The sequence below is a fragment of the Cupriavidus sp. F041 genome (assembly GCF_057814235.1).
Genome location: NZ_JBVASY010000001.1, coordinates 1,815,455 through 1,929,413 on the forward strand (window position 1 = coordinate 1,815,455; position 113,959 = coordinate 1,929,413).

At 67.3% G+C, this 113,959-nt stretch carries 94 protein-coding genes and 2 pseudogenes (2 of these 96 cut by a window edge); 48 read left to right on the top strand and 48 right to left on the bottom strand.

Features of this window, described 5'->3' with window-relative positions:
• Both ACZY0R_RS08240 and ACZY0R_RS08245 read right to left on the bottom strand, forming a co-directional pair.
• Positions 1–1,072, bottom strand: partial view of an acyl-CoA dehydrogenase family protein gene (locus ACZY0R_RS08240; protein WP_488857945.1) — the 5' portion only. The gene continues 56 nt to the left of window position 1, outside the view; the window shows 1,072 of its 1,128 coding nt (coding positions 1–1,072); the start codon lies at positions 1,070–1,072; its stop codon lies beyond the left edge, outside the window.
• 58 nt (positions 1,073–1,130) lie between these two features.
• On the bottom strand, positions 1,131–2,339 hold the full coding sequence (locus tag ACZY0R_RS08245) for an acyl-CoA dehydrogenase family protein (RefSeq protein ID WP_488857946.1): 1,209 nt from the start codon (positions 2,337–2,339) through the stop codon (positions 1,131–1,133).
• A gap of 269 nt (positions 2,340–2,608) precedes the next feature.
• On the opposite strand from ACZY0R_RS08245, the gene ACZY0R_RS08250 reads away from it, so the two are divergent.
• The 3 genes from ACZY0R_RS08250 (at position 2,609) to ACZY0R_RS08260 (ending at position 6,258) form a co-directional block, all read left to right on the top strand.
• Complete coding sequence (locus ACZY0R_RS08250) at positions 2,609–3,577, top strand: tripartite tricarboxylate transporter substrate binding protein (protein ID WP_035863218.1); 969 nt, start codon at positions 2,609–2,611, stop codon at positions 3,575–3,577.
• A 57-nt stretch (positions 3,578–3,634) separates the two neighbouring features.
• Positions 3,635–5,179 carry a class I adenylate-forming enzyme family protein gene (locus ACZY0R_RS08255; RefSeq protein WP_488857947.1) on the top strand — a complete coding sequence of 515 codons (1,545 nt, stop codon included), beginning with the start codon at positions 3,635–3,637 and terminating at the stop codon, positions 5,177–5,179.
• A 113-nt stretch (positions 5,180–5,292) separates the two neighbouring features.
• Positions 5,293–6,258 (top strand): Bug family tripartite tricarboxylate transporter substrate binding protein, encoded by a 966-nt coding sequence (locus tag ACZY0R_RS08260; RefSeq protein WP_488857948.1) that lies wholly within the window; start codon positions 5,293–5,295, stop codon positions 6,256–6,258.
• Positions 6,259–6,339: 81 nt separating this feature from the next.
• Here the strand turns inward: ACZY0R_RS08260 and ACZY0R_RS08265 are convergent, their stop codons facing one another.
• From ACZY0R_RS08265 to ACZY0R_RS08295, 7 genes are all read right to left on the bottom strand, one after another.
• A complete protein-coding gene (locus tag ACZY0R_RS08265; RefSeq protein ID WP_488857949.1) occupies positions 6,340–6,855 on the bottom strand; it encodes a MaoC family dehydratase in 516 nt (171 codons plus the stop codon).
• 88 nt (positions 6,856–6,943) lie between these two features.
• The gene (locus ACZY0R_RS08270) at positions 6,944–7,942 is read right to left on the bottom strand and encodes a tripartite tricarboxylate transporter substrate binding protein (protein WP_488857950.1); all 999 of its coding nucleotides are present in this window, start codon (positions 7,940–7,942) and stop codon (positions 6,944–6,946) included.
• 76 nt (positions 7,943–8,018) lie between these two features.
• Positions 8,019–8,873 carry an HTD2 family dehydratase gene (locus tag ACZY0R_RS08275; protein ID WP_488857951.1) on the bottom strand — a complete coding sequence of 285 codons (855 nt, stop codon included), beginning with the start codon at positions 8,871–8,873 and terminating at the stop codon, positions 8,019–8,021.
• A complete protein-coding gene (locus ACZY0R_RS08280) occupies positions 8,870–9,718 on the bottom strand; it encodes an HpcH/HpaI aldolase/citrate lyase family protein (RefSeq protein ID WP_488857952.1) in 849 nt (282 codons plus the stop codon). The genes ACZY0R_RS08275 and ACZY0R_RS08280 overlap by 4 nt, the downstream gene beginning before the upstream one ends.
• Positions 9,719–9,744: 26 nt before the next feature.
• Positions 9,745–11,127, bottom strand: a complete 1,383-nt coding sequence (locus ACZY0R_RS08285; RefSeq protein WP_488857953.1) for an MmgE/PrpD family protein — start codon at positions 11,125–11,127, stop codon at positions 9,745–9,747.
• 128 nt (positions 11,128–11,255) lie between these two features.
• The gene (locus tag ACZY0R_RS08290) at positions 11,256–12,455 is read right to left on the bottom strand and encodes a CaiB/BaiF CoA transferase family protein (protein WP_488857954.1); all 1,200 of its coding nucleotides are present in this window, start codon (positions 12,453–12,455) and stop codon (positions 11,256–11,258) included.
• A gap of 11 nt (positions 12,456–12,466) precedes the next feature.
• Positions 12,467–13,636, bottom strand: coding sequence for an acyl-CoA dehydrogenase family protein (locus tag ACZY0R_RS08295; protein WP_488857955.1), 1,170 nt, complete (start codon positions 13,634–13,636; stop codon positions 12,467–12,469).
• A 523-nt stretch (positions 13,637–14,159) separates the two neighbouring features.
• Here ACZY0R_RS08295 and ACZY0R_RS08300 point away from each other — a divergent pair.
• The 6 genes and pseudogenes from ACZY0R_RS08300 to ACZY0R_RS08325 all read left to right on the top strand — a co-directional run bounded on the left by ACZY0R_RS08300 (position 14,160) and on the right by ACZY0R_RS08325 (position 21,026).
• On the top strand, positions 14,160–15,131 hold the full coding sequence (locus ACZY0R_RS08300) for a tripartite tricarboxylate transporter substrate-binding protein (protein WP_488859580.1): 972 nt from the start codon (positions 14,160–14,162) through the stop codon (positions 15,129–15,131).
• A 162-nt stretch (positions 15,132–15,293) separates the two neighbouring features.
• Positions 15,294–16,345 (top strand): annotated as a pseudogene (locus ACZY0R_RS08305) (RNA-guided endonuclease InsQ/TnpB family protein).
• Between the two features lie 134 nt (positions 16,346–16,479).
• The gene (locus tag ACZY0R_RS08310) at positions 16,480–17,502 is read left to right on the top strand and encodes an IS110 family RNA-guided transposase (RefSeq protein ID WP_488857956.1); all 1,023 of its coding nucleotides are present in this window, start codon (positions 16,480–16,482) and stop codon (positions 17,500–17,502) included.
• 472 nt (positions 17,503–17,974) lie between these two features.
• Positions 17,975–18,112: a hypothetical protein gene (locus ACZY0R_RS08315; protein ID WP_488857957.1), complete on the top strand. Its 138-nt coding sequence runs from the start codon at positions 17,975–17,977 to the stop codon at positions 18,110–18,112.
• 152 nt (positions 18,113–18,264) lie between these two features.
• On the top strand, positions 18,265–19,698 hold the full coding sequence (locus ACZY0R_RS08320; RefSeq protein ID WP_488857958.1) for a TldD/PmbA family protein: 1,434 nt from the start codon (positions 18,265–18,267) through the stop codon (positions 19,696–19,698).
• On the top strand, positions 19,698–21,026 hold the full coding sequence (locus ACZY0R_RS08325; protein ID WP_488859582.1) for a TldD/PmbA family protein: 1,329 nt from the start codon (positions 19,698–19,700) through the stop codon (positions 21,024–21,026). The genes ACZY0R_RS08320 and ACZY0R_RS08325 overlap by 1 nt, the downstream gene beginning before the upstream one ends.
• Here ACZY0R_RS08325 and ACZY0R_RS08330 read toward each other — a convergent pair.
• Both ACZY0R_RS08330 and ACZY0R_RS08335 read right to left on the bottom strand, forming a co-directional pair.
• A complete protein-coding gene (locus ACZY0R_RS08330; RefSeq protein WP_488857959.1) occupies positions 21,009–21,230 on the bottom strand; it encodes a hypothetical protein in 222 nt (73 codons plus the stop codon). The two genes, ACZY0R_RS08325 and ACZY0R_RS08330, sit on opposite strands and share 18 nt — an antisense overlap.
• A 106-nt stretch (positions 21,231–21,336) precedes the next feature.
• Positions 21,337–22,239: a LysR family transcriptional regulator gene (locus tag ACZY0R_RS08335; protein WP_035863199.1), complete on the bottom strand. Its 903-nt coding sequence runs from the start codon at positions 22,237–22,239 to the stop codon at positions 21,337–21,339.
• 192 nt (positions 22,240–22,431) lie between these two features.
• On the opposite strand from ACZY0R_RS08335, the gene ACZY0R_RS08340 reads away from it, so the two are divergent.
• From ACZY0R_RS08340 to ACZY0R_RS08370, 7 genes are all read left to right on the top strand, one after another.
• Positions 22,432–23,418, top strand: a complete 987-nt coding sequence (locus ACZY0R_RS08340; RefSeq protein ID WP_488857960.1) for a Bug family tripartite tricarboxylate transporter substrate binding protein — start codon at positions 22,432–22,434, stop codon at positions 23,416–23,418.
• A gap of 100 nt (positions 23,419–23,518) precedes the next feature.
• Complete coding sequence (locus ACZY0R_RS08345; RefSeq protein WP_488857961.1) at positions 23,519–24,475, top strand: tripartite tricarboxylate transporter substrate binding protein; 957 nt, start codon at positions 23,519–23,521, stop codon at positions 24,473–24,475.
• 82 nt (positions 24,476–24,557) lie between these two features.
• Entirely contained in the window at positions 24,558–25,472 is a 915-nt protein-coding gene (locus ACZY0R_RS08350) for an SDR family NAD(P)-dependent oxidoreductase (protein WP_035863195.1), read from the top strand.
• A 4-nt stretch (positions 25,473–25,476) separates the two neighbouring features.
• A complete protein-coding gene (locus tag ACZY0R_RS08355) occupies positions 25,477–26,340 on the top strand; it encodes a MaoC/PaaZ C-terminal domain-containing protein (protein ID WP_488857962.1) in 864 nt (287 codons plus the stop codon).
• Positions 26,337–27,581, top strand: coding sequence for a CaiB/BaiF CoA transferase family protein (locus tag ACZY0R_RS08360; protein ID WP_488857963.1), 1,245 nt, complete (start codon positions 26,337–26,339; stop codon positions 27,579–27,581). Before ACZY0R_RS08355 ends, ACZY0R_RS08360 begins: the two co-directional genes overlap by 4 nt.
• A 134-nt stretch (positions 27,582–27,715) precedes the next feature.
• Entirely contained in the window at positions 27,716–27,934 is a 219-nt protein-coding gene (locus tag ACZY0R_RS08365) for an HP1242/YdcH family protein (protein WP_488857964.1), read from the top strand.
• A 35-nt stretch (positions 27,935–27,969) separates the two neighbouring features.
• Positions 27,970–28,404 (top strand): universal stress protein, encoded by a 435-nt coding sequence (locus ACZY0R_RS08370; RefSeq protein WP_488857965.1) that lies wholly within the window; start codon positions 27,970–27,972, stop codon positions 28,402–28,404.
• 182 nt (positions 28,405–28,586) lie between these two features.
• Here the strand turns inward: ACZY0R_RS08370 and ACZY0R_RS08375 are convergent, their stop codons facing one another.
• Entirely contained in the window at positions 28,587–29,756 is a 1,170-nt protein-coding gene (locus tag ACZY0R_RS08375) for an AraC family transcriptional regulator (protein WP_488857966.1), read from the bottom strand.
• A gap of 320 nt (positions 29,757–30,076) precedes the next feature.
• Here ACZY0R_RS08375 and ACZY0R_RS08380 point away from each other — a divergent pair, with 320 nt between their 5' ends.
• The 8 genes from ACZY0R_RS08380 to ACZY0R_RS08415 all read left to right on the top strand — a co-directional run bounded on the left by ACZY0R_RS08380 (position 30,077) and on the right by ACZY0R_RS08415 (position 41,669).
• Positions 30,077–31,081: a tripartite tricarboxylate transporter substrate binding protein gene (locus ACZY0R_RS08380; protein ID WP_488857967.1), complete on the top strand. Its 1,005-nt coding sequence runs from the start codon at positions 30,077–30,079 to the stop codon at positions 31,079–31,081.
• 60 nt (positions 31,082–31,141) lie between these two features.
• Positions 31,142–32,134, top strand: coding sequence for a tripartite tricarboxylate transporter substrate binding protein (locus ACZY0R_RS08385; protein ID WP_045235414.1), 993 nt, complete (start codon positions 31,142–31,144; stop codon positions 32,132–32,134).
• A gap of 45 nt (positions 32,135–32,179) precedes the next feature.
• Complete coding sequence (locus ACZY0R_RS08390) at positions 32,180–33,928, top strand: long-chain fatty acid--CoA ligase (protein WP_488857968.1); 1,749 nt, start codon at positions 32,180–32,182, stop codon at positions 33,926–33,928.
• Between the two features lie 20 nt (positions 33,929–33,948).
• A complete protein-coding gene (locus ACZY0R_RS08395) occupies positions 33,949–34,935 on the top strand; it encodes a Bug family tripartite tricarboxylate transporter substrate binding protein (RefSeq protein WP_045235412.1) in 987 nt (328 codons plus the stop codon).
• A 194-nt stretch (positions 34,936–35,129) separates the two neighbouring features.
• Positions 35,130–36,290, top strand: coding sequence for an acyl-CoA dehydrogenase family protein (locus ACZY0R_RS08400; protein ID WP_488859584.1), 1,161 nt, complete (start codon positions 35,130–35,132; stop codon positions 36,288–36,290).
• A gap of 426 nt (positions 36,291–36,716) precedes the next feature.
• Positions 36,717–38,639 (top strand): PrkA family serine protein kinase, encoded by a 1,923-nt coding sequence (locus tag ACZY0R_RS08405; protein ID WP_488857969.1) that lies wholly within the window; start codon positions 36,717–36,719, stop codon positions 38,637–38,639.
• A 37-nt stretch (positions 38,640–38,676) separates the two neighbouring features.
• On the top strand, positions 38,677–39,954 hold the full coding sequence (locus ACZY0R_RS08410) for a YeaH/YhbH family protein (RefSeq protein ID WP_488857970.1): 1,278 nt from the start codon (positions 38,677–38,679) through the stop codon (positions 39,952–39,954).
• A 188-nt stretch (positions 39,955–40,142) separates the two neighbouring features.
• The gene (locus ACZY0R_RS08415) at positions 40,143–41,669 is read left to right on the top strand and encodes a SpoVR family protein (RefSeq protein ID WP_035863177.1); all 1,527 of its coding nucleotides are present in this window, start codon (positions 40,143–40,145) and stop codon (positions 41,667–41,669) included.
• A 24-nt stretch (positions 41,670–41,693) separates the two neighbouring features.
• On the opposite strand, the pseudogene ACZY0R_RS08420 reads toward ACZY0R_RS08415, so the two are convergent.
• The 6 genes and pseudogenes from ACZY0R_RS08420 to ACZY0R_RS08445 all read right to left on the bottom strand — a co-directional run.
• Positions 41,694–41,882, bottom strand: a pseudogene (locus ACZY0R_RS08420) (FAD-dependent oxidoreductase); the annotation flags it as partial.
• A 40-nt stretch (positions 41,883–41,922) separates the two neighbouring features.
• The gene (locus ACZY0R_RS08425) at positions 41,923–42,915 is read right to left on the bottom strand and encodes an acyl-CoA dehydrogenase family protein (protein ID WP_488857971.1); all 993 of its coding nucleotides are present in this window, start codon (positions 42,913–42,915) and stop codon (positions 41,923–41,925) included.
• A 14-nt stretch (positions 42,916–42,929) separates the two neighbouring features.
• Entirely contained in the window at positions 42,930–44,090 is a 1,161-nt protein-coding gene (locus ACZY0R_RS08430) for an acyl-CoA dehydrogenase family protein (RefSeq protein WP_035863167.1), read from the bottom strand.
• A gap of 46 nt (positions 44,091–44,136) precedes the next feature.
• On the bottom strand, positions 44,137–45,171 hold the full coding sequence (locus tag ACZY0R_RS08435; protein ID WP_488857972.1) for a Bug family tripartite tricarboxylate transporter substrate binding protein: 1,035 nt from the start codon (positions 45,169–45,171) through the stop codon (positions 44,137–44,139).
• 53 nt (positions 45,172–45,224) lie between these two features.
• Positions 45,225–45,686: a MaoC family dehydratase gene (locus tag ACZY0R_RS08440; protein ID WP_035863165.1), complete on the bottom strand. Its 462-nt coding sequence runs from the start codon at positions 45,684–45,686 to the stop codon at positions 45,225–45,227.
• Positions 45,687–45,756: 70 nt separating this feature from the next.
• Positions 45,757–46,965, bottom strand: a complete 1,209-nt coding sequence (locus tag ACZY0R_RS08445) for a CaiB/BaiF CoA transferase family protein (RefSeq protein WP_488857973.1) — start codon at positions 46,963–46,965, stop codon at positions 45,757–45,759.
• Positions 46,966–47,111: 146 nt separating this feature from the next.
• Between ACZY0R_RS08445 and ACZY0R_RS08450 the strand changes: the two genes are divergently transcribed.
• Positions 47,112–48,002, top strand: coding sequence for a LysR family transcriptional regulator (locus ACZY0R_RS08450; RefSeq protein WP_488857974.1), 891 nt, complete (start codon positions 47,112–47,114; stop codon positions 48,000–48,002).
• A gap of 19 nt (positions 48,003–48,021) precedes the next feature.
• Here the strand turns inward: ACZY0R_RS08450 and ACZY0R_RS08455 are convergent, their stop codons facing one another.
• Both ACZY0R_RS08455 and ACZY0R_RS08460 read right to left on the bottom strand, forming a co-directional pair.
• Positions 48,022–49,182: a helix-turn-helix transcriptional regulator gene (locus ACZY0R_RS08455; protein ID WP_488857975.1), complete on the bottom strand. Its 1,161-nt coding sequence runs from the start codon at positions 49,180–49,182 to the stop codon at positions 48,022–48,024.
• Between the two features lie 330 nt (positions 49,183–49,512).
• Positions 49,513–51,867, bottom strand: a complete 2,355-nt coding sequence (locus ACZY0R_RS08460) for a mechanosensitive ion channel family protein (protein ID WP_488857976.1) — start codon at positions 51,865–51,867, stop codon at positions 49,513–49,515.
• Positions 51,868–52,192: 325 nt separating this feature from the next.
• Here ACZY0R_RS08460 and ACZY0R_RS08465 point away from each other — a divergent pair, with 325 nt between their 5' ends.
• From ACZY0R_RS08465 to ACZY0R_RS08480, 4 genes are all read left to right on the top strand, one after another.
• Positions 52,193–52,624, top strand: a complete 432-nt coding sequence (locus ACZY0R_RS08465) for a signal protein (RefSeq protein ID WP_488857977.1) — start codon at positions 52,193–52,195, stop codon at positions 52,622–52,624.
• A 31-nt stretch (positions 52,625–52,655) separates the two neighbouring features.
• Positions 52,656–52,901, top strand: coding sequence for a GlsB/YeaQ/YmgE family stress response membrane protein (locus tag ACZY0R_RS08470; RefSeq protein WP_488857978.1), 246 nt, complete (start codon positions 52,656–52,658; stop codon positions 52,899–52,901).
• Between the two features lie 320 nt (positions 52,902–53,221).
• Entirely contained in the window at positions 53,222–54,004 is a 783-nt protein-coding gene (locus ACZY0R_RS08475) for an SDR family NAD(P)-dependent oxidoreductase (RefSeq protein ID WP_045235399.1), read from the top strand.
• 59 nt (positions 54,005–54,063) lie between these two features.
• Positions 54,064–55,641 carry a fatty acid--CoA ligase gene (locus ACZY0R_RS08480; protein WP_488859586.1) on the top strand — a complete coding sequence of 526 codons (1,578 nt, stop codon included), beginning with the start codon at positions 54,064–54,066 and terminating at the stop codon, positions 55,639–55,641.
• A gap of 209 nt (positions 55,642–55,850) precedes the next feature.
• On the opposite strand, the gene katG is transcribed toward ACZY0R_RS08480, so the two are convergent.
• Positions 55,851–58,031 carry a catalase/peroxidase HPI gene (gene katG, locus ACZY0R_RS08485; RefSeq protein WP_488857979.1) on the bottom strand — a complete coding sequence of 727 codons (2,181 nt, stop codon included), beginning with the start codon at positions 58,029–58,031 and terminating at the stop codon, positions 55,851–55,853.
• 419 nt (positions 58,032–58,450) lie between these two features.
• Here katG and ACZY0R_RS08490 point away from each other — a divergent pair, with 419 nt between their 5' ends.
• On the top strand, positions 58,451–58,924 hold the full coding sequence (locus ACZY0R_RS08490) for an aminoacyl-tRNA deacylase (protein ID WP_488857980.1): 474 nt from the start codon (positions 58,451–58,453) through the stop codon (positions 58,922–58,924).
• A gap of 314 nt (positions 58,925–59,238) precedes the next feature.
• On the opposite strand, the gene ACZY0R_RS08495 is transcribed toward ACZY0R_RS08490, so the two are convergent.
• Together ACZY0R_RS08495 and ACZY0R_RS08500 are read right to left on the bottom strand one after the other, a co-directional pair.
• Positions 59,239–60,474, bottom strand: a complete 1,236-nt coding sequence (locus ACZY0R_RS08495) for an acyl-CoA dehydrogenase family protein (protein WP_488857981.1) — start codon at positions 60,472–60,474, stop codon at positions 59,239–59,241.
• Positions 60,475–60,521: 47 nt separating this feature from the next.
• Positions 60,522–61,667 carry an acyl-CoA dehydrogenase family protein gene (locus tag ACZY0R_RS08500; protein ID WP_488857982.1) on the bottom strand — a complete coding sequence of 382 codons (1,146 nt, stop codon included), beginning with the start codon at positions 61,665–61,667 and terminating at the stop codon, positions 60,522–60,524.
• A 267-nt stretch (positions 61,668–61,934) separates the two neighbouring features.
• On the opposite strand from ACZY0R_RS08500, the gene ACZY0R_RS08505 reads away from it, so the two are divergent.
• Positions 61,935–63,479 (top strand): AMP-binding protein, encoded by a 1,545-nt coding sequence (locus tag ACZY0R_RS08505; protein WP_488857983.1) that lies wholly within the window; start codon positions 61,935–61,937, stop codon positions 63,477–63,479.
• Positions 63,480–63,650: 171 nt separating this feature from the next.
• A complete protein-coding gene (locus ACZY0R_RS08510; RefSeq protein ID WP_488857984.1) occupies positions 63,651–66,416 on the top strand; it encodes a winged helix-turn-helix domain-containing protein in 2,766 nt (921 codons plus the stop codon).
• A gap of 6 nt (positions 66,417–66,422) precedes the next feature.
• Here the strand turns inward: ACZY0R_RS08510 and ACZY0R_RS08515 are convergent, their stop codons facing one another.
• The 10 genes from ACZY0R_RS08515 to ACZY0R_RS08560 form a co-directional block, all read right to left on the bottom strand.
• On the bottom strand, positions 66,423–67,493 hold the full coding sequence (locus ACZY0R_RS08515; protein WP_488857985.1) for an Ldh family oxidoreductase: 1,071 nt from the start codon (positions 67,491–67,493) through the stop codon (positions 66,423–66,425).
• Between the two features lie 42 nt (positions 67,494–67,535).
• Positions 67,536–69,110: an APC family permease gene (locus tag ACZY0R_RS08520; RefSeq protein ID WP_488857986.1), complete on the bottom strand. Its 1,575-nt coding sequence runs from the start codon at positions 69,108–69,110 to the stop codon at positions 67,536–67,538.
• A 109-nt stretch (positions 69,111–69,219) separates the two neighbouring features.
• Positions 69,220–70,146 (bottom strand): dihydrodipicolinate synthase family protein, encoded by a 927-nt coding sequence (locus ACZY0R_RS08525; protein WP_488857987.1) that lies wholly within the window; start codon positions 70,144–70,146, stop codon positions 69,220–69,222.
• Positions 70,147–70,341: 195 nt separating this feature from the next.
• Positions 70,342–71,211, bottom strand: coding sequence for a helix-turn-helix domain-containing protein (locus ACZY0R_RS08530; RefSeq protein WP_488857988.1), 870 nt, complete (start codon positions 71,209–71,211; stop codon positions 70,342–70,344).
• A 120-nt stretch (positions 71,212–71,331) separates the two neighbouring features.
• On the bottom strand, positions 71,332–72,636 hold the full coding sequence (locus ACZY0R_RS08535) for an FAD-dependent oxidoreductase (RefSeq protein ID WP_488857989.1): 1,305 nt from the start codon (positions 72,634–72,636) through the stop codon (positions 71,332–71,334).
• Positions 72,633–72,896, bottom strand: coding sequence for a (2Fe-2S)-binding protein (locus tag ACZY0R_RS08540; RefSeq protein WP_488857990.1), 264 nt, complete (start codon positions 72,894–72,896; stop codon positions 72,633–72,635). Before ACZY0R_RS08540 ends, ACZY0R_RS08535 begins: the two co-directional genes overlap by 4 nt.
• Positions 72,874–74,043 (bottom strand): NAD(P)/FAD-dependent oxidoreductase, encoded by a 1,170-nt coding sequence (locus ACZY0R_RS08545; RefSeq protein WP_488857991.1) that lies wholly within the window; start codon positions 74,041–74,043, stop codon positions 72,874–72,876. The genes ACZY0R_RS08540 and ACZY0R_RS08545 overlap by 23 nt, the downstream gene beginning before the upstream one ends.
• Positions 74,040–75,005 (bottom strand): 4-hydroxyproline epimerase, encoded by a 966-nt coding sequence (locus ACZY0R_RS08550; protein ID WP_488857992.1) that lies wholly within the window; start codon positions 75,003–75,005, stop codon positions 74,040–74,042. Before ACZY0R_RS08550 ends, ACZY0R_RS08545 begins: the two co-directional genes overlap by 4 nt.
• A 180-nt stretch (positions 75,006–75,185) precedes the next feature.
• The gene (locus tag ACZY0R_RS08555; RefSeq protein WP_488857993.1) at positions 75,186–75,857 is read right to left on the bottom strand and encodes a nitroreductase; all 672 of its coding nucleotides are present in this window, start codon (positions 75,855–75,857) and stop codon (positions 75,186–75,188) included.
• A 37-nt stretch (positions 75,858–75,894) separates the two neighbouring features.
• On the bottom strand, positions 75,895–76,782 hold the full coding sequence (locus ACZY0R_RS08560; RefSeq protein WP_488857994.1) for a crotonase/enoyl-CoA hydratase family protein: 888 nt from the start codon (positions 76,780–76,782) through the stop codon (positions 75,895–75,897).
• Between the two features lie 204 nt (positions 76,783–76,986).
• On the opposite strand from ACZY0R_RS08560, the gene ACZY0R_RS08565 reads away from it, so the two are divergent.
• From ACZY0R_RS08565 to tnpC, 4 genes are all read left to right on the top strand, one after another.
• Positions 76,987–77,961, top strand: a complete 975-nt coding sequence (locus ACZY0R_RS08565; protein WP_035861827.1) for an NAD(P)H-dependent flavin oxidoreductase — start codon at positions 76,987–76,989, stop codon at positions 77,959–77,961.
• Positions 77,962–77,976: 15 nt separating this feature from the next.
• Positions 77,977–78,438 carry a PaaI family thioesterase gene (locus ACZY0R_RS08570; RefSeq protein ID WP_035861831.1) on the top strand — a complete coding sequence of 154 codons (462 nt, stop codon included), beginning with the start codon at positions 77,977–77,979 and terminating at the stop codon, positions 78,436–78,438.
• Positions 78,439–78,612: 174 nt separating this feature from the next.
• Positions 78,613–79,791: an acetyl-CoA C-acetyltransferase gene (locus ACZY0R_RS08575; RefSeq protein WP_488857995.1), complete on the top strand. Its 1,179-nt coding sequence runs from the start codon at positions 78,613–78,615 to the stop codon at positions 79,789–79,791.
• A gap of 166 nt (positions 79,792–79,957) precedes the next feature.
• Positions 79,958–81,370, top strand: a complete 1,413-nt coding sequence (gene tnpC, locus ACZY0R_RS08580; protein WP_488857996.1) for an IS66 family transposase — start codon at positions 79,958–79,960, stop codon at positions 81,368–81,370.
• A gap of 121 nt (positions 81,371–81,491) precedes the next feature.
• Here tnpC and ACZY0R_RS08585 read toward each other — a convergent pair whose 3' ends face one another.
• The 3 genes from ACZY0R_RS08585 to ACZY0R_RS08595 all read right to left on the bottom strand — a co-directional run bounded on the left by ACZY0R_RS08585 (position 81,492) and on the right by ACZY0R_RS08595 (position 84,188).
• Positions 81,492–82,199, bottom strand: a complete 708-nt coding sequence (locus tag ACZY0R_RS08585) for a histidine phosphatase family protein (RefSeq protein ID WP_488857997.1) — start codon at positions 82,197–82,199, stop codon at positions 81,492–81,494.
• Positions 82,200–82,377: 178 nt separating this feature from the next.
• Positions 82,378–83,376, bottom strand: a complete 999-nt coding sequence (locus ACZY0R_RS08590) for a Bug family tripartite tricarboxylate transporter substrate binding protein (protein ID WP_488857998.1) — start codon at positions 83,374–83,376, stop codon at positions 82,378–82,380.
• Between the two features lie 119 nt (positions 83,377–83,495).
• A complete protein-coding gene (locus tag ACZY0R_RS08595; RefSeq protein WP_488857999.1) occupies positions 83,496–84,188 on the bottom strand; it encodes a TetR/AcrR family transcriptional regulator in 693 nt (230 codons plus the stop codon).
• A gap of 157 nt (positions 84,189–84,345) precedes the next feature.
• Between ACZY0R_RS08595 and ACZY0R_RS08600 the strand changes: the two genes are divergently transcribed.
• The 6 genes from ACZY0R_RS08600 (at position 84,346) to ACZY0R_RS08625 (ending at position 92,203) form a co-directional block, all read left to right on the top strand.
• Positions 84,346–85,152: an IclR family transcriptional regulator gene (locus ACZY0R_RS08600; protein WP_488858000.1), complete on the top strand. Its 807-nt coding sequence runs from the start codon at positions 84,346–84,348 to the stop codon at positions 85,150–85,152.
• Between the two features lie 88 nt (positions 85,153–85,240).
• Entirely contained in the window at positions 85,241–87,397 is a 2,157-nt protein-coding gene (locus ACZY0R_RS08605) for an acetate--CoA ligase family protein (protein ID WP_488858001.1), read from the top strand.
• Positions 87,398–87,498: 101 nt separating this feature from the next.
• Positions 87,499–88,521 (top strand): Bug family tripartite tricarboxylate transporter substrate binding protein, encoded by a 1,023-nt coding sequence (locus tag ACZY0R_RS08610; protein ID WP_488858002.1) that lies wholly within the window; start codon positions 87,499–87,501, stop codon positions 88,519–88,521.
• Positions 88,522–88,547: 26 nt separating this feature from the next.
• Positions 88,548–89,849, top strand: a complete 1,302-nt coding sequence (locus tag ACZY0R_RS08615; protein ID WP_488859588.1) for a DUF1254 domain-containing protein — start codon at positions 88,548–88,550, stop codon at positions 89,847–89,849.
• Positions 89,850–89,861: 12 nt separating this feature from the next.
• A complete protein-coding gene (locus ACZY0R_RS08620) occupies positions 89,862–91,211 on the top strand; it encodes a DUF1254 domain-containing protein (protein ID WP_488858003.1) in 1,350 nt (449 codons plus the stop codon).
• Positions 91,212–91,282: 71 nt separating this feature from the next.
• Positions 91,283–92,203 (top strand): Bug family tripartite tricarboxylate transporter substrate binding protein, encoded by a 921-nt coding sequence (locus ACZY0R_RS08625; RefSeq protein ID WP_488859590.1) that lies wholly within the window; start codon positions 91,283–91,285, stop codon positions 92,201–92,203.
• 25 nt (positions 92,204–92,228) lie between these two features.
• On the opposite strand, the gene ACZY0R_RS08630 is transcribed toward ACZY0R_RS08625, so the two are convergent.
• Positions 92,229–93,119: a LysR family transcriptional regulator gene (locus tag ACZY0R_RS08630; RefSeq protein WP_488858004.1), complete on the bottom strand. Its 891-nt coding sequence runs from the start codon at positions 93,117–93,119 to the stop codon at positions 92,229–92,231.
• Between the two features lie 114 nt (positions 93,120–93,233).
• Here ACZY0R_RS08630 and ACZY0R_RS08635 point away from each other — a divergent pair, with 114 nt between their 5' ends.
• From ACZY0R_RS08635 to ACZY0R_RS08645, 3 genes are all read left to right on the top strand, one after another.
• A complete protein-coding gene (locus ACZY0R_RS08635; RefSeq protein WP_488858005.1) occupies positions 93,234–93,902 on the top strand; it encodes a glutathione S-transferase family protein in 669 nt (222 codons plus the stop codon).
• Between the two features lie 35 nt (positions 93,903–93,937).
• Positions 93,938–94,918 (top strand): pyridoxamine 5'-phosphate oxidase family protein, encoded by a 981-nt coding sequence (locus ACZY0R_RS08640; RefSeq protein ID WP_488858006.1) that lies wholly within the window; start codon positions 93,938–93,940, stop codon positions 94,916–94,918.
• Between the two features lie 298 nt (positions 94,919–95,216).
• Positions 95,217–97,586, top strand: coding sequence for a patatin-like phospholipase family protein (locus ACZY0R_RS08645; protein ID WP_488858007.1), 2,370 nt, complete (start codon positions 95,217–95,219; stop codon positions 97,584–97,586).
• Here ACZY0R_RS08645 and ACZY0R_RS08650 read toward each other — a convergent pair.
• On the bottom strand, positions 97,583–98,809 hold the full coding sequence (locus ACZY0R_RS08650) for an alpha/beta fold hydrolase (RefSeq protein ID WP_488858008.1): 1,227 nt from the start codon (positions 98,807–98,809) through the stop codon (positions 97,583–97,585). The genes ACZY0R_RS08645 and ACZY0R_RS08650 overlap by 4 nt on opposite strands.
• Positions 98,806–100,107, bottom strand: a complete 1,302-nt coding sequence (locus tag ACZY0R_RS08655; protein WP_488858009.1) for an MASE1 domain-containing protein — start codon at positions 100,105–100,107, stop codon at positions 98,806–98,808. Before ACZY0R_RS08655 ends, ACZY0R_RS08650 begins: the two co-directional genes overlap by 4 nt.
• A 252-nt stretch (positions 100,108–100,359) precedes the next feature.
• On the opposite strand from ACZY0R_RS08655, the gene ACZY0R_RS08660 reads away from it, so the two are divergent.
• Positions 100,360–101,352 carry a Bug family tripartite tricarboxylate transporter substrate binding protein gene (locus ACZY0R_RS08660; RefSeq protein WP_488858010.1) on the top strand — a complete coding sequence of 331 codons (993 nt, stop codon included), beginning with the start codon at positions 100,360–100,362 and terminating at the stop codon, positions 101,350–101,352.
• A gap of 94 nt (positions 101,353–101,446) precedes the next feature.
• Positions 101,447–102,088, top strand: a complete 642-nt coding sequence (locus ACZY0R_RS08665; RefSeq protein WP_488858011.1) for a LysE family translocator — start codon at positions 101,447–101,449, stop codon at positions 102,086–102,088.
• Positions 102,089–102,098: 10 nt separating this feature from the next.
• Here the strand turns inward: ACZY0R_RS08665 and ACZY0R_RS08670 are convergent, their stop codons facing one another.
• Entirely contained in the window at positions 102,099–103,511 is a 1,413-nt protein-coding gene (locus tag ACZY0R_RS08670; RefSeq protein ID WP_488858012.1) for a CoA transferase, read from the bottom strand.
• Positions 103,512–103,636: 125 nt separating this feature from the next.
• On the opposite strand from ACZY0R_RS08670, the gene ACZY0R_RS08675 reads away from it, so the two are divergent.
• A complete protein-coding gene (locus ACZY0R_RS08675; RefSeq protein ID WP_488858013.1) occupies positions 103,637–104,824 on the top strand; it encodes a citrate synthase family protein in 1,188 nt (395 codons plus the stop codon).
• 13 nt (positions 104,825–104,837) lie between these two features.
• Here ACZY0R_RS08675 and ACZY0R_RS08680 read toward each other — a convergent pair whose 3' ends face one another.
• From ACZY0R_RS08680 to ACZY0R_RS08715, 8 genes are all read right to left on the bottom strand, one after another.
• Entirely contained in the window at positions 104,838–106,277 is a 1,440-nt protein-coding gene (locus ACZY0R_RS08680) for an amidohydrolase family protein (protein WP_488858014.1), read from the bottom strand.
• Positions 106,274–107,068 carry an ABC transporter permease gene (locus ACZY0R_RS08685; RefSeq protein ID WP_488858015.1) on the bottom strand — a complete coding sequence of 265 codons (795 nt, stop codon included), beginning with the start codon at positions 107,066–107,068 and terminating at the stop codon, positions 106,274–106,276. Before ACZY0R_RS08685 ends, ACZY0R_RS08680 begins: the two co-directional genes overlap by 4 nt.
• Before the next feature lie 14 nt (positions 107,069–107,082).
• Positions 107,083–107,937, bottom strand: coding sequence for an ABC transporter ATP-binding protein (locus ACZY0R_RS08690; RefSeq protein WP_488859592.1), 855 nt, complete (start codon positions 107,935–107,937; stop codon positions 107,083–107,085).
• 62 nt (positions 107,938–107,999) lie between these two features.
• Positions 108,000–109,037, bottom strand: a complete 1,038-nt coding sequence (locus ACZY0R_RS08695; RefSeq protein ID WP_488858016.1) for an aromatic ring-hydroxylating dioxygenase subunit alpha — start codon at positions 109,035–109,037, stop codon at positions 108,000–108,002.
• Between the two features lie 67 nt (positions 109,038–109,104).
• Complete coding sequence (locus ACZY0R_RS08700) at positions 109,105–110,100, bottom strand: ABC transporter substrate-binding protein (protein ID WP_488858017.1); 996 nt, start codon at positions 110,098–110,100, stop codon at positions 109,105–109,107.
• Between the two features lie 488 nt (positions 110,101–110,588).
• Complete coding sequence (locus tag ACZY0R_RS08705; protein WP_488858018.1) at positions 110,589–111,020, bottom strand: hypothetical protein; 432 nt, start codon at positions 111,018–111,020, stop codon at positions 110,589–110,591.
• A gap of 77 nt (positions 111,021–111,097) precedes the next feature.
• Complete coding sequence (locus ACZY0R_RS08710) at positions 111,098–112,438, bottom strand: MFS transporter (RefSeq protein ID WP_488858019.1); 1,341 nt, start codon at positions 112,436–112,438, stop codon at positions 111,098–111,100.
• Positions 112,439–112,488: 50 nt separating this feature from the next.
• Positions 112,489–113,959, bottom strand: the 3' portion of a protein-coding gene (locus ACZY0R_RS08715) for an amidase (RefSeq protein WP_488858020.1). Its footprint extends 47 nt past the window's final position; the window shows 1,471 of its 1,518 coding nt (coding positions 48–1,518); the start codon falls outside the window, past its right edge — the gene reads right to left on this strand; it ends in the stop codon at positions 112,489–112,491.

Below are 113,959 nucleotides of genomic sequence, written 5' to 3' on the forward strand. Positions count from 1 at the left end.
GCGGATCGATCATCGTCAATCGCTTGAAGTAATCCCCTACCTCCAGTTCATCCGTCATCCCCATGCCGCCGTGTAGCTGCACCGCTTGCTGGCCGACAATTCTCCCGGCCTTGGCCACAGTTACCTTCGCGGCGCTCAGCATTCGCCGCCGGTGCGCGGGGTCGCTTTCATCCAGCGCTTGTGCTGCCACATACGCCATCGACAGTGCCAGTTCCTTCTGCACCAGCATATCGGCCGTCCGGTGCTGCAGGGCCTGGAACGCCGCCAGCGGTTTGCCGAACTGCCGCCGCGTGCGCAGGTATTCGCCGGTGATTTCGATCAGTTTTTCCATCGCGCCGGCGGCTTCCGCGCAGAGCGCGGCAATGCCGTGGTCGATGCCGTGGAGCAGGGCGGCCAGGCCGTCGGCCGCGTCTCCTACCAGCGCCGTGGCGTCTACCGCGACGTTCTGCAAGGCAAGGTCGGCGGCGCGCAGGCCGTCCATGGTGGGATAGCCGCGCACCGTGAGTCCGGTGGCGTCGCGCGGGACCAGGAACAGCGCCAGTTCGTTGCTGCCGGCGATGCGCGCGGTGAGCAGGAAGGCGTCGGCGGCTTCGCCGTGCCAGGCCAGGCTCTTGTTGCCGTTGAGTACATAGCCGTCGCCCTTGCGCTCGGCGCTGGCGCGCGCGGTCTCGGGGCGGTAGCGGGTGGTGGGCTCCAGGTAGGCGAGGGTGACGACGCGTTCGCCGGTGGCGATCGCGGGCAGCCATTCGTCTTTCTGGGCTTGGCTGCCGTAGGCGTTCAGCACGGCGGCGGACATCACGGCGGTGGGCGTGACTGGTTCCAGCACCAGGCCGCGTCCGAGCTCGCGCTGCACCACGAGCTGGCTCGCGGCGCTTTCGCCAAAGCCGCCGTACTCGCCGGGCACGGTCAGTCCCAGCACGCCCATTTCGGCAAGCTGTGCCCAGGTGGCGCGATCGAAGCTGCCGCCGCCGCGGGCGTTCTTGCGGCGCTTGTCGAAGGTGTATTCGGTGTCGATGAAGCGGCGCAGGCTGTCCGCCAGCATCTGCTGCTCTTCGCTGTAGTTGAAGTCCATGGCTGTGCTTGTTCCTTGAATCCCGGGTTTTGCGGAGTCTCTGACGTCTTCCGTGGCTTCAGAAGCCCAGGATCATCTTGGAGATGATGTTCTTTTGTACTTCCGTGGTGCCGCCGTAGATCGATGTCTTGCGCATGTCGAAGTACGTCGAGGCGGCGGGCGCGGCCCACGCCGGGGCGTGCAGCGGCGCATCGGCCGGCGGCGCTTCGCCGGCTTCGAGCCAGCGCGGCGAATACGGCCAGGCATTGGGGCCGGCTACTTCCATCTGCAGCATGGCCAGGTCCTGCTGGATCTCGGAGCCGCGGATCTTGACGATGGAGGCTTCCGGACCGGGGCCGCGGCCCGCGTCTTGCGTGGCGACGCGCAGCAGCAGCATTTCCAGCGCCATGATGTCCATCTCGATGCGGGCGATCTTGTCGCGCATGCGCACATCGTCGATCAGCGGCCGGCCGGCGCCATCCGTGGCTTGCGCGGCGTAATGCTTGAGCTGGCGCAGTTCGCGGTTGCAGTGGCCGATGCCGGCAATGCCGGTGCGCTCGTGGCCCAGCAGGTATTTGGCGTAGGTCCAGCCGCGGTTTTCTTCGCCCAGCAGGTTGCCCACGGGCACTTCCACGTCCTCGAACCAGACTTCGTTGACGTCGTGGCCGCCGTCGAGCGTGACGATCGGGCGCACCGTCACGCCCGGCGTCTTCATGTCGATCAGCAGCATCGAGATGCCTTCTTGCGGCTTGGCTTCGGTGTCGGTGCGTACCAGGCAGAAGATCCAGTCGGCAAAGTGCGCCATCGTGGTCCAGGTCTTCTGGCCGTTGACGATGTAGCGGTCGCCCTGGCGCACGGCGCGGGTCTTGAGCGAGGCCAGGTCGGAGCCGGAGCCGGGCTCGGAGTAGCCCTGGCACCAGAAATCGTCGACCGTGGGGATGCGCGGCAGGAAGCGTTCCTTATGTTCCTGGCTGGCATACTTCATCAGCACCGGCCCGATCATGGTGAGCCCGAAGGGCAGCAGGCGCGGCGCGCCCGCGCGGAAGGCCTCGATCTCGAAGATCAGGCGCTGCAGCGCGTTCCAGCCCGTGCCGCCCCATTCCGTGGGCCAGGTCGGCGCGCCCCATCCCCGCGCGTGCAGGATGCGGTGCCAGCGCACGTAGTCGTCCTTCTCGACGCGCTGGTGGGCCAGCACCTTGTCCCGGATATCCGTGGGCAGGCTGGCCTGCACAAAACTCCGAACCTCTTCGCGGAACGCTTGTTCCGCCGCGTTGAAACGCAAATCCATCTGCTTGTCCCCTCGGTTGGGAAAGGCTGGCCGCCGGCCGCCACTTCGATACGATGCAGCGATTCTATGGGGGGCCGGACGTTCGCTTCTTCCGGAATGACAAAGCCGTCCTTTTGCGCTTCCTAACCGATGCGGCCCGCCGCCCGCCGGCGCCCGTGCCGGGCAGAACACGGCCTTAGCCAAATCCAAATAGCACGCCACCGGCGCCTGGCTCACACTGGCGCAGTTCCATCGCAGCAAAAACACAATCAACGCCGAGGAGACGGGCGATGTCACGCTGGACAAAATTGTTCGTGCTCTGCGGATGGCTTGCCGCCACCGCGAGCGCGTTCGCGGCCTATCCGGACAAACCGGTGCGGCTGGTCGTGCCCTTCCCGCCGGGTGGCGCCACGGACCTGCTGGCGCGCGAGGTCAGCCACGCACTTTCAGTGCGGCTGGGCCAGCCGGTGGTCATCGAGAACCGGCCTGGCGCGGGCGGCAATATCGCCGCCGTGGCGGTGGCGCGCGCGCCGGCCGACGGCTACACCCTGCTGTTCGGCACCTTCGGCTCGCTGGCCGTGAACAAGAGCCTGTACGACAAGCCCGGCTACGACCCGCTCAAGGATTTCGCGCCGGTGGCGTCAGTGGCCTACCTGCCCAACGTACTGGTGGTGCACCCCGCAGTGCCCGCGCGCAATGTGGCCGAACTGCTGGCGCTGGCGCGCCGCGAGCCCGGCAAGCTGAGCTACGGCTCCTTTGGCAACGGTTCGTCCTCGCACCTCGCCGGTGAACTGTTCACCCACCTGGCGGGCGTGCGTATCGAGCATGTGCCGTACAAGGGCAGCGCACCGGCCATGACCGACCTGATCGGCGGGCGCCTCACCATGATGTTCGACAGCATTTCCACCGCCTTGCCCTATGTGCGCGATGGCCGCGTGCGGGCGCTGGCGGTCACCACCGCCACGCCGTCCGGGCAGTTGCCCGGCGTGCCGACGCTGGCCGCGGCCGGCGTGCCCGGCTACGAGCTGACCGCGTGGTTCGGCGTGGTGGCGCCCGCCAATACGCCAGCGGCCGTGGTCGACCGCCTCAACGCCGAGATCGTGGCCGCGCTCGCGCAGCCCGAACTGGCGGCGCGGCTGGCAAGCCAGGGCACCGTGCCTTTTCCTTCCACGCCGGCGCAGTTCGGTACGTATATGCGCACCCAGTACCAGAAGTGGGACGGCCTGATCAAGTCGGCTCACATCCACCTGGATCAGTGAGCTTGCTCTGCGTCTCTTCCGGGTCCGTCCGGTTCCAACCTCATCGTCACTTGCATCATGTCCTCCTTTCGTCCCGAGTTCATCCATGACATCCCCCGGCACTGGGCCGAGCAATCGCCCCAGGCGCCCTGCCTGTACGAGACCGGCGGCGTACTCAGCTATGGCGCGCTGTGGGAGCGCATCACTGCCACGCGCGACTGGCTCGCCGCGCAAGGCGTAGGCCAAGGCGACCGCGTGATGGTGGTGGGCGAGAACTGCGCCGAGATGGTGGTGATGCTGTTCGCCTGCAGCGCACTGCACGCCTGGCCGATCCAGGTCAACGCGCGGCTTTCGCCGCGCGAGATCGACGGCATCCGCGCCCATGCCGAGCCGCTGCTGACGTTCTTTACCAGTCATGTCTCCGATGTGGCCGCCGCCCACGGCAGGCGGCTTGGGGCGCAGCCCACCGGTTGCGCCGCGCTCGATCCGGACTTCGCCAGCCTGCGCGCCGAGCAGGTGCCCGCGCGCGTGGATGCCGCCCAGGCGCGCGACGTTGCCACGCTGATCTACACCTCCGGCACTACCGGCGCGCCCAAGGGCGTGATGGTGCCGCACGCCGGCCTGACGGTCTTCGCGCGGATCTCGGCAACCTCGCGCAACCTGGGGCCGGACGATATCGCCTACGGCGCGCTGCCGCTGTCGCACATCTTCGGCATCGCCACCGTGCTGATGGCCACGCTGTACGCCGGCGCCAGCCTGGTGATGCGCCCCCGCTTCGATGCCGCCGATGTCTTCGCCGCGCTGGCATCGCCCGGTGTCACCATGCTGCAAGGCGTGCCGACCATGTTCACGCGCATCATGGCGGTGGCGCGGGAGTCGTCGCTGGAGAGCGGCGCTGCGGCGTTTCCCCGCCTGCGCTATCTCTATACCGGCGGCGCGCCGCTGGACCCGACCCTCAAGCGCGACACCGAGGCATGGTTCGGCCAGCCGCTGCATCACGGCTACGGCATCACCGAATACGCCGGTTCGCTGTTCATCACCCGCATGGATGCGCCGCGCGCCGATTGCTCGGCCGGCTACATCGTCGAAGGCGTGGAGATCAACATCACCAACGAGCAGGGCGAGCCGATGCCCGCCGGCGAACGCGGCCAGATCCGCGTGCGCGGCCCCGGCGTGATGCGCGGCTATTTCCGCAACGCGGAGCAGACCGCCGAGGCGCTGATGCCGGGCGGCTGGCTCAACACCGGCGATCTCGGTTTCCTCGGTGAAGACGGCGCGTTGTTTATCGTGGGCCGCTCCAAGGACCTGATCATCCGCTCGGGCTTCAACGTCTACCCGATCGAGGTGGAATCCGTCATCAATGCCTTCCCCGGCGTGCGCCAGTCCGCCGTGGTCGGGCGCGCGGCAGCCGACGGCAACGAAGAAGTCGTGGCCTTTATTGAAACGCAACCGGGCGCGAAACTGGACCTCGCTGCCCTGGAAGCCTACCTGCGGGAAAGCCTGGCGCCGTACAAGCGGCCCGCGCAGATCCGCGTGATCGAGACGATTCCCACCACCGCCAGCGGCAAGCTCCTGAAGCAGCCGCTGCGCGCCATGCTGGACGGCGGCGCCGTAGCGGCATGACCTGCGGCGGCCGGCGCCGCCGCCAGCGCTTCGCCGCGGGTCGAAGCGTATTTGCCGCCAGCGCCCCGGCAAGCCGGGGGCTGGCAGAACACACAACAAGGAGGAGGAGACAGATGAAGCGATGGATAATGATGGCTGGCGCGCTGCTGGCGCTGGTGCAAGGCACGGCAATGGCGGACAACTATCCCACGCGGCCCGTGAAGCTGATCGTGGGCTACGCCCCTGGCGGTCCGGTCGATACCGCCGCGCGCATCTATGCCGACTACCTGGGCCGCGCGCTCAAGCAGCCGGTGGTGGTGGACAACCGCGCCGGCGCCAGCGGCGCCATCGCCGCGGACCTGACCGCGCGCGCGACGCCGGACGGCTACACGCTTTACTTCGTGGCCAGCCCGACCATGACCATGACGCCGCTGATCCAGAAGTCGGTGAACTTCAACCCGAACAAGGATTTCACCTATATCGGCCTGATCACCGATTACACCAACGTATTGCTGATCAACAAGGACTTCCCGGCCAAGGACGTAGGCGAGCTGGTCGACTACGCGCGCAAGCATCCCGAGAGCGTGAGCTTCGGCTCGGCCGGGGTCGGCGCCTCGAACCACTTGTCGGCCGAGTGGCTGGCGCAGATGGGCGCGGTCAAGATGCTGCATGTGCCCTACAAGGGCAATTCGCCCGCGATGGCCGATGTGATCGGCGGCAAGGTAACGTTCATGTTCGATATCACGGGCACCGCCATCGGCTATATCCAGGGCGGCAAGGTGCGCGCGCTGGCGGTGACTTCGAAGACGCGCAACGCGGCGCTGCCGACGGTGCCGACGATGATCGAGTCCGGCATGAAGAATTACGACCTGACCGGCTGGTACGCGCTGATCGGCCCGCAGAAAATGCCCGCCGACGTGGTGGACAAGCTGGTCAAGGCGCAAAAGGCTATCGGCGATGATCCTGCCTTTCAGCAGCGCATGACGCAGGGCGGCTATGACCTCAATATCACCGGGCCGAAGCCGCTGGCCGATCGTATCCAGCGCGAACTGAAACTGTGGGGCGGGGTGGTGAAGACGGCGAATATCCAGGTGGATTGAGGCCGGATGGTTCCCCTCCCCAACTTGCGGGAGAGGGGAGCTACGGCAGCGGTCGGATAAACCCTTTTTGCCCGGCGCCGTTCAGGCAGCCGGTGCGCGCTTGCGCAGCAGGTAGCGCTGCACGCCGTCGAGCACCAGCACGCCGTGCTGGTTGTGCACCGTCGAGCGCAAGGTCAGCACGCCGGTGGTGCGGTTCGGCGCGAGTTCGCTGACTTCCAGCGTGCTGTACAGCGTGTCTCCGGCGTAGACCGGATGCAGGAAGCGGCTGCTCTGGTCGAGAAAACCCTTCAGCGATTCTTCCACCATATGCGGGAACAGCCCGGCGCCTGCCGCGGTCTGGATCAGCACCTGGTAGCCGTGCGCCAGCATGTGCGGCATGCCGTGGGCACGGCAGTACTCCGCGTCGTAATGCACAGGATGGTTGTCACCGCTCGCCAGCTGGAAGGCGGCGAACAGCGCCTCGGTCATGGTGCGCGAGGGAAGCACAAAGCGTTCGCCGGGCACGAAATCTTCGAAATAGCGTTGTTCGCACATGCGGTGGCTGCGCGGGTCGAAGCTGACAGCTTCGGGGTTCGCTGCGGAGGGCTTGATGGTCATCGGTTGGTGTCGGGGTTGGTGGCGCGAAGAAGCGCGCAAGCAGAAGAACCCGCGCTGCGCCACGGCCTGGCGCGGCGCGGGCGAAGGATCAATCGGGCTTGATGCCCAGCCGTTCCACCAGCGCTTTCTCCTGTGCGATCTGCTGCATGGCAAAGCGGGTGTAGCCGGCGCTGTCCAGGTACATCAGGTCCTGATCCTGCCGCTTTAGCGCGGCAAGATGCTGCGGGTCTTCGGCAGCCCGCCGCAGCGCATCCTGCAGGATGCCGACCACCTTCGGGTCCATGCCTTTCGGGCCGGCCACGCCGTAGGGCGAGTTGGAGACGATGTCGTAGCCCAGTTCGCGCAGCGTAGGGGCGTCGGGCCAGCGCGGCGAGCGTTGCGCCGTCCACAGGTTGATCCAGCGCAGCTTGCCCGCATCGACCAGCGTGCCGGCGGAACTGCCTGCCGCGCAAAGCTGCACATGGTTGCCCATCAGCGAGTTCAGGCAATCGGCATCGCCCTTGAAGGGCACGTGGTTGACCGTTATCTTTTCCTTGGTGACCAGCTCGATCATGGTGATATGCGGCGAGCTGAACTGGCCCGGCGAGCCGTAGCTGACGGTGCCCGGCCGGGCGCGCACGTCGCGCAGGAAATCGCTCCAGTCCTTCCACGGCGAATCGGCCCGCACTACCACGCCAAAGGTGTAGCCGGTGATGCGCGAGAGGTAGGTGAAATCGTGTGCCGGATCGAAGGCGGTCTTCTGGATGAAGGGCTGGCGGAATACGGTCACCGGCATCATCGAGAGCGTATAGCCGTCGGGCTTCGCCTGCCTGAGCGCGAGCGCGCCCATGGTGCCGGCCACGCCGGGCTTGTTGTCGACCACCACGGTCTGGCCCAGCGCCTTTTGCAGGGCCACGGCGAACTGGCGCACCACCACGTCGGTGGTGCCGCCGGGCGCGTAGGGCACGATCAGCGTCACCGGGCGGGTGGGGTAGGACTGGGCTTGCTGCGCGAGCGCAGCCGTGGCGCCGCACAGGACGATGGCGGCGCTGGCGATGTGCCGGATTCTGCGCCGGATGTTGGGCCGGGTGTTGCGGACTGCATGCATCGGAATTCTCCTGTTGATGTGGTTCCCCGTTACCCCGATGTTGGTGTTGTCCTGCTGTCCTTCGCCAGCGTGCCGGTCAGTTCTCCACCACGGCCCATGCCTCCATCGACTGGCCGCCGGCATCGTCGCCGGTCCACAGCGTGACCTTGCCAGGCGTGGCGGCATCGAGCGTGCCGCCTACGGTCACCAGGTCGTGATCGAAAATCGGCGCCAGCCCGCGGAAACCGAAGCGGCGCACCGTGGCGCCGGGCATCTCGCGCGCCAGCAGGTCCAGCGTGAGCATGGCCTGCAGCGGGCCGTGAACGACCAGGCCGGGGTAGCCTTCCACGTCGCGCACATAGTCGTGGTCGTAGTGGATGCGGTGGCCGTTGAAGGTGAGCGCGGAGAAGCGGAACAGCATGACCGGGTCGGCGCGCAACTGGCGCTGCCACTGGGCCTGATGCGCCAGGCGCGGGCGCGGCGGCAGCGGCTGTCCCGGTTCCGGCATGGCGCGGTAGACCAGGTCGTGACGCTCGGTCAGCGCGGTCTCACCGTCGACCGTCAGCGCATGTTCCACGGTGACGAACCACAGTTCGCCGCTGCGTCCGCTCTTGTGCTCGACATTGCGCACGGTGGACGTGCGGGTGACGGTATCTCCCACCCGCAGCGGTTTGTGGAAATCCAGCTCGCCGCCGGCCCACATGCGGCGCGGCAGCGGCACCGGCGGCATAAAGCCGCCCAGCGCCGGGTGGCCGTCCCGCCCAAGCTCGCGCTGCGGCGCGCGCGGCAGGAAGTAGAGCCAGTGCCACAGCGGCGGCAGCGGGCCGCGCACCAGCGCTTCGCCATCGAGGTCCAGGGTGGCCGCGAGGCCGACCACGGGTTCGGGGGCAAGGGTCTCGGTGCGGCTTTCACTGCGGCCAATCCAGGCGCGCAGGGTTTCGAGTTGGGTCATGGCTGGTCCGCTGCGGGGTGGTTTGCCAGCGCGAGGATGCGCCGGGCCTGTTCGATGACGGGGCGGTCGACCATCTTGCCGTCGACCTGTACCGCGTGGCTGCCGCTGGCGGTGGCGGCCAGCACGCGCTGCGCCCAGTCCAGTTGCTCCGCCGTGGGCAGGAAGCCCGCGCGCACCGCGGCAAGCTGGGCGGGGTGGATGCACAGCTTGGCGGCAAAGCCGAGCGCGCGCGCGTGCGCCACGTCGTCGGCCAGCACGGCTTCGTCCTTGAGCGCGGTGGTGACGCCATCCACGGGCGGCGGCAGTGCCGCCACGCGCGAGGCCAGCACGATGCGCGAGCGCGCCATCAGCAAGGCTTCACGGGTATGGGCGCAGCCGAGGTCCACGGCGAAGTCGAGGGAGCCGAAAGCCAGCCGCGACACGCCGCGCGCGGTGGAGACCGCGTCGATGCCGTGCAGCCCGCGCGCGCTTTCGATGATCGCCACGATGCGGCCTTGCGGGTTGACCTGCGCCAACGCCCGGGCGATCTCGCCAAGCGCGGCGGGGTCTTCGGCCTTGGGCACCAGCAGGCCCGCCAGCGACGCGCCGGACGGCAGCGCGCGCAGCCAGTCCATATCGGCGGCGAAGGCGGCGGAGCTGGTGTCGTTGATGCGCACATAGGCCTGCGCCTGTGCGCCACGTTCAAGCAACCACGCGGTAATGGCCGTGCGCGCGGCTGGCTTGGCGTCCGGATGCACGGCATCCTCGAGATCGAGGATCAGCGCGTCCGGCGCGGCGGCGGCCGCTTTGTCGAAGCGTTCGGGCCGGTCGCCCGGCACGAACAGGTAGGTGATGGCGGTGGACATGAAGCAGGTCTCGTCAGGATGGGGCGTTACTTGGCTACGGGCAGCCAGTCGTTGACGTTCGCCTGTTCTTCCAGCGCCCACACGCGGGCAATGATCGCACGCATCTCGGCCTCGCCCGCGCCGTGGCGGAAGGCGCCCAGCTGCAGCGCCTTGGCTTCGAGTTCCGGGCGCGACAGCGTATTGCCCGGATCGCCCTTCGGCACATCGACGCGGCCCGCCAGCGTGCGGCCGTCGGTGGTCTTCACCGTAACGCGGCCGATCCACTGGCGCGGGTAGGCGGCGTTGATCTCGTCGTCCAGCACCATCTCCACCTTGTCGCGGAAGGCGGCTACCTTTGCGTCCTGCAGCGCATGGTCCTCGAATTCGCCCAGGCCGGCGTGCGCGTGCACCGCCACCAGTCCCAGTACCGTACCCATGGAGAACTTGGCCTGGTGGATGGTCTTGGGATCGGTCACCGGGCCAAGCACGTCGATGGCGCCCTGGTGCACGTGCGCGGTCACGCCGGCGATCTGGTCCGCGCGGAGTTTCTCGCGCAGCATCAGGTCCTTGAGAGCGTCGGCCGCCGGGTGCGTGTGGCGGCACGAGGCGAAGAACTTGAAGGAGGTTTCGGCGGTGGCCCAGCGCTTGCCCAGGCCGTCGGTCAGCGCGGCCGGGTTGGCGTCGCTGGACATCCCGGCGGCCATGCCCTGCGGGCCTTCCAGGATACGCCTGGCGCCGGTGAAGCCCGCGCGCGCGATCCACGCGGACATCAGGCCGTCCGCGGCGGCCTTGGCGGTGTGCAGTTGCTTTGAGTCCGCGGCGTCGCGCAGGAATTCCCACAGGCCGGCGGCCTGGGTGCCGGCCGAGCCGAGCGCCTGGTTGATGCCCTCGGCATCCATGCCGTAGAGCTTGGCCACGGCCGCGGCCGCCGCCAGCGTGCCGACGGTGCCGGTGGTGTGGAACACGCGGTAGTGCGAACGGCCCATGAATTCGCCGATGCGGATGCCCGCTTCGTAGCCGGCGATGGAGGCCAGCAGCACGTCCGCGCCGCTCTTGCCTTCAGCCTGGGCGGCGGCGATCACCGCGGGGAACACCACGGCGGCGGGATGCAGCACCGAGCTGTTATGCACGTCGTCCTGTTCCACCACGTGCGAGGACGCGCCGTTGATCAGCGCGGCGAAGTAGGGCGAAGTGCGGCGGCGGTCCACCAGCACTTCGGCCGGGCCCTGCTGCGGGCCCATCGCGGCGACGAACTCCTGCAGCTTGCGCACGGCGGGAGCGTCCTTGCCCGCAATGGCCGAGGCGATCCAGTCGAGGAAGAGGTCCTTGGTGCGCTCCACCACTTCGGCGGGCACGTCGGCCAGCGTGAAGCGGGCCAGGAAATCGCACAGCTGGCGGGTAGGGTAGGTGTGGTCAGTGGCTTGGCTCATGCCGGCTCCGGACGGTGTTCGGGGTGGTTGTTTGTCTTTCTGTTTTCCTCCCCTCTCCCACACCAGCGGGAGAGGGGAGCCACGTCTGCGCGAAATTGTGCGCAGGCGTCATGGCCTGGTTCTGTGGCTCAAATCGTCTTGCTGTCCGCCATCCTGGCGATTTCGTCCGCGCCGTAGCCCAGCGCCGCCAGGATGGCCGCGCTATGCGCGCCGAGCGCCGGCACGTCGCCCATCACCGGTTCCACGCCCGACAGGTTGGCCGGCGGCAGCAGCGCGCCGATGGGGCCGCTGGGGCTGGCCACTTCGCGCCAGCGCCCGCGTGCCGCCAGTTGCGGGTGGTTCCACACGGCCTCGATATCGTTCATCGGCGCGTTGGCGATCTGCGCTTCGTCGAGCAGCGCTTCCACCTGCGTCACCGTCATCGGCGCGAAGCGTGTCTCGATCAGCGCGGTCAGTTCGCCGCGATTCTTCACGCGCCCCGAGTTGGAGGAGAAACGCTCGTCCTTTAGCAATTCGGGCTGCGCCAGCACCTTGTTGCAGAAGGCCTGCCATTCGCGCTCGTTCTGCAGCCCGAAGATCACGCTGCCGCCGTCGCCGGTGCGGTGCACGCCGTAAGGCGCGATGGCCGGGTGCGAGGCGCCGAAGCGCGCCGGCGCGTTGCCGCCGTAGTGGCCGAAGTACAGCGCGTAGTTCATCCACTCGGTCAGCGCTTCGAGCATGGTCACTTCCACGCGCAGGCCCTGGCCCGTGCGCCCGCGCTGCAGCAGCGCGGAGAGGATGCCGCTGTAGGCGTACATGCCGGCCGCGATGTCGGCAATCGAAATGCCCGCGCGCGATGGCTCGTCCGCGCTGCCCGTGATGCCGATCAGCCCGGCGGCGGCCTGGATCAGGAGGTCGTACGCCTTCTTGTCGCGATAGGGCCCGGCATCGCCGTAGCCCGAGATATCGCAGACGATCAGCTTGCCGTAGCGCGGGTGCAGCGTGTCGAAATCCAGCCCCATGCGCGCTGCCGCGCCGGGAGCCAGGTTCTGCACCAGCACGTCGGCATCGGCCAGCAGGCGGTGCAGCACGGCTTGCGCCTCGTCCTGCTTGAGGTCGAGCGTCAGGCTCTCCTTGCCGCGGTTGAGCCAGACGAAGTGCGAAGCCTGGCCATTGACGGTCTCGTCGTAGCCGCGCGCGAAATCGCCCACGCCGGGGCGCTCCACCTTGACCACGCGCGCGCCGAGATCGGCCAGCTGGCGCGTGGCAAAGGGCGCGGCCACGGCATGTTCGAGGGAGACGACGCGAATGCCGTCGAGCGGGCGGATGCCCTGGTGCGAAGCGAGCATATGCGTGGGCCTCAGAACGAACGCGGCAACTCGAGCACGTGCTCGGCCACATACGACAGGATCAGGTTGGTGGAGATCGGCGCCACCTGGTACAGGCGCGTCTCGCGGAACTTGCGCTCGATATCGTATTCGGCGGCAAAGCCGAAGCCGCCATGCGTCTGCAGGCAGACGTTGGCCGCTTCCCACGAGGCATCGGCCGCCAGCAGCTTGGAGATATTGGCCTCCTTGCCGCAGGCCTTGCCAGCGTCGAACAGCGCGGCGGCCTTGTAGCGCATCAGGCTGGCCGCTTCCACGTTGACGTAGGCACGCGCGATGGGGAACTGGATGCCCTGGTTCTGGCCGATGGGGCGGTCGAACACGATGCGCTCGCGCGCGTAGCTGCTGGCGCGCTCGATAAACCAGTAGCCGTCGCCCACGCATTCGGAAGCGATCAGGATGCGCTCGGCGTTCAGGCCGTCAAGGATGTACTTGAGCCCCTTGCCTTCCTCGCCGATGAGGTTCTCGGCGGGGATTTCCAGGTTGTCGAAGAACAGTTCGTTGGTCTCGTGGTTGACCATATTGCGGATGGGCCGCACGGTCAGGCCCTTGCCGATGGCTTCACGCAGGTCCACCACGAACACCGACAGCCCTTCCGACTTGCGCTTGACCTGGTCCAGCGGCGTGGTGCGCGCCAGCAGCAGCATCAGGTCCGAATGCTGCACGCGCGAGATCCACACCTTCTGGCCGTTGATGACGTAGCGGTCGCCTTTCCTGACAGCGGTGGTCTTGAGCTTGGTGGTGTCGGTGCCGGTAGTGGGCTCGGTCACCGCCATCGACTGCATGCGCAGCTCGCCCGAAGCGATGCCGGGCAGCCAGCGCTGCTTCTGCGCCTCGGAGCCGTGGCGCAGCAGGCAACCCATCACATACATCTGGCCGTGGCAGGCGCCGGAATTGCCGCCGTTGCGGTTGATTTCTTCCATGATGACGGACGCCGCGGTCAGCGGCAGGCCCGAGCCGCCGAATTCCTCGGGGATCAGCGCCGACAGCCAGCCGGCCTTGGTCAGCGCGATGACGAATTCTTCCGGGAAGGCGTTCTGCTCCTCCACGCGTTGCCAGTAGGCGGAGTCGAAGCCGGCGCACAGTGCGCGCACGGCCTCGCGGATGTCGGGATACGGCTGGTCGTGCGATTGTTCTGCGAACATGAAATGGGGCCCCGTTGTGGAAATGATGGAAGTCAGCGGAATGACGGACGCGACGGACGACGGACGATACTGGATTCAGCTTGCGGCCATTATTCCCGAGGGCCTGCCGCGCGGTAATTCGGATTTGCGAAAGAGCGGCTTAGCGCCCCCGGAAGCGGATGGCCAGGGGGTCACAAAGGGGTAGGTCGGCGACAGGAGAGCGCAGGGATAAGCCGCTGTGTGCGCTTGCTGGCACCCGCGCTTGCCCGGCGGTGCCACGGCACCGGCGCCTTCCGGCCTGCCTTGCCCACCCTTAGGCAAATCCGTATTGCATGTGCATCGCTTTGTCGCCACGCTTGCCTGAAAACCACGCCGCGCGTGCCCGCCCACGGGCCGACGCAGGCCAGCGCGAGCCGGCACCAGCCGGCCAACTCAGTCCAAGGAGACAAAAACCATGGCAGGTGGCAAGAAACAGGGTCAAGCATGGCAGGCTGGCGGCGGGAATGCAGTGCGGACCCGCGCAAACGTGGCGCCCTGGCGCTGGATGGCGCTGGCCGCGCTGGGCGCGGCGGTCACGCTCACGCTGCCTTCCCCGGCGCGCGCCGCCGACGCCTACCCCGCCAAGCCAATTACCATGGTGGTGCCCTTTGCCGCGGGCGGCCCCACCGACGTGGTGGCGCGCACCATGGCCGGGGCCATGTCGAAGACCCTGGGCCAGAGCGTGGTGGTGGAGAACCGCCTTGGCGCGGGCGGCACCGTGTCCGCCGCCTACGTGGCCAAGGCCGCGCCGGACGGCTACACCATCCTGATCCACCACAACGGCATGGCCACCGCGCCGGCGCTGTACAGCAAGCTATCCTACAAGCCGTTGACGGATTTCAGCTTCATCGGCCAGGTGGCCGACGTGCCCATGACCCTGCTTGGCCGTCATGACCTGCCGGCCAGGACGTTGCCGGAACTGATCACCTACATCCGCCAGAACCAGGGCAAGGTCAACCTGGCCAATGCCGGGCTTGGCGCCGTCTCGCAGCTGTGCGGCATGCTGTTCCAGAAGGCCATCGGCGTCGAACTCACCGCGATTCCCTACCAGGGCACCGCGCCAGCGATGACGGCCCTGCTGGGCAGCCAGGTCGATATCCTGTGCGACCAGACCACCCAGACGCTGCCGCATATCAAGGCCGACAAGGTCAGGCTCTACGGCGTCACCACCACCTCGCGCATCAAGGCATTGCCTGACACCGCAACGCTGGCGGAAAGCGGGATCAAGGGCTTCGAGGTCAAGGTCTGGCACGGCATCTACGCGCCGCGCGGCACGCCGCCGGCGGTCGTCGACCGGCTCAACGGGGCGCTGCGCACCGCGTTGAAGGATCCGGCGGTGGCGGCGCGGCTTGCCGATCTGGGGGCAGAGATCGTGCCGGAGGACAAGCAGACACCGGAAGGGCTGCGTACGTGGCTGAAGTCGGAGATCGAGAAATGGTCGCCGATTATCAAGGCGGCGGGGGTGCAGGCGGATTGAGGGTGGCTGCCGCGCGCTGCCCGCCCCGGGGATGGCGACGGCGCGTGGCGCTTTCCCGATTCGGAAATTTCATCAGATTTGCTCCGAGAAACCTCGCCATTCATGGCGGGGAGTGAAAGGAGCGCCGCCGGCAGGCGGCATTCCCACGTTAGAATGTGCGGCATGATTCTTGTCTACCGCTACCGGGTGAAGTCGCTCAACGGCCTGCTCAACAAGCAGAGCCGAGCGGTGAACTACGTCTGGAACTTCTGCAATGACATGCAGAAGCACGCGCTCAAATGGGGGAAGAAGTGGCCGAGCGGGTTCGATCTGAACGTGCTGACCACCGGCAGCAGCAAGGAGCTCGGCATCCATTCCGGCACGGTCAACGCGACGTGCGAGCAGTACGCGAAATCGCGCAGCCAGCATCGCCGTCCTTACCTGCGATACCGCGGCAGGAAGTGCCTCGGATGGGTGCCCCTGAAGGGCCGCGATCTGAAACGAGAGGGCGAGGCGTTTCGCTTTGCCGGACATACCTTTCGCGTGTTCAACAGCCGCCTGTTGCCCGAAGGCAAGATCAAGGACGGCACAAACTTTGCACAGGATTCGCGCGGGAACTGGTTTCTCAACATCGTGATGGAGGTTGCTGATGTGCCGGCACGCCCGATTCAAGCTGGCGTCGGTATCGACCTTGGTTTGAAGGATTTCGCCACGCTCTCGATCGGCGAGAAGCTTCCCAATGACCGGTTTGGCCGGCATGCCGCCGAAAAACTGGCCAAGGCGCAGCGTGCGCGAAAGCACAAGCGGCATGTCGCCAAGCTGCATGCCAAGGTGGCGAATGCCCGCGCCGACTTCCAGCACAAGCTCGCGCTCGATCTCGTCCGGCGCTTCGATTACATCGCAGTCGGCAACGTGTCGGCTTCGAAACTCGCCAAAACCAGGATGGCGAAGAGCGTCTACGACGCATCCTGGTCGTCCTTCCGGGACAGCTCCGCTACAAAGCGATTGCGCACGGGGCCACGTTTGAGGAAGTGAACGAAAGCGGTTCTACCCAGTCCTGTTCGGCGTGCGGTTCGAAAGACAGCACGACGCGGCCGAAAGGTATCGCAGGACTGCGAATAAGAGAGTGGACCTGTAGTCGCTGTGGTGTCGTGCATGACCGTGATACCAATGCTGCGCTGAACATTCTCCGATGCGGACGTGCATCGCCAGGTGTGGGAATGCCCTGCCTTTAGGCAGGGGAGATGGAATGAACACCGCCCTCCAGTAACACTGGCGGAGTTCCATGATCAGGGGCTCTCGCTTGACCGACGGCATCAATGTGCCAAAGTGAAGATCCGAACCATCACTTGAGGTAAGGAGAGCCCAAATGAATGCTACGACATATGGGCTGGATCTTGCAAAGTCCGTGTTCCAACTCTACTGGGTTGATCCAGAGACGGGAGAAACTCACAGCCGGCGCCTGAGTAACACCCAACTGATTCTCTTTCTGAGCAATCGGAGCTCCGGCAAAGTGGTACTGGAAGCATGTGGCGGCGCACACTGGTGGGCAAGAAAGATTATCAGCCTGGGCCATAAAGCCATCCTGGTTCACCCAAAGTATGTGCGACCGTTCGTGCGGACCAATAAGACCGATGCTGCCGACGCGCGCGCGATCTGGACAGCCGCGCAGCAACCTGGGATGCGAGCGATACCCGTAAAGACTGAGGCACAGCAAGCTCTACTGGGACTGCACCGAATTCGCTCGGAACTAGTCGACAGCCGCACGCGGCAGGTCAATCAGATTCGCGGCCTGCTAGGCGAATACGGTCTGCACTTCGTCGTTGGCCGCAAGGCCGGCATGGCGCAGATCCGCACCCGACTGAGCGAAATCGAGCAAACCATTCCGGCGCCCTTGTGGCGACTGATATCTCGTCAGTTAGAACGACTCAGGCAGCTAGATGCTGAAATCCTGATGGCCGAGCGGGAGATTGCTGCATGGCTGAAGACCGAGCCTGCAGCTCAATGCGTGGAAGCGATTCCGGGAGTTGGCCCGATCACCGCCACGGCCTTGGTTGCCACCATGGGATCTCCCCAGGCTTACCGCTCAGGCAGAGCCTTCGCGGCCAGCCTGGGCCTGGTACCTACCCAGAGTGGCACCGGCGGCAAGGTTCACCTTGGTCATATCAGCAAACGTGGTGACCCCTATTTACGCAAACTGCTGATCCATGGTGCACGCATCGTGGTGACTCGATCGAAGCAGCGACCGCGCTGGGTCGAGGCGCTGCTGGCCAGGCGCCCAACTAATGTAGCCATCGTCGCGCTGGCCAACAAGATGGCGCGCACCGCTTGGGCGTTGCTTGCTCATAGCCGGGTCTATGACCCCGGCTATGTCAGCAAACGTCCGGCGTAACAAGCACCCCCACGCAGGCTGGGGCACAAACGAATACCTTCAGGGTTGCGCAGGGTAATGAGATAAGGTGTGATGGCAAACTAGGTCGGACCGCGGGAACGCAAACTCGATGACGTCCACGAGAGGCTTACAGCCCGTTGTGGGAGATGGAGTCGTTCCCGGCTGATTCCATCAAGGTCCGCAGGCACGGTCCTGCACAAAGACCGGATATAAGACAGCAACCGATACTACAAGCCAAAGCCTTTCAACGAACCTTGGCATCCCGGGCGGTGTTCATATAAGACAGCAACCGATACTACAAGCCAAAGCCTTTCAACGAACCTTGGCATCCCGGGCGGTGTTCATATAAGGACGTCAACTCTCATATTCAGACGCTACTCAATTCCAGCGGCGGATGTCGCTGCTAGGGTGCGAAGTACACCCCTGCGGGCTGGAAGCGGCAGGGGATCCTTCCCCTGGAATGAGAGGTGTCATGAAGTTCCTCAGTGCCTTTATCAAGAGCCTGACGGCCGGCGGTATGGACGCCGCTCCCCATTGGCTCAATCTTGCTTATCTGCTCCTGTTTGCTGTCGCAGGCATCTTCTGGCTCGTTTCCACCCTGGCTGGCTGATTCCGGGCGCCCGGTGAGTTTGCTGGCGAGGCGACTGCCAGCCTTGATACGGTGCAAAGATAGTAAGATTTCCAGTTCACCGGTCATCGCCGCCTGCGTGTGAACGCCACCGCGGCAGGCTGACTCGTCCGGAACCGTGCCAGGAGCAGCCCTTGTTCGAACGCGCCAGACAGAACTTCGCCGCGCTAACCACCCGCGCCGGGTTTCACTCGCTGCGCCTTGTCAGGCAGACCGGCGAGCATTGCATGCTGCGGCGCGGGATCGCCGAACCGCCCTCCTTGACGCAGGACATGGGCGCCATGCTCAGCGTGCGCCTGGATGGCGTGGAAGCCTACTCCGCCACCAGCGATCTCAGCCTGGCCGGGCTGCAGGGCGCGCTCGACAGCGCCGAAGCGCTCGCCCGGCGAATCGCCGCGCACGGCCTGGTCGACCTACGCGGACTGGAACCGCCGACAGGCCACGCCCACTACGAATCGCCCGGCCTGCACGGCCATTTCCCCGGACTCGCCGAGCGCTTCGCGCTGCTGGCGGAGGTCTCCGCCACCGTACCCGCCGATTCGCGCCTGGTGAACTGGATCGTCTATCTCGATCACCAGCGCCACGAGCAGCTTTACCTCAATAGCGCCGGCGCCGAGCAATGGCAGGCGCTGCGCTTTGTCTATCCTGGCATCAGCGTGACCGCTTTCGACGGCGGCGACAGCCAGACCCGCAGCTTCGGCGGCTTCGGCAGCGGCCAGCAGGGCGGTGCCGAGGTCATGGCGCGCCTCGGTTTTACCGGCGCCGCATCCCGTGTAGCGGACGAGGCGCTGCAGTTGCTGCTGGCACCCAACGCCCCCAGCGGCGCCACCGACCTGTTGCTGATGCCGGACCAGATGATGCTGCAGATCCACGAATCCATCGGCCATCCGCTGGAACTGGACCGTATCCTCGGGGACGAGCGCAACTATGCCGGCACCAGCTTTATCGGGCTGGAGGACTTCGGCCGCTATCAATATGGCTCGCCCCTGCTCAATATCAGCTTCGACCCCGGCATCCCCGAGGAACTGGCCAGCTACGGCCACGACGACGAGGGCCAGCCCGCACAAAAGGAATTCCTGATCCGCGATGGCTTGTTGCTGCGTCCGCTCGGCGGCGCGCTGTCGCAGTGGCGCAGCGGGCTCCCGGGCGTGGCCAACAGCCGGGCCTGCAACTGGAACCGGCCGCCCATCGATCGCATGGCCAACCTCAACCTGGAGCCGGGCGACCGCACCATGGCGCAACTGGTCGGCGGCATCGAGCGCGGCATCCTGATGTCGTCAAACCGCTCATGGTCCATCGACGATGCGCGCAACAAGTTCCAGTTCGGCTGCGAATGGGGGCGCCTGATCGAAGACGGCGAGCTTAAGGGCGTGGTCAAGAACCCGAACTATCGCGGCGTTTCCGCCAACTTCTGGCGCAGCCTGGCTGCCGTGGGCGACGCCAGTACCTTCGAGGTGCATGGCACGCCTTACTGCGGCAAGGGCGAGCCCAACCAGGTGGTGCGCGTCGGCCATGCATCGCCGGCCTGCGTGTTCCGGCAAGTGGAAGTCTTTGGAGGGGCCGCGTGATGGCGGATGCGGAATCGTTGTTCGCGGCGCTTGCCGAAGATGTGCGCGCCGCGCTGGGCGAGGGTGAAGCCTTCACCCTGTGGTACAGCGCGGAGACGTCCGAGTTCATTCGCTTCAACCGGGCGCGGGTGCGCCAGGCCGGGCAGGTGCGGCAAGCCATGGCGAGCCTCAAGCTGGTTCGCGATGGCCGTCATGCCGACATCGGCATCGCGCTGTCCGGCGAGCCGGCGACCGATCGCCAGCGCCTTGCCGATGGGCTGCTGCAACTGCGCGAGGCAATTGCCCAGTTGCAGCCCGACCCCTACCTGTTGCTGGAGCGCGACCCGTGGCAGCGCGTGCTGGCCAATGCGGCAGCGCCGCCCGACAGTGCGGAGGTACTGGCGCAGATCGAGGCAGCCGCGCGTGGACTCGACCTGGTGGGCATCTATGCCGCCGGCCCGCTGTACCGGGGCTTTGCCAACAGCTTCGGCGCTTTCGGCTGGCATGCCGCGCAGGGCTTTCATTTCGACTGGAGCCTGTTCCATGCCAACGGTCAGGCGGTAAAGGCCGACTACGCGGGTGCGCGCTGGGACGCGGCGGAGTTTGCCGGCCGCTTTGCGGATGCGCGCCAGCAACTGGAACACCTGGGCAAGCCGCAGCGCGTTCTGTCGCCGGGCGACTACCGCGCTTATCTGGCCCCCGCCGCGCTCGAGGAGGTGGTGGGCATGCTTTCCTGGGGCGGCTTTTCGGCCCGCGCATTGGCGCAGAAGGAAAGTCCGCTGCAGCGCCTGTACGACGGCGGCGCCCGTCTTAGCCGTCTGCTGGATCTGGACGAACGGGCGAGCGGCATGCTGGCGCCCGCCTTCGGGCCCGAAGGCATTCCGCGCAGCGATGTCACGCTGGTACGCGCGGGACAACCTGCCGGCCGGCTGGTCTATCCGCGCAGCGCGCGCGAGTACGATCTGGCTGCCAATTGCGCCAGTGCCCGCGAAACGCCGCTATCCCTTGCGATGGGCGCTGGCGAACTGGCCCAGGCCGACGTGCTGGCGGCCCTGGGCACGGGTCTTTATATCGGCAATCTCTGGTACCTGAACTGGTCCGATACGCCGGCGGCGCGCATGACCGGCATGACACGCTTTGCCACGTTCTGGGTGGAGGATGGCTGCATCCAGGCGCCGGTTGGCACGATGCGGTTTGACGACAGCATCTACAGCTTCCTGGGCGAGCATCTGGAGGCGCTGACGAGCGAGCGGCAGTTGCGGGTGTCGAGCAGTACCTATGGGGAGCGGCAAACCGACTCCGCCCTGCTCCCCGGCGCGCTGACTGGAAAACTAACGTTGACACTTTGAGCGCATTGGCGGCCTCCATGCGCCGTCTTCCTTATCCAGCCGGTCTAGTTCGTCGAAGACTTTCGCCGCAGCCGTCAGCTTGCCCTGTGCGATCTCGCTCGAGCCAAGGGCCAGGATTTTCAGCAGCGCGGTGGTTTGCCGTTGGGCGCTATCCCTGGCAACGTCACTCTTCAGATTACTGGGTGGTTTGATTGAGCGTTTCACGATTGTTTCATGCGGATGGTTGCTGGATGGCCGAACTTATCCCGTATTCAACCCATCGTCCACTTCGCAAATCTGTCTGCGGCCACCCCGAACGGCTCGGTATTTTTTAAACCGGCTCCCGCGCCGCCTCCGTCAAATACTGGATCAGCGTCTCCGCAAACTGCGGCAGCTCCCTTCCCGGCCGCCGCACCAGGCGCAGGTCGCGCTTCGCCCATTCATCCTCCAGCGGGATAAACCGCAGCACCTTGCGGCTTGCATAGCGCCGCGCGCAGCTGTTGGGCACGATGGCGATCCCAGCGCCCGCTTCCACCATCCGGCACACCGCGTCGAAGCTGCCCAGCTGGATCCGCAGGCTGATGCGCTTGCCCATGCCGCTGGCGATCCGGTCCAGGAAAGACTGGATCGCGCTGAACTGGTTGAGGCCGACAAAGCGGCAGGTATCCAGCAGGTCGGCGAAATGCAGGCTGGTGAATTGCGGCAGCGGGTGGTTGACCGGCGCGATCACGATCAGCTCGTCGCTGCATAGCTGCATGACTTCGAGGTCATTGGTGGCTACCTCGCCGGCGACGATGCCAAGGTCCGCCGCACCGGCGCTGATGGACGAGACGATGGCCTGGGAAAGCTGCTCTTCCAGTTCGATGTCCACGTCCGGGTTCTCGGCCAGGAAGCGCGACAGCGCGGTGGCGAGGAAGGAGTTGGTGGCGGTGGTGTTGGCCAGCAGGCGCACGCGGCCCTTGACGCCCTTGGCGTAGGGGCGCAGGTCCGAGTGCAGGCATTCCAGTTCGCGGAACACTTCCCGCGCATGGCGCAGCAACGCGTCGCCGGCGGGCGTCAGGCGCACGCCCTTGACCTGACGGATCAGCAACTGGGTCTGAAAGGCTTCTTCCAGCTGCTTGATGCGGGTGCTGGCGGCGGGCAGGGAAAGGAAGCTGCGCTCGGCGGCGCGGGTCAGGTTTTCGGTTTCGCCGACGTTGAGGAAGAGGCGCAGGTCGGTCAGGTCGTAATGCATGTGTTTCGCTGGGCCAAAGGCCTCTATTGTGAATCGTGAATAGCAATGTCCCCGCCATCAATTTATCGTATTCGCGGTGGCAATAGAACCAGAAAGGCCGGTTCGTCCGTATTGCGCGGGCGAATACCGGATAGGCCCGTACGAGCGGGGCGGAATTCCCGCGCCGCCGCAAGCCGCCCAGGAGGACGACAAATGATAGTTCGGCGCTACAGCGCACGCAGGCGGGCGGCCCTGGCCGCCATGCTGGGCCTGGCATTCATGAGCGCCGGCGTTGCCGCCGCCGAGTATCCCGACAAGCCCGTGCGCCTGATCGTGCCCGCGGCGGCGGGCGGCACCACCGATATCGCCTCGCGCCTCGTCGGCAAGCGGCTGGGCGAGATCCTGGGCCAGCCCGTGGTGGTGGAGAACCGGGCCGGCGCCGCCGGCATCGTCGGCGTGCAGGCGCTGCGCCAGGCCGCGCCGGACGGCTACACCCTGATGATGGGCAATATCGGCCCCAATGCCATCAACTACGGCCTGTACAAGCAACTTCCCTACCGTGCCGAGGACTTCACGCCGGTCACCATGGTGGTATCGGTGCCCAATGTGCTGGTGGTCAACGCCAAGGTGCCCGCCCGTAACGTGGCCGAGCTGGTCGCGCTGGCGAAGTCCCAGCCGGGCAAGTTGTCGTTCGCCTCTTCGGGCACCGGCCAGTCGGTGCATCTGTCCGGCGAGCTGTTCAAGAAACGCACCGGCATCGACATCATCCATGTGCCGTACAAAGGTGCCGCTCCGGCCGTGGCCGACCTGATCGCCGGCCAGGTGACCATGATGGTGGACAACCTGCCCAGTTCCCTGCCGCATATCCAGTCCGGCAAGCTGCGCGCGCTGGCGGTGACCAGCGCCACCCGCGTGGCCGAGTTGCCCGACGTGCCGACCATGAAGGAGGCCGGGCTGGACGATTTCCAGGTGACTGCGTGGTTCGGGCTGGTGGCGCCGGCCGGCACGCCGCCGGCAGTTGTCACGCGCTTGCAGAAGGCGGTGGCTGGCATCCTGGCCGAGCCCGAAGTCAAGACCCGCCTGGCCGAACTGGGCGGTGTGCCGGGCGGCGACACACCCGAGCATTTCGGCAAGTTTATCGACGCGGAGCGGGTGCGCTGGGCCAAGGTGGTCAAGGATACGGGCATTCCGCAGCAATGAAGGCGTGCCGCGGAACGGCGCGCATGATCACGACACAACAAGGGGACAAGGCATGATGGAAACATCGAAAGCGCGCCACCGCAGGTCATGGCTCCGGGGCATGCTGATCGCCCCCTTCGCGGCGGCCCTGCTGGGCGCCAGCGCGGCTGCCCTCGCCGACACCTGGCCCAGCAAGCCGATCCAGCTGCTGATCCCCTATCCGCCGGGCGGCAGCGCCGACCTGCTGGCGCGCCCGGTGGCGGCCAAGCTGCAGGAGCGGCTCGGGCAGCCGGTGGTGCTCGACTACCGGCCCGGCGCCGGCGGCACCATCGCCAGCCAGCAACTCGCGCGCGCCAGGCCGGACGGCAATACGCTGATCGTGGTGCTGGCCGCGCATGCCATCAACGCCAGCCTCTATCCCAAGCTGCCGTACGACACGCGCAAGGATTTCTCGCCGGTGTCGCTGGTGGCCAACCTGCCGCTGATCCTGGCCGGCAGCCCCTCCTTGAAAGCCAGGACGGTGCCGGAGCTGATCGCCGCGGCCAAGGCGGCGCCGGGACAGCTTACCTTCGCCTCCGCCGGCAACGGCAACACCGGGCACCTGGCCGGCGAACTGTTCGACAGCCTGGCTGGCGTCAAGATGACCCATGTGCCGTACAAGGGCAGCGCCCAGGTGGTCAACGCCATGCTGGCGGGCGAGGTGCAGCTGACTTTCGACAGCATCTCCACCTCGATGCCGCATATCCGCAGCGGACGCCTGAAAGCGCTGGCCGTGACCAGCGCCAGGCGCGCCACGCTGGCGCCCGACGTGCCCACGCTGGCCGAGGCCGGCGTGCCGGGCTTCGACATCAACGGCTGGTACGCGGTGCTGGCGCCGGCCGGCACGCCGCCGGCGATTATCGACAGGCTCAGCCAGGAGATCGCGGCGGTGCTGGCCCAGCCCGACCTGCGCGCCAACCTGGCAGCCAACGGCTACGAGCCGGTGGGCTCCACGCCGGCTGCGCTGGGCGCGCATATCGATGCCGAGATCGCGCGCTGGAGCAAGGTGGTGAAGGAGTCCGGCGCGCGGCTGGAGTGAAACGTTAGTTAGTCATTACCCGGCCTGGCGAGCGCCTGGCCGCCGAGCAAATCCGTACAAATCCGTAGACAGGAGTCAAAGCATGAGTGGAATGATGGCAGGCAAGGTAGCGCTGGTGACCGGCGCGGGCGGTGGCATCGGGCGCGGCGTCGCGCTGGAACTGGCCAAGGCGGGCGCCAAGGTGGTGGTCAACGACATCGGTGTATCGCTCACCGGCGAAGGCGGCGATGCCGGGCCCGCGCAGCGCGTGGTCGACGAGATCGTTGCCGCCGGCGGCATCGCGGTGGCCAATACCGACAGCGTGTCGAGCTGGCAGGGCGCCAACGCCATCGTGCAATGCGCGATCGACAACTTCGGCCGCATCGACGCCGTGGTCAACAACGCCGGCAACCTGCGCGACCGCATGTTCTTCAAGATGAACGAAGAGGAGTGGCGCTCGGTGATCGACGTCCACCTCAACGGCACTTTCTTTGTCAGCCGCGCCGCCGCCAACCACTTCAAGGACCAGGAGAGCGGCGCGTACGTGCACATGACCTCCACCTCCGGCCTGATCGGCAACCTGGGCCAGGCCAACTATTCGGCTGCCAAGCTTGGCATTGCCGCGCTGTCCAAGTCGATCGCGCTGGATATGGCCCGCTTCAACGTGCGCTCGAACTGCATCGCGCCGTTCGCGTGGAGCCGCATGACCAGCTCGATTCCTTCCGAGACCCCGGAAGAGAAAGCCCGCGTGCTCAAGCTGCAAAAGATGGAAGCCAACAAGGTCGCGCCGATGGCCGCCTTTCTCGCCAGCGATGCCGCGCATGAAGTCAATGCGCAGATCTTTGCCGTGCGCGCCAACGAGATCATGCTGATGAGCCAGCCGCGTCCGGTGCGCTCGGTGCATATGAGCGAAGGCTGGACCCCGGAATCCATCGCCGAGATCGCCATCCCCGCCATGCGCAACAGCTTTTTCAAGCTCGAACGCTCGCCCGACGTGATCAACTGGGACCCGATCTGACGCCATGCCGCTCGACTACGAACGCATCAAGAACTGGGACTTTCCGGAGGTCAGGCAGACCTACGGCGAGAAGGATTCCATCTTCTACGCGCTGGGCCTTGGCCTGGGCGAACAACCCACCGATCCGCGCCAGTTGCGCTACGTTTACGAGGCGCGGCTCAAGGCGTTTCCCACGCAGGCCGTGGTGCTGGCCTACCCTGGCTTCTGGATGCAGGACCCGAAGAGCGGTATCGACTGGGTGCGCATCGTGCACGGCGAACAGCGCCTGCGCCTGCATCGTCCGCTGCCGGCGGCCGGTACCGTGCGCGCCCGCGCACGGGTGACACATGTGATCGACAAGGGCGCCGACAAGGGCGCGCTGGTGATCGTGGAACGCACGCTGGTGGACGATGCCACCGGCGCTGAACTGGCTACCGTGAACCACACCACGTTCTGCCGCGCCGATGGCGGCTTCGGCCAGGGCGATACCGCGCCCGAGGCGCTTCCGGCGGCGCCGGCACGCGCACCGGACGAGCAGCGCAGCCTGGCGATCCTGCCGCAAGCCGCGCTGCTCTACCGCCTCAATGCCGATCCCAACCCGCTGCACGCCGATCCCGAAGTGGCGCGCGCCGCCGGCTTCGACAAGCCCATCCTGCATGGGCTGTGCACCTATGGCGTAGCCGCCCGTGCGCTGGTCGATACCTTTGCCGATGGCGATGGCGACCGCCTGCTCGAGCTCAACGTGCGCTTCTCCCGGCCGGTATTTCCCGGCGAAACCCTCGAAGTGCGCATGTGGCGCGAAGGCGCCGGCCGCGTGCTGTTCGACGCTCGGGTGCCCGCGCGCGACGTTACCGTGCTCAGCAACGGCGTAGCGGAGTTCCGTGCATGACGACAACGACAACAACAATGAAGAGCGCGCTTGACGGCGTACGCGTGCTCGACCTCTCCCGCATCCTGGCCGGCCCGTGGTGCGCGCAGAACCTGGCGGACCTCGGCGCCGAGGTGATCAAGGTGGAGCGCCCCTGCGTGGGCGACGACACCCGTTCCTGGGGCCCGCCCTGGCTGCCGGACGGGGAGGGAAAACCCTCGCGCGATGCGAGCTACTACGCCGGCGCCAACCGCGGCAAGCGCTCGGTCACGCTCGATATCGCCAGCGCCGAAGGGCAGGCCATCGTGCGCGAGCTGGCGGCGAAATCGCAGATCGTGCTGGAGAACTACAAGGTCGGCGACCTGAAGCGCTACGGGCTTGACTACGAAAGCCTCAAGGCCGTCAATCCGTCGCTGGTCTATTGCTCCATCACCGGCTACGGGCAGGAAGGCCCGAGCGCGCATAAGCCGGGATACGACTTCATCTTCCAGGGCATCGGCGGGCTGATGAGCATTACCGGCGAGCGCGACGACCTGCCCGGCGGCGGCCCGCAGAAGGTTGGCGTGGCCGTGGTGGACATGCTTACCGGTATGTATGCCACCGTGGCCGTACTGGCTGCACTGCGCCATGCGGAGCGTACCGGCGAAGGCCAGCGTATCGACATGGCGCTGCTCGATGCGGTGGTCGCAGTCGGCGCCACGCCCATCCTTGCGCAGAAGATCACCGGCAAGACGCCGCAGCGCTTCGGTAACGCGCACGCCAACATGGTGCCGTATCACGTGTTTGCCACCGCCGACGGGTACATGATCGTGGCGGCTGGCAACGACGGGCAGTGGCAGGGATATTGCCGCGGTGTGCAGCGCCCGGACCTGGCGCAGGACGAACGCTTCACCACCGGCACGGGCCGCATCGTCAATCGCGATGTACTGGTGCCGCTGCTGGAGGCCCATATGCGCACGGGCACTACCGCGCGATGGGTGGAAGCACTGGAGCGCGAGGGGATTCCTTGCGGGCCGATCAACGACTATGCGCAGGTGCTTGAAGATCCGCAGGTCCGGTATCGCGAGCTGCAGGTGGATATGGTGCGCAGCGACGGCGGTGTGTGTCCCACGGTGAAGAGCCCGCTACGGCTGTCGGCTACCCCGGTGCGGTACGACTCGGCGCCGCCGCGGCTGGGGGAGCATACCGAGGCGGTGCTGGGCGAGATTCTCGGGATGTCGGCTGAGAGGATCGAGGCGTTGCGGGGGAAAGGCGTGGTTTGAGGGGGCACCGCGGGCCGGCGTTGCCGCCGGTTGCTTGTCCACCGGACATGATCCATATCAATCCTCATGTGCCCGGTTCCCGGCAAAATACTCCTGAATTGCAAGCCTTCCAACTCCCACCCAAGGTGAGGCCCATGTTCCCGGAATTCCGCGACCAGATATCCATCCTCAAGACACAAGACGCCCACTTCGCGCGGCTGTTTTCCCGCCACAACGAGCTGGACCAGGAGATCAAGAATATGGAGGCGGGCGTGGTGCCCGCCGATGGCGCCGCCATCGAAGTCCTCAAGAAGGAGAAGCTACACTTGAAGGACCAGCTCTACGTCATACTGCGCAAGGCTTCGGCTTCCTGACGCCAATTCCATCTCCGCCAATCAAAGGCCATCACATGTTCAAACACATCCTGCTTCCCGTTGACGGGTCGGAACTCTCGCAAAAGGCAACCCCTGCGGCCATTGAGTTTGCGCGGACGACCGGCGCCAAACTGACGCCCTACATCTGCCTGGAGGAATATCCCTTCCTGCAGTCCAGCGACGCGGGCCATGAGAAGAGATCGGTTTTCGAGCATCGCATCGAGGCGGCAGCGCGCGAGGAACTGGCGAAGATCGAAGCCGCCGCGGCGCAGGCGGGCGTACCGTGCACAGGTGCCACCTCCATTGCGGCCGCGCCTTATCGGGGCATCATCGCCATGGCGAAAGAGCTGGGTTGCGACGTTATCTTCATGGCCTCGCATGGCCGGCGCGGTATCAGCGGCCTGCTGCTCGGCAGCGAGACCCAGAAAGTGCTGACACATAGCGATATCCCGGTGGTGGTGTTCCGCTGAGCGCGGCTTGCGTCTCTCCCGCTTGCGGGTGAGACGCAGCGTATCGGAAGGTCAATGCCAGCGAACCGCCCTTGTGCAACCTGGTGCCGCTACTCCCCCCACCACCGCGACCCCCCCCTAGTTCACGCTATCCCCCTCCGGGGACCGTCTGGCGCCCGGCCATATGGCCATCTCCCGGCGGCTCAGGCCGCGCATTCCATCATCTGCCGCTGCCGGTATTCCCCCGGCGCCACGCCGGTCCATTTCTTGAACGCCCGGTGGAAGGTGCTGGGTTCGGAGAATCCTACGCGCAGCGCCACCTGCTGCAGCGGCAAGTCCGTGTGTTCCAGGAAGGCAATGGCGGCATCGCGGCGCAGGCTGTCCTTGATGCTCTGGTAGCCGCGGCCTTCATCGCGCAGGCGGCGGCGCAGCGTTTGCGGCGTCAGGCGCAGCGTCTCGGCCATTTGCTCCAGCGAGGGCAACTCGCCGTCCAGGTGGCAGCGCAGGTGGCGGCGGATACGCTCGGCCAGGCAGGAGTCGTCGCGGTAGCGGGTCAGCAGGTTGCGCGGCGTGTCATGGAGGAACTCCCGCAGGCTGCCCGCGTCCTGTACTACCGGCAGGCGCAGCCAGCTGGCGTCGAAGTGCAGTGCGGTGTACGGCTGGCCGTAGCGGACCCGCGTGTTGAAGACCCGCTCGGTGTCCGTCAGGCGGGCCTGTCCGCCAGTCTGGCCCGTGGCAGACGCTGCCATGTCCACGCCGGCGAGCGGGATGCGCCGCGCCGCCAGCCAGTTGGCCACGCCATAGGCCTGGAAGGCAAAGGTGGATTCGGCGTAGTGCCGGCAGGGCGTGGCGGGCGCGCGCGGCAGTAGCAGCAGGGTGGCGACGCCGCCGCGCTGCTGCAACCGCGGGACGAAATCGTCCAGGTGCAGGCGGTACTGGTGCAGGCCGGCGCGCAGGGCGTCTTCCAGCGTGGCGCAATGGATCAGTGCCTGGCAGGCCTGCGCGAACACGCCCGGCGCCACCGGTCGGCAGAGCAATCCCCAGAATTCGTCGCGCATGACGCGGCGCATGGATCGCATCAGCGCGGCAAACTGGCCCTGGGTCACGCGCGCGCTGGGCGATTGCAGTAAGGCCGGCGAAATGGCCGCGCGGCGCAGCAAGGCGTCGATGTCGCAGCCCAGGCGCCTCGCACCCTGAATGATCTGGTGCACCTGCAGGACCGCGATGGTATGGCGCGCGGGTGGCTGGCCGGCGCCGGCGCGCGGCGCCTCGTGCACGCGCGGCAGTCGCGCGGCGATTGCGCCGGCCGGGCGGGAGCCGAGCGGCACCGGCATCGATGAAGGCGCGGGCGCTCTGAGTACGGCGATTTGCATGGTCTCCTTGTCCTCGTTGGACACCCTGGTCAGTCCGGCCATCCGCGCCTTCGCTGCACCGCAGCGCGCCAGGCGCATGGACGGATGCCCGTCAGGTACCGGTTCGGTGCCGGTTCTCTGCCGGCCATGCTCGCCAGTTAGCCCGATGCGGCGCACCTGCACAATCCGGATTTACCAAAGGCAGGCTTTTTCCTGAGCGATTCGGCCAATCAATTTGGGCCGAATGGTCATTGTCCACGCAGTGCAGCATCGCGCAATCTCATCTCTTGCCGGCACCAGGCCATTGGGGCGTGGCGGGCGCTTCAACGATGGGAGGCAAGATGCAGTCAGAACGTCGCAGGACCCTGATGCGGTTTGGCGCGGCCTCGCTGGCCGCGGGCGGCGGCTTCGCCGGGCTGGCCAGCGCGTTCGCGCAAGGCACCGGGGCGTCCGGCTATCCGGCCCGGCCCGTGCGTCTGGTCGTGCCGTATCCGGCCGGCGGCGCCACCGATGTGCTCGCGCGCGCCATTGCCGCTCCGCTCGGCCAGCAGTGGCAACGCACGGTGGTGGTGGAGAACCGCCCCGGCGCCAGCGGCATGATCGGCGCCGACGCGGTGGCCAAGGCCGCTCCCGACGGCTACACGCTGTTGCTGACGCTGACTAGCGTGGTGCAATTGCCCAGCCAGTACGCCAAGCCGCCCTTCGACCCCGTGCGCGACCTGACCGCCGTGTCGGAACTGGCGACCACGCACCTCGTGGCGGCTGCCAACTCGTCCATGCCAGGCAACCTTGCCGAGATGGTGCAGCTGGCGAAGAGCCGTCCCAAGGCTTATTCCTACGGCACCTACGGCACCGGCAGCGGCGCCCATCTCTATATGGGGGTGTTCACCGGCACTGCCGGCCTGGACATGGTCCATGTGCCATACAAAGGCGAGGCGCCGCTGCTCAACGATCTGCTGGGCGGCCAGGTGTCGCTGGGCACGATTTCCGTGATGGGAATCAAGCCGCACTTACGGACAGGCAAGCTGCGCGCGCTGGCGGTGGTGGGCAACACCCGCGCGCCCCTGCTGCCGGATGTGCCGACCTTCCAGGAACTGGGCTACCGCGGCCTCGACGGCCCCGGCTGGTTTGGCCTGTTCGCCCCGGCCGGCACGCCCCGGCCTATCGTGGACAAGGTTTCGGCGGATGTGAACGCCATCCTGGCCAGCCCCGATATCCAGCAGCGCATGACCGACCTCGGCTTGATCGTGAAAGGGTCGCGGCCGCAGGAGTTCGCCGAGGTGGCGCGTGCCGACCAGGCTTACTGGGCCGGCGTGATCCGCAAACTCAATATCCGGCTCGACTGAGCCAGCAGCACTCTCCGGATCTCTCCGGCCCCCTCTGGAACCGACCTAACAGGAGCAGCGATGCAGCACACGCGCCGCAAGGCATTGCAGCAGATCGGAGCCGGCGCCCTCGCCGCCGGTGGCCTCGGGCTAGGCTTGCGCCCGGCCCGCGCAGATAGCTTCCCGGCCAAGCCGGTGCGGCTGGTCGTGCCCTATCCGGCGGGCGGTGCCACCGATGTGCTGGCGCGCGCCATTGCCGAGCCGCTCGGCAAGATGTGGCAGCGCCCCATCGTGGTGGAAAACCGCCCCGGCGCCAGTGGCATGATCGGTGCCGACGCCGTGGCCAAGGCCGATGCCGACGGCCATACCGCGCTGCTGACCATCACCACCCTGGTCCAGGCGCCGAGCCTGTACGCCAAGGCGCCTTTCGACCCGGTGCGCGATTTTGCGCCGGTGTCCAACCTTGGCACCACCAGCCTGGTATTCGCGGTGCACAACTCGGTGCCCGCCACCACGCTGGCCGAGTTCATCGCGCTGGTGAAGTCCAGACCGAAGCAATTCAACTACGGCTCCTTCGGCACCGGCTCCAGCGGCCATCTTTTCGGGGAAGTCTTCAACGACGCCGCCGGGCTTGACATGACCCATGTGTCCTACAAAGGCGAGGCGCCCGAGCTGAACGACCTGCTTGGCGGCCAGGTGCCTGCCGCCATCATCTCCGTCATGGGCGCCCGCCCGCACACCGCCACCGGACGGCTGCGCGCGCTCGCGGTGACCGGGCCGGCGCGCGCACCGCAATTGCCAGACGTGCCGACCTTCCGCGAGTGCGGCATCGCCGGCATGGATGCGATGGGCTGGTTCGGGCTGTTGCTGCCGGCCGCCGCGCCGCGCCCGGTGGTGGAGAAGTTCTCCGCCGACGTCAACCGCGTGCTGGCGATGCCCGCCGTGCGCGGCCGCATGAGCGAGATGGGCGTGGTGCTCATGGGCAGCACGCCGGACGCCTTCGGCGACACCATGCGCAGCGACTACGCGCGCTGGGGCAAGGTCATCCGCACCCGGAATATCCGCCTTGACTAGAGCCCAGCCGGCGGCGGCCGGCGATTTCCTTACTTTGTGTTCGCCATGAATCAAGTTGCTTGCGCTTCTCCCTCCCCGGCCTGCCGCTCCCCCTTCTGGCCGCCCGGCATGCCGGCCGAGGTGCGCGTTCCACGCACCAGCCTGGCCTATAACGTCGAGGTCGCCGCCCGGCGCTATCCCGGCAAGACCGCAATCCAGTACCTCCATACCCCCATCACCTACGCCAGCCTGCACGCACAGATCGAACGCATGGCCGGCTACCTGCAGCAAGTTGGCGTGGCGCCGGGCGACCGGGTGGTCCTGTTCAGCCAGAACTGCCCGCAGTTCATCGTGGCGTACTACGCCATCCTGCGCGCCGAGGCCGTGGTGGTGCCGGCCAACCCGATGTGGCTGACCGGCGAACTGGAGCATGTGGTGGACGATAGCGGCGCGGTGGCCGCCTTCGTCGCGGCCGAGCTGTATCCGCGCATCGCGCCGCTGCACGGCGCCAGGCTGCCGCATGTGATCGTGCACCAGTACGGCGACATGCTCGACAGCGCCTACGGCACCGACGGCATACCCGCCTGGCTTTACGAGCGCGCGCCGCTGCCCGCATCCGCGCCGGAAAACGCCACCCTGGCGCAGTGGACGCAGGCTGACGCCGCGGGCCATGTCCCGCGCGAGCACCAGGCTGGCTACGACACCCTGTGCATGCTGGCCTATACATCCGGCACCACCGGCAATCCGAAGGGCTGCATGCATACGCACGGATCGCTGATGAGCGCCGCGGTGGGCTCGCAGTTGTGGCGCGGCGCCAGCCCGGAAGGCGTGTCGCTGTCGGTCGCGCCGATGTTCCACCTGCTCGGGATGCAGAACGGCATCCATGCACCGCTTTACCTGGGCGCCACCATTGTGCTGCTGCCGCGCTGGGATCGCGCGCTGGCAGCAGACCTGATCGAGCGCTACCAGGTTTCCACGTGGGGCGCCCCGCCCGCCATGCTGGTGGACTTCTTCGCGCAGCCCGGCATCGCCGAGCGCGATCTTTCCAGCCTCGCCTACCTGGGCGGCGGCGGCGCCGCCATGCCCGACGCCGTGGCAACCATGCTGCAGGAGCGCTTCGGGCTGCCCTACGTGGAGGCTTACGGCCTGACCGAAACCGCCGCCTTCCTGCTGTCCAACCCGCGCCACCGGCCCAAGCGCGAATGCCTGGGCATCGCCACCTTCGGCGTGGACGCGCGCGTGATCGACCCGCACACGCTGGCCGAGTTGCCGCAGGGCGAACTGGGCGAGATCGTGACCCACGGCGCGCAGGTGATGCGCGGCTACTGGCGCAACCCGCAGGCCGATGCCGAATCGTTCGTCGAGATCGATGGAAAGCGCTTCCTGCGCACCGGCGACCTGGGTCTCATGGATGCCGAAGGCTACTTCTTCATGCGCGACCGGCTCAAACGCATGATCAATGCGTCCGGCTTCAAGGTCTGGCCGGCCGAGGTGGAGAACCTGCTCTACGGGCATCCCGCCATTCACGAAGCCTGCGTGATCGCCGCGCGCGATGCGCGCCGGGGCGAGACCGTGAAGGCGGTGGTGGCGCTCAAGCCGGGCGCGCGCGGCACGCCCGAGGCCGGTGCCGAGCAGATCATGGCGTGGTGCCGCGAGCGGCTGGCCGCTTACAAGGTGCCGCGCATCGTCACCTTCGTCGATGCCCTGCCCAAGTCCGCCACCGGCAAGATCCAGTGGCGGGCGCTGCAGGAGCAGGAGCAGGGACAAGATCAGGACCCGCCGCCGCAACCGGAAGCCGCCGGACGCGCGGCCTGAACGCTACAAGAGGAGACAGCATGAAAGCAACGAGACGCAACTGGCTGGGCCAGGCGGCAGCACTGGGCGGCGGCGTGCTGCTGGCCGGATGGCAATGGCCGGCACTGGCGCAGGGCAACTATCCGGCACGGCCCATTCGCATGGTGGTGCCTTATCCCGCCGGCGGCGGCACCGACACTATCGCGCGCATGATCGGCCAGCGCCTGACCGAGGCCTGGGGCCAGCCTGTCGTGGTCGACAACAAGCCCGGCGCCAGCGGCATGCTCGGCAACGACATCGTGGCCAAGGCGCCGCCAGATGGCTACACAGTGCTGCTCGGCATTACCGCCATGATCCAGTCGCCCGGTCTGTACAAGCGCATTCCCTATGACGTGACGCGCGATTTCGCGCCGGTCTCGCTGATTGCCAGGTCCTCCGACCTGTTCGTGGTGCCCAACCGGGTGCCGGCCAATACATTGTCCGAGTTCGTCGCCCTGGCCAAATCCGGCAAGCTCAGCTACGGCTCCTACGGCAACGGCACTTCCTCGCACCTGCACGGCGAGCTGCTGAAGATGCAGGCGGGGCTGGAGCTGACGCACATCCCATACAAGGGCGCTGCGCCGCTGATGAGCGACGTGCTTGGCGGGCAGGTGGATTCGGCCTTCGTCGACGTGACCTCCGCCAACAGCCATCTGAATAGCGGCAAGTTCAAGATTCTCGCCATCACCGGCACCCAGCGCTACAAATCGCTGGCGGCCGTGCCGACTTTCGCGGAAGCCGGTTTCGCCGGGTTTGAGCCGAGCGGCTGGTTCTCGGTATTCCTGCCGGCCAATACGCCGCGCGACGTGGTCAATCGGCTCTCGACCGAGATCGGCCGCATCGTGCGCCTGCCCGAAGTCTCGCAGAAGCTTTCGGCTATGGGGCTGCAGCCGGTCGGGTCCTCTTCCGAAGAGCTGGCGGCGCTGGTCGCGACGGATACCCCCAAGTGGGCCCGCATCGTGCGCGACGCGCACATCCAGCTCGACTGAGACGGCGGATTTATGCCGCTTTCAACACATATGCGCTGATTGACTGCGAGGCCGGGCAGGCGGTACTGCAACGCAACACGGCTCGTACCGGCTTGAAGAAAGGAAGGCAACAGGCAGCCCGGACCCTCGGTCGTGCCGCGCAACGCAATATCCATCAAGGAGACATCATGGGAAATACCGACAAGAACATGGCAATGGCAGCCCGCAAGGTGCCCTGGATGAATGAAGAACTGGGCATGTTCCAGGACACCGTGCGCCGCTTCGTCGAGCGCGAACTGGTGCCGAATGAAGCCCGCTGGGCCGAACGCGGCTACATCGACCGCGAAGTCTGGAACCGCGCGGGCGAAGTCGGCCTGCTGTGCGCCAGCATTCCGGAAGAGTACGGCGGCGGCGGGGGGAACTTTGCGCACGAGGCGGTGATCTGTATCGAAATGGCGCGTGCCATCGCCACCAGCCTGGGCAACGGCGTGCACAGTGGCATCGTGGCCCATTACTTGCTCAACTACGGTACCGAGGCGCAGAAGCGCAAATGGCTGCCCCAGATGGCGTCAGGCGCCATGGTGGCCGCCATCGCCATGTCGGAGCCCGGCGCGGGCTCCGATCTGAAGTCGGTACGCACCCGAGCGGTGCGTGAAAAGACCCAGAACGGAGACATCTATCGCATCAACGGTGCAAAAACCTTTATCACCAACGGCTACCACGCCGACCTGATCTGCGTGGTGGCCAAGACGGATCCCGAAGCCGGCGCGCGCGGCGTCTCGCTCATCATGGTCGAGACCCGGGACCTGCCCGGCTTCAGGCGTGGACGTATCCTTGAAAAAATCGGGCAGAAGGGCCAGGACACCGCCGAGCTGTTCTTCGACGATGTCTGCGTGCCGGTGGATAACCTGCTGGGCGAAGAGGAGGGGAAGGGTTTCTATCAATTGATGCAGCAACTGCCGCAGGAGCGCATGATCATCGCGCTCGGTGCGGTGGCGAGCATGCAGCGCGCCATCGAACTCACGACCGACTACGTACGCGAGCGGCAGGTGTTCGGAAAACCGCTGATCGATATGCAAAACACACGCTTCAAGCTCGCGGAGTGCAAGACCGAGGCAACCATCGCCGCGACCTTCGTCGATGATTGCATGGTGCGTTTGCTCGCCGGCGAACTCGATGCCCCCACCGCGGCGATGGCCAAGTGGTGGTGCTCGCAGAAGAACTGCGAAATCATCGACGAATGCCTGCAACTGCATGGCGGGTACGGCTATATGCTCGAATACCCGATCGCCCGCATGTATGCGAACGCGCGGGTCAGCAAGATTTACGGCGGCTCCAACGAGATCATGAAGGAGCTGGTGGCGCGCACGCTTTGATGCGCGAGGGGCCATGCGGGCAGCCACTCATGCCAACGTCGTAGGACGTTGGAAGTAGGCTGCCCGCAAAGCCCCGCGCAGTGCGGGTTGCAGATAACAATGCGTGCTTCTCGTTACAAAACCAACTGTGCAGGGAGTACAGGAAAGGTGTAATGTGTGTCACAAGACATGGTTCAAATGCCCGTCGCGAGTGGGGCCTGGGGTGGTGGTACGGTGAGTCGAGCGGATCCGTTGCACAGTTGCAAAGTTCGTCAACCGAGTCTCAGTTCCTGCCGTTATTTGACTATGATTAAGTAAAGATTTCGCAACATGGCAGCACCGCCAAGCCGGGGTGGCGGAGCCGCAAACGCTGCCGCGGAATCTTGAGTTGTAGTAGATGTAGTAGATCTACCTTCGCCTCGGACGGGACTCTGACGGGAGTGAGGTATGGACATTTTCGGCCACTACGCCACACGATTCGAAGCTCGCAAGGAAGAGGAATACAGCATCCAGGAGTATCTGGATATCTGCAAGAAGGATCCTTCCGCCTATGCGACCGCGGCCGAGCGCATGCTCGCCGCCATCGGTCAGCCTGAACTGGTGGACACCCACCACGATCCTCGGCTGTCCCGCCTGTTCTTCAACAAGGTCATCAGGATCTATCCGGCCTTCCGCGAGTTCTACGGCATGGAAGACACGATCGAGCAGATCGTCGCCTTCTTCAAGCATGCCGCGCAGGGTCTCGAGGAACGCAAGCAGATCCTCTACCTGCTCGGGCCTCCGGGCGGTGGCAAGTCCTCGCTGGCGGAAAAACTCAAGGCACTGATGGAGCAGGTTCCCATCTATGCATTGAAGGGCTCGCCGATCCATGAATCTCCGCTCGGGCTGTTCTCGCCCGAGGAGGACGGCAAGATCCTGGAAGAGGACTATGGCATCCCGGTGCGTTATCTCAACACCATTGCCTCGCCATGGGCCGTCAAGCGCCTGCACGAGTTCAACGGCGACATCACGCGCTTCCGCGTGGTCAAGCTGCGTCCCTCGGTGCTCTCGCAGATCGCGATCTCGAAGACGGAGCCCGGCGATGAAAACAACCAGGACATCTCCTCGCTGGTCGGTAAGGTCGATATCCGCAAGCTGGAAGATTTCCCGCAGGACGATCCCGATGCTTACTCGTACTCCGGAGGCCTCTGCCTGGCCAACCGCGGGTTGCTCGAGTTCGTCGAAATGTTCAAGGCGCCTATCAAGGTCCTGCACCCGTTGCTGACCGCCACCCAGGAAGGAAACTACAAGGGTACCGAAGGCTTCGGCGCGATCCCCTTCGACGGCATCATCCTGGCGCACTCGAACGAGGCCGAGTGGACGACCTTCAAGGCGGACAAGAACAACGAGGCTTTCCTCGACCGGATCTACATCGTCAAGGTGCCGTACTGCCTGCGCGTGTCGGACGAGGTGAAGATCTACGACAAGCTGCTGCGCAGCAGTTCGCTGTCGGCCGCGCCCTGCGCGCCCAATACCTTGAAGATGATGGGGCAGTTCGCCGTGCTCACCCGCATCAAGGAGCCGGAAAATTCGAACATCTTCTCCAAGATGCGCGTCTATGACGGCGAGAGCCTGAAGGACGTCGACCCCAAGGCCAAGTCGTACCAGGAGTACCGCGACTACGCCGGCATCGACGAAGGTATGAACGGCTTGTCCACGCGCTTTGCCTTCAAGGTCTTGTCCAAGGTCTTCAATTTCGACAACACCGAGGTGGCGGCCAATCCGGTGCACCTGCTCTATGTGCTCGAGCAACAGATCGAGCGCGAGCAGTTCCCGCCGGAACAGGAGGCCAAGCTGCGGTCTTACATCAAGGAGTATCTGACCGCACCGTTCGTGGATTTCATCGGCAAGGAGATCCAGACCGCTTACCTGGAGTCGTACTCCGAATACGGCCAGAACATCTTCGACCGCTATGTGGTGTTTGCCGACCTGTGGATCCAGGATCAGGAATATCGCGACCCGAACACCGGCGAGATTCTCGACCGCAACGCGCTGAACGACGAGCTTGAGAAAGTGGAAAAACCCGCGGGGATATCCAACCCCAAGGACTTCCGCAACGAGATCGTCAACTTCGTGCTGCGGGCGCGGGCCAACAACGCGGGCAAGAACCCCGCGTGGACCAGCTACGAGAAGTTGCGCATGGTGATCGAGAAGCGCATGTTCTCCACCACTGAAGACTTGCTGCCCGTGATCTCGTTCAACGCCAAGTCCTCTCGCGAGGACCAGGACAAGCACGCGAACTTCGTCAACCGCATGGTTGAGAAGGGCTACACGGCGAAGCAGGTCCGCTTACTTGTGGAGTGGTATTTGCGCGTAAGAAAATCATCGTAACGGCGCCTGGACGAGGCCTCTCCAAGAGGGCAAGCATATGGCCACGGTCATCGATCGGCGCGAGAATGGCGGCAACAAGAGTGCCGTCAACCAGCAACGCTTCATCAAACGCTACCGCGAGCAGATACGCCAGGCGGTAGCGAAGGCGGTGTCTGGCCGGAAGATCATGGACATCGAGCAAAGCGGGCAGGTGTCCATTCCGGTCAAGGACATCTCCGAACCTGCCTTCCACCACGGCCAGGGCGGCCGGCGGGAGTGGATCCATCCGGGCAACAAGAAATTTGTCCGGGGGGATAGCTTCGACCGCCAGCAGCAAGGCGGCGGTGGAGGCGGCTCCAAGGCAAGCGATTCGGGCGAAGGCGAGGATGATTTTGTCTTCACCCTGTCGCGCGAGGATTTTCTCAACTTCTTTTTCGAGGACATGGCGCTGCCGGACATGGCCAAGCGCCACCTCGCCAAGATCGCCGAGGTCCGCAAGGTCAGGGCTGGCTTCTCCATCGACGGTACCCCTTCCAATCTGTCCATCCTGCGCACGATGCGAAGCTCGCTCGGGCGGCGCATCGCCTTGTCGAGCCCCTACCAGAAAAAACTCGTGCTGCTGGAGCAGGAATACGGCGAAGTGCTGGAGCAGGACGGGCCTTATTCGGCACGCGCGCTGGAACTGATGAAGGAGATGCGCCATCTGCGCTCCTGCGTGGAACGCGTGCCCTTTATCGAGAAGCTCGACCTGCGCTACAACAACCGCGTGCTGAAGAAGCGGCCGCAGGCGCAGGCGGTGATGTTCTGCCTGATGGACGTCTCGGGCTCCATGGACGAGAGCCGCAAGGATCTCGCCAAGCGCTTCTTCATGCTTCTGTATCTCTTCCTCAAGCGCAATTACGATCGCATCGACGTGGTGTTCATTCGCCATCACACGGTGGCGAAGGAAGTCAACGAAGAGGATTTCTTCCATTCGCGCGAATCCGGTGGTACGGTTGTATCCAGCGCGCTCAAGCTGATGGTCGAGGTGATCCAGGACCGTTATCCCGCCAGCCAGTGGAATATCTACTGCGCCCAGGCGTCGGACGGTGACAACTGGGCGGGCGATTCGGAGTTGTGCGGGCGCTTGCTGCGCGAGTCCATCCTGCCGCTGGTGCAGTATTACGCCTATGTGGAGGTGGCTTCGGAAGAGCCGCAGAATCTCTGGGAAGAGTATCTGGCGGTGAAGGAGCGCTACGAGAACTTCGCCATGCAGCGCATCATCGGGCCGGACGAGATCTATCCCGTGCTGCATGACCTCTTCCAGAAGAAAGCGGCCTGGCCGTCGAGCCGCTGAGGCAGGTTTTTCCCCCTCTCTCCTCTGGGGAGAGGTAGGGGAGAGGGATGGTTTTCAGGCGCGGACGCTTCGTCGATGCACCCGCCCTCTTCCCCGGCCCCTCTCCCGCTCGCGGGAGAGGGGAACAACCCAAGGTCGTTTTGAGACTGACACGCGGGCATGGGCTTCACCCGCAACGGGGGTCGTAAATGGCATATCTCTCCACCGGCTCGGAGTGGACCTTCGAGCTGATCCAGCGCTATGACCGCGAAATCGCTCGCATTGCCGGCGATTTCGGCCTGGACACCTATCCCAATCAGGTCGAGATCATTACCGCCGAGCAGATGCTCGACGCGTACGCGTCGTCCGGGCTGCCCGTCGGCTACAACCACTGGTCGTATGGCAAGCATTTCCTGGCGTCGGAGCGCAGCTACCAGCGCGGGCATATGGGGCTGGCCTACGAGATCGTGATCAACTCGAATCCCTGCATCGCCTACCTGATGGAGGAGAACACCATGCCGATGCAGGCGCTGACAATCGCGCACGCCTGCTATGGCCACAACTCCTTCTTCAAGGGCAACTACCTGTTCCGCACCTGGACCAATGCGGACGCCATCATCGACTACCTGCTGTTCGCCAAGAACTATGTAGCCGAATGCGAGCAGCGTTACGGCGAGCAGGAAGTGGAACAGCTGCTGGATTCCTGTCACGCGCTGCAGAACTACGGCGTGGATCGCTACAAGCGCCCCAAGAAGCTCTCCATTGCCGAGGAGCAGGCGCGCCAGACCGAGCGGGAGAATTACCTGCAGACGCAGGTCAACGACCTGTGGCGCACCCTGCCCAAGCACCGCGCGCACGCGCTCGAAGACGATGAAGGGCTGGAGCGCGATGTGCCCTTCCCGCCGGAGCCGCAGGAAAACCTGCTCTACTTCATCGAGAAGAATGCGCCCAAGCTCGCGCCCTGGCAGCGCGAGATCGTGCGCATCGTGCGCAAGATCGCGCAGTACTTCTATCCGCAGCGCCAGACCAAGGTCATGAACGAAGGCTGGGCCACGTTCTGGCACTACACCATCCTGCACCAGCTATATGAGGAGGGCCTGGTCAACGACGCCTTCATGATGGAATTGCTGCAGGCGCACACCAACGTGATTTACCAGCCGCCGTACAACAGCCCGTACTACAGCGGCCTCAACCCGTACACAGTGGGTTTCCTGATGTTCCAGGACCTGCGCCGCATGTGCGAGAACCCGACCGAGGAAGACTATCGCTGGGCTCCGGAATTCGCCGGCAGCGACTGGCGCAAGACGCTTGACTTCGCCATGCGCAACTTCAAGGACGAGAGCTTCCTGCTGCAGTTCCTGTCGCCGCGCGTGATCCGCGAGCTCAAGCTGTTCTCCGTGCTCGACGACGACCGCGAAGGCAAGCTGCGCGTGACCGCCATCCATGACGACGAGGGCTACCGGAATATCCGGCAACTGCTGGCCAACCAGTATGACCTGTCGAATATGGAGCCCAATATCCAGATCACCAACGTGGATGTGGGCGGCGACCGCTCGCTGACGCTGCGCCACCTGCAGAACGACCGCCGTCCGCTGGCGCAGAACTTCGACGAGGTGATCCGCCACGTCACGCGGTTGTGGGGCTTCACGGTGCGGCTGGAGGTGGCCTACGAAGATGGCCGCCGCGAATCCAAGTACGAATGCAAGCCGGAACGCCGGCATCGCAAGGCCGCGTGATCGCTCCGTTCGCGCGCAGGCGACATAGTCGGCGCGGGCTTCGAAGCCGGCACCGCTCACCACCACGCCGGTGTCTTGCTGGCGGATGGCATCGACACGCCGTCCGGTCTCCACATGTAGCGAGCGCGCCGGCGCCCGCGGCAGGCTCTGCATGCCGCCGGCCAGCGAAGTGGTGCTGCAGCCGCGCGCGCCGAAGCCGCTGGCCAGCAGCATCGGCGCGCGCGGACCAGGCCGGCCAGGCAGCCATTACGGTTCAGGCCGCGTCGGTACTCCAGCCACGCACCGTATCCACCACGCCTGGCCCGGCCTGGCCGCACACCAGGTCACCCACCACCCGCCCCCAGTAGGTTTCTGACCCGTCCGCCAGCCGCCAGGCATGCAGGCGGCGCGTATAGAGTTGCAGGTCGTATTCCTCGGTGATGCCGATGGCGCCGTGCACGGCGTGCGCGATGGCAGCCACCGGCGTGACGGCCTCGCTGGCGTTGAGCTTGCCGATGGCCGCGCGCAGCGGGTCCGGCCGCCAGCCACCGGCGGCGCAGGCGATCTGCGCGGCCATGCGCGCGGCGGTGACGTGTTCGGCCATGATGCTGATCTGGTGCTGGATGGCCTGGAACTTGCCGATGGCGCGGCCGAACTGCTGGCGGTCGTTGGCATATTGCAGCGTCATCTCGAATACATGCGACATCGCGCCAGCCAGCTGCGCAGCATGCAGGCAGGCGCCGGTCTGGCGCAGGGCACCGGCCGGCAGCGTGAAGGCGGGCAAGCCATCGCGCGGGGGGCGCGGCAGGCTCACGGCGAGGTCCGCATGGACGCCGGTGGGGCTGGCCTGTGCCTGGGCGCGCGGCAGCAGCACGCAGCGCGTGTCTTCCTGCACCAGGAACCACGCCGCCTGCGCGCCCCCGGGTACCAGCGCGGTATCCGCGCCGCTGTCGAAGCTCGCGAGCGCGATCGGCTCGGGCGGCACCGCCAGCCCGGCGGCATGCAGCAGCGCGCGGGCGAACAGCGTCTGGCCCAGCGGCAAGGGCACCGCATGACGGCCCAGCGTAAACAACACCGGCGCCAGTTCGTCCAGCGGCAGGCCGGCGCCGCCGGCGTCCTCCGGCAGCAGGCAGTCGGCAAAGCCGCTGTCTTGCAGCGCCTGCCATAGCGGCTGGTGATCTTCGCCGCGCTCCACGGCGCGGACTGCGGCGGGCGTGCAGCAGTCGCGCAGCACGGTATCGAGCGCGTCCGAGTAAGCGTTATGCATGTTGGAACTCCGGTTCAGCGCAGGCCAAGACCCCGGGCGATCATGCCGCGCAGGATCTCGCGCGTGCCACCGCGCAGCGAATAGGATGGCGCGACCTGGCTGACATAGGCCAGGGTGCGGTACAGGCCGGGATCGGCGGCGAGTTGCGGGTCGGCGCCCAGCGCGGCTTCGGCCAGCGCGGGGATGGACTGCTCGAACTCCGTGCCAAGGTCCTTGACCAGCGCGGCTTCCACCACCGGGCTTTCGCCAGCGGCGAGCCGGGCCGTGACCGCCAGCGACATGGCGCGCAGCACCGCCAGCCTGGCCGCCAGCCGGCCGATGGTGACGGTGTCGCGCCGCGCCTCCGGCACGCGCCGCAGCGCCGCGATCCAGGTATCCAGCAGCACCACGCTGGAATACAGCCGTTCCGGCCCGCTGCGCTCGAAGGCCAGCTCCGCGTTGACCTGTTCCCAGCCGCTGCCTTCGCGGCCGACCAGTGCCTGCGCGGGCAGCATCACGTCCTCGAAGCTGACTTCGGAAAAGTGCGCATCGCCCGCCAGGTCATGAATCGGGCGCACCGTGACGCCTGGCGCGGACAGGTCGACGATGACCTGCGACAAACCGCGCTGGCGGTCCTCGGCATTGCCGGAGGTGCGCACCAGCGCCAGCATGTAGTGGCAGCGGTCGGCATTGGTCGTCCAGATCTTGCGGCCGTTCAGGCGCCAGCCGCCGTCCGGCTCGGGCACGGCGCGGGTGGCCACGCTGGCGAGGTCGGAGCCGGAGTTGGGCTCGCTCATGCCGATGCAGAAGAAGGCCTCGCCCTTGCAGATGCGGGGCAGGTAGAAGGCTTTCTGCTCGTCGCTGCCGTAGCGCAGGATCAGCGGCCCGCTCTGGCGGTCGGCAATCCAGTGGGCCGAAACCGGGGCGCCGCAGGCCAGCAGTTCCTCCACCAGCACGAAGCGCGAGAACGGATCGAGTCCGGCGCCGCCGTACTGCGCGGGCAAGGTGATGCCCACCCAGCCGCGGCCCGCGAGCGCGCGGCTGAAACCGGCGTTGAAGCCCATCCAGGAGCGCGCGCGCTTCTCGGGCGGCAGTTCGGGCAGATGTTCGGCGAGGAAGGCTTTCACCTCGCGCCGGAAGGCGGCAGCCGCCGGTGGCAGGGCGGTGAGCTGGAAGGTACTCAGCAGGGAAGTCAAGACGGTTCTCCGTGACAGGCGGTGCGCGCGATGGGGAAGGGGCGGATCATTCCAGCGTCACGCCGGAGTCCTTCACCACCTTTTGCCAGCGCGTGATTTCCTGCGCCAGGTACTTGCCGTAGGCTTCGGGGCTGTTGCCGCGCGGCTCGGCGCCCTGCGCGGCCAGGCTGGCGCGCACGTCCGGCGCGGCCAGCGCCCTGAGCGTGGCGGCGTTGAGTTTTTGCACGATCTCGGGCGGCGTCCTGGCCGGCACCAGCATGCCTTGCCAGGCGCCCACCTCGAAGCCCGGCATCACGGCCTCGGCCACGGTCGGCACGTCGGGCAACTGCGCGCTGCGCGTGATGCTGGTCACCGCGAGCGCCTTCATGCGCTTGTCGCGGATAAACGGCAGCGAGGAGTTGATGGTGTCGGCCATGAACTGCACCTGCCCGCCGGCCAGGTCGGTCAGCGCCGGCGCGCTGCCCTTGTAGGGCGCGTGCACCGCCGACAGGCCGTTGGCCTGCAGGAACAGGAAGGCCGCCAGGTGGGTCACGTTGCCGTTGCCGGCCGAGCCGTAGGTCAGCTTGCCGGGGCGGGCCTTCAGGTACTGGATGAACTCGGCCAGGTTGGAGGCGGGCACCTGGGCGTTGACCTCCAGCACCAGCGGCACCATCGCCGTCATCGCCACCGGGGCGAAGTCGCGCTGCACGTCGTAGGACAGATGCTTGTACAACGCCGGGCTCAGCGCGATCGACGAGGTGTTGTAGAGCACCGTGTAGCCATCGGCCGGCGATTTGGCGACCAGCTCCGCGGCGATATTGCCATTGGCGCCGGGCCGGTTGTCCACGATCACCTGCTGGCCCAGTTCCTCCGACATCTTCCTGGCGATGACGCGCGACACCAGGTCGGTGGGCCCGCCCGGCGGAAACGGCACCACCAGCTTGACGGGGTGGGCCGGATAGCCGGCGGCGCGGGCAGGGGTTGCGAATGCGCCGAGCACCAGGATCGCGGGGGCCAGCAGGGCGAGCCTGCGGCTGCGGCGGCGAATCGCCACGCTGGTCTTTTTATCCGTCTTGTCGTTCTTCTTGCCTTGTCCTGGCATGTAGTCTCCTCCGGTGTTGGCGGCTCGCGCCGCCGGCTAACTGGGCCAACGGGCTAACGGCCGGCCAGCAGGCGCCGGGCGGAATAGGTCATGACACGTTCATGGCGCTGGTTAAAGACCTCGATGTCCGAGTCCACCACGGCGCGGCCGTTGCGCGAGGTCGGGCGGATGCCCGTCACGGTGACGGTGGCCCAGATCGTGTCGCCTACCACCACCGGGGCCAGGATTTTCTGGGTCAGCTCCAGCATGGCCAGCCCGGTGCCCTGGATCATGGTCTGCAGGATGAAGCCCTCGATCATCGCGTAGGTCAGCGCAGCGGGCACGGGCCGGCCATGAATGGCGCCGCCGTCGTAGCCCGCTTCGATAAAGATGGCCTCCAGCATGCCGGTGACCGAGATGAAGTTGACCAGGTCGGTCTCGGTCACGGTGCGGCGAAAGGTCTGGAAGGCCTGGCCCTCCTTGATGTCCTGCCAATAAAAGCCCTGGCCGAGGCGGGGAAGTTGGGTATGGGGCACGGCGTCTCCTGGTGAGGGCCGCCATCGGCGGCCGGCTTCCTTTATGTTAGGAGCGGGAATGGGGCAGGGGTTAGGCGTCGGCGGCCGGGGGCGCGCAATAGGCTGCGCCGTCCCGTCCCAGCTCGTCGATCTGCTGGCTGGTCAGGCCCGCCTCGCCGAGCAGTCCGCGGGTGTGCTCCCCCAGGCGCGGCGGCAGTGCCGGCGCCGCGCGTTCGCCGTCGAACCGCACCGGTGCGCCGGGAAAGCGCAGCGTGCCCATGGCCGGGTCGTCCAGCATGTCGAAGAAGCCGGTGGCGCGCAGGTGCGGGTCGTCCACCAGTTCGGCGAGCTGGTTGACGCGCGCGACCGGGATCTGCAGCGTTTCGCACAGCGCCAGCCAGGCGTCGGTGGTGCGCGCGCGCACGATTTCGCCGGTCAGTTCGTACAGCGTTTCGATATGCTGCGTGCGCGCGGCGATGCCGGTGAAACGCGCGTCGGCCGCCAGGTCGGGACGGCCCGCGGCGGTAAAGAAGGCACGCCAGTGCGCATCGGTGTACGGCATCATGCAGACGTGGCCGTCGGCGGTCTGGTACGGCCGGCGCAGTGGCGCCAGCACGCGCGGATAGCCGGCAGGCCCGCGCGGCGGTTCGAAATGCTGGCCGTACAGATGTTCGACCAGGTTGAAGGCCACCATCGATTCGAACATCGGCACTTCAACCAGCGCGCCCTTGCCGCCCTGGCGCTCGCGCCCGGCAAGGGCGGCCGAGATCGACAGCGCCGCCACCAGGCCACTGGTCTTGTCGGCCGCGATGGTGGGGAAATAGCGCACGGTGCCGGTTTGCGCCGCCATCAGCGCGGCGTTGCCGGACAAGCCCTGGATGATGTCATCGTAGGCCGGGCGGCCGCCATAGGGACCATCCTCGGCAAAGCCCAGCAAGCTGACGTAGACCAGGCGGGGATGGCGCGCCATCACGGCGGCGGGTTCCAGCTCCAGGCCGCCCAGCTTCTGCGGGCGCATGCTGTGCATGAACACATCGGCGCTCGCCAGCAGGCGCTCCAGCGCGGCCCGGGCCGCGGGCAGCTTGAGATTGAGCACCACGCTCTTCTTGCTGCGGTTCACGCCCAGGAAGATGGCCGACATGCCGTCTTCGGCGGCGGGGCCGGTGCGCCGCGTGGAATCGCCTTCGGGGGGTTCCACCTTGATCACTTCGGCGCCGAGGTCGGCCAGCCACTGGCTGGCGTACGGGCCCATCACGACCGTGGATAGGTCGATCACGCGGATGCCTGAGAGGGGCAACATGCCTGGGGTCTCCTGTCTGTTCTTGTGCCGGTTGCCGCTTGCGGCCGGGTGTGGCCGTGCGAATTCCGATGGTCACAGGGTAGAACAGGACAATCGTTTGCGTCTAATATTAGATTTTTAGGATCCGATATTTACCGGATATCAGCGTGGATCTTCGTCAACTTCAGCAGTTCGTTGCCCTGGCCGAGACCGGGAACTTCCATCGCGCGGCCGAGCGCCTGCACATGGCGCAGCCGCCACTATCCATTTCGATCCGCAAGTTGGAGGATTCGCTCGGCACGCCGCTGTTCGTACGCACGTCGCGCGGGGTGCGGCTGACCCAGGCCGGCGAGGCCGCGCTGCACGATGCCCGGCGCGCGCTGTTCCACGTGGCCCAGGCGCGTGCGGCGGCGCTGGCCGCCGCGCATGGCGAACGCGGCGCGTTGCGCGTGGGCTTTGTCGGATCGGCTACCTATGCCTTGCTGCCCAGGCTGATTCCGGCGTTCCGCGCGGCCCACCCTGGCATCGAGCTGATCCTGCATGAATCCACCTCCGCGGCGATCCTGGACCGGCTGGAGCGCCATCAGCTCGATGCAGGGCTGGTGCGCTTTCCTATCCTGAGCAGTGGCGGCTATACGCTCATGCCGCTGGAGACCGACGAATTCGTGGCCGCGGTGCCGGCCGACAGCCGCTTTGCCGCGAGCGATGCGATCGCGCTCAAGGCACTCGCCGGCGAGCCCTTCATCATGCACCCGATCGCGGATGTGCCAAACCTCCAGGCGGTGGCCATGATGCTTTGCCAGCAAGCGGGCTTCGTGCCGCGTGTGACGCAAGAGGCGGTGCAGGTGCAGACCATCGTCAGCCTGGTGGAAAGCGGCCTGGGGGTGGCGCTGGTGCCTAGCGTGGCGGCGCGCTATATCAACCGGCGCGTGCGTTTCCTGCGGCTGACCAGTCCGCGGCCGGCCGCGCGCATCGGCATTGCGCTGGCTACGCCCACCGACAGCGACGATCGCCAGGTGCAACGCCTGCTGGAGGTAGCCCGCGCCGCGGCCGGCTAGGCCGGGCTCGTGGCCTGGATCAGATGGACACCCGGTCGCCACGCGGCATGCCGGCGCGCTCCAGCGCCACGCCCGGCAGCAGGTGGAGCAGGCGCACCAGTTCGCTTTGGCGGTGGGTGCCAGTCTTGCGCAGGATGTCGCGGATATGCACGCGTACCGTATGCGGAGAAACAAACTCGCGTTCGGCGATTTCGTTGAGGGTTTCGCCGGCGGCAAGGCGGATGGCGACAATGCTTTCCTTGCGCGACAGGCCGAACAGCGAGGTCAGCACCGACGTGTCGAGCACCGAGCGCGATTCCGAGTTGCCCATCAGCACCATGGCGAACGGCAGTTGCCACGGGCCTTCTACCGGCTGGCGCGCCACCAGCGGCAGCACGATGATGGGCACGGGCTGGCCGCCCGAAGTGATATGCATCCACGAGCCGGCCGCCGCCTCGCCACTGCGGGGCTGCATGGCGCGCTCCAGCAGTTTGTGCAGGGTGACGTGCAGGTTGGGATCGTGGGCGGTGAGCACACCGTTTTCCAGCGCCAACTGGCTGTCGGCCTGCACCAGCGCTTCGGCCCAGATATTGGCGTAGCGCACACGCATGTCGGCCTGCAGCACCATCACGCCGAAGTCGAGCGAATCAAGCCCGGCCAGTCCAAGGGCGGCCAGGCCGCTCAGTTCGAAGTTGCGCTGCTGCATGCGCGCGGCGCGCGCCCAGTGCGGCAGCACGCGCGCCAGACGCCGGCTGCGGCAGGCCGAGGCGTCTGTGCCACCGAAACCGGCGCCCTGCCGGCCGTCGCGGCCGGTGCCACCCATCAGCACGCAGACCTCGGCGGTATCGAGCAGGCGGATGCCTTGTTCCAGGTCGGCGCCATGCGCCGGAGCTCGCCAGGGTGCCTCGTCCTGGCCTTCGCCCGCGTGGGCGACGGCGAGCGTGCGCGCCGGCAGGTTCGCCAGCGCGTGCAGGCCCTCCGGGACATGAGTGCCTTGCGCCGAGAAGCAGCCGTGCGGGGTGACGCCGAGGCGCGCCTGCCCGGACAACTTGTCCCATACCAGGTAATGCGGGCTGTCGGTGTCGGTGTAGCTGGAGAAGAGGCCAAGCGCGGCAGGCATGGCGGTGACATCAAGCGCCGACTCATAGATCGAATCGATCAGACGATGGAAGTCCTCGTCTGCCGATGGATGGTCGCCCATATTGTTTTTCTCCCCGGTGGCTTTCGCCCGATTCCGCTTTGCTCTTTTTCTTGGCTCGCTGGTAGGGCCGGCTCGCCATGGCCGGCTCCGATGCGGCTTGCGCCACCGGACAGGATCGGGTCGCCTGTTTTACCGGGCGCCGTTTCTCCGCATTACCGTTGGCGGCATTATGCGTATCCGAGCATAACTTCGCAAACGGCAGTGTTGTATGAGCTGTTGTTTTGCCGCCTATTTCATCATATTTTCGGCAGATGAAATGCCGCGTCCCCAGCACACGGGCCGGCAAGGCGTACCCGTTTCTGCGTGCATCTTGCGCGTCCCGCCGCAGGCTCAGCCGGCGGTGGGCGCGCCTGGCGCGCGGGCGGCGGCACCAGCTGCCGGGTCATCGGCCTGAACTGCCTGGCCGGCGGCGAGTGTTCCGCTTTCGACCTGCACCGTCACGCGCTGGGTGGCCATGCTGATGCCGTGCTGGTCAAACTTGCGTTTGAGCCGGAGGTTGAAGGCGCGCGTGATTTCCGCCTGGGTAAGTGGCCGGGTCTTGAACTGGGCCAGCACCACCGACCCGCCAGGGTCGAAGCGATCGAGGCCAAGGATATCGAGGCCGGACAGCAGGTTGCGGGCGTAACGGAAATCGCGCGCTACCTCGTTGCCGGTCTCGCGGATCAGTTCGATGGCGCGATCGAGATCGCTGCCATAGGCCACGCCGATGTTGAACACGGCATAGGCATAGCCGCGCGACATATTCTTGATGGCCTTGATCTGGCTGTACGGCAGCACGTGGAGCGCGCCCTTGCCGTCGCGCAGCTTCACGGTGCGGATGGTCATGGCCTCCACCGTGCCGGCATGGTCGGGCAGTTCCACCGAGTCGCCGATCGCGATGGAGTCTTCCACCACGATAAACAGTCCGGTGATCAGGTCCTGCACCAGGCTCTGCGCGCCGAAGCCGATCGCCAGGCCGACCACGCCGGCACCGGCCAGCAGCGGCGTCACATTGACACCGAGGTTGGCCAGCACCACGATCAGCGTGATGACCAGCAGCGCCACGAACAAGGCATTGCGTACCAGCGGCAGGATGGTCTTGGCCCGCAGGCTGGGCTCCTGCCCGCGCCCGTAAGCAGGCGTCAGTGTCTGCGTGATGGCCGTATCGATCAGCAGCCACAGCAGCCAGGACAGCAGCACCGTGCTGGTCACGCTGAACACCGCCTCGCCGATGCGCTTGGCAACGGGCGTCGATTCGATCACCGAGAGCAGCGATACGCCCCAGATGCGGCTGGCCAGCTCGAAGTAGGCGAACCAGATCACCACCCGCACCAGCGCCACGGCGAAGCGCCCGAAACGCGCCAGGTAGGCCGAGCGCTGGCGGTCGCGAAAGCGTGGCGCGCGGTGCGCGGCCTTGGGCGAGCGGCCGGTGATGAGCGTCAGCAGCAGCGCGGCGACGAACAACGCTACCGAGCCCACCGTGCGCCGCAGGAAGATGTCGGCGTGGCCGGTGGCCAGCACCGTGCCGGCCACCGAGGCCACCACCACCGCCAGCACCGGCAGGTGCCAGGTCGAGCCCACCAGGCGCAACAGATCCATGATGGCGGGATGTTCCTGGCGGAAGGCGAGCGGCCGGTTGCTGATGATCTGGCCGATCTGCCGGCGAAAGCGCAGCGTGAAACAGCCGATCAGCAGCGCCGCGGCGATATTGGCCACGGTGGAGATCAGCGCCGAGAGGTTGGTGCCGAGCGAGGCGATCACCCGGGCGTCGTTGGTGACGTCGCCCAGTGCCGCCAGGACGCCGGTGGCGAACAGCAGCCCGCGCGAGTGCAGCAGCAGGTCATGCACCGCGTGGGAGCGATGCGCGGACCTGAACAGCGCGAAGATGACCTGGCACACCGCACCCATCACGGCTCCCGCCACCACCGAATAAGCGATCACCATGCCGGCCACGCTGGCGGGCGAGCGCTCGAACATGCTGCTGGAGAGCAGCATCGCCAGGGCGAAGGCCGCGACCCACGGCGCCACCCTGCGCAACATGTACAGCCCGACGTCCATCCAGGACGGCACTGTCGGCAACTCGTGGCGCACGGCCGGCCGGATGCGCCGGTGGCGCACCCGCCTGACGACCTCCAGCAGCAGCCATCCGGCCAGGAACCAGGCCGAGAGCACCGTGCCGAACTCCCGCGCCGATTGCCACGGCGAGCGGGTCCCGTTGACGGTCAGCGCGGCCTGCCACTCTTCGCCGGCGAAGTCGATCCGCCAGCGCCAGTAATGCCATGGCCCCTTGTCCTTGCCCAGTGTCGCGTCGAGGTGGTCCACCGCCTCGGCAATCGCCCCGAGCAGGCCCGACTGCGGCGCCGACGCCGCGCTGGCCGCATTGACGCCCTGGCGCAGCGTCTGCAACTGCTCCACCAGGGCCTTGCGATCCTTGTCGCTCTGCAACGTGGTGATGACCTGATCAAGCGACTGGGCAAGCGGCTCGCTGGCCGCGGGGTGCGAGGCCGGCGCGGCGTCGGCCTTGACGGCTGCCGCCAGCGTGGCCAGTCCGGGCGGCGCCGCGAGCGCCGGGCGCGCCAGCAAGGCACCGGCCAGTGCGAGCCACAGTGCAAGCAGCAGCGGAACCAGTGCGGCGCCACTGGCGCGCCGTGCTATGAGGGCGGGGCACGGGCAGGGCTGGGAAGCACCGGGGCGGGTGGCGGCCATTGGCGTTTTCGGGGACCTGTTCAGGAGCGTCATCGCATGCACGTAGAGAGCTTCCGGTCCTAGCCGGGGAATGCCTGACACTGTAGCGCATCGCGGATACCGCACACCTGTTCGGCCAGCGCTTTGCCGTCATGGGCATTCAGAGGCACACCGCACGTGTGACTGATCCCTCCCAAAGCTGGGGCGCGGGTGCGGTGCGCGGGTCGCGGTCAACGCAGTGGCGATACGGGCCGTTGAGTGAGGTATTGCGTGTCGGTCGGGTTGCGGCTGTCTGCAGCCCTGTCGTTTCCTTGTCCCATTGGCATTGTTACCGCAGGAGCCTGTCATGAATGCTATGAAAGCCGTGAACGCCTTGTCCGCCGTCACCGTCTCGCCCGCCATGTTCAGCCGGCGCGTCGGCTTGCCCATGCTGCTGGCCGCCGCGCTCTTCGTCTCGATCCCGCACCTGGCGCGTGCCCAGGCCGCGCCGGCCGCGCCGGCGGCTCCGGCCGCTCCCGCGGCTGCCCCGCCGATGGCCAAGCCTGCCGCGCCCGCCACCACCGCACCGATGGCCAAGCCGGCCGCGCCCGCTGCCGCCGCGTCCGGTGCCGCCGCACCGGGTGGCGGGCCCGGTCAGGTATGGGTCAACAAGAGTTCCAAGGTCTATCACTGCCCCGGCACGAAGTACTATGGCAAGACCAAGAGCGGCGCCTACATGAGTGAAGCCGATGCTACCGCGCAAGGCTTCCACGCGGATCACGGCAAGGCATGCAAGTGAGCAACGAACATCGCTGCCGGGAGGGCGCGACATGCACTTGATCTGGGTCGTTCTAATCGGCTTTCTCGCCGGGCTGGTTGCGCGCCTGCTAACCCCCGGCCGCGGACCGAGCGGCTTCTTCCTCACCGCCGGCCTGGGCATTGTCGGCTCGCTGGCCGCGACTTTCCTCGGGCAAGCGCTGGGCTGGTACCGGCCTGGACAGTCGGCCGGCTTTATCGGTGCCGTGGTCGGCGCGGTCATCCTGCTGCTGCTGTATCACCTGGCGACGAGGCGCTAGGTCCCGGGACACCCGCGCATCCGTCGGTTCGTCAGTTCATCATTTCGTCCATTCGTCCATTCGTCCATTCGCAAGGCCGCAGCAAGCCGTTGCGCACGGGAGCATCCCGTGCGCAACGGCATCGGCGCTGCCATGCGGTGTCCTGTGTGATTCATGCATTCGTCGCTTCCGACGATGCGTCCCGCGCCGCCATCCCCGAATCTCCATACCACGCTGGCCGGCCCGCTTCGCGGCCTGCCGGACGCAGGCATTCCACCGCCCGCGCATCGCCGCGCGCCGACGGGAATGATTCAGCAGATACGGGAAAACGTGGAGAAAAGATGGAACTCGATGCAACGGTAACGGCAGTCATCACGGGCGGCGCCTCGGGCCTGGGCGAAGCCACCGCGCGCGCGCTGGCGGCGCACGGCGTGCGCGTCGCGCTGTTCGACATGAATGCGGAAAAGGGCGAAGCCGTGGCACGCGAACTGGGCGGCGTGTTCTGCCAGGTCAACGTGACCTCGGAGGCCGAGGTCGAAGCCGGCTTCGCGAAGGCACGCGCGGCGCTGGGCCAGGAACGTATCCTGGTCAACTGCGCCGGCACAGGCAACGCCATCAAGACCGCATCGCGGGCCAAGGAAGCGCCGGACCAGATCCGCTTCTTTGCCTCGGATGCGTTCGAGCGCATCATCCAGATCAACCTGATCGGCTCCTTCCGCTGCCTCGCGCGTTCGGCCGCCGGCATGCTGACACTGGATGCGCGCGACGGCGATCGCGGCGTCATCATCAACACCGCCTCGGTGGCGGCGCAGGACGGGCAGATGGGCCAGGCCGCGTACTCCGCCTCCAAGGCCGGGGTGGTCGGCATGACCCTGCCCATCGCGCGCGACCTGTCCGGCGAAGGCATTCGCGTCAACACCATCATGCCCGGCATCTTCAATACGCCGCTGCTGCAAGGCGCGCAGGAGCATGTCAAGGCAGCGCTGGCCGCCTCGGTGCCGTTTCCGAAGCGGCTCGGCGCGCCGGAAGAGTTTGCCTCGCTCGCGCTGGAGATGTGCCGCAACAGCTATTTCAACGGCGAATCGGTAAGGCTCGACGGCGCCATCCGCATGGCGCCGCGCTGATCTCTCACCCCAAAGAAAAGGACGCGCGCATGCAGCAGGACCGAGAGAAGGAGGCGCTGATGGATTTCAGTTACCTGACGACATTGCCGCACGCGTTGCGTCACTTCGCGCAGCGGCGGCCCGATGCCGTGGCCTATGCCTTCGAGGGCAGGCTCACGACGTACCGCGAATTCGACCGCCACACCGACAGCGTCGCCCAGGCGCTGCTGGCCGCGGGCATCGGGTTGGGGGACCGCATCGGCTATATCGGCAAGAACTGCGATCACTATTTCGAGTTGCTGCTGGGCGCCGCCAAGATCGGCGCCGTGATGGCGCCGGCAAGCTGGCGCCTGGCGCCCCCGGAGGTCGGCTATATCGTCGGCCACTCCGATGCCGCGCTGTTGTTCGCCGGGCCGGAATCGGTGGAACTGGTGCGCAAGCTGCTGCCGGCGCTGCCGCTGGTGCGCGGCGTGATCGCCATGGAAGGCGGCGAGGCGGACTGGCCCGCCTATGCCGCGTGGCGCGACGCGCATGCACCCGTGCCGCCGGCGCACCAGCCTGCCGCGCACGATGTGGTGCTGCAGCTTTACACCTCCGGCACCACGGGCCGCCCAAAGGGCGCCATGCTGACCCATCGCAACCTCACCGCCGGCACCGAGGCGAGCGAGCGCGAGGATATCTCCTGGTCGCGCTGGACGGATGATGATGTCTCGCTGGTGGCGATGCCGGTCGCGCATATCGGCGGGTCTGGCTGGGGGTTGCGCAGCCTGCTGGCAGGGGCCAAGGGCGTGGTCGCGCGCGATTTCGATCCTGCCGCGGTGCTGGATTTCTTCGAGCGCGAGCGTGTCAGCAAGTTGTTCCTGGTGCCTGCCGCGATGCAGTTCGTATTGCGAGATCCGCGTGCGCGCAGCATCGATTACTCCCGCCTGAAGACTTTGCTGTACGGGGCTGCTCCGATTCCCGCGGCGTTGCTGCGTGAAGGCATCGAGGTATTCGGGTGCGGCTTCGCGCAACAGTACGGGATGACCGAAACCACCGGTACGGTGGTGGCGTTGCCGCCGGAGGACCATACGACCGAGGATGTGCCGCGTATGCGGGCTGCCGGCAAGCCCTTGCCCGGTGTGGAGGTGGTTGTTGTGGACTGGGAAGGCCGGCGCTTGCCACCGGGGGAAGTCGGCGAGCTGATGATCCGTTCGCCGCAGAATATGGCCGGCTACTGGAAGCAGCCCGACGAGACGGCGCGCACTATCGACGCCGACGGCTGGTTGCGGACCGGCGATGCGGGCTATCTCGACGCCGAGGGTTATGTCTATATCCATGACCGGGTCAAGGACATGATCATCAGCGGGGGGGAGAACGTCTATCCGGCGGAGGTGGAGAGTGCCATTTATGGCCACCCGCAGGTGGCTGATGTGGCGGTGATCGGGGTCCCCGACGAGAAGTGGGGGGAGGCGGTCAAGGCGATCGTCGTGCTGAAGCCGGGGCAGGTTGCTGACCGCGATGGCATCGTGGCGTGGGCGCGGGAGCGGCTGGCAGGTTTCAAGATTCCTAAGAGTATTGAGTTTGTGGATGCGTTGCCGCGGAATCCGTCGGGGAAGTTGTTGAGGAGGAAGTTGAGGGAGCCTTATTGGGAGGGGTTTAGTCGGAGGGTTAATTGAGGGGGCTAACTTCAAAAAGCCTAAAAGCAAATAACCCTGAAAACCTGAAGTCAAAGGCTCACTGAAGCTTGGCAGCCTGAAGTTCTGGGCAGCGCGCTGCCCATGCGCGGTCATGCAAGGTCAACTGCGCCAGGGGCAGGCAAAAACGGCCGGTCTTGCGACCGGCCGTTCCAGCTTCGGCATATGACTTGCGGGCCTGTCCGCCGAATTCACACAAGGTCGAAGCGGTCGAGGTTCATCACTTTGTCCCAGGCCGCTACAAAGTCATGGACGAATTTCTCCTGGGCATCCGCACCGCCGTACACTTCAGCCACGGCCCGAAGCTCGGAGTTCGAGCCGAAGATGAGATCGACACGCGTGCCGGTCCACTTGAGCCCACCTGCCTTACGGTCGTGTCCTTCGAATATGTCCTTGTCGTCCGACACGGCCTTCCACTCCGTGTCCATGTCGAGTAGGTTCACGAAAAAGTCGTTGGTCAGCGTCCCTGGGCGCTTCGTGAAGACACCGTGCTGCGACGTGCCGGCGTTGGCATCCAGCACGCGCATGCCACCTACCAGCACCGTCATCTCCGGCACCGTCAGCGTCAGCAGTTGCGCCTTGTCGACCAGCAACGCCTCGGACGGGATCGAGTACTTGCCCTTGAGGTAGTTACGGAAGCCGTCCGCGATTGGTTCGAGCACGGCCATGGCCTCCAAATCGGTATTCTCCTGCGAGGCGTCCATGCGTCCCGGCGTGAAGGGAACCGTCACATTGCCGCCGGCATTTTTCGCCGCCTGCTCGACACCCGCGCACCCGGCCAGCACGATCAGGTCGGCCAGCGAGACCTTCTTGCCGCCGGTCTGGGCCTTGTTGAACTCGCTCTGGATGCCCTCGAGGGTGGCCAGCACCTTCGCCAGTTCGGCCGGCTGGTTGGCGTCCCAGGCCTTCTGCGGCGCGAGGCGGATGCGGGCACCGTTGGCGCCGCCGCGCTTGTCTGAGCCGCGGAACGTCGAGGCTGATGCCCAGGCGGTCGACACCAGTTGCGGGATGGTCAGCCCCGAAGCCAGCACCTTGCCCTTGAGCGCGGTGACATCCTGCGCGTCGATCAGCGGGTGGTCGACCGCCGGGATGGGGTCTTGCCAGAGGAGTTCTTCCTGCGGGACTTCCGGGCCGAGATAACGTGCGCGCGGCCCCATGTCGCGGTGGGTCAGCTTGAACCAAGCCCGGGCAAACGCATCGGCCAGTTGCTCCGGATGCTCGTAGAACCGCCGCGAGATCTTCTCGTAGGCCGGATCGAGCCGCAGTGAGAGGTCGGTCGTCAGCATGGACGGTGAACGACGCTTCGACGGGTCGGCCGGATCGGGCACGGTGCCGGCACCTGCGTCGCCCTTCGGCTTCCATTGATGCGCGCCGGCCGGGCTCTTCGTCAGTTCCCATTCGTATTCGAACAGGTGCTTGAAGTAGTCGTTGCTCCACTTCGTCGGCGTGGTGGTCCAAATGACCTCCAGGCCGCTGGTGATGGTGTCACCGCCCTTGCCCGTGCCAAAGCTGCTACGCCAGCCGAGGCCCTGTTCCTCTATGCCGGCGGCCTCGGGCTCGGGCCCAACATGGGACGTGGGACCCGCGCCGTGGGTCTTGCCGAAGGCGTGGCCGCCCGCGATCAGCGCAACCGTCTCTTCGTCGTTCATCGCCATGCGGGCAAACGTCTCGCGGATATCCCTCGCTGCCGCGATGGGATCCGGGTTGCCATTCGGGCCTTCCGGATTCACGTAGATCAAGCCCATCTGCACCGCAGCCAGCGGATTCTCGAGGTTCCGGTCGCCGGTGTAGCGCTTGTCGCCCAGCCAATCGGCTTCGTTCCCCCAGTAGACGGATTCGTCCGGCTCATAGACGTCCTCGCGCCCGCCGCCGAACCCGAAGGTCTTGAACCCCATCGACTCCAGCGCGACGTTACCGGTCAAGATGATGAGGTCGCCCCATGAAATCTTTCGACCGTACTTCTGCTTGACCGGCCAGATCAGCCTGCGCGCCTTGTCGAGACTCACGTTGTCAGGCCAGCTGTTGGTAGGCGCGAAGCGCTGCTGGCCGGCCCCGGCGCCGCCACGCCCATCGCCGATACGGTAGGTGCCGGCGGCATGCCATGCCATGCGGATGAACAACGGACCGTAGTGGCCGAAGTCCGCCGGCCACCAGGGCTGCGAGTCGGTCATCAGCGCCTGGAGATCCTTCTTCACGGCCGCCAGGTCGAGGCTCTTGAACTCCTTCGCGTAGTCAAAATTCTCGCCCATTGGATCGGACGGGGAGGCGTTCAGACGCAGGATATGCAGGTTCAGCCGTTCGGGCCACCACTCCCGGAGCGATCGGCCGGCGCCTGCGGGATGAAGAAATGGGCACTTCGCTTCAGTCGTCATGCGTGTCTCCTTTGGTCGGCTTGTATTCAACGTAACACCATCCTGTAACTCTTCACCCTCAGTGGAGATTAGTCTTCAAGGATAGTGTCCGGATTCCAGACTGGAGTCGTTGGACGTCACAGTTGACCCTTCCATACTAGAACGCGATGTCGCCAACTCAATGATGCGCATCAATCTCGTGTCTGCCGAATGCCTCTTCAGCAACTCTGCATGCTCAGGTTGTTGATTTGCGCCGAATCCTGCCCCAGGGAGGGGCATCTTTAGTTCGGCGTTAATGTTCTGTCCCACATCATCGACCCGGAGGGCGCATTTGCGCCGACGATTCAGGGAACGCCACGGCATAAGTCCCGTGCTGGCCAACGCGTGACCTATAGTTACTAGCATCAATCGTCGCGAAGTGCGCGTCGGAGGTTGCAATCATGACCATGGCTACCACGCTGGCGAGATGCCTAAGCAACAAGCAGAGCCGGTTCGACACCGTTCGTCACCCCTACAGCCCCAGCAGCATGTCCACTGCGCAGGCTGCGCACATTCCCGGAGACCGGCTAGCCAAGACCGTCCTGCTGGAAGACGACAGCGGCTACATCGCAGCCGTGATCCCTTCTACCCACCACCTGAAACTGTCGGAGATCTGCGAGCAGACCGGCCGCAAGCTGTCGCTCGCACATGAAAATGGCGTGCGCGAAGTGTTCAGGGACTGCGACCTCGGCGCGATTCCGCCAGTCGGTATGGCATACGGCACGCAGACCTGGCTCGACGACAGCCTGCTGACGCATCCCGACGTCTACTTCGAAGCGGGCGACCACCAGGAACTGGTGCACATGAGCACCGGGCAGTTCATCGACCTGATGGTCGACGCGCGGCGTGGGCATTTCGCGCACCGGATGATGTAGGCAGGGTGCCTGAAAGGCCAAACGGCGGGCGGCCTGCCGCCCGCTTGTCATTGCGCTGGCGGTCGTCTCTGGCCTGGATGCCGATAGGCCCCAAGCGTCTTTGGCTCGTCTTAAGCAAATAGACGGTCATTGGCGCTCGGTTGGCCGTCGCCAAATGCCATGCGAGTTTGGATCCCGGCCGCTCTATTTGCCTGACGACGAGGCGCCGCATACGGGGTAGGCAAACCTTGACGGCTCGCTTCGCCTCGCGGGATGGTGTTTCCCGCCCGGGGGCGGTAAACACGGCCACACCGAATCGTTGGTTGGGCGGGTGCCTAGAGCCCCAGCACCAGCTTTGCAATGATGTTGCGCTGGATTTCGTTGGAGCCGGCGTAGATCGATGCCTTGCGATAGTTGAAGTAGCGCGGCGCGAGCGGTGCGGCGTAGTCGGGGCCTATCTGCGGCCCCGCGGGGCGTCCCTGCTGTTTGGCCCATCCGTCCTGCACGAAGGGCAGCGCGTAAGGTCCGGCGGCTTCCACCGCCAGTTCGCTGATGGCCTGGATGGTTTCGGTGCCTACCAGCTTGAGCATGCTGGAGGCGGCGCCGATCGAGGTGCCCGACGCTACGCTGGAGAACAGCCGCAGCTCGCTCGCTTCCAGCGCGGCGGCGCGTACATGCAGCTCGGCCAGTTTGCGGCGGAAGCCGGGATCGTCGAGCAGGCGGCCGCCATCTTCGCCGGGTTCGTTCGCCGCGATGCGCGCTACCTTGGTCAGTTGCTGGCGCAGCATCGGACCATAGCTGCCGCCGCGTTCGAATTCGAGCAGGTACTTGGCGTAGGTCCAGCCGAGGCCTTCTTCGCCGATGCGGTTTTCGACCGGCACGCGCACGTTTTCAAAGAAGACCTGGTTGACTTCCTGCTGGCCCGCGACCGGGCCGTCCAGCGTGGGCAGCGGCGCCACGGTGATGCCGGGCGTGCGCATGTCCACCAGCACGAAGGAGATGCCGTCCTGGCGGCGTGCGTCGCGGCTGGTGCGTACCAGGCAGAACATCCAGTCGGCCCATTGCGCGTGCGTGGTCCAGATCTTGGAGCCGTTGAGGAGATAGTGCTCGCCGTCCTGGTCGCGCCCGCGCTCGGCGCGCATCTGCAGGGAGGCCAGGTCGGAGCCGGAGTTGGGTTCGGAGTAGCCCTGGCACCACCAGATGTCGGAGCGCAGGATGGGCGGCAGGAAACGCGCTTTCTGCTCGGGGCTGCCGTATTTCATGATCACCGGCGCCACCATCTTCAGGCCCATCGGCGACACGGTCGGACAGCCGGCGGCTGCGGTTTCGGCCTGGAACAGGTAGCGCTGCGCCGGCGTCCAGCCGGGGCCGCCGTATTCCTCGGGCCAGTTCGGGGCGGCCCAGCCGCGCTCGAACAGTTTCTTCTGCCAGCGCACCTGGCCCTCCTTGTCGAGGTAGCCATTCTTGGTGCGCGCCATCAAGGCCTTGAGGCCGGGGTCGAAGGCCTCGGTGATCCAGGCGCGGACCTCGTCGCGGAACTGCAGTTCTTGCGGAGAGAAATCGAGATTCATCGGTGGGCCTCGGGATGTTCGTCAGTGCGGGCAAGGGATGCGTGCGCTCACGCGGCAGCCGGATACAGCAGGTCGGCGTAGCGGCGCAGGTGATGTTCGGCCGAGCCAAACTGCAGGTCGATGGCGGTGACGCGCTTGAAGTAATGTCCGACGGCAAGCTCTTCGGTCACGCCCATGCCACCGTGGATCTGCACCGCGGCCTGGCCCACGAACTTGCCGGCCTGTCCGGCCTGCGCCTTGGCGGCGCTGGCGGCCAGCGCGCGCTGCGTGGGATCGGCGCCTGCCTGCATGGCGGCGACCTGGGTCAGCGCCACGGTTTGTTCGAGCTGCACATACATGTCGGCCATGCGGTGCTGCAGCACCTGGAAGGTGGCGATCGGCACGCCGAACTGCTTGCGCTGGCGCGCGTAGTCGACCGTATCGGCGAGCATCCGGCTCATCGCGCCGCCGGCTTCGGCGCACAGCGCCACGGCGGCGTCGTCGCTCAGGCGCTCGATCAGCGCCAGCGCGTCGCCCTCGGCGCCCAGCAGGGCGCTGTCTGGCACGAAGACGTTGTCGAGCAGGATGTCGGCGGCGCGCGAGCCGTCCACCGTGGGGTATTCCCGCAGCGTCACGCCCGGCGCGTTGCGCTCGATCCAGAACAGGCTGATGCCGGCGCGGTCGCGGCGCTGGCCGGCGGTGCGCACGCTGACCACCAGGTGCGTGGCCCACGGCGCGGCCACCGCCACGGCCTTGTGCCCGCTCAGGCGCCAGCCGCCTTCGCCGCGCGTGGCGCTGGTCGCGACGTCGTGCAGGCAATAGCGGCTGCGCGGTTCGCCATGCGCCCAGGCCACCGTGGCTTCGCCGCCGATGATGGCGGGCAGCCAGTTGGCCGCCAGCGTTTCGCTGCCATGCAGCAAGGCGCCGCCGCCAAGCACTACGGTTGACAGGTAGGGCGCTACCACCAGGTGGCGGCCAAACTGCTCCATCACGATCATGTGTTCGATGGCGCCGCCGCCCAGCCCGCCGAAGCGTTCCGGGAACGCCGCGCCGAGCAGGCCCAGTTCCTGCGCCAGCGCCTTCCAGCACGCCGGCCGCCAGCCCGCCGGCGAGCGGAGCGCCGCCTGGCGCGCTTCGAAGTCGTAGTGATCGGCCAGGTAGCGCGCGAGCGTGTCGCGCAGCATCGATTGTTCTTCGCTGAATTGGAAATCCACTGTGGGTCCTCGGCGCGGTTGCTTTAGGGCACCTGCCATTATGCGAAGCGGCCGCGGCGCTGCATCGTCGGATGCGACGAATCGTCCCCGGCTGCAAGCGCGCCGGCGCATCGATTGTGGCACTGCGTCAAGGCGCGTTCGTCGCTTCGGACGATGCCCGGGACGGCCGCGTGTCCGGACAATGTGGGTCGTCGTATTCCATGCCGGATTCCGCGACATCCATCCAGTCAGCCAGTTCTGCCACACCCACTTCCAGGAGGGTCAGTCATGCACCCGCATGTTCACGCGCAGCGCACCCCGGACAAGCCGGCCATCATCATGGCGGGCGGCACCGTCATCACCTACCGCGAGCTTGACGAGCGCTCCAACCAGGTGGCGCGGCTGTTCCGCGATCACGGCTTGCAGCCCGGCGACCGCGTGGCCTTCCTGCTGGAGAACCATCCGCGCCTGTTCGAGCTGTGCTGGGGCGCGCAGCGCTCGGGGATGATCTACGTCTGTATCAGCACGCGGCTCAATGTGGACGACGCGGCGCACATCGTGGCCGACAGCGGCGCCAGGATGCTCGTCACCTCCAACGCGCAGGCCGCGGTGGCGCAGGGGCTGGCGGCCAGGGCGCCGGGCCTGGGCGCGCGCCTGATGATGGACGGCGCCGTGCCCGGCTTCACCGCTTATGAGACCACTCTGGCGCAATACCCCGGCTGGCGCATAGAGGACGAATGCGCGGGCACGGACATGCTGTACTCCTCCGGCACCACCGGCCGCCCCAAGGGCGTGTTCACGGCGCCGGCCAACCCGCAGATCGACGTGCTTGGCACACTGGCGCTGATGTGCCAGTCGCTCTACCAGTTCGGCCCGGATATGCGCTACCTCTCGCCCGCACCGCTCTACCATGCGGCGCCGCTGCGCTACAACATGGCGGTGCAGCAACTCGGCGGCACCTCGGTGGTGATGGAGCATTTCGACGCGGAAGCATTCCTGCGGCTGGTGGCGGCGCACCGCATCACACACACCCAGGTCGTGCCGACGATGTTCTCGCGCATGCTCAAGTTGCCCGGGGCGGTGCGCCAGCGCCACGATGTTTCCTCGCTGCGCTTTGCCGTGCATGCCGCCGCGCCCTGTCCGGTGGCCGTCAAGGAACAGATGATCGAATGGTGGGGCCCGATCATCTGGGAGTACTATGCCGGCACCGAGGGCAACGGGTCCACCGCGGTCGGTTCCGCCGACTGGCTCAGCCACAAGGGCACGGTGGGGCGCGCGTCGGTGGGCGAATTGCGTATCTGCGACGACAGCGGCGCCGTGCTGCCGCCGGGCGAGCCGGGCATCATCTACTTCGCCGAGGGGCGCAGCTTTGTCTATCACAACGATCCCGAGAAGACCGCGCAGTCGCGCCACCCCGTGCATGCGGGCTGGACCACGCTGGGCGATGTCGGCTACGTGGACGAGGACGGTTATCTCTACCTGACCGACCGCAAAGCCAACATGATCATCTCCGGCGGCGTCAACATCTATCCGCAGGAGGCCGAGAACCTGCTGATGACCCATCCCAAGGTGATGGACGTGGCGGTGATCGGCGTGCCCAACGAGGACTTCGGGGAGGAAGTCAAAGCGGTGGTGCAGCCACTCGACATGGCGCACGCCAGCCCGGCGCTGGCCGACGAATTGCTTGCCTTTTGCCGCACGCACCTCTCGGCCATCAAGTGCCCGCGCTCGGTGGACTTTGCCGACGAACTGCCGCGGCTGCCGACCGGCAAGCTGCTCAAGCGGCTGCTGCGCGAGCGCTACTGGGCGGGACGGGAGAACAAGCTCGTCTAGGCAGCGGCGCCGGCGCGCATGGGTGCGCCGGGTGCCAGGCGGTCGTTTACGCCATAATCAGCCGTTCGATCTCTGGCGCATGTGGCGCCAGCAGCCGGCAACCATAAGCCGGTGCCGATCGCGCGGCATCCGCCCGGCGCGGATGCCGCCGCCAACAGGAAGACACGGCGAATGGCAATAATCGAGGAGACCAGCGCGGGCCACGGGGGCGCCGCCCGCGCTGCCACGCTGGTGGCAAAGCTGCGCCCGCCCATGCTGACCCCGTTCCAGGTGGAACGCCGCGCCATTTGCGACGCGGTGTGCGCGGCCGGCTTCGTCAAGCTGGTGCTGGTGCGCGCGCCGGCCGGTTTTGGCAAGACCACCGCCATGCTGCAATGCCGCGCGCGGCTGGACGCCGATGGCGTTGCCACCGCCTGGTTCACGCTGGACCGCGCGGACAACGACGCCACGCGGTTTCTCGGCTCGCTGGAAGCCGCCTTCGAGCTGGTGCTGCGCAAGGGGGGCGCGCCGCGCGCCGCCAGCCAGCCGGCGCCGCAGTCCGTGGGCGAGCAGGCCCTGGCGCTGATCGACCGCATGGCGGGCCACGACCGCCCCTTTACTCTGTTCCTGGACGACTTCGAGGCCTTGCAGAATCCCGCCGTTGCCGGCCTGGTCTGGCAGGTGGTGGAGCAATTGCCGCCTGGCGGCCGGCTGGTGGTCGGCACGCGCTGGGTGCCGGATTCCGGGCTGGCGCGCCTGCGCGCGCGCGGCGAACTGCTGGAGATCGAGCCCGCCCAGCTGCGCTTTACCGCCGACGAAACCGATCATTTCCTGCGCCGCGCGCGCGGCCTGGCGCTGCAACCCGCGGCCATCTCCACGCTGCACCGCCGTACCGAAGGCTGGGCCACGGCGCTGTGGCTGGCCTCGGTGGCGCTGGAGCGGCGCGGCCAGCCGGACGCTTTCATCGCCGGCTTTTCCGGCTCCAACGCAGCCATTGCCGATTACCTCGTCGAAGACGTCTACCTGCACCTGCCCGATGCGGTGCGCGCTTTCCTGCTGCGCACCTCCATCCTCGACCAGCTCAGCGGGCCGCTGTGCGACGCCGTCTGCGGCACCGCCGACAGCGAGGAAATCCTCGCCTGGCTGGAGCGGGCTAACCTGTTCCTGATGCCGCTGGACGGCGAACGCCACGGCGGCGCCGAGCGTCCCGCCCAACCCAATGCGCGCTGGTACCGTTATCACAGCCTGTTCTCCAGCTTCCTGCGCGCGCAGCTCCAGCAGGGCATGCAGGACGAGGTGCCCGCGCTGCAGATGGCCGCCTCGCGCTGGTACGAGGCGCAGGGCCGCCCGGTGCCCGCCATCGAACATGCGCTGGCGGCCGGGGCGGTCGGCCACGCGCTGCCGCTGCTGGCGGGCTCCGTGGACGACCTGCTGGCGCAGGGCCGCATGCGCCTGCTGACGCGCTGGCTGGACGCCGTGCCGGCCGACGCGGTGGCGGCGTGGCCCAAGCTGCAGATCGCCCATGTCTGGGCCTTGTCGTTTACGCGCGGCCCGGCCGATGCCATCGCGCTGCTGCAGACCATCCCGCTGGCCGGCGCCGAGGGCGACCTGCTGGCCCACGTGCGCGCGCTGCGCCATATGCTGCTGAACATGATGGACCGCTTCGACGAGGCGCGCGCCTACAGCCGCGACGATCCCCTCCCGCTGCCGATGGGCTACCCGTTCCCGGATTCCATCCTTGCCACCTCGATGGCGCGCATGGCCGCGGTGACCGGCGACTACCGCGAGGCGCGGCGGCTGCTGGGCGTGGCCCGCCAGGTGGTGCGCGGTTCCGACAGCAATTTCAACAAGATTTTCTCGGAATCGGTGGAAGGGCTGATCGACCTGCGCCAGGGGCGCCTGCAGCAAGCGCTGGCGCGTTTCCGCATTGCCGCCAGCACCATGCTGCCGAACCGCTACGGTCCCACCAACGGCAACGCCATGGCCGGCATCCTGCTGGCCGAGGCGCTCTACGAGATCAACGAGCGCGAGCGTGCGGAGCGCCTGCTCAATGTGTACGTGCCGCTGGCGCGCGACCTCGGCCTGCCCGACCAGATCATCACCGGCCATACCGTGCTGGCCCGCATCGCCTGCGATCGCGGCGACGTGGACGGCGCGCACGAATGGCTGGCCGCGCTCGAGCACCTCGGCCATCATCGCGGCCTGCCGCGGCTGGTGCTGGGCGCCATGCTGGAGCGCGCCCGCCTGGCCCTGCTGCAAGGCAACCAGCACGCTGCCGAGGAGGCGCTGCTGCATGCCGCGGACCCGGCACTGTGGCGGGCGCGGCCCGGCGGCGTCAGTGCCGTCAGTTCCTTTGCCAACGACGTGGAAGACGTGCCCATGGGGCGGCTGCGGCTGGCACTGTTCACCGAGCCCTCGGCCGCCACGCGCGAGGCGATCGAGAAAGAACTCGCTGCTGCCGAGCGGGCGCAACTGATGCGGCGCGCGCTCAAGCTGCGTATCCTGCTGGCGCTGGCCTGCCAGCGCAGCGGCGATGCCGCGCGAGCGCTGCTGACGATGGGCGAAGCACTGCGCTTCGGGGCGGCGGAAGGCTTTATCCGCATCTTCGCCGACGAGAGCGCGGAGGTCCGGCGGCTGGTGGGCGAAGCCTGCGTGCGCCAGGGCAGCGCGCTGCCCGCGGGCTACATCGAGCGGCTGCTGCAGGCTTGCGGCGGAGCCCCGGAGCCGGCCGACCCCGCCGCCATGCAGGCTCGCCACGGCCTGCTGGAGCCGCTCACGCCCAAGGAGCAGAAGGTGCTGCAGTTGCTGGCCGAGGGCTTCTCCAATGTGGCGATGGCCGACCGGCTCTTTGTCTCGGAGACCACAGTGCGCACCCACCTGCGCAATATCAGCGCCAAGCTGCGCGCCAGCAACCGCACGCAGGCAGTGGCTATCGCGCGGCAGCTGGGTTTGCTGTAGCGATCCTCAGGCTGCGCTGCGCGGAAGCAGGGCCACGACGTCGTCATACAGCGCGCGCGGGATGAGCACGCCATGGCGCAGGCTGGCTTCGCGCGCCCGATAGCGGCGCTGCGAAGGCAGCCGCGCCCCTTGTCCGAGCATCGCCTCGAACAGGCTTTCCGCCCGCGCCAGCTCCTCCTCGCACTGCGCGCCTAGAAAGCGCGCGGGATCGATGGCGATGATCAGCTCGCCCCCCATCGGCGACGACTTCGTGCCCGCATCGTAGGCCAGCGAATCCATGCTGGTCATGTCGGCGATCAGCGGACCGGCGAGCAGTTCGACCATGGCGGCAAGGGCCGCGCCCTTGTGGCCGCCGAAGGTCAGCATGGCGCCGTGGTCCAGCACGGTGGCGGCATCGGTACAGGATTTCCCGTCGGCATCGATGCCCCAGCCCTCGGGGATCGGCTTGCCCGCGCGGCGATGCAGTTCGATCTCGCCGCGCGCCACCGCACTTGTGGCGAAGTCGAAGATGAAAGCGGGCTGGCCGGCGCGCGGCCAGCCGAAGGCCAGCGGATTGGTGCCAAACAGCGGCTTGCTGCCGCCCGCGGGCGTGACCCAGGCATGGCTGGGCGTGCAGGCCAGGGCGACCAGGCCGGCATCGGTCAGCGGTTCGATGTCCGCCCACAAGGCGGAGAAATGCACGCAGCGGTTGATGCCCAGCGCCGCGATGCCCTGCGAGCGTGCCTTGCCGATCAGGTACGGCAACGCCGTCTTGCAGGCCACTTGCGAGAAGCCGCGCATGGCATCGACCCGCAGCAGTGCGGGCGCCACCTCGTGCATCTTGGGCATGGCGTCCGGCGACGCCTTGCCGGCCTTGAGCGTGGCGATGCAGCCGAGCAGCCGGTAGAGGCCATGGGAAGCGCAGCCGTCGCGCTCACCGGCCACCAGGGTATCGGCCACGGCCTCGACATGCGGATCGCTGAACCCGTGATGCCGCAGCGCGGCGGTGGACAGCGCGCGGACTTCGCGCAGGGAGAGGCGCTCGGTGGCGGTGCCGCGCGCCTGCCTGTGCTGCCGTGGGGCGATGGGATCGTTCATCGGGGCTCCGGGTTGAGGTGGAGGTTGAGGTTGAGGCAATCGCTATTCGTCATCGTCACCGCCGAGTTCCATCTGCGCGGAAGGTATGCCGGTGCGGGCTCCCCAGCCATAGATCCCCAGCGCGATAAGCGCCACCAGTGCGGTGTCCCACGGATGGCTGACCGCGCCGATGCCGCCGAAGGAGCCCAGGTAGGAGGCCACGATGATCAGCACATAGAAGGCGATCAGCCACAGCGAGGACTTCACCTGTTGCGCCAGGCTCAGGCGATGGGTGGGTACCGCGCGCCTGCAAAGCAGGTAGACCACGAACATGGCGATCTGCAGCCCCAGCAGCCAGGACACCGTGCCCCAGCCGGACCAGTACACGATCAGCGCGGCGATGATGAACGAGAGCGGGCCGAGCAAGGCCAGCCACCTGACCCGGAACGGCCGGTGCAGGCCGGGCGCGTTGCGGCGCAATGCGGCCACCGTGACGGGCGCGACCGCGTAGCTCAGCACCAGCGCGGCCGACACCACGTTGATCATGGCCTCCCACGAGGGAAAGGGCAGGGTCCAGAACACGGACAGCGCGAAGGTCAGCGACAAGGCCGGCCGCGGAATCCCCGAGGCCGCGTCGATACGGGAGAACAGCTTGAAAAAGGTGCCGCCGCGCGCCCAGCCGTAGACCACGCGGGGCGTGGCGTTCATGTAGATATTGCCGGTGCCGCTGGGCGAGATCACCGCGTCCGAGACCACCAGGAAGGCCAGCCAGCCCACGCCGAGCGCCAGCGCGATATCGCGGTAAGGTAGCGCGAACGCCTTGCCGACGCCGCGCCAGCCATCCGACAGCGTCTCGGTCGGCACGCCGCCGAGGAAGGCGATCTGCAGCAGCACGTAGATCAGGGTGGACAGCAATACCGACAGGATCAGCGCGATGGGAATGGTGCGCTGTGGCGAGCGGACTTCGCTGGCCACCGAGATGATCGGCGTCAGCCCGAGGTAGGCAAAGATGATGCCCCCGGCGGAAACGGCGGCCTGGATGCCGGACAGCCCGAACGGCGCGAAGCCATGCACCTGCAGGTTGGCCGGCTTGAAATGCGTGAACAGCACCCCGATGACCAGCAGCGGCACCACGAACTTGAACACGCTGACGATGTTGTTGGCGCGCGCGAAGGTCTTGACGCTGTAGTAGTTGAGCACGAAGAACAGGCACAGCATCGCGAACTGCGCCGCCCAGCCGAGCGGGGTGGGATCGCTCGATCCCGGCTGGCTCAGGAAGGGGAACCAGGCCGCAGCATACTGGCGCGCGGCCACGACTTCGATGGCGATCAGGCTGGAGAAGGCGATCAGCGTGATCAGGCCCATCAGGTAGCCCATCAGCTCGCCGTGGGAAAAAACCGGGTAGCGGATGATGCCGCCCGCGCGCGGCAGCGCCGCGCCCAGCTCGCAGTAGACGATGCCGAGCAGCAGCACGGCAAAGCCGCCCAGCAGCCAGGAGACGATGCCGGCCGGCCCGGCGATGGCGGATACGTGGCTGGCGGCGAACAGCCAGCCCGATCCGAAGATCGCGCCCAGGCCGATAAAGGTGAGATCGGTCAGGGTGAGCTGCCGCTTGAACTTGCCTTGCACTGGAGACATGGGGACTCCTTGGTCATCGGGGGATGGCCGTCCGGACGATGCGGCCCGCCGCCCGCGATCGCGGGCGGCGGGCGGGCGGATGGCGGCCGCGCGGGCCGGCGGCGCAGTCTCAGGCCCGCAGGCCGACGTCCGGCAGCACCGGGCGCGTGGCCATGGCCTGTGTGACCACCGTCATCACCTGTTCCAGTGTCTCGCCCTGCAGCGGCAAGCGCGGCGGCCGCGTGACGGCGCTTCCGCGCCCGGCGAGTTCCTCGCACAGCTTGATGCACTGGACCAGGTCCGGGCGCGAGTCCAGGTGCAGCAGCGGCATGTACCAGCGGTATAGCGCCAGCGCTTCGTCGAAGCGCCGTTGACGGGCCAGGCGGAACAGCGTCTCGCCTTCCTTCGGGAAGGCGTTGGACATGCCCGAGATCCAGCCCTCGGCGCCCACGGCAATGCTCTCCAGCACCACGTCGTCCAGCCCGGCGAACAGCACGAAGCGGTCGCCCACGGCGTTGCGCAGGTCGATGAAGCGGCGCGTATCGCCGGAGGAATCCTTGAAGCAGACGATGTTCTCGCAATCGGCGAGCGAGACCAGGATGTCCGGTGTGATGTCGCTGCGGTAGACCAAGGGGTTGTTGTAGAGCATGACCGGCAGGTCCGTGGCGGTGGCGATGTCGCGGAAGTGCGCGGCGGCTTCGTGCGGCTTGGCGGAGTAGACCAGCGCCGGCCTCACCATCACGCCGTCGACGCCGACCCGCGCCGCTTCGCTCACCATGTCCCGGGCGAAGGCGGTGGTGAATTCGGCAATGCCCGCGATGACGGGGATGCGGCCCCTGGCGGCGTCTTTCGCCGCTTCGATGACGGCAAGCTTTTCCCTGGTGGACATCGATGTGTTCTCGCCCACGGTGCCGCACACCACCAGGCCGGAGACCCCGTCGGCGACCAGGTTGCGCATCACCTTGTGGGTGGCTTCGATATCCAGCGAGTAGTCGGCCTTGAACTGCGTGCTGACGGCGGGGAATACACCGGTCCAATGGATGGCGTTGCGGCTCATATCGTCTCCTTTTGTATACGTGGGGTGTGCCGGCAGGGCATCACCTGGCCACCAGCCTTCAGGTTCGCAGTTGCGCGCCGTTCGGGCTTGAGACTTTCCGCAAAGCAGGTAGACGAAATCGGCACATTATGAGTCCGCTTCGGGCGAGGCCGCGCAAGCGGGTTCGACGCGTGCGGCCTTTTGCGCGCTCGTCGTTCAATCGTGCGCGCCGGGCTTGCCGGCCGGCGGCCTGAACTGCCGCGGCGTCAGCCCGGTCAGCGCCTTGAACTGCCGGGTGAAGGCGCTGTGATCGGTATAGCCGCACTCGAGCGCGATGTCGGTGATCGGCGTATCGGTGGACAGCAGCTCGGACGCGCGCTCCAGCCTCGCCTTGTGGATCATCTGGCGCGGCGTCAGGTGGAAGATGCGCTTGCAGTAGCGCTCCAGCTGCGCCGCCGACAGGCCGGTCATCGCGGTCAGCTCGGAGAGCAGGATGGGGTGCATGTAGTGCTCGCGGATATAGGTGTCAACCGCCGCCAGCCGCTGGTAGGCCGGATGCGTGTCCCTGGCGCACTGCAGATCGTGGGAGATGCCGGCCATGCCGATGATGCGGCCGTCGCGATCCAGCAGGGGGCGCTTGCAGGTCATGCACCAGCCCGCATCGCGCGCGGGATAGAGATGGAGCTCGAGTTGCTGCGCGATGGCGCAGCCGGTATCCAGCACGCGCCGGTCCTGCTCCGTATAGCGTCGACCGAGATAGGCGGGAAAGACCTCGGCCGACGTCTTGCCTAGCAGGGGTTCGATCTGCTCGAAGCCGCAGCGGGTAGCCAGCGTGAGGTTGGCTACCAGGTAGCGCGCCTGGCGGTCCTTGATGAAGAACACCACGTTGGGAATGGCGTTCAGCAACGGCGTGATCAGCGAGATGGTATCGAGCAGGGTGGCCATGTCGCGCGGGCGCTGCTTCGATATGCTCGCACAGATGTCGGCGAGGTGGGCGATGTTGTCGGCCTCGTGCTGGCTTGCCGGCGCCGGCGAGGGCTGCCGGGCCGGGAAGGAGGGGGCGGAGCGGGAGGGCGATGGCGGCATATTGTCTCCTGATGGCTTTTTAGTTCATCGGGCTTCCGTGTGCGTCGATCTCCCCATGAGGGGAGCGGGAGTAACAACCGTTGGCCACCTCAAGCCGCGCTGGCGCATTCTGTCAGCCTGTCAGCTTCGCCCGTTCTCGTCCAGCATCAATGTGCCGATCCGCGCGGGAGACAGCGGCGGGCGCGGCGTGGACTGCGTCCAGCCGAACAGGACCCGCCCGGCCGTGGCGCAGACGCGTCCCTGACAGGCGCCCATGCCGCAGCGGCTCTGCATCCTGGCCATCCAGGCATCCGGATACGCCTGGACGGCCGATAGCGGCACATCCTCGCAGCGGCAGATCGGCGTGTCGGCGCGGGCCAGGGTCTTGAGCGCGGGGTCGAGCGCGAAAGTGGTCCGCACCCGCTCCGCGAACGCATGCCAGCGGGCGCGCGTTGCCGCCAGCGCGCCAGCCCGGTCGTCGGCGCCCGCTGCCGCGTAGCCGGCGATCCTGCCTTCGAGCAGGGCCAGCTCGCTGCCGCCGATACCGGTGCATTCGCCCGCCGCATAGACGTGGGGCAGGCCGGTGCGCTGGAGCGCATCGACGGCAATCGCATCCGATACGGGGTCGAGCGGGCAGCCCAGCAGCGCGGCCAGCCCGGTATTCGGCACCAGCCCGAAGCCGCACGCCAGCCGGTCGCAGGCGAGCGCCACGGTACGGCCGCCCTGGCGGATGCGCACCGCGCGCAGGCGCTCGTCGCCTAGTGCCTCCACCTCATGGGAGCCCGCCCGATAGTGGCCATCCAGCAGGGCGACGGCCTGTGCCGCCTTGGACGGCCAGCGCCACAGCGCGCCGGCGAAGCGCGTCAGGCGCGACAGCGGCGCCTGCTCGGCGATGCGCGCGACGTGCGCGCCGTGCCGTCGCGCCGTGGCGGCCGCCGCCAGCAGCAGCGGCCCGCTGCCGGCAATGACGATGCGCTCGCCCCTGACCGGCGTGCCCGCCTTGACCAGGGCCTGTAACCCGCCCGCTCCGGTCACGCCGGGCAGGGTCCAGCCGGGAAAAGGCAGCAGCAGTTCGCGCGCACCGGTGCACAGGATCAGGTTGCGGAATTGCAGGTGCATGGCGCTCTGGTCGTTTTCGACCAGCAGCGTGTGGGACGCCGGCGCCGCGATCACGCGCGTCGAGGCGAACAGCGCGATGCGGCCGTGCGCGGCGATGGCGTGGCGCAGGCTGCGCGCCTGCGATGGCAGCCGCACGCCCGGCCCATCGCGCCAGATCTGCCCGCCGGGCGCCGGGTTGTCATCGATCAGCGCGACGCTGCAGCCGCTCCCGGCCGCCGCGCGCGCCGCCGCCATGCCGGCGGGCCCGGCGCCGACGATCAATACGTCGTCGTAGCGGCGCTGGCAAGAGGCAGGTGCTTGCCCGGTGCCTGTGTGCCGCGCGCTCATGGCGTGCGCTCCAGCACCATGCCCTCCCGGCATGTGGTCTGGCACGCCAGCCGGCGCCGACCGTCGATGGTCATGCGGCATTCCTGGCAAATGCCCATGCCGCAAAACGGCGCGCGCGGCTCGCCGCCGCAGGAGCGGCGGGTGAACGGCCGGTCGCTATAGGCCATGGCCGCCGCCACGGAGATGCCCGCCGGCACCCGCAGCGCTCGGCCGTCCAGGAGGACGTTCACGGTCGGCTCACCGGCCCGGTTGCGTTTCATGCGTATTCTCCGTGCCGGGGCCAGGAGCGGTCTGCGTGGCTGCGGCGAAGCGGCTGAAGGAAAAAGGCGCCGGATCGATCGGGGCCCGGTGGCCCAGCAGCAGCGCCGCCAGCAGGCGCGCGCTGCCGGGCGCGGTGGTCACGCCCAGCCCCTCGTGTCCCACCGCCAGCCACAGGCCGGGCTGTCCGGGGTGGGCGCCGACGATGGGCAGCCCGTCGGGCGTGGCGGCGCGAAAGCCGGTCCAGCAGCGGATCGCGTTCATGCCGGCGAGCTCGGGCAGGTAGGCGGCGGCACGCTGGAGCATGCGCGCCATGAGCTGGCTATCCACGGCAGCGTCGAGGCTGTCGAACTGGCGCGACGAGCCGATCAGCAACTGGCCCGTGGGGCGCGGCTGCACATTGAAGGCGACCGAGGTCCCGTCGCTGTGGTGCGCGCTCGCGGCATAGCCGAGTTCGACCAGTTGATGGTTCACGCAGGCCGGGTAGCGGTCGGTAATGACGAGATGTCCCTTCCTGGCGCGGATCGGCAGCGCGGGCAGCAGTTGCGTGGCCTGGATGCCGTTGGCGACGACGACCGCAGTGGCGGTCAGCCGCCTGCCGTCTTCCAGGGTGACGTGGTTTGCCTCCACCGCGCTCGCCGTGGCGTGCAGAAGGTTTATCCGCGATGCCCTCTGCGCGAGCAGCCATGACGCCACGGCCGGGGCGTAGACGATGGCATCGCCCGCGACCTTGAGCGCACCCGCCAGGCCCGGCCGCAGCATGGGCTCCTGACGCGCCAGTTCGCCGGCATCCAGCGTGGCGCACGGGATGCCCTGCGCCCGCAGCGCGTCTTGCCGCTGGCGGGCCAGTTCCATTTCCGCGGCATCGCTGGCCACCCACAGCGTGCCGCACTGGCGATAGGCGCAGCTAGCCGGCATGTCGCGGGCGAGTTCCCGCCAGAGCCAGAGCGAGCAGGCGCACAGGTCACGCTCGGCGGCGGTGTCGTCCATCATCACCAGATGGCCCATGCCGGCGTGGGTGGCGCCGCCTGCGCGGCTGTCCAGCACGCAGACATCCAGCCCGTGCCCGGCCAGTTCGAAGGCGCAGGCCGCGCCGACGATCCCGGCGCCGATCACGATGACATCGCCGCAAGCCTGCGCGGGCCTCATGCGCCGATGCCCCAGGCGAAGGGATCGTCGTGCGCGATCAGCAGCGTGGCCTCGGCATACACATGCGCGCGGCCATGTACGGTCGGGATGATGCGGCCGGGTTCGTCGGCGGGCGCATAGTGCGCCACGAAGCGGCTGCCGGTCACGCTGGCCTGGCGCCAGGGTGTGCCGGGCGCGAGCTTGCCGTCCGCTGCCAGGCAGGCGAGCTTGGCGCTGGTGCCGGTGCCGCAGGGAGAGCGGTCGTAGGCCTTGCCTGGGCACAGCACGAAATTGCGGCTGTCGGCTTCATCGGCATCGTCGGGCGTGCAGAATAGTTCGATGTGGTCGACCGCCGCGCCGTCCGGCGCTGCGATGCCCGCCTGTTCGAGCGCCTGCCGCACGGCCCATGCGAATGCGGTCAGCGCCTCCAGGTTGTCGCGCGCGATGCGCTGGCCATGGGCTTCGATCAGGAAGAGCCAGTTGCCGCCCCAGGCGATGTCGCCGGTGACGCGGCCGTGGCCCGGCACGTCGACGGCCACCGCATGCCGGTAGCGCCAGGCGGGCACGTTGCGCACGCCGACCGAGCCGTCTTCATGCAGCGTGGCCTCCACCGTGCCCACCGGCGTATCGATGCTGTGCCGGCCAGGCGCGATGCGCCCGAGATGCGCCAGCGAGGCCACCAGCCCGATGGTGCCGTGGCCGCACATGCCCAGGTAGCCGCTGTTGTTGAAGAAGATCACGCCCGCGCAGGCACCGGCGGAAACCGGCGGGCACAGCAGCGCGCCGACCATCACGTCGCTGCCGCGCGGCTCCAGCACGGTGGCGGCGCGCCAGCGGTCGTGCTCGCGCGAGAGCCGGTCCAGCCGCGCGGCCATGCCGCCGCTGCCCAGATCGGGGAAACCGTCGATGACCAGCCGGGTGGGCTCGCCGCCGGTGTGGGAGTCGATCACCCTGATCTGGCGGGGAGCGGGCGGTGAAGACACCGTGGAGCTTGCGGTGGAAGGCGGGGCGCTCGATGCATGGCGGGAATGCCCAGGGGGCCAGGTGTGGATGACCCCTACAGCGTGGCATGGCCGCCTCCTGCCGGCTTGTCGCCTTTCCCCAGCGGCGATGACGAAATCGGCATAGTGGCAAGCCGACGCCCGCCGCTTGCCGCAGGGGCCTCAGATGCCGATGAATTCGGTGAACTCGGCGAGCGGCGCGCGTGTGGCGCGCAGCTGGTTGACCGGTGCTTCCGCGTCTTCATAGCCAATCGCCATGCCGGTAAACAGCATGCGTTCGGGCGGAATGGAGAGAAAGCCCGAGATGGTTTCCGGGTAGATCGCCCAGCACTCCTGCGCGCAGCTGTCCAGGCCATGCTCGCGCAGCAGCAGCATCACCGTTTGCAGGTACATGCCCAGGTCCGACCATTGCGGCGGGCCCATGCGGCGGTCCACGGTGCAGAACAAGGCCAGCGGCGCGCCGAATAACGTGAAGTTATTGGCAAACTGGGCCATGCGCGCCCGCTTGTCCTCGCGCGGGATGCCCAGGCAGCGATAGAGGTCCTCGCCCACCTGGAAGCGGCGCTCGCGATAGGGCGAGACCAGGTCGCGCGGGTAGATGTCGTACTCGCTCCCTTCGCCGCCGGGCATGCCGGCGATGCGCTCGCGCATGGTGGCCTTGAGCCGCTCCAGCGGCTCGCCGCCCACCACGTGCAGGTGCCAGGGTTGCAGGTTGCCGCCCGACGGCGCGCGCGCGGCCTGCTCCAGCACGTCGCGGATGACCTCCGGCGGCACCGGCGTGGGAAGGAAGCCGCGCACCGATTTGCGGGTCTGGACTGCCATGCTGACTTTCACGCTGTTTTCCTTGGGGCTCGGCGGGGGATCGACGGCATCAGATAAAGGGCGGTTCGCTGTCCCAGTCGAAGAAGTCCGGCATGTCCTGCGACACCCGCTCAGGGAAGCTGGCCGGGCGTTTCTCCAGGAAGGCGCTGACGCCCTCCTTGACGTCCGCCGACTGGCCGCGCGACTGGATCGCGCGGCTGTCCAGGCGGTGCGCTTCCATCGGGTGGCTGGCGCCCGCCATGCGCCAGATCAGCTGGCGCGAGATGGCGATGGATACCGGCGCGGCGTTGTCCGCGATCTCGCGGGCCAGCGCCTGCGCGGCCGGCAGCAGGTCTCCGGGCGCGTGCAGCGAGCGCACCAGCCCGCGCTCCAGCGCTTCCTGCGCCGAGAACACGCGGCCGGTATAGCACCACTCAAGCGCCGTCGAGATGCCGACCACGCGCGACAGGAACCACGACGATGCCGCCTCCGGCGTGATGCCGCGGCGCGCGAACACAAAGCCGAACTTGGCGTCGGTGGAGGCCAGGCGGATATCCATCGGCAGTTGCATGGTCACGCCGATGCCCACCGCGGCCCCGTTGACCGCGGCGATCACCGGCTTGAGGCTGCGGAAGATACGCAGTGCCACGCGGCCGCCGCCGTCGCGGTGCGCCGCTTCCTTGCTGGCGCCGTAGCGCTTCTCGTAATCGAAGGTGGAGCCGCCCGAGGACAGGTCGGCACCGGCGCAGAAGGCGCGCCCGGAGCCGGTGACGATCACCGCGCGGACGTTGTCGTCGGCGTCGGTGGCGTCGAAGGCATCGATCAGCTCCTGCATCATCTGCGCGGTGAAGGCATTGAGCTTGTCCGGGCGGTGCAGGGTGATGGTGGCGACGCCCCGGTCGACGGCGTATTGCAGGGTTTCGAAGCTGGGGGAAGTCGTGGAACTGGAATTGCTCATGGCTGGCCTTGGCTGCTCGAAAGGGTTGGTAGGTAAGGTAGTGCAGAATCGTGCGCCTGCAATCGTCGAATCCGACGAGGTAGCCGCCGCCGCCCCGCCGTAGACTGGCGCCAGGAGGCCTGGCGGCGAGATGGCGGCGAAGGGCGGCGCAAGCATGGCAGGCAAGGCACAGAACCTGAAAGACAAGAAGCGAGAAGGAACCTCATGAAGACGCGCATTACCGAATTGCTGGGCACCCGTTACCCGATCATCCAGGGCGGCATGCAGTGGGTAGGCTACGCCGAGATGGCCGCCGCGGTATCCAACGCCGGCGGGCTCGGCGTGCTGACCGCGCTGACCCAGCCCACGCCCGAAGCCCTGGCCGCCGAGATCCGCCGCACCCGCGAGCTGACCGACCAGCCCTTCGGCGTCAACCTGACGCTGCTGCCATCGATCAACCCGCCGCCGTACGCGCGCTACCTCGACGTGATCATCGAAAGCGGCATCAAGGTGCTGGAAACCGCCGGCAACAATCCCAGGGAGCATATTGCGCGCGCCAAGGCAGCCGGCATCAAGGTGATCCACAAATGCGTGGCGATCCGCCATGCGCTGTCGGCCGAGCGCCTGGGCGTGGACGCGGTGTCGATCGACGGCTTCGAGTGCGCGGGCCATCCCGGCGAGGACGACGTGCCGGGCATGGTGCTGATCCCGCTGGCGGCGCGCCGGCTGGGCATTCCGGTGATCGCTTCCGGCGGCATCGCCGACGGGCGGGGCATGGCCGCGGCACTGGTGCTGGGCGCCGAAGGCGTCAACATGGGCACGCGCTTCTGCGCCACCCGCGAGGCGCCGATCCACCACAACGTCAAGCAGGCGCTGGTGGACGCGAGCGAGCGCGACACCAACCTGATCTTCCGCACGCTGCACAACACGGCGCGCGTGCTCAAGAATGCGGTCTCCGATGAAGTCGTCACCATCGAACGCCAGCCCGGCGGCGCCCAGTTCGAGGACGTCAAGCACCTGGTGGCGGGCGTGCGCGGCAAGGCCGCGCTCGCCGCCGGCGAGACCGATGGCGGCATCATCAGCGCCGGCCAGTGCGTGGGCCTGATCGACGATATCCCGACCTGTGCCGAGCTGATCGAGCGCATGGTGGCCGAGTGCCGCGAGCAGCTCGGCGTGGCATCGCGCTATTTCGCGGCGTGAGGCGGCGGGACAGGCATGGCTGAATCCAACCAATCTTCCGGCGCCGCTGGTGCCGATGCCGCCGACGCTGCCGATGCGGTCCCGCCGGGCTTCAAGGCCATGCGTCCCAGCGGCGGCTTTCTTGCCCATCTCGGCCAGCTCTACGTGGACAGCGGGCAGCGCGCGGTGGGCGTGCGCATCGGCAAGCATCACCTCAACCCGCTCGGCATCCCGCATGGCGGCATGCTGGCCACGCTGGCCGATACCGCCATCGGCATGATGATGCTGATGGAGGGCGAGCGCATGCCGCCCGCCGTGACCGTCAATCTCAGCCTGGACTATTTCGATGCCGCCCGCCTGGGCGAGTGGATCGAGGCGCATGTCGAGTTCGACAAAATGGGTTCGCGGCTGCGCTTCGGCCATTGCCGTGTGATGGCCGGCGAGCGCTGCCTGTTGCGCGCCACGGCCATTTTCTCGGTGCTGGCGCCCCGCACGTGAAGAGCGGCAACCTGCGCTCGCGCGATCGCCGGCACCGCGCAATCGTCGCTTCCGACGACGCCGGGCGCCCGGCTGCTGCGCCAGAATCCGCAACAGGCTAGCGAGGCTTGCCGTGCCATTCCCGGCGCGCGGCCACCACGGGCGGATTCGCCCGCAACGATAAGAGGAGAACACATGGCAGAGGCATACATCGTAGCGGCCGCGCGGACCGCGGGCGGGCGCAAGGGCGGCAAGCTGGCGGGCTGGCATCCGGCCGATCTCGCAGCGCAGGTACTGAACGCGCTGGTGGAACGCAGCGGCGCGGACCCGGCGCTGATCGACGACGTGATCATGGGCTGCGTGGGGCAGGCCGGCGAACAGGCTGGCAATGTGGCGCGCAATGCCGTGCTGGCCTCGCGCCTTCCGGAAAGCGTGCCCGGCACCTCGGTCGACCGCCAGTGCGGCTCGTCGCAACAAGCTCTGCACTTCGCCGCGCAGGCGGTGATGTCGGGCACCATGGACATCGTCATCGCCGCCGGCGTGGAAAGCATGACGCGCGTGCCGATGGGGCTGCCGTCCACGCTGCCGTTCAAGAACGGCTTCGGCAGTTCGATGAGCCCGGCCATGCAGGAGCGCTATCCCGGCGTGAAGTTCAGCCAGTTCACCGGCGCCGAGATGATGTCGCGCAAGTACGGCCTCACGCGCGACGATCTCGACCGCTACGCGCTGGAAAGCCATCGCCGTGCCATCGCCGCCACGCAGGCGGGGCGCTTCAAGGACGAAATCGTGCCGGTGGCGGTGCGCGCCGCCGACGGCAGCAGCAATGGCGAGTTGCACACGGTGGATGAAGGCATTCGCTTCGAGGCCAGCCTGGAGTCCATCGGCAGCGTCAAGCTGATCGAGGAAGGCGGCACCGTTTCCGCTGCCAGCGCCAGCCAGATCTGCGATGGCGCGGCCGGGTTGATGGTGGTCAGCGAAGCCGGGCTGAAGAAGCTGGGCGTCAAGCCGCTGGCACGTATTCACCATATGTCGGTGCTGGGCCATGATCCCGTGATCATGCTGGAGGCGCCGTTGCCGGCTACGCTGCGGGCGCTGGAGAAGGCCGGCATGAAGATCGGTGATATCGATCTGTTCGAGATCAATGAGGCGTTTGCGCCGGTGCCGCTGGCTTGGCTGCGGACCACGGGTGCGGATCCGGCGCGCATGAATGTGAATGGCGGGGCCATTGCGTTGGGGCATCCGCTTGGTGGCTCGGGGGCGAAGCTGATGACTACGCTTGTGCATGCGCTGCATGCGCAGGGTAAGCGGTATGGGTTGCAGACGATGTGTGAGGGTGGTGGGATGGCTAATGTGACTATTGTTGAGCGGCTGTAGGTTGGGGCTGTTGGGTTGCCTTCGCTGTTTCTTTTTGCGGCGTTGGTTTTTGGACGCAACAGCGTACGACATCCCCCTGCGGGGGACGCCGGTCACTCTTCTTTGCTTCGGCGTAACTATTCAGCAGATGTTGTAAACCGATGCGAAGTGCTTCATAGTGCTACGCATGACGAAGATCCCCAGCCTCAACGACCTGACGCCAGAGCAGAAGGACGCGCTCATCATTGAGCTGGTGACGCGGCTGAATGCGCTTGAGGCGAAGCTGGAGAAGGATAGCCACAACTCCAGCAAGCCGCCTTCGACCGACGGCCTGAAGCGCAAGCCGAAGTCGCTGCGCGAGCCGGGCACGAACCCGCCGGGTGGTCAGCCCGGCCATCCGGGCAGGACGCTCAAGCGGGTGCAGGACCCTGATCACACGGTGACGCACCCGGTGCCCGAGCGCTGCGACGTCTGCGGCAGTGCCATTGCGGCAGATCAGGTCACCGTGCTGCCGCAAGGCCGCCAAGTGTTTGATCTGCCCGCGATCCGCTTTGAAGTGATCGAGCATCGTGTGCAAGTTGCCCAGTGCCGCTGTGGCAAGACCCATACCAGCCAGTTCCCGAGCGGGGTCAGCCAGGCGGCGCAGTATGGCCCTCGGGTCAAAGCCGCGGGGGTCTATCTGACGCAGTACCAGCAAGTGCCGATCGACCGTACAGCACAAGCCCTGCGAGATCTGTTCGATCTGCCGGTGAGCACGGGCACCATTCAAAACTTCATCAACGAGGCTGCCGGCGCGCTAGCACCGGCAATTGATCAGATCCGTCAAGCGATCCTGGCCGAGCCGGTGGTGCACTTTGATGAGACAGGCATGCGGGTTGGGCGCAAGCAGCAGTGGCTGCATAGCGCTTCGACAATATGGCTGACCTGGTATGGCCCGCACGCCAAGCGTGGCAAAGAGGCATTGGATAGCTTCAACATCTTGCCTGCCTTCGACGGTGTGGCCGTGCATGACGGCTGGCGCCCTTATGCCGACTACGCGTGCCAGCACGCGCTGTGCAACGCGCATCATCTGCGCGAACTCATCTACATTTGGGAGACCACCCAACAGACCTGGGCTCAGGACATGATCACCCTGCTACGCCAGGCCAAGCGCGAAGCCGACGACAATCTGACGCGGGGCAACACCAGCCTGGCGCCAGCACGCCTGGCCGACTACCGGCGCCGCGCTGAGGCGCTGATCGCGCAGGGACAGCAGGACAATCCTGCGCAGGCACGGAATCCAGCCCTGGACCCGCGCGGCAAGACCAAACAGTCCTTCGCCTACAACCTGCTGGCTCGCCTCCAGCGATATGCGACCGAGGTGTGGCGCTTCATCGCCGATCATCGTGTGCCGTTCGATAACAACCAAGCCGAACGGGATATCCGCATGCCCAAGCTCAAACAGAAGATCTCCGGAGGCTTCCGCGTCACACATGGGCTGCAGGCGTTTTGCACCATCCGCTCTTACCTCGCCACGCTGCGCAAGCAGCAGCGTGAGCTCTTCACGGCTTTGACCTGCACCTTCTCTGGCTGCCCACCTTCGCCTATCCCCGGCTGCTGAATAGTTACGCCGAAGCAAAGAAGAGTGACCGGCGTCCCCCGCAGGGGGATGTCGTACGCTGTTGCGTCCAACAACCAACGCCGCTCAAAAAACCCCAACAGCAATCCGCCCCACCCACCCCTCAGGCAAACGTAATGGCATCCCGCCGATCAACCCGATCCAAATGCGGCAAACCATTAAAACTCAGCAACCGCAGCATCCCGCGCCCAGAAATAATCTCGCAAAAAGCCGTATTCCGAAACTGCAGATTCAACTCAATCGCAGTCTGCGCCGGCGCACCCAGCAAATCCGCAGTAGCCCGCCCGATAGCCCCACCAGAACTAACAACCAACACCGCATCCTTTCGCGAAGCCCCGTCCGTGGCATGCAACAAACCATCGCGAATCCGCCCCCCAAACTCAGCCCACGACTCCGGCATGCCCGCCAGTTGATCCATCGTCCAGGCCTGATACGCCGCGCGAAACGTCCGCCAGTAGTCGTTGTAATCCGTATTCTGATGGGTCCGATGATCCGCCCCACCGGTATGGCTGCGATACAGCGCTTCGCCATCGTATTCGTTAAGGCCGGGGTGGGTTTCGATGCCCGTGGTGACCGCGCCCCGGTCCGTCTGGACCAGTACATCGCCAGCCCCCATGCCGGCCAGGATCTCCATCGCCGTGTCCTGCTGGCGCACCAGCGAACCGGCCACCACCCGCTTGAACGAGATACCGCGCTCGCGGAAATACTCGCCCAGCCAGCGGGCTTGCTGCCGCCCGGTGTCGGAGAGGCAGTCGTAGTTGGCGGCGCCGAATGAGGCCTGACCGTGCCGTACCAGGAAGAGCGTTGCCATGCGTGATGTCGGCGCCGGAAGGCACCGCCGGAAGCGGTAATGCGGGAATCGGCACGCGGCGCGGTGGGGCCGCGCGAGGAGCAGGCATTGTATGGCCGCGGGGCATGGCGGCCAAGGGAAGCACCGGCGGATTCATAGCGGCCATTTCCGCGCTGCATTATCCCGCCGCCGGCCGGCGTTAATCCAGCGTCACCCCGGTATCGGCGGTCAGCTTGAGCACCCCCGGCAGGTAGGCCTTGTAGGCGCTCACGGCCTCGGCGGGCAGGTTGCCGATCGGCTCGGCGCCCATGTCCTCGATACGCTGGCTGATCTCCGGCGATTTCACCAGCGCGCTCACCTCGCGGCCCAGGCGCTCGACGATATCGTTCGGCGTGCGCGAGGGCACCAGCAGCGTGATGGGGCCGACCAGCTTGTACGGCTCGTCGGGGTAGCCGGCCTCGGCAAAGGTCGGCACGTCAGGCAACGCCTTGGCGCGCCGGTTGCCGGTGACGGCCAGCGGGCGCAGCTTGCCGCTGGCGAAGTGCTGCTTCAGCGACGTCACCGAGCCGACCGTCACATTGACCTGGCCCGCCAGCAGGTCCGTCACCATGGGACCCTCGCCGCGATAGGGCACGTGCAGGATATCGACGCCGTAGGTCTTGTCCAGATAGGCCTGGATGGTGTGCGGCTGAGTGCCGGGTCCCCACGAGCCCATGCGCAGCTTGCCGGGCTCCTTCCTGGCATAGGCGATCAGCTCGGCTACCGTCTTCACCGGCAGCGCGCCGTTGACGGCCAGCACCGTGCGCGCCGTCGCCACGTCGGAGACCTGCCGCAGGTCGGTGCGCGGATCGTAGGGCAGCTTCTTGTAAAGGGCCAGGTTGGCGGTGATGGGGCCGGGGATCGTCAGCAGCAGCGTGTAGCCATCGGGTGCGGACTTGGCTACATAGTCGGTGCCGATGATGCCGCCGGCACCGCCTTTGTTCTCCACCACCACGGTCTGACCCAGCCGCTTGCCCAGGCCTTCCGCCAGCGTGCGCGAGAGCGTGTCGGTCAGGCCGCCGGCGGGGTAGGGCACGATCAGGTGCAGGGGTTTGTTGGGGTAGCCGGCCTGGGCGTGCGCGGCCAGCGGCAGCAATGCCGCGCACGCGCACGCGAGCAGGGCAGCAGCTTTCCCGCAGAACGGGCTGCGTAATGTCATGGTTTGTCTCCTCGGGGTTTTATTGGATCCGGCGCGCGCTCCGAGCGAGTGCGCGCGCCGTGGAAGTCTTTCAGGCGGGAGTCATGGGCGGGGCTGCATGCCCGCGGCGCGTCGTGGCGTCAGCCGGGCATTGCCAGGTAGCCGGCCACGAGGCGGGTCATCTCGCCAGGGAGGCGCTCGTCGTCGAGCGGCAGCGGGCCGGCATCGTTGAGGATGGCATTGACCACGATGCTGAACACGGCCTGCATGGCAAAACGCACACGCAGTTCGGCCTGCTCGGGCGGCATCGGCAGGCGCGGCACCAGCAGGGCCACCATGCGCTCCACCACCGCCTGGCCGCTTTCCCGGTGCGGCAGCCATTCCTCCGGACGGATCGAGGCATGCTTGAGAGAAGCCTTGATCACACCGCGATTGGCATGGCAGCCCAGCACCACGTAACGCATGATTTTTTCGAGCATGACGTCGGTAGGCACTTCTTCCCAGCGCTCCACGCGCAGGTAACGCGAGACGGATTCTCCGGTTTCCCGCATCACCAGCGTACGCAGCGACTCGAAGAACGCCTGCTTGTCGCGGAAGCGGCCGTAGAAGGCCCCCACGGAGACTTCGCAGGCGGAGGCGATCTGCGCCACGGAAACCGCCGAGAAATCCCGCTGCGCCAGCAACGCGCGGCCCGCATCGAGCAGTGCTTGTTCCGTCTCGCGGGCACGCCGCTGGCGCGGCGGCTGCAGGATCGATGGGGTGGCTACCGTGGGGAACGCGGATGTCCCCTTGGAGGGCTTGGCGGGGGGCGCGGCAGAGGACGAGATAGGCATGGCAAATTCCGTATGCGAATTCGGATTCGGTTTTGTGAACCATATGGTTACTACGGCATTTCGTCAAGAGCAGGCCTATATTTCCAATATATGGAAATCAATTCCGAGCTTTGACACAGAAAAAGACCGCACCCACACTGCAGTGCAAGGAGACAAGATGAACACGCCGGTCAAACAATTCATTGCCGAGCGCAGGAAAGACGACCCCTCTTTCGGCGGGCTGCTGGCCAAGGGGTTTGCCCTGCTGCGCTGCTTCATCGACGAGCCGCGGCCGCTGGGCAACGGCGAGCTATCCGAACGCCTGCAACTGCCCCGCGCCACGGTGTCGCGCATCTGCCGCACCTTGTTCGAGCTGGGCTACCTGGACTGGGACCCCAAACTGGACAAGTACTTCGTCGGCGCCCAGGTGCTTGCGCTGGGCTACCCCTACCTGACCGGCCTGCAGGTGCGCCATGTGGCGCGGCCGCTGATGCAGGCGCTGGCGGACCGCATCGAGGGTGCGGTGTCGATGGGCGTGGCGCACCGACTCGACGTGACCTACCTGCTGACCTGCACGCATAACGAGGGCACGCCCGCACGCCCCGGCGTGGGCGCGGTGCGCTCGGTGCTGAGCACCGGCATGGGCCGCGCCTTCCTGAGTACCTTGTCCAAGGCGGAATTCGAAACCCTGATGCAAGCCGCGCAGCGTGAGCGTCCCGACGAATACGCGGCCTGCTACGACACTGTTTGCCACAACGTGGCCCATTACCCCAAGCGCGGCTTTGCCATCAACTTAGGCGACGCGGGCAGCGGCGTGCATGGCGTCGGCGTGTATTCGCGCATCGTCTACCTGAACCGCCCGCTGCTGTTCAACTGCGCCATTGCGGCGTCGCAACTGCGGCGCGGCATGCTGGAGAAAAAAATCGCGCCGCTGCTGATGGAGATGACGCGTTCGATCGAATCGGTGACCGGGCTGCGGCAATAGCCGCGCCGCGCGCCAGACAACACACAGGCAGCGCCGGTACAGGCGTCCATCCTGAAACAAGCCTTCAAGGCAACCCGGAGACTAAGCCATGCCCGATTTAGATTCCCTGCTGAAACCGCGTTCGGTCGCGGTCATCGGCGCGTCCACGCAGCCCGACAAAGTGGGCGGCATGCCCATCCGGCTGCTGCGCGAGCTTGGCTATGCAGGGCGCATCTATCCCGTGCACCCCAGCGCGGGCGAGATCCAGGGCTTGCGCGCGTACCCGTCGCTGGCCGCCATCGGCGAGCCCGTCGACCTTGCCATCGTGGCCGTGCCGGCCGTGGCGACGGAGTCTGTGATGGCGCAACTGGCGCAGAACGGCACGCGCGCCGCGATCTTCTTTACCTCGGGCTTTGCCGAAGTGGGCGAGGAAGGCCAGGCCATGCAGCTGGCGCTGGCCGACAGCGCGCGCCGGCACCGCGTGGCACTGCTCGGCCCCAATTGCCTGGGTGCGATGAACCTGCGCGCGCGCCTGTTCGCCACCTTCTCGCCGATCCCGCTGACCGGCGCGCCGCCGGTGGGGGATGTGGGCCTGGTCAGCCAGAGCGGCGCGTTCGGCGCCTATGCCTTCGCGCTGGCGCGCGAGGCCGGGCTGGGGCTGAGCCACTGGGTGACCACCGGCAACGAGGCCGGGTTGCAAGTGGCCGACGTGATCGAATGGATGGCGCAGGACGACGACACGCGCGTGATCCTGGCCTATATGGAAGGTTGCCGCGACGGCCAGCGTCTGCGCCAGGCGCTGGCCGCCGCGCGCGCCGCCGGCAAGCCGGTGGTGATCACCAAGGTGGGCACCACCGAGGCCGGCGCGCGCTCGGCGCAATCGCACACGGCCAGCCTGGCCGGCGAGGATGCGATCTACCAGGCCGTGTTCGACGAATACGGCGTGCACCGTGCCCATACGCTGGAGGATTTCTTCCGGCTCGGCTACACCTTGTCGCGCGGGCGGCGACCGGCGCGCTGGAGCAGCCCGGGCGGCCTGGTCGCGGACGCCGTGACGCCGGTGGCCATCCTCACGGTGTCCGGCGGGGTCGGCATCATGATGGCCGATCGCGCCGAGGAGCTCGGCATGCCGATGCCACCCATGCCGGCGGCGGCCGCGCAGGCGCTGCGCAAGAGCATTCCCTTTGCCAGCACCGCCAATCCGATCGATGTCACGGGCCAGGTGGTAGCCCAGCCCGCCGTGCTGCTCGACGCGATGGCCGGCGTGGCTACCTGCGGCGAGTACGGCTGCGTGGTGGCCTTCCTGGCCGGTGGCGCCAACGCACCGCGGCTGTGGGAAGAACTCCAGCGCACCATCGGCGCGCTGCACGAGGACAAGCGCGCCGCGCCGCTGCTGCTGTCCGGCGTGGTCGACGACGACAAGCGCGCCTGGCTGGAAGCGCACGGCTGCCTGGTGTTCCGCGAGCCGGCCCACGCCATCGAGGCCGTGGCCGCGCTGGCCCGCGCGGCGGCGTTGGAGGCGGCGGCGGCAAGCCCGTCGGCCACCGAGCGTGTTGTGCCAATGGCTCCGCTGCTGCGCGATGTGCCGGAAGACGCCAGCGCACTGTCCGAGTTCGAAGCCATGCGCCTGCTGGCGGACGCCGGCGTGCCGGTGGCCCCGCACGGTCTGGCCCGAAATGCCGACGAGGCCGTGGCCCTGGCGCAGCGCGTCGGCTACCCGGTCGTTGTGAAGCTGTGCTCGGCGCAGGTGCTGCACAAGAGCGACGTGGGCGGCGTGGCGCTCAACCTGACGGACGCCGCCGCCGTGCGCAAAGCCTTTGCGCAGATGCAGGCGGCACTGGCCCGGGCCGATGCCAGCTTGCCTTTCGAGGGCGTGCTGGTGGCGCGCATGGTGCGCGGCTGGGGCGAGCTGATGGTGGGCGTGCGGCGCGATCCGGTGTTCGGGCTGGTGGTGCTGGCCGGCATCGGCGGCACCGCCGTGGAAATTTTCCGGCAGATGGCCTTCGGCCTCGCACCACTGTCGCCGGAGCGCGCGCTTGCCATGCTGGAGCAAAGCCGCGCGGCGGTGCTGTTCGCGGGCCATCGCGGCAACCCTGTGCTGCCGCTGGCGCAGGCTGCCGGCTTGCTGGTGCGGGTATCGCAGTTGGCCGCCGCGCTAGGGCCCCGGCTCGATACGCTGGAAATCAATCCTTTCATCGTCGGCGCCGAAGGGCCGGTCGCGGCGGATGCCGTGATCACCTTGCTGCCGGCTGGGGCACCGGCGTGAACGAGATGGCGTAGCAATGCAACGTACCTCCACCGCGCAACCACAGACCGGCACAGACCGGGCGCGCGGATGGGCTCGGACAAAAACAGGAGACAACCATCATGCATTTGCAAGCTGCAAGGGCCGCGTGCGCGCCAGCGGCCAATATTCCCCGCACCATCGGCGCCTGCGCCGTGCTGATCGCGTTCGCCGCCGCACCGGCGCATGCGGCGCCCGCGGAATCCGGCAAGTTCCCCGAAAGGCCGATCCGCCTCGTCGTGCCTTTCCCGCCAGGCGGCGGCACCGACGTGATCGGGCGGCTGGTTGCCGCCAGGCTTTCGACCGCGCTGGGCGGCACCGTGCTGGTGGAGAACGTGGCGGGCGCCACCGGCACCATCGGCTCCGCGCAGGTCGCGCGCGCCGCGCCGGACGGCTACACGCTATTGCTAGGCATCTCCGCCACGCATGCGATCGCGCCGGCGATCTTCCCCCGGCTGCCCTACGATCCCGTGCGCGATTTCGTGCCGGTGGGGCGCCTCGCCTACGGCGGCAATGTATTGGTTGCGGGCCCGGCCTTCACGGGCAAGGACCTGCCGGCGCTGATCGCGCAGGCCAGGCGTCCCGGCGCGGACCTGGCCTATGGCTCCTGGGGACCCGGCTCTGGCGGCCACCTGGCCGGCGAGAGCCTGAACGTGAGCAGCGGCATCCATCTGCGCCATATCCCGTACAAGGGTGTCAGCCCGATGCTGACCGACGTGATGGGCGGCACGCTGCCGGTGGCCATGTCCGACCTGGCCGGCACCTTGCCGCTGATCCGCAGCGGCAAGGTCCGGGCGCTGGCGGTCACCGGATCGGAGCGCTCGGTGGCGCTGCCCGACGTCCCGACCTTCGCCGAGTCCGGGGTGCCGTTCCGCATCGATAGCTGGTTCGCGCTGTTCGCGCCGGCCCGCACGCCGGCGGCCATCGTCGACCGGCTGGAGCGCGCCGTCGAAGCCATCATGGCCGAGCCCGCCATGCAGGCGCAGGCCGCAACGCTGGGCATGCGCTTCAACCCGCAGCCGCGCGCCGCCTTTGCAGCGCAAATGCAGCAAGACATCCGCGCCTGGGCCGCCCTCGTCAAGACGAGCGGCGCCGCGCTCGAATAATTTCGTCAGGAGCCAAACGCATGAACATGAATCCGCCCCTCGCCCCGGCAACCCACGCCAGCCCGCAGCGGGCCCTCGTCGCCGGCGCGGCCTTTCCGCTCGCGATCTATGGCTACGCGCTGATCGAAACGCTGCGTACCTGCCGCCTGCAGACCTCGGTCGACGCGGCCACGGGCTACGGCCGCGCGCCGATGAATGCCCTGTCGGCCAGCGAGCGCCAGTGGACGCACGAGGACCGCGACATCGTCACCCCGGCCAACGACCTGCTGTACTTCTGCGGGTGGATCAACCTGGCCGAGGGCCCCGTGACGCTGCGCATCCCGCCGCTGCCTGACGCGGGGCGCTACTACGTGATCGAGCTGCTCGACGTCCACACCAACAACTTCGAGAACCTGGGCCCGCGTAACGTCGCAGCCGAAGGCGGCGAGATCGAGCTGACCGGCCCGGGCCAGCAGGCCAGCGGCAAGCATGCGGTGCAATGCCCCAGCTCGCTGGTCTGGCTGCTCGGCCGCGTGCTGGTGCAGGGGCCGCAGGACCTGCCGGCAGCGCGCGCTTTCGAACAGGGCTTCGCGCTCACCCGCACGCCGGGCGCGGCGCGCCCGCGCTGCGTGGCGCAATGGCGCGACAGTGGCCGGCCCGCGCTGGACTTCTTCCACAACCTCTTCAATGCGCTGCGCGAGTTCCCGCCGGCGGCGGAGGAGTCCGGCCTGCTGACCCTGCTGCGCAAGGTGGGCATCCGGCTGGAAGATGAAACCGACCTGGCGGCATTGCGCCCGGCCGTGGTGGCCGGGCTGGAGAGCGCCTACGCGCAGGCCATGGCCGTGATCGAGGCGCATACGCGCAGCCAGGGCCGCAAGAGCTGGGGCTACAGCCTGAAGCTCGGCATGTACGGCGACGACTGGCTGCAGCGCGCCTGCACCGCGATGAAGGGGCTCGGCGCCCTGCGTGCCGACGAGGCGATCTACGCCATGGCCGATTTCGATGCCGATGGCCAGCCGCTCGATGGCCGTCACCGCTACGAGCTGCGCTTCGCGCCCGGCATGCTGCCGCCCGCGCAGGCATTCTGGTCGGTATCGCTGTATGGCGAGGACCGCTATTTCAGCGCCAACGAGATCGGGCGCTACGCGGTGGGGGACCGCACGCCGGGCCTGCGCATGGAGGCGGACGGCAGCCTGGTGCTTCCCATCTCGCATGCGCGCCCGCTGCAGCAGGACAATTGGCTGCCCGCGTCCGCGGGGCCGTTCTACCTGATCCTGCGGCTCTACCATCCGGCCCGGTCGTTCCTGGACGGCCAGTACACCATCCCGGCCGTGCGCCGCATCGACTGATAGGAGCCTGCAATGGAAGCCACCATGACCCGTACCGGAACCGCCACACCCGCCCATGACGCGGTGCGCTACACGCTGCCCCTCTACGAGATGGCGCGCATGCGTGCCGCCACCTGCCCGCGCCGGAACAGCGCGGGTGCATTCGCCGCGCCGCAGCCCGATGCCCCGGTGCGCTGGATCAATCATTTCATCCACACCCGCCAGCTGCTCGGCCCGCAGCATCGCCAGGTGGTCACGCCCAACAACGACACGCTTTACAGCAACGCCTGGCTCGACCTGTCGCAAGGGCCGCTGCTGCTGGACGTGCCCGACAGCGCAGGCCGCTACTACGTGCTCGGACTGCTCGACTTCTATACCAACCCCTTCGGCTACATCGGCACCCGCACCACCGGCAACGGGCGCGGGCGCTTCCTGCTGCATGGTCCGCGCTGGCAGGGCGAAGTGCCGGCGGGCGCGACCGCCATTGCCTGCCCTACCGACGCGGTCTGGCTGCTCGGCCGCATGCTGGTGGACGGCGAGGCCGACCTGCCGGCCGTGCATGCGCTGCAGGACCAGTTTCGCCTCAGCACGCTCGACGGCGCGCCCGCCGCGCGGCCCTTCGATGTCGGCATGCAGCCGGGCGAGCACCTGGGCGATCCGCGCCGCTACGCTGAAGTGGTCAACCAGGCGTTGCGCGAGAATCCGCCGCCGGCGGCCGAAGCCGCGCTGGTGGCAGGCTTCGCGCAGTCCGGCGTCGGCGCGGATTGCGGTGGGTCCGCGCCTGGCGACGCCGTGCTGGCGCGTTTGGGCACCGCGATCAAGGAGGTGCTCGCCGAACTGGCGGCGCCGCTGCCCTCCGACCTTGGCGGTGGCTGGACCCTGCCGGTGGAAATCCGCGAATCGTTCGGCACGCGCTTTGCCGAGCGCGCGCTGGTAGCGCGCAACTATATTGGCGCGCTTGGCGTGGAAGAGGCGATGTACGTCATGGCCGATCGAGACAGCGAGGGCGCACCGCTCGATGGCCGCACCGGCTACGAACTGGCCTTCGCCGCGGATGCGCTGCCACAGGTAGGCGCGTTCTGGTCGCTCACCATGTACGACAAGACCGACTGCATGCTGGTGGACAACGCGCTCGGACGCTACTCGCTGGGCGACCGCTCGCCGAGCCTGCGCTACGACGCCGACGGCAGCCTGCGGCTGCGCCTGTCGGCGTCACCGCCGGCCGATCCGGCAGCGGAGGGCAACTGGCTGCCGGCGCCCGCGGGCCCGTTCTATGTGACGCTGCGGCTGTATGTGCCGCAGCCCGCGCATCTCGACAAGACCTTCGTCTATCCGCCAATCCGTCCGCTGGCCGGCGCGGCTTCGGTCGGGGAGCCATCATGAAGCCGGATCCGCAAAGGCGGCATGTGCTCAAGGTGGCGTGCAACGCCTTGCTGTTCGCGGCGGCCGGCACAATGCTGACGCCGCTGCATGCCGAGGACTATCCGTCGCGCCCGGTGCGCCTGATTTCGCCCTATGGCCCCGGTGGTTCCAACGACATCTCGGCGCGATTGCTCGGCGAAGGGCTCAGCCGCAGGTACAAGCAGCAGTTCGTGGTGGAGAACAAGCCCGGCGCCGGCACGCGCGTGGCCAACGAGCAGCTCGCCCGCGCCACGCCGGATGGCTACACGCTGCTGTGGGTGGCGGCGCCGTTTGCCATCAATGCCGCGGCGGGGCTCTCGCAACACTACGACATCCACAAGGATTTCGTCGCGGTGGGGCCGCGCGTGCTGGGGCCGATCTTCCTGATCGTCAACGCCGATTCGCCGGTGCGCACGGTGGCCGACTTTGTACGCATGGCGCGCGAGAAGAAGGACGGCGTGACTTTCGCCTCGCCGGGCATCGGCTCGGGCCCGCACCTGACCGCCGAACTCTTTGCGGCCCAGGCGAAATTCAAGGGCCTCAACGTACATTACCGGGGCGACTCCACCGCCTACACCGAACTGCTGGCCGGCCGGGTCGATGCCACGCTGACCGCCATCACCACCGCGCTGCCGTTTATCAAGGCCGGCAAGCTGCGCGTGATCGCGGTATCCGCGGAGCAGCGCACGCCGGTCTATCCGGACGCACCCACGTTTGGCGAGCAAGGCTTTCCCGGCGTGGTCGGGTACGGCTGGTTCGGCCTGATGGCGCCCGCCGGCACGCCGGCGGCCGTGGTGCAACAACTCAACCGCGACGCCAACGCGGTGCTGGCCGATGCGCAGACGCGCAGCAAGCTGATCGGGTTGGGGTTGCAGCCGGAGGCGGGCGACAGTGCTTCGTTCGCGCGGTTTATCGATGCCGAGGTGGCGAAGTGGGGGCCGCTGATCAGGTCGGCGGGGATCAAGCTCGAATAAGGCGTGGCGCGGACGCGCTGTTGCCTCAGCGAAACTGCGGGCTCAGCTCGTCCTTCATCCAGTCCACGAAAGCGCGCGTGCGCGCCGGCAGCAGCCGCGCGTTCGGATAAATCAGCGACAGCGGCCAGGGCGGCTGCTCGAATGCTTCCAGCACGATGCGCAGCTTCCCCTCGGCCACCAGCGGCGCCACCTGGTAAGACAGAAAATTCCCGAAGCCCGCGCCGGCGGCGCAGGCCGCCATCGCAGGCGCCGTCTGGTTGAATTCGAGATTGCCGCTGACGGCGACGTAGAAGGGGCGGCCTTCCTGCTGGAACGTCCACCAGTGCGCCGCGTTACCGGTAAAGCGCACGCAACTGGCATGGCTCAGTGCGTCGGGGTGGGCGGGCACGCCATGCTCGCGCAGGAAGTCCGGGGTGGCTACCACCACCCGGCGGACGCGGCCGACCTGCCGGGCCACCAGCGTCGAGTCCGCGAGCGGGCCGATGCGCACGCCCACGTCGATCTCTTCCTCCAGCAGGTTGACCACACGATCGCTGAACTCCATCCGGCAGTGCACCGCGGGGTAGCGCTGCACAAAGCGGGCTACCGCCGGCGCCACGTGCATCTGGCCGAACATCACCGGCGCGGTCAGCACCAGTTGTCCGCTCGGTTCGACATGGCGCGCGCTCAGCACGGCCTCGGCTTCGTCGATGGTGGCGAGGATGCGGCGGCAGCTATCCAGGTAGGTGCGCCCTTCATCGGTGAGCGACTGGCGGCGCGTGGTGCGGTTGAGCAGCCGGACCTGCAGTTCCGCCTCCAGCGCGGCGAGCGTGCGCACCACCGCCGGCAGGGAAGTGTGCAGGGCGCTGGCGGCAGCGGTGAGGCTGCCTTCGTCGACCACCTTGACGAAAGTCTGCATGGCGCGGAGTTTGTCCATGCGTGTCACATTACTACGATTTGTGGAGTAGTCAACTGCTTTCTGCCCCATTTATTGCACCCTGGAAGGCGCCCAGAATGACCTCAACCCCCCCCCCAGCCACCAGGAGCCGAGATGTCCGCCACCACCCCAGATAGCACCACGATCGCTTCCCCCGCCGAGCCGCTGGTGCTCTATCACATGCCGCTGTCCGGCCACGCGCACCGGGTGCGCCTGTTCTTGTCGCTGCTGGGACTGCCGTACCGCCTCGTGGAGGTTGACCAGCGCGGCGGCGAGCATCGCCGCGAGCCCTTCCTCAAGCTCAACCCCTTTGGCCAGGTTCCGGTGCTCGACGACAACGGCACCGTGCTGGCCGACTCCAATGCCATCCTGGTCTACCTCGCTATGCGCTACGACGACGGCCGCTGGCTGCCGCGCGATCCGGCGGGCGCGGCAGCGGTGCAGCGCTGGCTGTCGGTGGCGGCGGGCGAGATTGCCTTCGGGCCTGCCAGGGCACGGCTGGCGACCTTGTTCGGTGCCCCGGTGGCGGCCGATGACGCCATTGCGCGCGCGCAGCGGCTGTTCGTGGTGATGGAGCCGATCCTGGCCGCGGCGCCGTTCCTCGCCGGCGCGTCGCCCACGCTGGCCGATGTGGCCGCCTACAGCTATATCGCGCGTGCCGAGGAGGGCAATGTCCCGCTGGCGCCGTATCCAGCGCTGGGCGCCTGGCTGCGCAGGGTGGAGGCGCTGCCGGGCTTTGTGCCGATGCCTGTCTCCGCGGTGGGCCTGGCGGCTGCTGCGTAACCGCTGTGCCGCCCGGCCCGGCAAAGGAGGATGAAATGGACCCGCAAGGATGGCAGCATGGCGAATCGCCTTTTCATGCCGGGGAGCAAGCCGCGCAGCAGCGCGCCGGCAGCCGTGAGCAGATGGAGGTGGCCGGGCGGCGCGTGGTCCGGTCCGCCATGCCCGAGCAACATCGCCTGTTCTTCGCCCAGTTGCCGTTCGTGGTGGTGGGGGCCGTGGACGCCTCGGGCATGCCCTGGGCGACCGTGCTGAGCGGCGCGCCGGGCTTCATGCAGGCGCCGGATCCCGGCCACCTGCGCATTGCCGCGCGGCCGCTGGCGGACGATCCGCTGGCGCAGGCCCTGGGTGCCGGCGCCGATATCGGCCTGCTTGGCATCGAGTTGCACACGCGCCGCCGCAACCGCATGAACGGCCGCATTGCGGCGGTGGACGAGACCGGCCTGACGGTGGCGGTGGCGCAGAGCTTCGGCAATTGCCCGCGCTACATCCAGCTGCGCCACTGGCGCGAGGCCGGCGCGGACGAGAGCGGGACCGCTCCCGCGTGGCATGGCGACGCCCTGGATGCCGGGGCGGTGGAGGCGCTGCGCGCTGCCGACACGATCTTTATCGCCACCCATCATCACGATGCCGCGTCCGGCCACAGCGGCGGGGCGGATGTGTCGCACCGGGGCGGCAAGCCGGGCTTTGTCCGGGTCGACGGAGCCAGGACCTTGACCTTCCCGGATTTCAACGGCAACAACTACTTCAATACCATTGGCAACCTGGTGGCCAACCCGCGCGCCGGGCTGCTGGTGCCGGATTTCGAGCGCGGCAGCCTGCTGCACCTGAGCGGGCACAGCGAAATCGTCTGGGAAGGGCCGGACGTCGAGCGCTTTGACGGTGCCGAGCGGCTGGTGCGCCTGCATGTGGAGCGCGTGGTAAGGCGCTCGGGGGTGTTGCCGCTGCGCTGGCAGTTCGAGGCTATGTCGCCGTGGGTGGCGCAAACCGGCAGCTGGGAGGCTGCGGCGGAGCACTGAGGCGGCCTACGGGCCGCTGGCGGGCTTGCCAGGGGCTCCTTCCTTTTGTTGTATCCGGCATACATTCAGCGCCCTTGCCAGGCTGCGTGCCGGGGCGCACTCCGCCCCGGTTCCGCGCGGCCAGCCCACGCGGCAGCTTGGCAGCGAGGCAGGCGCCGGGGCAAGTGCCGGGATCGCGGCACTTGCCCGGTGCTTGCGCTGCTGTTCAAGCTCGGGTAATTGCCCTATCGTGACGTCCTTCCCCGCCACATCTGCGCGGCGATTTCACCGTCTTGTCCCGTTTTGCCGCGGTTTGTCCATGTCCCGCTATCTTTCACGCGTTGCCTGCCGCCTGCGCTCGCTGGTGCGCGGTTATCCGCTGCTCCCGGTGCTGCTGGCCCTGGCAGCGGTGCTCGCCGTGGCGCCGCAGTCCGCTCCGGCCGCCGGGCATGTCGCCGAACATGCCGTTGAATCCGCCGCCATACCCGGCGTTGCCGACGCGCCCGCGCCGGGCCATCGCCCACGCGTGTGCCTGGTGCTGTCCGGGGGCGGTGCGCGCGGCTATGCGCATATCGGCGTGATCAAGGCGCTCGAGAAGATGCAGGTGCCGATCGACTGCATCGCCGCCACCAGCGTGGGCGCGGTGGTGGGCGGCCTGTATGCCAGCGGCTTGTCGGCCGACGAACTGGAGGCGCGGTTGTCGCATATCAACCTGAGCGATATCGCTTTCGACCGTAACGAGCGTGCCGAACTGCCGCAATCGCAGCGCGAGGACGACCTGCAATACCCGATCGGGATCTCGGCCGGCTACGGCGACGGCAAGATCAAGCTGCCCACCGGCCTGGTGCAGGGCAACCGCCTGCTGGCGCTGCTGCAGAACTGGACCGTACAGGTGCCGGCCGAAGCCAGCTTCGACAAGCTGCCGACGCCGTTTCGCACCATTGCCACCGACCTGGGTACGGGGGCCCCGGTGGTGCTCGACCATGGCTCGCTGCCGCGCGCCATCCGCGCCAGCGTGGCGGTGCCGGGATTGTTCGCGCCGATCAAGGTGAACGGGCGCACGCTGGTCGACGGCGGGCTGGTCAGCAACCTGCCGGTGCAACTGGCGCGCGACATGGGCGCCGATGTGGTCATCGCGGTCAATATCGCCTCGCCGCTGGACGATCCCGACAGACTGGACTCGCCGGCGGCGGTGACGCAACAGATGGTCACCATCCTGACGAACCAGAACGTGAGCGCGCAGAAGGGGCAGCTCAGGCGGGGCGACGTGCTGATCGAGCCCCAGTTGGGCGACCTTTCCTTCACCGACTTCTCGCGCGCCAACGATGGCATCCTGGGCGGCTGGAACGCGGTGCTGGCGGCCGAGCCCCGGCTGGCGTCGCTGGCGATGCCGGCCGGCGCCTGGCAGGCCCACCTGGCGGCGCGCAAGGGCGCCGGGACGATGGCGGGCCCGGTGCGTATCGATGCCATCCAGATCCAGTCGCACGGCCGCATCCCGCCAAGTTTCATACGCAAATACCTGGGCGTGAACGAGGGCGACAACTACGACGGGGTCACGCTTAACCGCGAGATGGCGCAGCTCTCCACGTCGGGCGATTTCGAAAGCGTGACGCAGGAACTGGTCACCGAGGATGGCCGCAATGTGCTGAAGGTGGAAGCGCAGCAGAAATCCTGGGGCCCGCAGTTCCTGCTGTTCGGCTTTGGCGTGTCCACCACTTTCAATGGCCAGGGCGTGTTCAACCTGCAACTGGGGCATCGCTATCCGTGGCTCACGCCAGGCGGGCTGGAGTGGCGCAATGACATCGTGCTGGGCAGCAACCAGGCCAAGTGGCATACCGAGTTGCGCCAGCCGGTATTCGACCGGCTCGGCTTCTATGTCGCTCCCTATGCGGAATACGGGCGCAAGCGCATTGATCTCTATGGCGACAGCGCGCCCAACCGCAATACCCAGCCGCTTACCGCCTACCAGATCGAGACCGCCGTCGCGGGCCTGGACCTGGGCGTGCCCCTGGGCCGGCTGGGCGAGTTCCGGGCGGGCATAAACTACCAGCAGGTCTATGACTCGCCCGTCTATAACCTGCCCAACGGCAACGGCCGGCTGTTCCCCTACGCCCGCGTGCGCCAGCCCACCGTGCGTGCCCAGCTCACCATCGACCAGCTCGACGATCCGCTTTTCCCGCGCACCGGCTATTACCTGCTGGCGACCAACGAGCTGGCCTTCGGCGGCACCGACAACCGCTTCAACGATGCCCATGCGAAGGCACTGTGGGCCACCAGCTACGGCCGCCACACCCTGAACCTGGCGGCCGAGGCCGCAACGACCTATGGCGACCATCGCAGCAACAGCAGCTTCAGCGGCGGTCTGGGCTTCACGCTGGGTGGCTTCCAGCACCTTTCCGCCTATGCGCAAGACCAGTTTACCGGCAACTACCTGCTGTACGGCCGCGTGACCTACCTGAACGACCTGCGGGAGTTCATCCTGCCGGGCCTGCGCACCACCGTGGTGGGCGCCAGCCTGGAGGCGGGCGATGTCTGGCTGCGGCGCCGGAATTTCGGCAACGGGCCGTTCAAGACCAGTGCCAGCCTGTTTATCGGCGGCAATAGCGTGATCGGCCCGCTGTACTTCGGCTTTGCCGCGGCGCCGCAGGGCGTGTGGAACCTCTACCTGCAGTTGGGCCGCGTGTTCTAGCCCGCGGGCGCGGGCAGCGCTTCGGTGGCGGCTACGGTGCTATCGCTTGGCCGGAAAGTCACCGCCGAAATGCGGCCATTGCGCATGCGCAGGGTTTGCGTGCCCTGGTTGTGGCGCGCCTCGCCGTCCATGACCGAGGAGGCCTCCAGGTCGATTTCCGCGGTACTGCCCTCGATGCGTGGTGGCGCGGTGACGGCGATGCGCACCGTTTTGCCGGCCAGCGCCTGCAGCCTGGCGAACATGCCGATCACAGCGTCGCGGTCGTCGTAGCTGCCTGCCAGCGGATGCTCGCCGTGGTGACGCCAGCGCACGCCGGGCTCCAGCAGCGGGAAGATGGCCTCGAAGTGGCCGCTGGTAAGGGCCTGCAGGTATTCGTTGACCACCGCGGCGACGGCTTCCTCGCTCATCGGCACTTCGACCCTGGCGCGCGCGGGGCGGCGCGCCTGCGCCGGATCGAACCCGAGGAACTCCAGCACGCTGCTGACCACCTGCTCGCGGTCGTTGTCCACGCAGATCATGTGATAGCTGTTTTCCACCACCACCTTGCGCACGTCGGGGACCGCCGAATCCAGGAAGTCGGCGGAGCGCAGGCTGGTCAGCTCGTCCTCGCGGGCATTCACCACCAGCGTGGGGCAGGCGATGCGGTGGGCGCCGCGCAGCACCCAGCCGCGCAGCCGGTCGACCTGGCGGATGCAGGCCAGCGGCACCCAGCGGTAGTGGAAGTTGTCGCCGCGCTCGAACTTGGCCTTGACGATGGCGCGCACCAGGTCGTTCTTGATGCCGAACGGTTCGTCTTCCTCCACCCGCATGCGCGCGGGCAGCGTGGGGATGTGGTAGACCAGGTGCCGCAGCGCGCGGTACCAGGGGGTGGACCAGCCGTCGATATACACCGGCGCGGCCAGCGCCACCAGCCGGCCCTTGCGGTGCTGGCGGCGCTCGGCCAGTGCCAGGGCCAGCAGGCCGCCCAGGCACATGCCCATGACATGGAAAGTCTCGTATTGTCCGGCCAGTTCGTCGTAGGCCTGCGTGACCGTGTCGAGCCATTGCTCGGCGCGCACCGGCACCAGGTCCTCGGGCCGGCCGGCGTGGCCGGGCAGCGTCACCGCGTGGGTTTCCACCCCGGCGCGCCGCAGGGCCTTGTGCATCGGGCCGAGGTCGAACTGCGTGCCGCCCAGGCCGTGGATGAGCAGGGCACCGGTGCCGCCGCTCTTGGGAGCCGTCATGCTGCGTCGCGCTCCTCGAAGATGGCAGCGCCCTGCAGGCGCCATGCGCCGGCGATGACGGCCACGGACTCGTCGCCGTCCAGCAGCGGGCCGCTCATATCGAGCACCATGGTGCAGTCGCCGGCCGGCAGCATCAGGCGAAACTGCAGGTCGGTGCGGTTCTCGCCGTCGCTCTCGCGCAGCCAGCGGCTGCGTACCTGGGCACGGTCGTCGGGGTGCACGTGGGCCAGCACGTCGTCGAGGCTGGCGAAGGTGTCTTCGCGTACCCCCAGCGTGCGTTCCACGTCGCCACTCCAGCGCAGCGTGCCGCTGCGCGGGTCCAGGCAATAGACCAACTGGTTGCTGGCTGCCAGGGCCAGCGTGACATCGTTCTGGCGCCGTGCCGATTGCGCGTGCAGCTGCTCCCGGCTGGTGCGCAGCGTGCTGATCAGGAGCGTGAGCAACGCCGCCACGGCCAGGTAGAGCTGGGCTTCGAGCAGGGAGCGGCCGTGGTGAGCCGCGCTTTCCGCGAACGGGCCGTCGCCCTGGCCGGAATTGACCAGCACGAACAGCGCCAGGATCGCCACCGCCACCGAACCGCCCCGGCCTCCCCACAGCAGCGTCACCACCGCGGCGAAGAACAACGGGATATAGGTCAGCGCAAAGAGCACGCCTCTCGGTACCGGCGCCAGGATCTCCCTGTCGAAGATGAAGAAGGTGGTCAGCACCAGCGCGGCAAAGGCGCCCAGCCCGAACAGGAAATCGCCGCCGCTCATGCCGCCCGAGCGCATGGCGCGAAAACGCGACCAGCCCGCCAGTACCGGCGTGACGATCAGCACGCCCACCAGGTCGGCGGCGCCCCACACGCGCGCGGTGCGCCAGAACGGCACGTCCTGCATGATCGTGAACCAGCCCGCGCCGATTGCGGCGCTGACGGCGCTGCTGACCACCCCGGCGATCAGCAGCCCGCGCACGAAGGCCAGCCCTTCCAGCGAGAAGTGCGTGCGCCTGACCAGCGCCACCGCCAGCGCGGCACAGCCGATTTCGTCGAGCGAGAACAGGATCAGCCGCAGGGTGTCGCGTCCCTCCACCCAGCCCAGCAGCATCTGCGCGGCAAAGAAGGCCAGCCCCACCGGCAGCCAGCGCGGCATCGGCGTCAGCATGAACGCGGCCACGGTCACGCCGGCTGGCAGCCAGATATAGCCGGTGGCGGAGAACGGGCCATTGAGCTTGTGCGAGATGTAGCCGGAGCAGAAGTACAGCGCCACCCACAAAAACAGGACGACGGCCCGGTTGGTCGCTCGGTTGGTTGGATTCACGTTGGCTTTCCTTGGCTGAGTCCCTGGCTCTGATGCGGCGCCAGGCCATCGGCTGGTATGCCGGCTGCATGTTGGCTGACCTGCCGGTGCGGCTGGGCAGGGGCATCATAAGCCCGGGCAAGGGTCTCTGGCATGGCCTGATGTAATAAAATCGTCACAATATCGGGTGTCCGGTCACGAGCCAGGCCGGCGCCGGCGGCGATCGATGCCGTGCAAGGCAAGGCCGCAATATATACGAGGAGAAATGACGAAATGACAAAGTACACACTAAATATGGGATTCCTGCCCGGCCTGCTGGCCTGCGCCGCATTGGCACTGGCTCTGGGCGCGGCTCCCGCCGCCGCTGCCTGGCCGGAAAAGCCGATCCGCCTGGTGGTGGGCTTTCCGCCGGGCGGCCCGGTCGACACCCACGCGCGCATCCTGGCCGAAAAGCTCCAGCCTATCCTGGGCCAGTCGGTGGTGCTGGACTACAAGGCCGGCGCGGCCGGCAATATCGGCTCGGACGCTGTCGCCAAGGCGGCACCGGACGGCTACACGCTATTGCTGGCAAATACCGGCCAGATGGCCATCAACGGCTCGCTTTATCCCAAGCTGCCGTACGCCATGCCCCGGGATTTCGCACCCGTGGCCCGCACCGCGCTGATTCCGCTGGTGATGGTGGTCAATAACAATGTACCGGCGCGCAACCTCAAGGAGTTCATCGCCTACGCGCGCGCCAATCCGGGCAAGCTCAATTTTGCCTCAGGTGGCAACGGCGGCATCTCGCATTTGATGCCGGAGATGTTCAAGCAGGCCTCCGGCACCTTCATCGTCCACATTCCCTACAAGGGCAGCGCCCCGGCCCTGACCGACGTGATGGGCGGCCAGGCGCAGATGATGGCCGATTCGATCCCGCTTTTCACGCAGTACATCAAGGCCGGCAAGGTGCGGGCGCTGGCGGTGACATCGAAGCACCGTTCTCCCGCGTTGCCCGATGTGCCGACCATGGAAGAGGCCGGGCTGAAGAACTTCGAGGTGGTGGGTTTCTACGGCATGCTGGCGCCGGCCGGCACGCCCAAGGACGTGGTGGCCAGGCTGTCGGGCGCGCTGCAGACGGTACTGGGCGAGGCCGACGCCCGTGCCAGGCTAGAGCAGCAAGGCGCCGAGGCGGCCTGGCAGGGCCCGGAAGCATTCGGGCAGACCATTGCCGCGGAGCAGAAGCGCTGGGGACAGGTGATCAAGACTTCGGGCGCGAAGATCGACTAAGCGCAGGTGGCCGCTCCAAGACACTACGCCGGTCAGGGTGAATGCGGTTGCGCGAATTCCGGTTTAGCATCCGGAGTTCTTTCAAGGAGCGGAAATGCATTTGTCCAACTGGCTTGTCTTTTGCGGCGTCTCGCTGTTCATGGCGTTTACGCCCGGCCCGGCGGTGCTGCTGGCGGTGTCCAATTCCGTGTCGGTGGGACCATCCCGAGCCATGCTCGGCTCCTTTGGCAATGCCGCGGGAGTGTTCATGGTGTCGGCGGTCGCCATGGCCGGCCTCGGCGTGGTGCTGACCAGTTCCGCCGCGGCATTCATCGCCTTGAAAGTGCTCGGCGCGGCTTACCTCATCTATCTCGGCGTGAAGCAGTGGCGCAGCGGCGCGAATGCGTTCGCGGTGGTCGACCGGCCCGGCCAGGCCACGGGCGTGCGTGGGTCGATGCGGCTCTTCGGCCACGGTGTGCTCGTGGCCGTGACCAATCCGAAGAGCATCCTGTTCTTCTCGGCACTGTTCCCGCAGTTCCTGACGCGCAACGCACCGGTGCTGGAGCAGTTCCTGGTATTGACCGCGACCTTCTCCGTCTGCACCTTGCTGTCGCATACCTTTTATGTGCTGGTGGCGCGAGGCATGAAGCGCGGTTTTTCCGATGTCCGCCGCGTGCGGCTGTTCAACCGTATTTCCGGTGGCGCTTTTGTCGCCCTTGGCCTGGGCATGCTCCGGCTGCGCAGCAAGGCCGCCTGAGAGACGCCCGCTACCACTGCGCAGGCGCGGTGCCCAGCCGGCCCGCCGGACGCTCCCAGTGCATCGGTGCGCCCTGCACCATGACCGGCGGCTTGATGCGTAGCGCCGGTCCCCATGCGGTTTCCTCCACGGTGTTCGCCAGATCGGCAGGCGTTTCGGCTGCCAGTATCGGCGCTTCGCCCTGCGTGGCGCTACCCGACACCAGCAGATGCGCGGTGCGCGCCAGCGATGCCCGCACTTCGCAGCCGGCGCCTGTGGCGAGGCGCTGCGCCAGACCGCGCACTGCCGCTGCCGCCATCAGGTAGCCAGTCGCGTGATCGATCGCCTGCACGGGCAGCGGCCCGGGGCGGTCCAGCCCCGCGGCGCGCATGCCCGCATCGGCAATGCCTGTGCTCATCTGCACCAGGCTGTCGAAGCCGCGCCGGCCTGCCCACGGACCGCTCCATCCATACGCATCGAGCGACACGTCTACCAGTCCCGGATTGATCTCCCTGCGCCGCTGCGCGTCCAGGCCAAGACGCGCCAGAGCCTCGCGCCGGTAGCCGTGCACGAGTACGTCGGCCTGGCTTAGCAGCCGCTCAAGTACATGCCGGTCCGCCGCGTTTTTCAGGTCGAGCCGGGCACAACGCTTGCCGGGCACGACTTCCGGAACCGTGCCGGGCTCTTCCCAGCCGGGCGGATCGATGCGGAGAACATCGGCGCCAAATCCGGCCAGGAAGCGGGTGGCGACGGGGCCGGCCAGGATCCGGGTCAGGTCCAGCACGCGAATGCCGCGCAAGGGGCGGTCCGGCGCAATGGCCCAGTCCGGCCGGTCGCCGGCGGCGCAGGTCGTCCAGTGCAAGAGCGGCTCGCTGTTGACGGCCCTTCCCTGCGGATGCGTGGCCCATTCCGCCAGCGTATGCATCGCTGCCGAACACCCGCCGTTGCCGACGATGGCGGTTTCCAGCGCGCTGGCTTCCCAGTGCGCGACGGCCCGCGCGACAGCCGCCTTGTCGGCCGGCACGCCGAGCACCGCGAGGGCGGCGTCGCGGTGATGCGGGGCGTTGGTGTGTAGCCGGATCCAGCCGTCGGCCGCCCTGTAGTCGCCAGCCACGGCATCCCATTGCGGCGGCAGTTCCCAGCCTTGCGGCCGCAGCGCAGTGCCGAACCACAGCGATGCCAGCCGCTGCTCCGCCTCGACCCGCGGCATCCGTCCGTGCGCCTGGTGGATCAATCCGGCAACGGCGAGCCCGGCGGCGCCGACTGCCGCCGTGGCCAGGGCGGTGACCGGAAAGACCGACGGCAGGTTGCCCGTACCGGTCATGGCGACGTGCTCGGGCCAGGCGGCGTCACCGTTCACGCCCTGCCAGATCTCGCGCAGGAAGTCTGTGCCTGCTTTCGCTGTGTTCCAGGCTGATGGCGGGGAATATTCGGGGTTTGGCATGACGGCTCTCGCTTGTCGTACTGTAGTGGGTCAGCGGCTAAGTGCCTTGCAGCATAGGCTCCTTGTTTTTATAGTCAATATTGATTATCTTAATCAACTAATTGCTCCTTTCCACTTGGGCCGCCATGTCCCGCTACCTGAGTTCCGCCGAAGCCGCCGCCGCGCTCGGTGTGTCCCGCCAGACGCTCTACGCCTACGTCAGCCGCGGCCTGCTGCACGCGCACGACGGGGAAACCCATCGCGAAAGCCGCTATCTCGCGGAGGACGTGGAGCGCCTGGCGGGCCAGCGCACGCGCGGCCGCAAGCCCCGCGAAGTGGCCAAGGCCACGTTGAACTGGGGTTTGCCGGTGCTGGAATCGGGGATCACCTTGATCGAGGACGGGCAGCTTTACTACCGCGGCAACAATGCCGTCGCGCTCGCTGCATCCGACACGGTGGAAGCGGTGGCGGCGCGGCTTTGGCAATGTCCTGTGGAGGCCGCCTTTGGCGCCGCGCCGCCATCGCTGCCGGCGCACCTCGCCGGGATGCAGGCGGCCTTCGCCGGCCAACGCTGCGAGGAGGCGCTGCTGCCCCTGTTCACCATCGCCAGCGAGGACGACCCCACCGCGCAGTGGCAGGCATCGCCGGAGCGGCTTGCCGCGGGCTGCGGCGTCCTGGTGCGGCTGCTGGCCGCCTGCCTGCTGGGCACGGCGCCCGCCAGCACCCCCGTGCACCGGCAGTGCGCCAGTGCCTGGCAGGTGGACGACGAGGGTGCGGCGCTGATCCGCATGGCGCTGGTGCTATGCGCCGACCATGAGCTGAACGCGTCGAGCTTCACGGCCCGCTGCGTGGCGTCCACCGGCGCCAGCCTGCGCGCTTCGGTGGTGGCTGGCCTGGCCGCGCTGACCGGCGGCCGGCACGGCGGTGCAACGGCGCGCGTGGAAGCACTCTGGGATGAGCTGGGCGACCTCCGGCCCGCCGCGAAGCTGCGCGAGCGGCTCGCCCGCGGCGAGGGCCTGCCGGGTTTTGGCCATCACCTCTATCCCGCTGGCGATATCCGGGCCATTGGCCTGTTGTCGCGGATACTCCCGCATCATCCCGAATGGCAGGCACTAATCGACGTCGCTTTTTCCCTGGTGGGGCAGCGGCCATCGATCGATTTCGCGCTGGTGGCGCTGCGCAGGCATCTGGGCCTTCCGCCCGGCGCAGCCTTCGGCCTGTTTGCGCTCGGGCGTTCGGTCGGCTGGATCGCGCATGGCCTGGAGCAGCGCTCCGATGACGAGTTGATCCGGCCGCGCGCGGCCTATGTCGGCCCGCGTCCGGCTCCGGCGTGAACGCCGCCTCCTGTCAGGCGGCAAGCTCCTCCGCGCGCTGTTGCAAGCGCCGCACCGCCTCGCGCGCCTGCGCGCCAAGCTCCGCAAGGTCGAGGCCCGGAATCGCGTCGTGCTCCGCCACCACGCGCCCGCCCACCAGCAGCGCGCGCAGCGCCGGCCGCCCGCCGCTGGCCACCGGCGCGATGGCCGGATCGTGCAAGCCGAAGCAGCGCGGGTCGTCGAGGCGGTAGACGGCAAGGTCGGCCGCCTTGCCCGGCTGCAGCGTGCCGACCGCATCCAGGCCAAGCACGGCCGCACCGCCGGCCGTGCCCCAGCGCACCACGGCCTCCACGCGTGCGGCATCGGCGCCGCCCTCATGGCTGCCCCCTTCGGCGCGCGGCAGCGCGCCGTGGCCACGCCGCGCGCGCTGCAGCAGCCAGGCGGCATGTGTTTCCGAAATCATGTCGGCCGCTTCGTTGGAGGCGGCACCGTCCACGCCGATCGACACCGGCACGCCCGCGGCTTCCAGCGCCGGGATATCGGCGATGCCGCTGCCCAGCCGGCCATTGCTCTGCGGGCAGTGCGCAATGCCCGTGCCGGTGGCGCCGAGCTGGCGGATTTCGCCGGCGCCCAGCTTGACCAGATGGGCGAACCACACATCGAGCCCCAGCCATTCGTGCTCGCCGCAGAAGGCCACCGGCGTGGTCTGGTACTTTTCCCACGCGGCGTTCTGGTACTCCACTGTCTCCGACAAATGGCTGTGCAGGCGGATGCCGAGCTGGCGCGCGGTGCGCGCGCTGGTGCGCAATTCGTCGGGCGACATCGAGTAGAGCGGCGTGGTGGGTGCCATCACCACGCGGCGCATCGCGTCCGGCGCGGCCTGGTGGTAGCGCGCGGTGAGCCGCTCGCAATCGCCCAGGAACTGGTCGAGCGTTTCGGGGCGGAGCGCCTGCGGCAGGTCGCTTTCGAGCTGCCGGGTGCGGGTTGCGCCGCCGCGGCACAGGACAAAGCGCAGTCCCAGCGCCTCGGCCTCCTCGAACAGGATGGCCGAGCTCTCGTAGGGCATGCCCGGATAATAGAGATAGTTGTGATCGGCGACGGTGCCGCAGCCGCTGCGCACCAGTTCCACCAGGCCGATGCGGGCCGCAAGCCGGAAGGACGCTTCGTCGAAGGCGGCGCGGAAGCGGTAGGGCGTGGCGCCCAGCCAGGGCGTGAGCGTCAGGTCCAGCCCCGGCGGATCGCCCTTGAGCAGCGACTGGAACAGATGATGATGGGTGTTGACCCATGCCGGGTAGATCACGCAATCCGTGGCGTCGATGACCCGCTCGCCGGGGCGCGGGTCGAGCCGGCCGATGGCTTCGATGGTGCAGCCGGCCACGCGCAGGTCCGGCCCGGCATGGCGCTCGCCCGCACCGGCAAGGCCGGTGAGGATGGCGGTGGCGTTGCGGATCAGGATGGTGGGGTTGGGCTTCATGCAAGCTCGCTTTCGTGCCAGTGGGACAGCGCCATGCGCGATATCACCACCATTGCGCCAAACAGCGCTACGCCCGTCACCGTGATCAGGAACAGGGCCGCGAACAGGCGCGGGATATTGAGGGCGAAACCCGCTTGCAGGATCTGGTAAGCCAGGCCCGCGCCGGTGCCCCCGGTGCCCGCCACGAATTCCGCCACCACCGCGCCGATCAATGCCAGCCCGCACGAAATGCGCAGCCCGCCGAAGAAGTACGGCAGCGCGCTCGGGATGCGCAGACGGCGCAGGGTGTCCCAGCGGCTCGCGCGGTTGATGCGGAACAGGTTGAGCAGCCCGGGGTTGACACTGCGCAGGCCCAGCACCGTGTTGGAGATGATGGGGAACACCGCCACCATGGTGGCGCAGATCACCAGCGCCAGCGTCGGCTCCTTGACCCAGATGATGATCAGCGGCGCGATCGCCACCACCGGTGTTACCTGCAGTAGGATGGCATAGGGAAACAGGCTGGCCTCGATCAGCCGGCTTTGCACGAACACAAAGGCCGCGGCGGTACCGGCCACCACCGCCAGCGCGAACGCCAGCATCGTGATGCGCAGCGTCACCCACAGCGAGCCGGAAAGCAGGCTCCAGTCTTCCACCAGCGCATGGCCGATGGCGGCGGGCGTGGGCACCAGGTAGGCGGGGATGGCGAGCGCCGTGCAGATGCCTTGCCACGCCAGCAATAGCAGCACGCCGACGGCAAGCGGGGCGGCCACGCGCTGTACGGCGGGGCGCGACAGTAGCGGGGGATTCATGGAGGGGCTCCTGGTTATCGCGGATGTGCGTCCGGATCGATGCCGGTGTTGGCCTGCGTGAGCAGCGCCGACAACTGCGCGCAGTACTGCATGAAGGCGGGCGAGACGCGGAAGGCTTCGTCGCGCGTCTCGGGGCCTTCGATCGTCACATCGGCGATCACCCGGCCCGGACGCGCCGCCATGACCACCACCCGGCTCGACAGGTAGACCGCCTCGTAGATGCTGTGCGTGACGAAGGCCACGGTGAGGCCGCGTTCCGCCCACAGCGCGCGCAGGTCGGCATCGAGCTTGTTGCGGGTGAACTCGTCGAGCGCGCCGAAGGGTTCGTCCATCAGCAGCAGATCGGGGTTGGTCGCCAGTGCCCGCGCGATCGACACGCGCATCTGCATGCCGCCGGACAATTCGCGCGGATAGACCGAGCCGAAGCGGCCCAGCCCCACCAGCGCCAGCGCGCGCTGGACGCGCTCGCCGGCCTCGGCGCGCGGCATGCGTGCCAGGTCCAGCGGCAGCCGCACGTTGTCGGCCACGCGCGCCCACGGCATCAGGGTGGCTTCCTGGAACACCATCGCCAGCGTGCGCCCGGCGGCATCGGTGCCGGTGGGCAGGGCGGGACTGCCCCACCAGCGCAGATGTCCCGCCGAGGGCGCTTCCAGCCCGGCAAACAGCTTGAGCAAGGTGCTCTTGCCGCAGCCGGACGGGCCCAGCAGCGAGACGAACTCGCCGGGCTTGATCGCCAGCCTGACGCGTTCCAGCGCCACGGTGCCGTTGGGGTAGGTCTTCTCGACCTGGTTGGCGAGCAGCAGGGGCGCGCCGGCATCGCGGGCGATGCCGGACACGATGCCACCGGGGCCCGGGCCTGGGGTCTGCATGGCACTGCGAAAGAGGGCGCTCATGACGGTCTCCGTATTGAGTCTGTGCGGGGCTACCCGGTTCAGGCGCGGACCACGGGAATGCGGAACGCTTCCTTCTCACCGTGCTGCGTGAACAGCGCCATCAGCATCTTGCGCATCAACAGGCCGGGCTTGTCGGACTCCATGTGGAATTCAACGCGGCGGCGCGTGTCGACGCAGGCGTCGTAGTCGGTGGCTTCCAGGATCTCGCGGTCCTCGCCGACGATGGGCGCATCCCAGTTGATCAGCTCCTGGGTCGAGCAGTCCTTCTCGCTGTCGTTGCGGTACAGCCATTGCGACAGCATCACGCTCTTGTCGTCGATCGGCGTGGCGCAGTTGTAGATGATGTGGTGGCGCCCGCTGGCCGGATAGATGCAACCAAAGCGGCGCGTGAAGGGCAGGTCCCAGCGGTTGAACATATGCCGGTGCGTGATCGGCTCGGTGGTGCCGGTAACGCGGTGGCCGGCCTCGATGTTGCGGATCGGCACCAGCGTCTCGGCCTCGAAGCCCCATTCGCGTGCCTGCAGGTTGTACTTCTCGGGCTTGGGCTGTTCGGACAGGCCGAAGTTGGCGCGGTGCACGAAGCTGAAGTGCGAGTTGTCGAAGGCGTTCTCCATCACGCGCAGCGAGCTGGTGTTCCATTTCTCGTAGAACTGGAAGATGCGGCGGTAAGCGGGATCGCCATCCTCGGGGAAATCGGGGATGGGCTGCAGCGGATCTTCCAGCGCCACCCACACGTAGCCATACTTTTCCTGCGCGTGATAGGCCAGCACCTTGGCGCCCGACGGGATGGCGTTATCCGGCGCCTGCGGAATGCGCACGCAGGCGCCGGAGCAGTTGTATTCCCAGCCGTGGTAGCCGCAGACGATGTCGCCGCGGTCGTTGACCCAGCCCTTGGAGAGACGGGCGGTGCGGTGGCAGCAGCGGTCCTGCAGGGCAGCGGGCTTGCCGTCGGCACCTTTCCACAGCACCAGGTTTTCGCCCAGCAGGGTGAAGGGCCTGGGGCCGTCGTCGAGCATGGTGATGGGCATCAGGGCGTACCAGAAGCGGCGCAGGACGGGTTGTTGAGTGACCAGCATTGCAGAATCCTTGTATGGGGGGTGATCTTCGATCTCGGACAGCGGTGCCGCGCAGCGCGTCACGGCATCAGGGCATGATCTTCAGGTCCTTCACGAACTGCGTGGTGTAGGCTTGCTTCCAGTCGGTACCGGCTTTGAGCAGGCCGGCGCCGACCATGAAGTCGCGCGTCTTTTGCCAGCGCGCATCGGTCATCACGCCGATGCCGTAGCGGGCCGCGTCGCCGCCGCCAACCATGCGGTACTCCTTGAGCTTGTCCACGCCCCAGGCGAGCTGGTCGTCCTTCATGTTCGGGTTCTCCTGCTTGATCAGCGCATTGGCAGGGGCCGGGTCCGCGAGGTAGCTCTTCCAGCCTTCCATGGTCGCCTTGACGAAGCGGGCAACGACGTCCGGCTTGTCCTTGACGGTTTTCTGCATGGTGACGATGGTGGTGCCGTAGGGCGGATAGCCATCGTCGGCAAACAGGAAGAAGCGCGTCTTGGCACCGGCCTTGCTGGCCGAGAACACCTCGGACGAGGCATAGGCCTGCTGCGCCGAATGCGGGTCGGCGAAGAAGGGCTGCAGGTTGAAGGTGTAGACGCGGGACTGGGATTCTTCGAGCTTGTACTTGCCCTTGAGCCACGGCCACCACGTGGTGCGCCCGGAGGTGGAGACCAGCACCGTGCGGGTCTTCAGGTCTGCCAGGCTCTTGACGTCCTCATGGGTCATCATGCCTTGCAGGTCGGTCTGGAAGGAGGTTGCTACCGTGGTCACGGGCACGCCTTGCTCCACGCTCTTCAACACCTGCAAGTCGTAGCCCATCAGGAAATCGGCCTGCCCGCTGGTGAGGATCTGCATGCCGTTGACCTGCGGGCCGCCCATGCGGACGGTGACATCCAGGTCGTATTTCTTGTAGATGCCCTTGGCCACGGCTTGGTAGAAGCCGCCGTGTTCGGCCTGGGCATACCAGGAAGTGAGGAAGGTCACCTTGTCGGCGGCCAGCGCGGTGGCGGGGACGGCCGCGAGCGTGATCGCGGCGCAAGCGCCGGCGATCAACAGGCGGCGCAATGGGGAGGGCGTCTTCATGGGGGCTCCTTGGCGGACAGGTGTGGGGCAAATGGGGGCGGGGGCTGCGACAGGCGGGGTGGCACCGGCGAGCGTGCGCCGCGCATGGTCATGCGCGGGCGCAACGCGAGCGGAGGGATTGCCGCGCAATGCGCCTGCGCAATGGAATAAGGGCTTGAGGATGAGGGACATCGTGGGCGCTCTCTTTTCTCTCGTCCCGGCCTTGTGACCGGATCCAAACGCCCGGATGTCTCGCCTGGCGAGGCAACTGGGCGCGCGACCAAATGGTCGCGAGAGCAATGTCCCACGCCGGTACGCGTTTGCCCGCTTGGGGAACGCGTCGGCGTTAACCGCTTCTACTCGACAGGTTGTTCAGCAAGAGCTGTGCCAATACCCACGGCAAGAGACTGCACATGCTGGCTGTCGGCGCCGGATAGCCATGGTGCATGTTGGGTCGTGCGCGGTGCGATTCATGCACCAGATCGGTGTGCGCCGCGCGCTGCCGCTTCTCAGCTGCCGGTGCTGTTCCTGACCAGCGCGCCGCAGCGGCCGACCATGGTGGTGAGGCAGCAGGCATTGCCTGACCAGTCGCCGCCGATGACCATGCCGTTGGGGCCGGCGATCAGGCGGCGCTGGCACTGGCCTGGCGTCTGCAATGGTTCGGGCGACGTGGGCGCGCGCACATCGCGCGGGCCGCTGCCCGGCGCGCGAGCCGGCGGCACTTCCTCGGTCCACAGGTAAGCGGTGCCGCCTGGCACGGCCTGCACCGCCTGCGGAGGGCCCCACTGGGCCTTGGCCTCCTCGATCGGCGCCGACTTCCAGGAAGCCAGCACGCGCTGCATGGCGGATTCTTCGACGCTCGCGCAGCCGCCCAGGGCGATGGCGGCCAATGGTGTTAGCAGGAAATGTGGCGAGGCGGCGAGACGGCGGACAGCGGACATGGCGGCTCCAGAGGGGGCAACCCCCTCTGCGCAGACTATCCCAGCGCCCCGCCACGCCGCAAGCGGCCCGGCGTCGCCTATGCGGGTTTGCCCACAGAAGGCGCCAGCACGATCTTGTCCGCGTCCGCGGACGGCTCATGCGAGCTGTCGCCGCCACCGGCCTGGCCAAGATCCATGCCCCTGGTTTCCGGCAGCAGCAAGGCGGCGCCCATCACCATCATGTAGCCCACGCCGGCGACGATGGCGATGGCCAGCGGCAGCGAGGTACGGCCGGTGCTCAGCCATCCCACCGTCAGCGGGAAGAGCGAACCGATCACGCGCCCTATGTTGTACGACACGCCATAGCCCGTGGCGCGGATGTCGTTGGGATAAGACTCCGAGATGGTGGCGCCGATGCCGGCGAACACGCCCTGCATCAGCACGCCGAGCGGGAAACCCAGGAACAGCATCGACGTGTTCGAAACCGGGATCACCATATAGACCAGCGCCATGACGAAGGCGCCCGCGGCAAAGGCGATGTAGGTCAGGCGGCGGCCCCAACGGTCGGTGGCATAGGCGCCAGCCACATAACCGACCAGGGAGCCAAAGATGGTCATCGCCAGGTAGGAACTCGTGCCAAACACGGAAAGCCCGCGCTCGGTCTTGAGGAACGTTGGCAGCCAGGTGGCAATCGCATAGTAGGCGCCGAGCATGCCGCCCGACAACAGGCTGCACAGCAGCGTCTTGCCCAGCAACGGCCGGCGGCCCAGGCGCGCCAGCTGCTGCCATGCGGAAGGGGCATCGGCCGCACCGCCCGCGGCGCGTTCGGCCTGGCTCTTGATGAAGACCTCCGGCTCTTCCAGGTTGCGGCGCAGGTAGATCACCACCAGCGCCGGCAGGATGCCCAGGAAGAAACAGACGCGCCAGGCGGTTTCAGCCGGGAACAGGCTGAAGGTGATGGCGTAGGCAATGGCCGCCGCGCCCCAGCCGAAGGAATAGCTGCTGGCGGTGAAGCCGGAATACTTGCCGCGGTGCGCGGGGTTGCGGATCATCTCCGTCACCAGCACCATGCACAGAGAGGACTCGCCACCAAAGCCCAGGCCTTGCAGCATCCGGAAGACCAGCAACTGCTCGGGCGTGCTGGCCAGTCCGCACAGGAAGCAGGCCACGGCGAACACCACGATGGTCCAGCGCAGCACGCGCACCCGGCCGTAGCGGTCGGCCAGGATGCCCGCACCGATGGCGCCCACCAGCGAAGACACCAGGGTCCACGTGACGATGGCACCGGCGGTCGACTTGCTCATGCCCCACTGGGTCAGCAGGGTCGAAATCAGGAAGGAGTAGATCATGAAGTCGAACACGTCGACCGCATGACCGAGGAACGCGCCGTAAAAGCCCTTGCGCTCCATTGTCGATAAATCCTTGAACCAGGCGAACATGATCTCTCCTTCGAATCGTTTCGAATTGGGGGGGCGGTGCGCTGTTTTTGTTATCGCGCCGAGGCGCCTGGCACCTTGAGGGACTGGACCGGCGGCGGCCGGAAGGCAAAACCCGCTGCTTCGAGCAACTGGGCAAAACGCAGCGAGGTCAGGTCGGCGAAGCGTCCGGCGACGATCTGCACCCCCACCGGCAGGCCGCCGCGGCCCGGGCCGACCGGTGCCACCGTCGAGGGCAGGCCGCACAGGCCGGAGTGCCCGGCCCAGAACAACTGGCTGGTGAGCGGTTGCGCCCGGCCGTTGACCTGGAGCGTGCGCTGCCACGGCTCGCCCGCTTCGTCCAGGGCAAAGGCCGTGGTGGCAGCGGCCGGACAGAGCAGCACGTCTACTTTGCCGAAGAAACGTTGCCAAGACTGTGCGAAGGTGGCCCGAGCCTGCTGCAGCTGAAGCCATTGCCGATGCCGGATGCCGGCGCCGGTGAATTGCAGCGTCGCATAGCTATGGTCTTCGGGCGCGGCGCCGGCGGCGTGGGCCAGCGCGGTTTCGAAGCTGGTGTCATCCATATGGATCGACGTCGTCGCCCGCAGCATCAGCACATAGGTGTGCCACAGGGCTGCGGCATCGAAGTCCGGGCGGGCATTCCACCGTACCTGCGCGCCCTGGCTCTCCAGCCAGCGTCCCAGGCTTTCGATCTCGTCGCTGACTTCCGTGTCAGCCTCGCAAAGCGGATGGCTGGGTAGCACGGCGACGCGGAAGTCGGCCAGCATGTGCTTGTCACAGGGTGGCAACGCCAGGCGATAGGCCAGTGCGTCGCTGCCGTCCGGCCCCGCGAGTGCGTGCAGCAGCAGTTCGAGATCCCGCGCGCTGCGCGCGACCGGGCCCGCCACGTTGATCTCCTGCTCACCATAGCCGTGGCCGATGCCGTGGCCGCGTAGCGGCACCAGCCCGTGGCTGCTCTTGTGGGAAAACACGCCGCAGTAATGCGCCGGGTTTCGCAGCGAGGAGCCGATGTCGGAGCCCACGTCGAAGAAGCTCATGCCAGCGCAGACCGCCGCGGCGCTGCCGCCGGACGAGCCACCGGGAGTGCGGCCCGGATCATGCGGGTTGCGGGTGGTGCCGTAGATGGCGTTGTAGCTTTGCCAGTCGCGCAGCCCGATCGGCACATTGGTCTTGCCCAGCAGTACGGCGCCGGCCGCGCGCAAACGCTCGACGACAGCCGAGTCGTTGGCCGCGATGTTGCCGCGCTGGGCCGGGCTGCCGCATGTGGTGGGCCAGCCGGCTACGTCGAAGGACTCCTTGATGGAGAAGGGGATGCCGTCCAGATCGCCAAGCGGCGCCCCACGGCGGCGGCGCTCGTCGCTGGCCTTGGCCGCGGCGCGGGCGTTGGGGAAATCCGCCAGGACGATGGCGTTGATCTCGTGGTGCGAGGCGGTGTAGGCGGCTTCGCACCAGTTCACCAGGTCTTGCGCGCTGGCATGGCCTTTGGCCAGTAGCTCGGCGGCTTCCCATAAGGGCAGGAAACAC

Excerpts from the sequence above, each read along its gene's own strand:
- ACZY0R_RS08685 (WP_488858015.1), bottom strand. The coding sequence starts at position 107,068 with ATGAATCCCCCGCTACTGTCGCGCCCCGCCGTACAGCGCGTGGCCGCC.
- ACZY0R_RS08490 (WP_488857980.1), top strand. The coding sequence starts at position 58,451 with ATGACCATGGCTACCACGCTGGCGAGATGCCTAAGCAACAAGCAGAGC.
- ACZY0R_RS08565 (WP_035861827.1), top strand. The coding sequence starts at position 76,987 with ATGAAGACGCGCATTACCGAATTGCTGGGCACCCGTTACCCGATCATC.
- ACZY0R_RS08250 (WP_035863218.1), top strand. The coding sequence starts at position 2,609 with ATGTCACGCTGGACAAAATTGTTCGTGCTCTGCGGATGGCTTGCCGCC.
- ACZY0R_RS08495 (WP_488857981.1), bottom strand. The coding sequence starts at position 60,474 with ATGAATCTCGATTTCTCTCCGCAAGAACTGCAGTTCCGCGACGAGGTC.
- ACZY0R_RS08315 (WP_488857957.1), top strand. The coding sequence starts at position 17,975 with ATGAAGTTCCTCAGTGCCTTTATCAAGAGCCTGACGGCCGGCGGTATG.
- ACZY0R_RS08710 (WP_488858019.1), bottom strand. The coding sequence starts at position 112,438 with ATGTTCGCCTGGTTCAAGGATTTATCGACAATGGAGCGCAAGGGCTTT.
- ACZY0R_RS08665 (WP_488858011.1), top strand. The coding sequence starts at position 101,447 with ATGCATTTGTCCAACTGGCTTGTCTTTTGCGGCGTCTCGCTGTTCATG.
- ACZY0R_RS08465 (WP_488857977.1), top strand. The coding sequence starts at position 52,193 with ATGAATGCTATGAAAGCCGTGAACGCCTTGTCCGCCGTCACCGTCTCG.
- ACZY0R_RS08605 (WP_488858001.1), top strand. The coding sequence starts at position 85,241 with ATGCCCGATTTAGATTCCCTGCTGAAACCGCGTTCGGTCGCGGTCATC.
- ACZY0R_RS08400 (WP_488859584.1), top strand. The coding sequence starts at position 35,130 with ATGGCAGCCCGCAAGGTGCCCTGGATGAATGAAGAACTGGGCATGTTC.
- ACZY0R_RS08310 (WP_488857956.1), top strand. The coding sequence starts at position 16,480 with ATGAATGCTACGACATATGGGCTGGATCTTGCAAAGTCCGTGTTCCAA.
- ACZY0R_RS08475 (WP_045235399.1), top strand. The coding sequence starts at position 53,222 with ATGGAACTCGATGCAACGGTAACGGCAGTCATCACGGGCGGCGCCTCG.
- ACZY0R_RS08480 (WP_488859586.1), top strand. The coding sequence starts at position 54,064 with ATGGATTTCAGTTACCTGACGACATTGCCGCACGCGTTGCGTCACTTC.
- ACZY0R_RS08670 (WP_488858012.1), bottom strand. The coding sequence starts at position 103,511 with ATGCCAAACCCCGAATATTCCCCGCCATCAGCCTGGAACACAGCGAAA.
- ACZY0R_RS08675 (WP_488858013.1), top strand. The coding sequence starts at position 103,637 with ATGTCCCGCTACCTGAGTTCCGCCGAAGCCGCCGCCGCGCTCGGTGTG.
- ACZY0R_RS08405 (WP_488857969.1), top strand. The coding sequence starts at position 36,717 with ATGGACATTTTCGGCCACTACGCCACACGATTCGAAGCTCGCAAGGAA.
- ACZY0R_RS08515 (WP_488857985.1), bottom strand. The coding sequence starts at position 67,493 with ATGAACGATCCCATCGCCCCACGGCAGCACAGGCAGGCGCGCGGCACC.
- ACZY0R_RS08425 (WP_488857971.1), bottom strand. The coding sequence starts at position 42,915 with ATGCATAACGCTTACTCGGACGCGCTCGATACCGTGCTGCGCGACTGC.
- ACZY0R_RS08385 (WP_045235414.1), top strand. The coding sequence starts at position 31,142 with ATGCAGCACACGCGCCGCAAGGCATTGCAGCAGATCGGAGCCGGCGCC.
- ACZY0R_RS08355 (WP_488857962.1), top strand. The coding sequence starts at position 25,477 with ATGCCGCTCGACTACGAACGCATCAAGAACTGGGACTTTCCGGAGGTC.
- ACZY0R_RS08370 (WP_488857965.1), top strand. The coding sequence starts at position 27,970 with ATGTTCAAACACATCCTGCTTCCCGTTGACGGGTCGGAACTCTCGCAA.
- ACZY0R_RS08410 (WP_488857970.1), top strand. The coding sequence starts at position 38,677 with ATGGCCACGGTCATCGATCGGCGCGAGAATGGCGGCAACAAGAGTGCC.
- ACZY0R_RS08505 (WP_488857983.1), top strand. The coding sequence starts at position 61,935 with ATGCACCCGCATGTTCACGCGCAGCGCACCCCGGACAAGCCGGCCATC.
- ACZY0R_RS08345 (WP_488857961.1), top strand. The coding sequence starts at position 23,519 with ATGCTGATCGCCCCCTTCGCGGCGGCCCTGCTGGGCGCCAGCGCGGCT.
- ACZY0R_RS08595 (WP_488857999.1), bottom strand. The coding sequence starts at position 84,188 with ATGCCTATCTCGTCCTCTGCCGCGCCCCCCGCCAAGCCCTCCAAGGGG.
- ACZY0R_RS08325 (WP_488859582.1), top strand. The coding sequence starts at position 19,698 with ATGGCGGATGCGGAATCGTTGTTCGCGGCGCTTGCCGAAGATGTGCGC.
- ACZY0R_RS08545 (WP_488857991.1), bottom strand. The coding sequence starts at position 74,043 with ATGAGGCCCGCGCAGGCTTGCGGCGATGTCATCGTGATCGGCGCCGGG.
- ACZY0R_RS08705 (WP_488858018.1), bottom strand. The coding sequence starts at position 111,020 with ATGTCCGCTGTCCGCCGTCTCGCCGCCTCGCCACATTTCCTGCTAACA.
- ACZY0R_RS08300 (WP_488859580.1), top strand. The coding sequence starts at position 14,160 with ATGGCGCTGGCCGCGCTGGGCGCGGCGGTCACGCTCACGCTGCCTTCC.
- ACZY0R_RS08260 (WP_488857948.1), top strand. The coding sequence starts at position 5,293 with ATGAAGCGATGGATAATGATGGCTGGCGCGCTGCTGGCGCTGGTGCAA.
- ACZY0R_RS08460 (WP_488857976.1), bottom strand. The coding sequence starts at position 51,867 with ATGGCCGCCACCCGCCCCGGTGCTTCCCAGCCCTGCCCGTGCCCCGCC.
- ACZY0R_RS08630 (WP_488858004.1), bottom strand. The coding sequence starts at position 93,119 with ATGGACAAACTCCGCGCCATGCAGACTTTCGTCAAGGTGGTCGACGAA.
- ACZY0R_RS08640 (WP_488858006.1), top strand. The coding sequence starts at position 93,938 with ATGGACCCGCAAGGATGGCAGCATGGCGAATCGCCTTTTCATGCCGGG.
- ACZY0R_RS08575 (WP_488857995.1), top strand. The coding sequence starts at position 78,613 with ATGGCAGAGGCATACATCGTAGCGGCCGCGCGGACCGCGGGCGGGCGC.
- ACZY0R_RS08360 (WP_488857963.1), top strand. The coding sequence starts at position 26,337 with ATGACGACAACGACAACAACAATGAAGAGCGCGCTTGACGGCGTACGC.
- ACZY0R_RS08525 (WP_488857987.1), bottom strand. The coding sequence starts at position 70,146 with ATGAGCCGCAACGCCATCCATTGGACCGGTGTATTCCCCGCCGTCAGC.
- ACZY0R_RS08510 (WP_488857984.1), top strand. The coding sequence starts at position 63,651 with ATGGCAATAATCGAGGAGACCAGCGCGGGCCACGGGGGCGCCGCCCGC.
- ACZY0R_RS08645 (WP_488858007.1), top strand. The coding sequence starts at position 95,217 with ATGTCCCGCTATCTTTCACGCGTTGCCTGCCGCCTGCGCTCGCTGGTG.
- ACZY0R_RS08375 (WP_488857966.1), bottom strand. The coding sequence starts at position 29,756 with ATGCAAATCGCCGTACTCAGAGCGCCCGCGCCTTCATCGATGCCGGTG.
- ACZY0R_RS08690 (WP_488859592.1), bottom strand. The coding sequence starts at position 107,937 with ATGCAGACCCCAGGCCCGGGCCCCGGTGGCATCGTGTCCGGCATCGCC.
- ACZY0R_RS08295 (WP_488857955.1), bottom strand. The coding sequence starts at position 13,636 with ATGTTCGCAGAACAATCGCACGACCAGCCGTATCCCGACATCCGCGAG.
- ACZY0R_RS08695 (WP_488858016.1), bottom strand. The coding sequence starts at position 109,037 with ATGCTGGTCACTCAACAACCCGTCCTGCGCCGCTTCTGGTACGCCCTG.
- ACZY0R_RS08285 (WP_488857953.1), bottom strand. The coding sequence starts at position 11,127 with ATGAGCCAAGCCACTGACCACACCTACCCTACCCGCCAGCTGTGCGAT.
- ACZY0R_RS08650 (WP_488858008.1), bottom strand. The coding sequence starts at position 98,809 with ATGACGGCTCCCAAGAGCGGCGGCACCGGTGCCCTGCTCATCCACGGC.
- ACZY0R_RS08535 (WP_488857989.1), bottom strand. The coding sequence starts at position 72,636 with ATGAGCGCGCGGCACACAGGCACCGGGCAAGCACCTGCCTCTTGCCAG.
- ACZY0R_RS08415 (WP_035863177.1), top strand. The coding sequence starts at position 40,143 with ATGGCATATCTCTCCACCGGCTCGGAGTGGACCTTCGAGCTGATCCAG.
- ACZY0R_RS08275 (WP_488857951.1), bottom strand. The coding sequence starts at position 8,873 with ATGACCCAACTCGAAACCCTGCGCGCCTGGATTGGCCGCAGTGAAAGC.
- ACZY0R_RS08610 (WP_488858002.1), top strand. The coding sequence starts at position 87,499 with ATGCATTTGCAAGCTGCAAGGGCCGCGTGCGCGCCAGCGGCCAATATT.
- ACZY0R_RS08365 (WP_488857964.1), top strand. The coding sequence starts at position 27,716 with ATGTTCCCGGAATTCCGCGACCAGATATCCATCCTCAAGACACAAGAC.
- ACZY0R_RS08680 (WP_488858014.1), bottom strand. The coding sequence starts at position 106,277 with ATGAAGCCCAACCCCACCATCCTGATCCGCAACGCCACCGCCATCCTC.
- ACZY0R_RS08445 (WP_488857973.1), bottom strand. The coding sequence starts at position 46,965 with ATGTTGCCCCTCTCAGGCATCCGCGTGATCGACCTATCCACGGTCGTG.
- ACZY0R_RS08600 (WP_488858000.1), top strand. The coding sequence starts at position 84,346 with ATGAACACGCCGGTCAAACAATTCATTGCCGAGCGCAGGAAAGACGAC.
- ACZY0R_RS08520 (WP_488857986.1), bottom strand. The coding sequence starts at position 69,110 with ATGTCTCCAGTGCAAGGCAAGTTCAAGCGGCAGCTCACCCTGACCGAT.
- ACZY0R_RS08635 (WP_488858005.1), top strand. The coding sequence starts at position 93,234 with ATGTCCGCCACCACCCCAGATAGCACCACGATCGCTTCCCCCGCCGAG.
- ACZY0R_RS08290 (WP_488857954.1), bottom strand. The coding sequence starts at position 12,455 with ATGCTCGCTTCGCACCAGGGCATCCGCCCGCTCGACGGCATTCGCGTC.
- ACZY0R_RS08265 (WP_488857949.1), bottom strand. The coding sequence starts at position 6,855 with ATGACCATCAAGCCCTCCGCAGCGAACCCCGAAGCTGTCAGCTTCGAC.
- ACZY0R_RS08395 (WP_045235412.1), top strand. The coding sequence starts at position 33,949 with ATGAAAGCAACGAGACGCAACTGGCTGGGCCAGGCGGCAGCACTGGGC.
- ACZY0R_RS08660 (WP_488858010.1), top strand. The coding sequence starts at position 100,360 with ATGACAAAGTACACACTAAATATGGGATTCCTGCCCGGCCTGCTGGCC.
- ACZY0R_RS08620 (WP_488858003.1), top strand. The coding sequence starts at position 89,862 with ATGGAAGCCACCATGACCCGTACCGGAACCGCCACACCCGCCCATGAC.
- ACZY0R_RS08340 (WP_488857960.1), top strand. The coding sequence starts at position 22,432 with ATGATAGTTCGGCGCTACAGCGCACGCAGGCGGGCGGCCCTGGCCGCC.
- ACZY0R_RS08570 (WP_035861831.1), top strand. The coding sequence starts at position 77,977 with ATGGCTGAATCCAACCAATCTTCCGGCGCCGCTGGTGCCGATGCCGCC.
- ACZY0R_RS08390 (WP_488857968.1), top strand. The coding sequence starts at position 32,180 with ATGAATCAAGTTGCTTGCGCTTCTCCCTCCCCGGCCTGCCGCTCCCCC.
- ACZY0R_RS08245 (WP_488857946.1), bottom strand. The coding sequence starts at position 2,339 with ATGGATTTGCGTTTCAACGCGGCGGAACAAGCGTTCCGCGAAGAGGTT.
- ACZY0R_RS08625 (WP_488859590.1), top strand. The coding sequence starts at position 91,283 with ATGCTGACGCCGCTGCATGCCGAGGACTATCCGTCGCGCCCGGTGCGC.
- ACZY0R_RS08560 (WP_488857994.1), bottom strand. The coding sequence starts at position 76,782 with ATGAGCAATTCCAGTTCCACGACTTCCCCCAGCTTCGAAACCCTGCAA.
- tnpC (WP_488857996.1), top strand. The coding sequence starts at position 79,958 with ATGACGAAGATCCCCAGCCTCAACGACCTGACGCCAGAGCAGAAGGAC.
- ACZY0R_RS08335 (WP_035863199.1), bottom strand. The coding sequence starts at position 22,239 with ATGCATTACGACCTGACCGACCTGCGCCTCTTCCTCAACGTCGGCGAA.
- ACZY0R_RS08350 (WP_035863195.1), top strand. The coding sequence starts at position 24,558 with ATGAGTGGAATGATGGCAGGCAAGGTAGCGCTGGTGACCGGCGCGGGC.
- ACZY0R_RS08540 (WP_488857990.1), bottom strand. The coding sequence starts at position 72,896 with ATGAAACGCAACCGGGCCGGTGAGCCGACCGTGAACGTCCTCCTGGAC.
- ACZY0R_RS08700 (WP_488858017.1), bottom strand. The coding sequence starts at position 110,100 with ATGAAGACGCCCTCCCCATTGCGCCGCCTGTTGATCGCCGGCGCTTGC.
- ACZY0R_RS08280 (WP_488857952.1), bottom strand. The coding sequence starts at position 9,718 with ATGTCCACCGCCATCACCTACCTGTTCGTGCCGGGCGACCGGCCCGAA.
- ACZY0R_RS08270 (WP_488857950.1), bottom strand. The coding sequence starts at position 7,942 with ATGCATGCAGTCCGCAACACCCGGCCCAACATCCGGCGCAGAATCCGG.
- ACZY0R_RS08435 (WP_488857972.1), bottom strand. The coding sequence starts at position 45,171 with ATGCCAGGACAAGGCAAGAAGAACGACAAGACGGATAAAAAGACCAGC.
- ACZY0R_RS08255 (WP_488857947.1), top strand. The coding sequence starts at position 3,635 with ATGTCCTCCTTTCGTCCCGAGTTCATCCATGACATCCCCCGGCACTGG.
- ACZY0R_RS08455 (WP_488857975.1), bottom strand. The coding sequence starts at position 49,182 with ATGGGCGACCATCCATCGGCAGACGAGGACTTCCATCGTCTGATCGAT.
- katG (WP_488857979.1), bottom strand. The coding sequence starts at position 58,031 with ATGACGACTGAAGCGAAGTGCCCATTTCTTCATCCCGCAGGCGCCGGC.
- ACZY0R_RS08585 (WP_488857997.1), bottom strand. The coding sequence starts at position 82,199 with ATGGCAACGCTCTTCCTGGTACGGCACGGTCAGGCCTCATTCGGCGCC.
- ACZY0R_RS08380 (WP_488857967.1), top strand. The coding sequence starts at position 30,077 with ATGCAGTCAGAACGTCGCAGGACCCTGATGCGGTTTGGCGCGGCCTCG.
- ACZY0R_RS08470 (WP_488857978.1), top strand. The coding sequence starts at position 52,656 with ATGCACTTGATCTGGGTCGTTCTAATCGGCTTTCTCGCCGGGCTGGTT.
- ACZY0R_RS08530 (WP_488857988.1), bottom strand. The coding sequence starts at position 71,211 with ATGCCGCCATCGCCCTCCCGCTCCGCCCCCTCCTTCCCGGCCCGGCAG.
- ACZY0R_RS08615 (WP_488859588.1), top strand. The coding sequence starts at position 88,548 with ATGAATCCGCCCCTCGCCCCGGCAACCCACGCCAGCCCGCAGCGGGCC.
- ACZY0R_RS08590 (WP_488857998.1), bottom strand. The coding sequence starts at position 83,376 with ATGACATTACGCAGCCCGTTCTGCGGGAAAGCTGCTGCCCTGCTCGCG.